The organism is Streptomyces sp. M41(2017), assembly GCF_002078175.1.
Lineage (GTDB): Bacteria > Actinomycetota > Actinomycetes > Streptomycetales > Streptomycetaceae > Streptomyces.
In genome coordinates, this window is the sequence record NZ_MWFK01000001.1 from 228,729 (window position 1) to 344,071 (window position 115,343).

General features: G+C 70.6%; 100 protein-coding genes (2 of these 100 cut by a window edge). 68 read left to right on the forward strand and 32 right to left on the reverse strand.

Annotated elements, in window-relative coordinates:
• Together B0675_RS01010 and B0675_RS01015 are read left to right on the forward strand one after the other, a co-directional pair.
• Nucleotides 1-650, forward strand: partial view of a TIGR01777 family oxidoreductase gene (locus B0675_RS01010; RefSeq protein WP_081216835.1) — the 3' portion only. The gene continues 268 nt to the left of window position 1, outside the view; the window shows 650 of its 918 coding nt (coding positions 269-918); its start codon lies beyond the left edge, outside the window; the stop codon is at nt 648-650.
• 321 nt (nt 651-971) lie between these two features.
• Nucleotides 972-2,333, forward strand: a complete 1,362-nt coding sequence (locus B0675_RS01015; protein ID WP_081221514.1) for an NAD(P)/FAD-dependent oxidoreductase — start codon at nt 972-974, stop codon at nt 2,331-2,333.
• Between the two features lie 97 nt (nt 2,334-2,430).
• On the opposite strand, the gene B0675_RS01020 is transcribed toward B0675_RS01015, so the two are convergent.
• The gene (locus tag B0675_RS01020) at nt 2,431-3,903 is read right to left on the reverse strand and encodes a regulator (protein WP_081216836.1); all 1,473 of its coding nucleotides are present in this window, start codon (nt 3,901-3,903) and stop codon (nt 2,431-2,433) included.
• 329 nt (nt 3,904-4,232) lie between these two features.
• Between B0675_RS01020 and lipB the strand changes: the two genes are divergently transcribed.
• The 4 genes from lipB (at nt 4,233) to B0675_RS01040 (ending at nt 7,418) form a co-directional block, all read left to right on the forward strand.
• Entirely contained in the window at nt 4,233-5,039 is an 807-nt protein-coding gene (gene lipB, locus B0675_RS01025) for a lipoyl(octanoyl) transferase LipB (RefSeq protein WP_081216837.1), read from the forward strand.
• Nucleotides 5,040-5,170: 131 nt separating this feature from the next.
• Nucleotides 5,171-6,136 (forward strand): lipoyl synthase, encoded by a 966-nt coding sequence (lipA, locus tag B0675_RS01030; RefSeq protein ID WP_081216838.1) that lies wholly within the window; start codon nt 5,171-5,173, stop codon nt 6,134-6,136.
• Between the two features lie 304 nt (nt 6,137-6,440).
• Nucleotides 6,441-6,638 (forward strand): hypothetical protein, encoded by a 198-nt coding sequence (locus B0675_RS01035; RefSeq protein ID WP_081216839.1) that lies wholly within the window; start codon nt 6,441-6,443, stop codon nt 6,636-6,638.
• 81 nt (nt 6,639-6,719) lie between these two features.
• Nucleotides 6,720-7,418 carry a DUF4191 domain-containing protein gene (locus tag B0675_RS01040; protein ID WP_081216840.1) on the forward strand — a complete coding sequence of 233 codons (699 nt, stop codon included), beginning with the start codon at nt 6,720-6,722 and terminating at the stop codon, nt 7,416-7,418.
• 301 nt (nt 7,419-7,719) lie between these two features.
• Here the strand turns inward: B0675_RS01040 and B0675_RS01045 are convergent, their stop codons facing one another.
• Nucleotides 7,720-8,187: an RDD family protein gene (locus B0675_RS01045; RefSeq protein WP_081216841.1), complete on the reverse strand. Its 468-nt coding sequence runs from the start codon at nt 8,185-8,187 to the stop codon at nt 7,720-7,722.
• 199 nt (nt 8,188-8,386) lie between these two features.
• Between B0675_RS01045 and glnA (B0675_RS01050) the strand changes: the two genes are divergently transcribed.
• The 3 genes from glnA (B0675_RS01050) (at nt 8,387) to B0675_RS01060 (ending at nt 11,550) form a co-directional block, all read left to right on the forward strand.
• A complete protein-coding gene (gene glnA, locus B0675_RS01050; protein ID WP_081216842.1) occupies nt 8,387-9,796 on the forward strand; it encodes a type I glutamate--ammonia ligase in 1,410 nt (469 codons plus the stop codon).
• Nucleotides 9,797-10,016: 220 nt separating this feature from the next.
• Entirely contained in the window at nt 10,017-10,961 is a 945-nt protein-coding gene (htpX, locus tag B0675_RS01055; RefSeq protein ID WP_081216843.1) for a zinc metalloprotease HtpX, read from the forward strand.
• Between the two features lie 4 nt (nt 10,962-10,965).
• Entirely contained in the window at nt 10,966-11,550 is a 585-nt protein-coding gene (locus tag B0675_RS01060; protein WP_081216844.1) for a hypothetical protein, read from the forward strand.
• Between the two features lie 37 nt (nt 11,551-11,587).
• Here B0675_RS01060 and B0675_RS01065 read toward each other — a convergent pair whose 3' ends face one another.
• Nucleotides 11,588-11,893 (reverse strand): hypothetical protein, encoded by a 306-nt coding sequence (locus tag B0675_RS01065; RefSeq protein ID WP_081216845.1) that lies wholly within the window; start codon nt 11,891-11,893, stop codon nt 11,588-11,590.
• Between the two features lie 273 nt (nt 11,894-12,166).
• Here B0675_RS01065 and B0675_RS01070 point away from each other — a divergent pair, with 273 nt between their 5' ends.
• Complete coding sequence (locus B0675_RS01070) at nt 12,167-12,907, forward strand: DUF1269 domain-containing protein (protein WP_241539661.1); 741 nt, start codon at nt 12,167-12,169, stop codon at nt 12,905-12,907.
• Nucleotides 12,908-12,996: 89 nt separating this feature from the next.
• On the opposite strand, the gene B0675_RS01075 is transcribed toward B0675_RS01070, so the two are convergent.
• From B0675_RS01075 to B0675_RS01085, 3 genes are all read right to left on the reverse strand, one after another.
• Nucleotides 12,997-13,737, reverse strand: a complete 741-nt coding sequence (locus B0675_RS01075; RefSeq protein ID WP_081216846.1) for a GAF and ANTAR domain-containing protein — start codon at nt 13,735-13,737, stop codon at nt 12,997-12,999.
• 393 nt (nt 13,738-14,130) lie between these two features.
• Nucleotides 14,131-15,489, reverse strand: coding sequence for a DUF2252 domain-containing protein (locus B0675_RS01080; protein ID WP_081216847.1), 1,359 nt, complete (start codon nt 15,487-15,489; stop codon nt 14,131-14,133).
• A gap of 5 nt (nt 15,490-15,494) precedes the next feature.
• Nucleotides 15,495-16,001, reverse strand: a complete 507-nt coding sequence (locus tag B0675_RS01085; RefSeq protein WP_241539662.1) for a hypothetical protein — start codon at nt 15,999-16,001, stop codon at nt 15,495-15,497.
• A gap of 182 nt (nt 16,002-16,183) precedes the next feature.
• Here B0675_RS01085 and B0675_RS01090 point away from each other — a divergent pair, with 182 nt between their 5' ends.
• Nucleotides 16,184-17,380, forward strand: coding sequence for a winged helix DNA-binding domain-containing protein (locus tag B0675_RS01090; protein ID WP_081216848.1), 1,197 nt, complete (start codon nt 16,184-16,186; stop codon nt 17,378-17,380).
• 154 nt (nt 17,381-17,534) lie between these two features.
• Here the strand turns inward: B0675_RS01090 and B0675_RS01095 are convergent, their stop codons facing one another.
• On the reverse strand, nt 17,535-17,843 hold the full coding sequence (locus tag B0675_RS01095) for a hypothetical protein (protein WP_081221516.1): 309 nt from the start codon (nt 17,841-17,843) through the stop codon (nt 17,535-17,537).
• A gap of 209 nt (nt 17,844-18,052) precedes the next feature.
• Between B0675_RS01095 and B0675_RS01100 the strand changes: the two genes are divergently transcribed.
• From B0675_RS01100 to B0675_RS01145, 9 genes are all read left to right on the forward strand, one after another.
• A complete protein-coding gene (locus tag B0675_RS01100; protein ID WP_081216849.1) occupies nt 18,053-18,421 on the forward strand; it encodes an arsenate reductase family protein in 369 nt (122 codons plus the stop codon).
• Between the two features lie 253 nt (nt 18,422-18,674).
• Nucleotides 18,675-19,361, forward strand: coding sequence for a hypothetical protein (locus B0675_RS01105; RefSeq protein WP_081216850.1), 687 nt, complete (start codon nt 18,675-18,677; stop codon nt 19,359-19,361).
• 413 nt (nt 19,362-19,774) lie between these two features.
• Nucleotides 19,775-20,803, forward strand: coding sequence for a glutamine synthetase (gene glnII / locus B0675_RS01110; protein WP_081216851.1), 1,029 nt, complete (start codon nt 19,775-19,777; stop codon nt 20,801-20,803).
• A 104-nt stretch (nt 20,804-20,907) separates the two neighbouring features.
• Nucleotides 20,908-21,843: a hypothetical protein gene (locus B0675_RS01115; RefSeq protein WP_081216852.1), complete on the forward strand. Its 936-nt coding sequence runs from the start codon at nt 20,908-20,910 to the stop codon at nt 21,841-21,843.
• A gap of 328 nt (nt 21,844-22,171) precedes the next feature.
• Nucleotides 22,172-22,768 (forward strand): winged helix-turn-helix domain-containing protein, encoded by a 597-nt coding sequence (locus tag B0675_RS01125; protein ID WP_081216854.1) that lies wholly within the window; start codon nt 22,172-22,174, stop codon nt 22,766-22,768.
• Nucleotides 22,769-22,881: 113 nt separating this feature from the next.
• On the forward strand, nt 22,882-23,886 hold the full coding sequence (locus B0675_RS01130; RefSeq protein ID WP_081216855.1) for an NAD-dependent epimerase/dehydratase family protein: 1,005 nt from the start codon (nt 22,882-22,884) through the stop codon (nt 23,884-23,886).
• A gap of 152 nt (nt 23,887-24,038) precedes the next feature.
• Complete coding sequence (locus tag B0675_RS01135; protein WP_081216856.1) at nt 24,039-25,310, forward strand: sensor histidine kinase; 1,272 nt, start codon at nt 24,039-24,041, stop codon at nt 25,308-25,310.
• Nucleotides 25,295-25,951: a response regulator transcription factor gene (locus tag B0675_RS01140; RefSeq protein WP_081216857.1), complete on the forward strand. Its 657-nt coding sequence runs from the start codon at nt 25,295-25,297 to the stop codon at nt 25,949-25,951. Before B0675_RS01135 ends, B0675_RS01140 begins: the two co-directional genes overlap by 16 nt.
• A 212-nt stretch (nt 25,952-26,163) precedes the next feature.
• The gene (locus B0675_RS01145) at nt 26,164-27,702 is read left to right on the forward strand and encodes a DUF1996 domain-containing protein (protein ID WP_081216858.1); all 1,539 of its coding nucleotides are present in this window, start codon (nt 26,164-26,166) and stop codon (nt 27,700-27,702) included.
• A gap of 94 nt (nt 27,703-27,796) precedes the next feature.
• Here the strand turns inward: B0675_RS01145 and B0675_RS01150 are convergent, their stop codons facing one another.
• On the reverse strand, nt 27,797-28,234 hold the full coding sequence (locus B0675_RS01150) for a hypothetical protein (RefSeq protein ID WP_081216859.1): 438 nt from the start codon (nt 28,232-28,234) through the stop codon (nt 27,797-27,799).
• 157 nt (nt 28,235-28,391) lie between these two features.
• Here B0675_RS01150 and B0675_RS01155 point away from each other — a divergent pair, with 157 nt between their 5' ends.
• The 5 genes from B0675_RS01155 to B0675_RS01175 all read left to right on the forward strand — a co-directional run bounded on the left by B0675_RS01155 (nt 28,392) and on the right by B0675_RS01175 (nt 33,747).
• The gene (locus B0675_RS01155; RefSeq protein ID WP_081221517.1) at nt 28,392-28,901 is read left to right on the forward strand and encodes a tetratricopeptide repeat protein; all 510 of its coding nucleotides are present in this window, start codon (nt 28,392-28,394) and stop codon (nt 28,899-28,901) included.
• A gap of 50 nt (nt 28,902-28,951) precedes the next feature.
• On the forward strand, nt 28,952-30,880 hold the full coding sequence (locus B0675_RS01160) for a hypothetical protein (RefSeq protein WP_081221518.1): 1,929 nt from the start codon (nt 28,952-28,954) through the stop codon (nt 30,878-30,880).
• Between the two features lie 138 nt (nt 30,881-31,018).
• Nucleotides 31,019-31,939 carry a metal-dependent hydrolase gene (locus B0675_RS01165; protein WP_081216860.1) on the forward strand — a complete coding sequence of 307 codons (921 nt, stop codon included), beginning with the start codon at nt 31,019-31,021 and terminating at the stop codon, nt 31,937-31,939.
• A complete protein-coding gene (locus B0675_RS01170; RefSeq protein ID WP_081216861.1) occupies nt 31,939-32,988 on the forward strand; it encodes a PDR/VanB family oxidoreductase in 1,050 nt (349 codons plus the stop codon). Before B0675_RS01165 ends, B0675_RS01170 begins: the two co-directional genes overlap by 1 nt.
• A 57-nt stretch (nt 32,989-33,045) precedes the next feature.
• Nucleotides 33,046-33,747 (forward strand): TetR/AcrR family transcriptional regulator, encoded by a 702-nt coding sequence (locus B0675_RS01175; protein WP_107482533.1) that lies wholly within the window; start codon nt 33,046-33,048, stop codon nt 33,745-33,747.
• A 20-nt stretch (nt 33,748-33,767) separates the two neighbouring features.
• Here B0675_RS01175 and B0675_RS01180 read toward each other — a convergent pair whose 3' ends face one another.
• The 7 genes from B0675_RS01180 to B0675_RS01210 form a co-directional block, all read right to left on the reverse strand.
• Entirely contained in the window at nt 33,768-34,124 is a 357-nt protein-coding gene (locus tag B0675_RS01180) for a 5-carboxymethyl-2-hydroxymuconate Delta-isomerase (protein WP_081216863.1), read from the reverse strand.
• A gap of 116 nt (nt 34,125-34,240) precedes the next feature.
• Nucleotides 34,241-39,646, reverse strand: a complete 5,406-nt coding sequence (pulA, locus tag B0675_RS01185; RefSeq protein WP_107482534.1) for a pullulanase-type alpha-1,6-glucosidase — start codon at nt 39,644-39,646, stop codon at nt 34,241-34,243.
• A gap of 138 nt (nt 39,647-39,784) precedes the next feature.
• Nucleotides 39,785-41,167 carry an alpha-amylase family protein gene (locus B0675_RS01190; RefSeq protein WP_081216864.1) on the reverse strand — a complete coding sequence of 461 codons (1,383 nt, stop codon included), beginning with the start codon at nt 41,165-41,167 and terminating at the stop codon, nt 39,785-39,787.
• Between the two features lie 229 nt (nt 41,168-41,396).
• Nucleotides 41,397-43,076, reverse strand: coding sequence for a glycoside hydrolase family 13 protein (locus tag B0675_RS01195; protein ID WP_081216865.1), 1,680 nt, complete (start codon nt 43,074-43,076; stop codon nt 41,397-41,399).
• Between the two features lie 278 nt (nt 43,077-43,354).
• Nucleotides 43,355-44,263: an ABC transporter permease subunit gene (locus tag B0675_RS01200; RefSeq protein ID WP_081216866.1), complete on the reverse strand. Its 909-nt coding sequence runs from the start codon at nt 44,261-44,263 to the stop codon at nt 43,355-43,357.
• A gap of 13 nt (nt 44,264-44,276) precedes the next feature.
• Entirely contained in the window at nt 44,277-45,281 is a 1,005-nt protein-coding gene (locus B0675_RS01205) for a sugar ABC transporter permease (protein ID WP_081216867.1), read from the reverse strand.
• A 104-nt stretch (nt 45,282-45,385) separates the two neighbouring features.
• Entirely contained in the window at nt 45,386-46,660 is a 1,275-nt protein-coding gene (locus B0675_RS01210) for an extracellular solute-binding protein (RefSeq protein ID WP_081216868.1), read from the reverse strand.
• 467 nt (nt 46,661-47,127) lie between these two features.
• Between B0675_RS01210 and B0675_RS01215 the strand changes: the two genes are divergently transcribed.
• Together B0675_RS01215 and B0675_RS01220 are read left to right on the forward strand one after the other, a co-directional pair.
• Complete coding sequence (locus B0675_RS01215; protein WP_277624284.1) at nt 47,128-48,162, forward strand: LacI family DNA-binding transcriptional regulator; 1,035 nt, start codon at nt 47,128-47,130, stop codon at nt 48,160-48,162.
• A 108-nt stretch (nt 48,163-48,270) separates the two neighbouring features.
• A complete protein-coding gene (locus tag B0675_RS01220; RefSeq protein WP_081216870.1) occupies nt 48,271-49,131 on the forward strand; it encodes a phosphatase PAP2 family protein in 861 nt (286 codons plus the stop codon).
• 10 nt (nt 49,132-49,141) lie between these two features.
• On the opposite strand, the gene B0675_RS01225 is transcribed toward B0675_RS01220, so the two are convergent.
• Nucleotides 49,142-52,147: a bifunctional [glutamine synthetase] adenylyltransferase/[glutamine synthetase]-adenylyl-L-tyrosine phosphorylase gene (locus B0675_RS01225; protein ID WP_081216871.1), complete on the reverse strand. Its 3,006-nt coding sequence runs from the start codon at nt 52,145-52,147 to the stop codon at nt 49,142-49,144.
• Between the two features lie 147 nt (nt 52,148-52,294).
• Between B0675_RS01225 and B0675_RS01230 the strand changes: the two genes are divergently transcribed.
• From B0675_RS01230 to B0675_RS01265, 5 genes are all read left to right on the forward strand, one after another.
• A complete protein-coding gene (locus B0675_RS01230; RefSeq protein ID WP_081216872.1) occupies nt 52,295-52,732 on the forward strand; it encodes a VOC family protein in 438 nt (145 codons plus the stop codon).
• A gap of 262 nt (nt 52,733-52,994) precedes the next feature.
• Nucleotides 52,995-53,882 (forward strand): alkaline phosphatase family protein, encoded by an 888-nt coding sequence (locus B0675_RS01235; protein ID WP_081216873.1) that lies wholly within the window; start codon nt 52,995-52,997, stop codon nt 53,880-53,882.
• A 1-nt stretch (nt 53,883) separates the two neighbouring features.
• Nucleotides 53,884-55,686, forward strand: coding sequence for an MFS transporter (locus B0675_RS41805; protein WP_241539663.1), 1,803 nt, complete (start codon nt 53,884-53,886; stop codon nt 55,684-55,686).
• The gene (locus B0675_RS01250) at nt 55,683-56,702 is read left to right on the forward strand and encodes a TolB-like translocation protein (protein WP_081216874.1); all 1,020 of its coding nucleotides are present in this window, start codon (nt 55,683-55,685) and stop codon (nt 56,700-56,702) included. Before B0675_RS41805 ends, B0675_RS01250 begins: the two co-directional genes overlap by 4 nt.
• A 433-nt stretch (nt 56,703-57,135) precedes the next feature.
• Nucleotides 57,136-59,247 (forward strand): P-loop NTPase fold protein, encoded by a 2,112-nt coding sequence (locus B0675_RS01265; RefSeq protein WP_179165215.1) that lies wholly within the window; start codon nt 57,136-57,138, stop codon nt 59,245-59,247.
• A 47-nt stretch (nt 59,248-59,294) separates the two neighbouring features.
• On the opposite strand, the gene B0675_RS01270 is transcribed toward B0675_RS01265, so the two are convergent.
• Nucleotides 59,295-60,965 carry a hypothetical protein gene (locus tag B0675_RS01270; protein ID WP_143661043.1) on the reverse strand — a complete coding sequence of 557 codons (1,671 nt, stop codon included), beginning with the start codon at nt 60,963-60,965 and terminating at the stop codon, nt 59,295-59,297.
• A gap of 291 nt (nt 60,966-61,256) precedes the next feature.
• Between B0675_RS01270 and B0675_RS01275 the strand changes: the two genes are divergently transcribed.
• Entirely contained in the window at nt 61,257-62,114 is an 858-nt protein-coding gene (locus B0675_RS01275) for a hypothetical protein (RefSeq protein WP_241539664.1), read from the forward strand.
• Nucleotides 62,115-62,124: 10 nt separating this feature from the next.
• Here the strand turns inward: B0675_RS01275 and B0675_RS01280 are convergent, their stop codons facing one another.
• Nucleotides 62,125-63,102, reverse strand: a complete 978-nt coding sequence (locus B0675_RS01280; protein ID WP_179165216.1) for a restriction endonuclease — start codon at nt 63,100-63,102, stop codon at nt 62,125-62,127.
• A 380-nt stretch (nt 63,103-63,482) separates the two neighbouring features.
• Here B0675_RS01280 and B0675_RS01285 point away from each other — a divergent pair, with 380 nt between their 5' ends.
• Both B0675_RS01285 and B0675_RS01290 read left to right on the forward strand, forming a co-directional pair.
• Entirely contained in the window at nt 63,483-64,718 is a 1,236-nt protein-coding gene (locus B0675_RS01285; RefSeq protein ID WP_081216879.1) for a helix-turn-helix domain-containing protein, read from the forward strand.
• Between the two features lie 17 nt (nt 64,719-64,735).
• Nucleotides 64,736-65,278: a flavoprotein gene (locus B0675_RS01290; RefSeq protein ID WP_081216880.1), complete on the forward strand. Its 543-nt coding sequence runs from the start codon at nt 64,736-64,738 to the stop codon at nt 65,276-65,278.
• Nucleotides 65,279-65,494: 216 nt separating this feature from the next.
• On the opposite strand, the gene B0675_RS01295 is transcribed toward B0675_RS01290, so the two are convergent.
• Nucleotides 65,495-65,890 (reverse strand): GntR family transcriptional regulator, encoded by a 396-nt coding sequence (locus tag B0675_RS01295; RefSeq protein WP_081216881.1) that lies wholly within the window; start codon nt 65,888-65,890, stop codon nt 65,495-65,497.
• Nucleotides 65,891-66,391: 501 nt separating this feature from the next.
• Between B0675_RS01295 and B0675_RS01300 the strand changes: the two genes are divergently transcribed.
• The 16 genes from B0675_RS01300 (at nt 66,392) to B0675_RS01375 (ending at nt 78,394) form a co-directional block, all read left to right on the forward strand.
• Entirely contained in the window at nt 66,392-66,679 is a 288-nt protein-coding gene (locus B0675_RS01300; RefSeq protein ID WP_081216882.1) for a hypothetical protein, read from the forward strand.
• On the forward strand, nt 66,676-67,692 hold the full coding sequence (locus tag B0675_RS01305) for a DUF2637 domain-containing protein (protein ID WP_081216883.1): 1,017 nt from the start codon (nt 66,676-66,678) through the stop codon (nt 67,690-67,692). Before B0675_RS01300 ends, B0675_RS01305 begins: the two co-directional genes overlap by 4 nt.
• Nucleotides 67,692-68,075, forward strand: coding sequence for an RRQRL motif-containing zinc-binding protein (locus B0675_RS01310; protein ID WP_081216884.1), 384 nt, complete (start codon nt 67,692-67,694; stop codon nt 68,073-68,075). Before B0675_RS01305 ends, B0675_RS01310 begins: the two co-directional genes overlap by 1 nt.
• Before the next feature lie 256 nt (nt 68,076-68,331).
• Entirely contained in the window at nt 68,332-70,548 is a 2,217-nt protein-coding gene (locus B0675_RS01315) for a cell division protein FtsK (RefSeq protein ID WP_179165217.1), read from the forward strand.
• A 141-nt stretch (nt 70,549-70,689) separates the two neighbouring features.
• Nucleotides 70,690-70,944 (forward strand): hypothetical protein, encoded by a 255-nt coding sequence (locus B0675_RS01320; RefSeq protein ID WP_081216885.1) that lies wholly within the window; start codon nt 70,690-70,692, stop codon nt 70,942-70,944.
• A gap of 14 nt (nt 70,945-70,958) precedes the next feature.
• Entirely contained in the window at nt 70,959-71,141 is a 183-nt protein-coding gene (locus B0675_RS01325; RefSeq protein ID WP_081216886.1) for a hypothetical protein, read from the forward strand.
• Nucleotides 71,141-71,335, forward strand: coding sequence for a hypothetical protein (locus B0675_RS01330; RefSeq protein WP_081216887.1), 195 nt, complete (start codon nt 71,141-71,143; stop codon nt 71,333-71,335). Before B0675_RS01325 ends, B0675_RS01330 begins: the two co-directional genes overlap by 1 nt.
• Before the next feature lie 13 nt (nt 71,336-71,348).
• Entirely contained in the window at nt 71,349-71,948 is a 600-nt protein-coding gene (locus B0675_RS01335) for a hypothetical protein (RefSeq protein WP_081216888.1), read from the forward strand.
• Nucleotides 71,949-71,960: 12 nt separating this feature from the next.
• Entirely contained in the window at nt 71,961-72,275 is a 315-nt protein-coding gene (locus B0675_RS01340; RefSeq protein WP_081216889.1) for a hypothetical protein, read from the forward strand.
• The gene (locus B0675_RS01345) at nt 72,272-72,595 is read left to right on the forward strand and encodes a MazG-like family protein (RefSeq protein WP_081216890.1); all 324 of its coding nucleotides are present in this window, start codon (nt 72,272-72,274) and stop codon (nt 72,593-72,595) included. The genes B0675_RS01340 and B0675_RS01345 overlap by 4 nt, the downstream gene beginning before the upstream one ends.
• Nucleotides 72,596-72,681: 86 nt before the next feature.
• Nucleotides 72,682-73,962, forward strand: coding sequence for a DNA cytosine methyltransferase (locus B0675_RS01350; protein ID WP_081216891.1), 1,281 nt, complete (start codon nt 72,682-72,684; stop codon nt 73,960-73,962).
• Nucleotides 73,963-74,048: 86 nt separating this feature from the next.
• Complete coding sequence (locus B0675_RS01355) at nt 74,049-74,963, forward strand: bifunctional DNA primase/polymerase (protein WP_081216892.1); 915 nt, start codon at nt 74,049-74,051, stop codon at nt 74,961-74,963.
• Entirely contained in the window at nt 74,960-75,295 is a 336-nt protein-coding gene (locus B0675_RS01360) for a hypothetical protein (RefSeq protein WP_241539665.1), read from the forward strand. The genes B0675_RS01355 and B0675_RS01360 overlap by 4 nt, the downstream gene beginning before the upstream one ends.
• Entirely contained in the window at nt 75,292-76,746 is a 1,455-nt protein-coding gene (locus B0675_RS01365; RefSeq protein ID WP_081216893.1) for a phage/plasmid primase, P4 family, read from the forward strand. Before B0675_RS01360 ends, B0675_RS01365 begins: the two co-directional genes overlap by 4 nt.
• A gap of 26 nt (nt 76,747-76,772) precedes the next feature.
• Nucleotides 76,773-77,045: a helix-turn-helix domain-containing protein gene (locus B0675_RS01370; RefSeq protein ID WP_081216894.1), complete on the forward strand. Its 273-nt coding sequence runs from the start codon at nt 76,773-76,775 to the stop codon at nt 77,043-77,045.
• 80 nt (nt 77,046-77,125) lie between these two features.
• Nucleotides 77,126-78,394 carry a site-specific integrase gene (locus tag B0675_RS01375; RefSeq protein ID WP_081216895.1) on the forward strand — a complete coding sequence of 423 codons (1,269 nt, stop codon included), beginning with the start codon at nt 77,126-77,128 and terminating at the stop codon, nt 78,392-78,394.
• A gap of 75 nt (nt 78,395-78,469) precedes the next feature.
• Here the strand turns inward: B0675_RS01375 and glnA (B0675_RS01380) are convergent, their stop codons facing one another.
• Nucleotides 78,470-79,831: a type I glutamate--ammonia ligase gene (gene glnA / locus B0675_RS01380; protein ID WP_081216896.1), complete on the reverse strand. Its 1,362-nt coding sequence runs from the start codon at nt 79,829-79,831 to the stop codon at nt 78,470-78,472.
• Between the two features lie 333 nt (nt 79,832-80,164).
• Between glnA (B0675_RS01380) and B0675_RS01390 the strand changes: the two genes are divergently transcribed.
• From B0675_RS01390 to B0675_RS01405, 4 genes are all read left to right on the forward strand, one after another.
• Entirely contained in the window at nt 80,165-80,833 is a 669-nt protein-coding gene (locus B0675_RS01390) for a DUF3105 domain-containing protein (RefSeq protein ID WP_081216898.1), read from the forward strand.
• Entirely contained in the window at nt 80,830-81,453 is a 624-nt protein-coding gene (locus tag B0675_RS01395) for a DUF305 domain-containing protein (RefSeq protein ID WP_081216899.1), read from the forward strand. Before B0675_RS01390 ends, B0675_RS01395 begins: the two co-directional genes overlap by 4 nt.
• Nucleotides 81,454-81,849: 396 nt before the next feature.
• Nucleotides 81,850-83,793 (forward strand): S53 family peptidase, encoded by a 1,944-nt coding sequence (locus B0675_RS01400; RefSeq protein ID WP_081216900.1) that lies wholly within the window; start codon nt 81,850-81,852, stop codon nt 83,791-83,793.
• Nucleotides 83,794-83,920: 127 nt separating this feature from the next.
• A complete protein-coding gene (locus B0675_RS01405; protein ID WP_241539666.1) occupies nt 83,921-85,975 on the forward strand; it encodes an NAD(+) synthase in 2,055 nt (684 codons plus the stop codon).
• A 105-nt stretch (nt 85,976-86,080) separates the two neighbouring features.
• Here B0675_RS01405 and B0675_RS01410 read toward each other — a convergent pair whose 3' ends face one another.
• The 4 genes from B0675_RS01410 to B0675_RS01425 form a co-directional block, all read right to left on the reverse strand.
• Nucleotides 86,081-87,301, reverse strand: a complete 1,221-nt coding sequence (locus B0675_RS01410; RefSeq protein ID WP_081216901.1) for an MFS transporter — start codon at nt 87,299-87,301, stop codon at nt 86,081-86,083.
• A gap of 167 nt (nt 87,302-87,468) precedes the next feature.
• Nucleotides 87,469-88,506 carry an endonuclease/exonuclease/phosphatase family protein gene (locus B0675_RS01415; protein WP_081216902.1) on the reverse strand — a complete coding sequence of 346 codons (1,038 nt, stop codon included), beginning with the start codon at nt 88,504-88,506 and terminating at the stop codon, nt 87,469-87,471.
• A 200-nt stretch (nt 88,507-88,706) separates the two neighbouring features.
• Nucleotides 88,707-89,327 carry a TetR/AcrR family transcriptional regulator gene (locus tag B0675_RS01420; protein ID WP_241539667.1) on the reverse strand — a complete coding sequence of 207 codons (621 nt, stop codon included), beginning with the start codon at nt 89,325-89,327 and terminating at the stop codon, nt 88,707-88,709.
• Between the two features lie 101 nt (nt 89,328-89,428).
• Nucleotides 89,429-91,039: an MFS transporter gene (locus B0675_RS01425; protein WP_081221525.1), complete on the reverse strand. Its 1,611-nt coding sequence runs from the start codon at nt 91,037-91,039 to the stop codon at nt 89,429-89,431.
• Between the two features lie 258 nt (nt 91,040-91,297).
• Between B0675_RS01425 and panB the strand changes: the two genes are divergently transcribed.
• The 3 genes from panB to B0675_RS01440 all read left to right on the forward strand — a co-directional run bounded on the left by panB (nt 91,298) and on the right by B0675_RS01440 (nt 94,264).
• On the forward strand, nt 91,298-92,185 hold the full coding sequence (gene panB / locus B0675_RS01430; RefSeq protein WP_081216904.1) for a 3-methyl-2-oxobutanoate hydroxymethyltransferase: 888 nt from the start codon (nt 91,298-91,300) through the stop codon (nt 92,183-92,185).
• Between the two features lie 223 nt (nt 92,186-92,408).
• Nucleotides 92,409-93,443 carry an ATP-binding cassette domain-containing protein gene (locus B0675_RS01435; RefSeq protein ID WP_081216905.1) on the forward strand — a complete coding sequence of 345 codons (1,035 nt, stop codon included), beginning with the start codon at nt 92,409-92,411 and terminating at the stop codon, nt 93,441-93,443.
• On the forward strand, nt 93,440-94,264 hold the full coding sequence (locus B0675_RS01440) for an ABC transporter permease (protein ID WP_081216906.1): 825 nt from the start codon (nt 93,440-93,442) through the stop codon (nt 94,262-94,264). Before B0675_RS01435 ends, B0675_RS01440 begins: the two co-directional genes overlap by 4 nt.
• A 55-nt stretch (nt 94,265-94,319) precedes the next feature.
• Here B0675_RS01440 and B0675_RS01445 read toward each other — a convergent pair whose 3' ends face one another.
• A complete protein-coding gene (locus B0675_RS01445) occupies nt 94,320-97,835 on the reverse strand; it encodes a BTAD domain-containing putative transcriptional regulator (protein ID WP_081216907.1) in 3,516 nt (1,171 codons plus the stop codon).
• Between the two features lie 344 nt (nt 97,836-98,179).
• On the opposite strand from B0675_RS01445, the gene B0675_RS01450 reads away from it, so the two are divergent.
• Nucleotides 98,180-98,980, forward strand: coding sequence for a site-2 protease family protein (locus B0675_RS01450; protein WP_081216908.1), 801 nt, complete (start codon nt 98,180-98,182; stop codon nt 98,978-98,980).
• On the opposite strand, the gene B0675_RS01455 is transcribed toward B0675_RS01450, so the two are convergent.
• From B0675_RS01455 to B0675_RS01465, 3 genes are all read right to left on the reverse strand, one after another.
• The gene (locus B0675_RS01455; protein WP_081216909.1) at nt 98,970-99,158 is read right to left on the reverse strand and encodes a hypothetical protein; all 189 of its coding nucleotides are present in this window, start codon (nt 99,156-99,158) and stop codon (nt 98,970-98,972) included. The genes B0675_RS01450 and B0675_RS01455 overlap by 11 nt on opposite strands.
• A gap of 117 nt (nt 99,159-99,275) precedes the next feature.
• Nucleotides 99,276-99,980 (reverse strand): NADPH-dependent F420 reductase, encoded by a 705-nt coding sequence (gene npdG, locus B0675_RS01460; RefSeq protein ID WP_081216910.1) that lies wholly within the window; start codon nt 99,978-99,980, stop codon nt 99,276-99,278.
• 67 nt (nt 99,981-100,047) lie between these two features.
• Nucleotides 100,048-101,211 (reverse strand): sialidase family protein, encoded by a 1,164-nt coding sequence (locus B0675_RS01465; protein ID WP_081216911.1) that lies wholly within the window; start codon nt 101,209-101,211, stop codon nt 100,048-100,050.
• 114 nt (nt 101,212-101,325) lie between these two features.
• Here B0675_RS01465 and B0675_RS01470 point away from each other — a divergent pair, with 114 nt between their 5' ends.
• A complete protein-coding gene (locus tag B0675_RS01470) occupies nt 101,326-101,928 on the forward strand; it encodes a hypothetical protein (RefSeq protein ID WP_081216912.1) in 603 nt (200 codons plus the stop codon).
• Nucleotides 101,929-102,047: 119 nt separating this feature from the next.
• Nucleotides 102,048-103,364, forward strand: a complete 1,317-nt coding sequence (locus B0675_RS01475; RefSeq protein ID WP_081216913.1) for an MFS transporter — start codon at nt 102,048-102,050, stop codon at nt 103,362-103,364.
• A 64-nt stretch (nt 103,365-103,428) separates the two neighbouring features.
• Here the strand turns inward: B0675_RS01475 and B0675_RS01480 are convergent, their stop codons facing one another.
• Nucleotides 103,429-103,665, reverse strand: a complete 237-nt coding sequence (locus B0675_RS01480; RefSeq protein ID WP_081216914.1) for a hypothetical protein — start codon at nt 103,663-103,665, stop codon at nt 103,429-103,431.
• A 58-nt stretch (nt 103,666-103,723) separates the two neighbouring features.
• Here B0675_RS01480 and map point away from each other — a divergent pair, with 58 nt between their 5' ends.
• Nucleotides 103,724-104,581 carry a type I methionyl aminopeptidase gene (map, locus tag B0675_RS01485; protein WP_081216915.1) on the forward strand — a complete coding sequence of 286 codons (858 nt, stop codon included), beginning with the start codon at nt 103,724-103,726 and terminating at the stop codon, nt 104,579-104,581.
• Nucleotides 104,582-104,790: 209 nt separating this feature from the next.
• On the forward strand, nt 104,791-105,483 hold the full coding sequence (locus B0675_RS01490) for a biliverdin-producing heme oxygenase (RefSeq protein ID WP_081216916.1): 693 nt from the start codon (nt 104,791-104,793) through the stop codon (nt 105,481-105,483).
• A 326-nt stretch (nt 105,484-105,809) separates the two neighbouring features.
• Here the strand turns inward: B0675_RS01490 and B0675_RS01495 are convergent, their stop codons facing one another.
• From B0675_RS01495 to B0675_RS01505, 3 genes are all read right to left on the reverse strand, one after another.
• Entirely contained in the window at nt 105,810-106,454 is a 645-nt protein-coding gene (locus B0675_RS01495; protein WP_081216917.1) for a PhzF family phenazine biosynthesis protein, read from the reverse strand.
• A gap of 98 nt (nt 106,455-106,552) precedes the next feature.
• Nucleotides 106,553-108,058: an HtaA domain-containing protein gene (locus tag B0675_RS01500; RefSeq protein ID WP_081216918.1), complete on the reverse strand. Its 1,506-nt coding sequence runs from the start codon at nt 108,056-108,058 to the stop codon at nt 106,553-106,555.
• A 65-nt stretch (nt 108,059-108,123) separates the two neighbouring features.
• Complete coding sequence (locus B0675_RS01505) at nt 108,124-109,758, reverse strand: HtaA domain-containing protein (RefSeq protein WP_081216919.1); 1,635 nt, start codon at nt 109,756-109,758, stop codon at nt 108,124-108,126.
• 73 nt (nt 109,759-109,831) lie between these two features.
• On the opposite strand from B0675_RS01505, the gene B0675_RS01510 reads away from it, so the two are divergent.
• The 5 genes from B0675_RS01510 to efeB all read left to right on the forward strand — a co-directional run.
• A complete protein-coding gene (locus B0675_RS01510; RefSeq protein ID WP_081216920.1) occupies nt 109,832-110,890 on the forward strand; it encodes an ABC transporter substrate-binding protein in 1,059 nt (352 codons plus the stop codon).
• A gap of 104 nt (nt 110,891-110,994) precedes the next feature.
• Nucleotides 110,995-112,035 carry an iron ABC transporter permease gene (locus B0675_RS01515; protein ID WP_241539882.1) on the forward strand — a complete coding sequence of 347 codons (1,041 nt, stop codon included), beginning with the start codon at nt 110,995-110,997 and terminating at the stop codon, nt 112,033-112,035.
• Nucleotides 112,036-112,091: 56 nt separating this feature from the next.
• Nucleotides 112,092-112,919: a heme ABC transporter ATP-binding protein gene (locus B0675_RS01520; RefSeq protein ID WP_081221526.1), complete on the forward strand. Its 828-nt coding sequence runs from the start codon at nt 112,092-112,094 to the stop codon at nt 112,917-112,919.
• A gap of 189 nt (nt 112,920-113,108) precedes the next feature.
• A complete protein-coding gene (efeO, locus tag B0675_RS01525; protein ID WP_081216922.1) occupies nt 113,109-114,245 on the forward strand; it encodes an iron uptake system protein EfeO in 1,137 nt (378 codons plus the stop codon).
• Nucleotides 114,246-114,267: 22 nt separating this feature from the next.
• Nucleotides 114,268-115,343, forward strand: the 5' portion of a protein-coding gene (gene efeB, locus B0675_RS01530; RefSeq protein WP_081216923.1) for an iron uptake transporter deferrochelatase/peroxidase subunit. It continues 217 nt past the right edge of the window; only the first 1,076 of its 1,293 coding nucleotides appear in the window; the start codon lies at nt 114,268-114,270; the stop codon falls past the right edge of the window.

Consider the following 115,343-nt stretch of genomic DNA (forward strand, 5'->3'; position numbering starts at 1 on the left):
AGATCCGGGACAGCCGGGTGCTCGGGACGGCGACGCTCGCCGAGGCGGTGGCCTCGCTCGACGAGCCGCCGCGGGTCTTCGTGAACGGCAGCGCGATCGGCTTCTACGGCGACACGGGCAGCCGCGCGGTGGACGAGTCGGCGCCGCCCGGCGACGGGTTCCTGTCCTCGGTGTGCGTGGAGTGGGAGGAGGCGACGGCGCCCGCGCAGGAGGCCGGGGTACGCACGGTGCTGCCCCGGACCGGGCTCGTGGTGTCCCGGGCGGGCGGGGCGTGGGCGAAGCTGTTCCCGCTGTTCAAGGCGGGCCTCGGCGGCCGGCTGGGCGACGGCCGCCAGTACTGGAGCTTCATCGCCCTCCACGACGAGGTGGCCGCGATCCGGCACCTCATGGACACGGAGTCGGTGTCCGGGCCGGTGAACCTGACGGCCCCCGACCCGCTCACCAACCGGGAGATCACCGAGGCCATGGGCCGGGTCCTGCGCCGCCCGACCCTGCTGGCCACGCCCGCTCCGCTCATGCGCCTGGCCCTGGGCGAGATGTCCGGGGAGATCCTGGGCAGCCAGCGCGTGCTCCCGACCCGTCTCCTGGAGTCCGGCTTCACCTTCGCGTTCCCGTCGATCGACGGGACGCTGCGGGCCGCTCTCGACTGAGGCCGGGAACGGGCCGCTCCGGGCCGAGGCCGGGAAGGGGCCGCTCCGGGCCGAGGCCGGGAAGGGGGAGCGCGCACGCCGGGCGCGCCCCCGCCCGGCCGCTCCGCGGGCCTCCCGGCCTCCCCCGGCGGGCACATGCACCCCCCCGTGCCCCCGTGCACGGCTGCCGCGCGGCTTCCGCCCACGGCGCGGGCCTCGCACCCTCGATCCGAACTCGGGTATTCCTGACGCCTGTTGGGGGCATGACGTCCCCACCGGCCGCGCAACCTCGAGGAGGGGCACGTGCTAGAGCCCGCACGCCAAGCCGCGCACAGGGCGGCGATCGCGGAGTACGCAGCGGAAGTCGACGTCGTGGTGGTGGGAGCCGGTGTCGCCGGCCTCGCGGCCGCACGACATCTGACCGGGGCGGGGCTGAGGACCGTCGTCCTGGAGGCCGGCCCGCAGGTGGGCGGCCGGATGTCCACGGAGAAGGTCGACGGCTTCCGGCTGGACCGGCTCGGCCGGCTCCTGTCCACCTCGTACCCGGAACTGCGCCACACCCCGGGCCTGGACGGCCTGACCCTGCGGCCGTTCTCGCCCGGCGTGCTGCTGCACAGCGACGGCCGGCACCACCGGGCCGCCGCACCCGGCATTCCCCGGAGCGCAAGGGGCGCACTCAGCACCGCACGCGCCCTCGCGAGCGCCCCTCGACTGCCGCTGGCCCGCCCGGCGCGCGGCACCTCCCGGCCCGGACCGCTCGGCGGCCCCCTGGACCAGTCCCGTCTGGCGATGGCCCTCGGCCGGCTCGCCGCCACCGAGCCGGAGCGGCTCCTCGCGCGCCCCGAACTCACAGCGGCCCGTTCGCTGACGGCCCGGGGCCTGCCGCCCCGTACGGTCGACGGCTTTCTGCGCCCCCTGCTGGCCGCCCTGCTCTGCGACCCGGAGCTCGGGACGTCGAGCCGGTGCGCGGATCTCGCCCTGCACTCCTTCGCCACGGGCCGGCTGTGTCTGCCGGAGGGCGGCGCGGACGCGCTCCCGGAGCTGCTCGCGGCCGGCCTGCCGCCGGGCACCGTGCACACGAACGTGGAGGTCACCGCCATCTCCACGACCAGGGTCGCGACGCGGGACCACGGAGAGATCCGCTGCCGGTCCGTCCTGCTGGCGACGGGGGCGCGCGCGGCCGCGGACTTCCTGCCCGGGCTGCACGTCCCGGCCTTCCATCCGGTGACCGTCCTGCACCACACCATGGACGAGCCCCCGCTCACCGACCCGGCCCTCCTCCTGGACGCCGACCGGGGCGGCCCGGTGGCCCACACCGCGGTCGTCAGCCAGGTCGACCCGACGCGGGCACCGGCGGGCCGCGCCCTGGTCTCCTCGACCGTGCTCGGCACCCCGCCCGGCGCGGCCCACCTGGACGCGACGGTCCGCGCCCAACTGGCCCGCCTCTACGGGACGTCGACGTCCCGGTGGGAACTGCTGGCGGTCCATCACGAACCCGAGGCGGTCCCGGCGATGCCGCCGCCGCACGACGCGCGGCGCCCGGTACGGCTGCTGGCGGGCCTGTACGTGTGCGGCGACCACCGGGACACCAGCACCGTCCAGGGCGCGCTGCACTCCGCCCGACGGGCCGTCCACGCCCTCCTGCGGGACCTGGGCGTCCGCCGGGTCCCGTCGGCGCAGCGGCTGGAGTCCGCGGCCGCCTGACGGTCCCCGGCGCGCCCGGCGGGCACCGCCGACTTCCCGGTCTCCGGCACCCCAGGCCGGAGACCGGGGACGGGTCGACCGCCGCGGTCCCCCTGGCTCAGCCCAGCGTGGACACCTTGTCCCGGTATCCGCGCACGGGCGCCGCGTCCTTGTACGGTTCGAGCCGCTTCTCGAAGTCCCGTACGTACTCGACGGCCCGGGCCGATCGCATCTCCGCCGCCTGCCCGGCCGCCTCCGCGCCCAGCAGGCAGGCCTGGTCGAGCTCGCCGAGCCCGAGCCGGGCGGAGGCGAGCACCACCCGGCAGAACAGCCGGCTGCGGGCGTAGCCGGGCGCGCGCAGTTGCAGTGAGCGCTCGGCGTGCTGCGCGGCGGCCCTGAACTGCTGGAGGTCCCGGTGGCAGTGCCCGAACTCGTCGGCGAGCTGGGCCTCGTCGAAGAACCGGGCCCAGTGCGGGACCTCGTCACCGGACCGGGACGCCTCCAGCGCCCGTTCGGCCCGGACCAGCGAGGCCGTGCAGGCCCGCACCTCGCCGAGCACACCGTGTCCCCGCGCCTCGACGGCGTGCAGCAACGCCTGGACCAGGTGCGGTCCCGACGACCCGAGTCCCTGCTGGGCGACCCGGGCGAGCTGTACGGCCTCCCGCCCGTGTCCGAGGTAGACGGCCTGCCGGCTCATCGTGATGAGCACGTACGCCCCGTACACCCGGTCCCCCGCGGCCTGCGCGAGCCGCAGCGCCTGGACGAAGTACCGCTGGGCGAGCCCGTGCGCGCCGATGTCGTACGAGGTCCAGCCGGCGAGCCGGGTGAGGTCGGAGGCGGCGGCGAACAGGTGCCGGCCGGTCTGTTCGCCGTACGCGCCGCGCAGCATGGGCTCGGCCTCGTGCTCCAGGTAGCGCACCAGTGCCTGCCGGGCGTGGCCGCCGCCGTAGGCGTGGTCGAGGGCGCGGAAGAGTTCGCCGACCGACCGGAGGGCGGCGATGTCCCCTCCGGTGACCCGCTGGCCCGGACCGCGCTCGGTACGGGTCCGCCGGGCGGGCGGGACGCCCGGTTCCGGCGGGGCGGTGAGCCGGGGGGCCGCCGGACGCCCCTGGGGAGGCACCCGGGAGGGCTGGTCCCCGTGCGCGACGCGGTCGTCGGCGCGGCCGATCAGCCAGTCCCGGCTGGGGACGACGAGTCCGGCCGGGGTGAAGGCGATCTTGCGGAGTTCGGCGTGGCTGCCGGAGTCCTTGCGCCACAGGCCGCTGACGATGTCGACGGCCTCCTCCGGGGTGGCCGCGAACTCCAGCCCGGCGTAGACGGGTGCGCAGGCGTCGAGTCCGAGGTCCTGCGCGGTCAGGCGCCGGCCGAGGCGGCGGGTGAAGACCTCGGCGATGAGCGCGGGCGTGGTGCCGCGGGGCTGCTGCCCCCGCAGCCACCGCGTCACCGACGTCTTGTCGTATCTGAGGTCGAGTCCGTGTTCCAGACCGAGCTGGTCCACGCGACGGGCGAGACCTGCGTTGGAGAACCCCGCTTCTGCGATGAGCGCGGCGAGCTGGCGGTTGGGAGTGCGCTGCGCGGGTCGTTCCGTCATCTGCGGTGCGGTCTCCTGCCTTTCGGGTCAGCAAGCGGCCTCGGGGCGGCGTGGAGCGTGCTCGGACCGCCCCGAGGCCGCCTGGTGCCCGGATTGCCTGTGAGCAGCCCTTATGGCCTCGTGAACGGCGCGAATGTAGCGGAGCGTGAGCACGTCATCGCACACTTCGACATTCATTCATCCGATCGTGTGAGGATTGACCGTCGAGCTGACGCGTGATGGCCGGACGTACAGTGGCGTGGGCGCGCGACGGACCTGACGAAAGGTTCTTCCACGTGCCGCGCACGGGGCCACCACCGCCCCAGGAAGCTTCGAGGGAGGCGCTTGCCGTGAGTGAGTTGCGGTTCGTCCGCATGGGATTCGGTGCGGAGGCCGTCGAGTACCAGGAGGCGTGGGACGAGCAGCGCCGCGTGCACGCCGCCCGGTTCCTCGACGAGGTCCCCGACACCTGTCTGCTCCTGGAGCACCCGCCGGTCTACACGGCCGGCCGGCGCACGGCGGACAACGAGCGGCCCCTGGACGGCACGCCGGTCATCGACGTGGACCGCGGCGGCAAGATCACCTGGCACGGCCCGGGACAGCTCGTCGGCTACCCGATCCAGAAGCTCCCCCGCCCGGTGGACGTCGTGGCACACGTGCGCCGCCTGGAAGAGGCGCTCATCCGCACGTGCGCGGAGTTCGGCCTGGAGACCAGCCGGGTCGAGGGCCGCAGCGGCGTGTGGGTCCTCGGCGACGCCAAGGACCCCGCCGAACAGCTCCCGGCGCTCGGCGGACTCTCCCTGGACTTCGACCCGAGGCTCCAGGACGAGGAGTTCGACCCGCGGCTCGACGGCCCGGAGTACGCGCCCTCCAACGCCGGCCAGCGCCGCGAGGACCGCAAGATCGCCGCGATCGGCATCCGCGTCGCCAAGGGCGTCACCATGCACGGCTTCGCGCTGAACGTGAACCCGGACAACGCCTGGTTCGACCGGATCATCCCGTGCGGCATCCGCGACGCGGGCGTCGCCTCGCTGGCGGGCGAACTCGGCCGCGACGTGACCATCGCCGAGGTCCTGCCGGTGGCCGAGCGGCATCTTCGGGACGTCCTGGAGAACGCGGAGCTGCAGCCGCGGGTCGTGGAACGGACGCCGGCATAGAAACCCGTCCCCGGACGGGGCGGCCGTACGGGAATGGACCCCTGTTCCCGAAGGTTGCCCACCTCGGGGGCCGAGAACCGCACGGGCGTACCCTGGTGTACGCCGAAGAATCGAAGCTACAGGGAGCCGATGTGTCCGCAGTCGCACCCGACGGACGCAAGATGCTGCGCCTGGAGGTCCGGAACAGCCAGACCCCCATCGAGCGCAAGCCCGAGTGGATCAAGACCCGGGCGAAAATGGGCCCCGAGTACACGAAGATGCAGGCGCTCGTGAAGAGCGAGGGTCTGCACACCGTCTGCCAGGAGGCGGGCTGCCCCAACATCTACGAGTGCTGGGAAGACCGCGAGGCCACGTTCCTCATCGGCGGTGACCAGTGCACGCGGCGCTGCGACTTCTGCCAGATCGACACGGGCAAGCCCGAGGCGCTGGACCGTGACGAGCCGCGCCGTGTCGGTGAGTCCGTCGTCACCATGGACCTGAACTACGCCACCATCACCGGCGTCGCCCGCGACGACCTGGAGGACGGCGGCGCCTGGCTGTACGCCGAGACGGTCCGCCAGATCCACGCCCAGACGGCGGGCCGCGAGACCGGCCGCACCAAGGTCGAGCTGCTGGCCCCGGACTTCAACGCCGAGCCCGAGCAGCTCGCCGAGGTCTTCTCCTCGCGCCCCGAGGTCTTCGCGCACAACGTCGAGACCGTGCCGCGGATCTTCAAGCGCATCCGCCCCGGCTTCCGCTACGAGCGCTCGCTCAAGGTCATCACCGAGGCCCGTGACTACGGTCTGGTCACGAAGTCGAACCTGATCCTCGGCATGGGCGAGACCCGCGAGGAGGTCAGCGAGGCGCTCCAGCAGCTGCACGACGCGGGCTGCGAGCTCATCACGATCACGCAGTACCTGCGGCCCAGCGTGCGCCACCACCCCGTGGAACGCTGGGTCAAGCCGCACGAGTTCGTGGAGCTGAAGGAGGAGGCCGAGGAGATCGGCTTCTCCGGCGTCATGTCGGGTCCGCTGGTCCGTTCCTCGTACCGGGCCGGCCGGCTCTACCAGATGGCCGTCGAGAAGCGCGGCGCCTACGTCGCCTCCCAGGCGGTCTGATTACGCCGAACGGGAAGCGCTCGCGAGATTTTGCGAAACGACGGCGGTGGCACTGAGTGCCACCGCCTTCGTGTGAGTCCGCGCACAGCCAACTCGCCGTTCACACCGGCCCGTTCACGGCCGTCGCGGCCATCCGCGCAGTTGGCGACGCCACCGCGGAGGCGTCGGAAATACGACCCACGGCGTCAAGGTTTCATTGGTGTTTGACCGGTCGGTCACGCCCTGGTAACACCAATCAGTGACCCTTGTCCTACAGCCCGTACCGCCCCGCACGAGCCACCCATCCCGAGGGGGGACCTCCGCCATGCAGGCCGCGCCCGTTCGCGCCACCGCGATCCCGTCGTTCACCGATGCACTCCGTGCCGTCGAGTCGCTGCTGATGAGCAGTGGGCAGCGCACCGCCCGCCGCAACGCGTGGACCTCCGTCCTGGAGGACCGCCGCCGCGCGAAGGACCGGGTCGAGGCGCAGCTCGTCCTCGAATCCGTTCTGACGCGTCCCTGACCCCCGGCGTCGCGCCTCCGCGGCCCCGCTCGCCCGGTACTGCCGTCGAAGGCGCTTCCCGGGCCACGTAGACTTCCTGGCATGGCGAGGAAGGAACCCGCAGCGGACGCTGCGAACCCCGGGCGACTCAAGCAGATCGTCCAGACGTACAAGATGACCCGCAGGGCCGACAAGTTGATCGGTCTTGTACTCGCGGCTGTCGGAATTGTCACCTTCGGTGTCATCCTCGCGATCGGCTTCTTGATCGGCCACCCGGTCTATCTCGGCATCCTCGGGCTCCTGCTCGCCTTCCTCGCGACGGCGATCGTCTTCGGGCGCAGGGCCGAGCGGGCCGCCTTCGGGCAGATGGAGGGGCAGCCCGGCGCAGCGGCGGCGGTGCTCGACAACATCGGCCGGGGCTGGACCACGACTCCGGCGGTGGCGATGAACCGCAGCCAGGACGTGGTGCACCGCGCGGTCGGCAAGGCCGGCATCGTGCTGGTCGCCGAGGGCAACCCGAACCGGGTGAAGAGCCTGCTGGCCGCCGAGAAGAAGAAGATGGCGCGGATCGTCTCGGACGTTCCGGTGCACGACATCCTCGTGGGCACGGGCGAGAACACGGTGGAGCTGAAGAAGCTCCGCACGACGATGCTCAAGCTGCCGCGCGTCCTCACCGGCCCGCAGGTCACCGCGACCAACGACCGGCTGCGCGCGATGGGCGACCTCATGAGCAACATGCCGCTGCCGAAGGGCCCGATGCCCAAGGGCATGCGGATGCCGCGCGGCGGCAAGGGCCGCTGACGCACCCAGGACCAGAACGCCGATGGGGCGCCCGGAGAATCTCCGGGCGCCCCATCGGCGTTCCGCAAAGCGTGCGGGGCGTGCTGCGGGCCGCACTTCGGGATGCCGTTGTCGGCCGCGCGGCGGGGAGGCGGCCCACTCGTCGGGAGCCGCGACTGGCGGACCGACGGATCGGCACCTGCCGGCCGGTCACCGGCCGCCGGACCCACGGAGCAACCGCTCCTCGGCGGCCACGCCGGCCGGGTTCACCGAGTGGCCGGGTTCACCGAGTGGCCGCGGGCGGTCGCTCCGACCGTGCGGGTCAGGCGCGGACCTCGATCGTGCGGGCCAGCCGGTCGTGCAGGCCGCGGCCGTCGCGGTCCCAGATCAGCGCCGGGACGGCCACGCACAGCAGCGCGGTGCGCAGCAGGACGCGCAGGGGGTTCAGCCGGCCGCCGCCCTCGGGGACGACGCGCAGACCGAACAGCCGCTTGCCCGGCGTGAAGCCGACGGTACCGACCGTGAGCAGGCCGAGAACGAAGAAGACGAGGAGGGCCCAGTTGCCCGTGGCCTGGTCGTAGCCATGGGTGAGCAGCCCGTATGCGATCAGGAGGCACAGGCCCCAGTCGACGACGAGGGCGCCGAGCCGGCGCCCGGGGCGGGCGATCGAGCCCGGTCCCTGCTCCGGCAGACCGAGCTGTTCGCCGCGGTATCCGAAGTCGACACCGGCGTCCTCGGCGGCCGCGCGGGGTCCGGAGAGCCACGATCCGATTGCTTGCCTGTTGTCCACGCGTCCACGGTACTGTGCCCGTTTTGACCTGTGGACAGGAGGGGCCGTACGGACCCAGGTCGGTTAACTTGGGCGAAACAAATGGGTCACGCTTGAGAAATCCCCCGTCCCTATGGTCGGCTCCAGCGTGTGCCACCGCACTGGCCGCACGAACGAACTACCACCCCGGTCCACAGTGGGCGGGAGTAGGAGGAGCTGGATGTTCCAGAACGCCGACGAGGCCAAGAAGTTCATCGCGGACGAGGACGTCAAGTTCGTCGACGTCCGCTTCTGCGACCTGCCGGGTGTGATGCAGCACTTCACGATCCCGGCCGAGGCCTTCGACCCGGCCGAGGAGCTCGCGTTCGACGGGTCCTCCATCCGCGGCTTCCAGGCCATCCACGAGTCCGACATGGCGCTCCGCGCCGACCTGTCCACCGCGCGCGTCGACCCCTTCCGCCGCGACAAGACGGTCAACATCAACTTCTTCATCCACGACCCGATCACGGGCGAGCAGTACTCCCGTGACCCGCGCAACGTGGCCAAGAAGGCCGAGGCCTACCTCGCCTCGACCGGTATCGCCGACACGGCGTACTTCGGTCCCGAGGCCGAGTTCTACGTCTTCGACAGCGTGCGGTTCCAGACCTCCGCGAACGAGTCCTTCTACCACATCGACTCCGAGGCGGGCGCCTGGAACACCGGTGCGATCGAGGACAACCGCGGTTACAAGGTCCGCTACAAGGGCGGTTACTTCCCGACCCCGCCGGTCGACCACTTCGCCGACCTGCGCGCCGAGATCTCCCTGGAGCTGGCCAACTCCGGCCTCCAGGTCGAGCGCCAGCACCACGAGGTCGGCACCGCCGGCCAGGCGGAGATCAACTACAAGTTCAACACGCTGCTCGCCGCGGCCGACGACCTGATGCTCTTCAAGTACATCGTGAAGAACGTCGCCTGGCGCAACGGCAAGACCGCGACCTTCATGCCGAAGCCGATCTTCGGTGACAACGGCTCGGGCATGCACGTCCACCAGTCGCTGTGGACCAACGGTTCGCCGCTGTTCTACGACGAGGCGGGCTACGCGGGCCTGTCGGACACCGCCCGCTACTACATCGGCGGCATCCTCAAGCACGCCCCGTCGCTGCTGGCCTTCACCAACCCGACGGTGAACTCGTACCACCGCCTGGTCCCCGGCTTCGAGGCCCCGGTGAACCTGGTGTACTCGCAGCGCAACCGCTCCGCGGCCATGCGTATCCCGATCACGGGCTCCAACCCGAAGGCCAAGCGCGTCGAGTTCCGCGCGCCCGACTCCTCCGGCAACCCGTACCTCGCGTTCTCGGCCCTGCTGATGGCCGGCCTGGACGGCGTCAAGAACAAGATCGAGCCGGCCGAGCCGATCGACAAGGACCTGTACGAGCTGGCTCCCGAGGAGCACGCGGGCGTCGCCCAGGTGCCGACCTCGCTCCCGGCCGTCCTCGACCGCCTCGAGGCCGACCACGAGTTCCTGCTCGCCGGCGACGTCTTCACGTCCGACCTGATCGAGACGTGGATCGACTACAAGCGCACCAACGAGATCGCCCCGCTGCAGCTGCGTCCGCACCCGCACGAGTTCGAGCTCTACTTCGACGTGTAAACCCCGCCCCACCGCCACACCACCGGCCGTGTCCTTCCTCTGGAGGGGCACGGCCGTCGTGCTGCCCGGCACCGGCCGCCGGTGTCGGAGCGGCGTAAATAAGTGGCTTTTGACAGGGAAGTTCTTTGCCCACCGCGGGGGGTACCGGCACCTGTTCATGGGGGGTGCCGGGCGCACAATGGACAGCGGGGCGAGTGCCTGAGCTGCGGGGTGATGCGAGATGCAGAGCCGGTTCCGGAACGATCGGCGGCTGACCGTGCGCATGACGGTCACGCTGTTCCTGCTCGGACTGCTGTACGTGGCGTTCGTCGCCGCGCTGATCGTGCTGCTGAAGTCGTGGGTGCTGGTCGTGGTGATCGCGGCCGGGGTGCTGATCGCCCAGTACTGGTTCTCGGACCGGATCGCGCTGTACGCGATGCACGGGCGGATCGTGGAGCGCGAGGAGTATCCGCAGCTGCACGGCGTCGTCGACCGGCTGTGCGCGGTGGCCGACATGCCCAAGCCGCTGGTCGCCGTGTCGGACATCGACATGCCGAACGCGTTCGCGACCGGCCGCAACGCCGACCACGCGGTGCTCTGCGTGACCACGGGGCTGCTGCGGCGGCTGGAGCCCGACGAGCTGGAGGGCGTCCTCGCGCACGAGCTGTCGCACGTGGCGCACAAGGACGTCGCCGTGATCACCGTGGCGTCGTTCCTCGGTGTGCTGGCCGGTCTGATCGTGCGGTTCGCGTTCTACTCGCAGCTCTTCGGCGGGCGGGGCCGCAAGGACCAGAACACCGTCGCGATCTTCATGGCGGTGATGGCGGTGTCCGCGGCCGTGTACGCCCTCAGCTTCCTGCTGATCCGGGCGCTCTCCCGGTACCGCGAGCTGGCCGCCGACCGGGCCGCGGCCCTGCTCACCGGCCGCCCGTCGGCGCTCGCCTCGGCCCTGACCAAGGTCACCGGGGACATCGGCCGCATCCCCACGAAGGACCTGCGGACCGCCCAGGCCTTCAACGCCTTCTACTTCACCCCCGCGTTCGGCCGGGAGCCCGGCATCGCCAACCTCTTCTCCACCCACCCGAGCCTCGAACAACGGCTCGAACAACTGGCCCGTATCTCCGTCGAGCTGGGCGAGCCCGCGGTGCCGGACCCGATCGCCCCGACTCCCGGAGAGGCTCTCTGACCGCATGGGGTTCCTGGACATCCTGCTCGGCCGCAGCAAGCCCGTCGCTCCGGACCTCGACCGCCTCTTCGGGCTGCCGTCGGCGGCGGTGACCCTGGAGGCGGCGGCCGGTTTCACCCCGACCGGCACCGGCGCGGTGTGCTGCGCCTCCGTGGAGGGCGCGGCCTTCGCCGAGGCCCACCAGGAGGCGCAGGCCCTGCTCGACGCGGACGCCGAGCGGTCGGGACCACCGGTGGAGGTCAGCCGGGACGAGTACGGATACGCGTGGCTGGTCTCCCGCCGGGGTCCCGACGACCTCCCCGCGCTGGTGAGTGATCTGCACGCGGTCAACAGCGCTCTGGAGGGCACCGGCTTCGGACCCCAGCTGCTCTGCTCCGTGGTGACGTTCCAGGACAGCCGGCAGCGCCACCTCGGCCTCGTCTACCTGTACAAGCGCGGGACCTTCTATCCCTTCGCGCCGCTCGCCGGAGCGGGCGAGCGGCGCGACAACGCGTTGGAGCTCCAGATCAAGGCGGTGCTCGCGGACGACCTGCGGGTCGAGGAGGATCTCGGCCGCTGGTTCCCGATCTGGGGTGCGCCGGGGCTGTGACACCCCGGGCCCGCACGGCCCGTGGGCGAGGGCGGAGCTACTTGCGTTCCTGGCGACGCGACTCCAGGGGACGTTCGCGCCGGTAGCGGCGCTCCCACCTGGCCTGACGGTCACGCCGGTCGCGGTACGCGCGGTAGCTGGAGTCGGGCCGGGCACCGGAGCCCCCGGCCGCGGGGCCCGGAGCACCGGGAGCGCCCGGGGAGGACGCGGCGGACGTGCTTCCCCCGGTGCGGCCGTAGCGGACGTACAGGAAGAGGACGGCCACCGCCGCGAGCCAGAGCGTGTGGTTGGAGAAACCCATGACGACCAGGATCGCGGTCGCGGAAAAGATCAAGGTGCCCATGACGGGACTCCTTGGATGCGTGGATGAAGGGCCTTGACGGCTTTCTGGATGGTCCGGCGGGGCGCTGGGGGAGGCAGCCGTCCGTCGGTGCGTAGAGAGTAGCCCCGTGTCCGTGAACTGATGCCTGTGCGGCGGAAAGCGGTGCCGTGTCGTACGCGAACGCACCGTCGGCGCGAGGAGCCCGGACGTCGGAACACATCTGGATTTCTCCCGACTGCACCTTGTGCGATATCGCTATAAAGTCAAACGAAATCGACATAAGGGGTGCCCGTCATGAGCAATCTGTTCGTCGTCGCCTACGACGACGTGGCCACCGCCAACCAGGTGCGCGACAAGCTGTTCGAGCTGTCGAAGCAGCATCTCGTCGAGTTGGAGGACGCCGTCGTCGTCGAACGGCACGAGGACGGCCGGATCAAGCTGCATCAGGCGGTCAGTCACACGGCCGTGGGGGCGGCGGGCGGCGCCCTGTGGGGCGGTGTGATCGGGCTGCTGTTCCTGGCGCCCCTGCTGGGCGCGGCGGTGGGAGCGGCGGCCGGCGCGGCCGGCGGCGCGATCACGGACACCGGGGTCGACGACCGCTTCATGAAGGACGTGAGCCAGAACCTGCGGCCCGGCGCCGCCGCGCTGTTCGTCCTGGTGAAGCAGGCGGCCGGGGACAAGGTGATCCCCCAGATCGCCGCGTTCGGCGGCCAGTTGGTGCAGACCTCGCTGAGCCAGGAGCAGGAGGACGCGCTGCGCGACGCGGTCGCGGCGGCCCGGTCGCACTCGGCGGGCACCGCCCCGGCCCCGGCCCCGGCCCCGCCGGCGAGCACCTCGGCGGCCCCGGGAACGGCCACCGGCGGTACGTCCGCGTCCGGCGGCAGTGCCGGGCCGTCGAGGACCGGCACCGTCATGTCGGGACCCGGCACGGGGGCGACGCCTCCCAAGCCGGCGCCCCCGAAGCCCGGTCCGCCGAAGCCCACGCCTCCCGTCCCGCCCACGTCGGACGCGCCGGGCGCGACGGTCTCCTCCTGAAGCGCCGCGGGCCCCGGCTCGCCCCGCCTTCTCCGCCCGGTCCCGTCGGGGACCGGGCGGAGGCGTGTGCACCGCCGGGATCGGACGGCTCAGTCGGTCCCCAGGTCCAGCTGTCCGTCGACCACGTCGCGGGCCACCTCGGCCAGTCGCCGCTGCTGCGACCGGGCGTACGCGCGCAGGACGGCGAAGGCGTCGTCGACCGACACCTTCCGGCGGGCCGCGAGCACACCCTTGGCCTGCTCGATGACGACCCGGCTCTTCAGGGCGTGCCCGAGCTGGTCGGCGAGGGCACGGCTCTGGCGGATCTCGCGGTCGCGCGCCAGGGTGTAGCCCGCCGCGTCGGCGAACGACTGGGCGAGGGCGAGGACGTCGGCTGACAGCGGGTCGGGCCCGGTGTAGAGCAGGACCAGCGCCCCGAGGGTCAGGCCCCTGCCGGGGCCCGCGGAGAGCGGGAGGGCGACGGCCCGCCGGCAGCCGAGTTCCACGGCGCGCGGGGCGTACCGCGGCCAGGCCTCCTGGGCGGGCAGGGTGTCGAGGGCGCTGTCCGGCACGGGACGGCCGGTCCGCCGGGCGTCGTACCCGGGCCCCTCACCCCACTCCACCGCCTCCCATTCCAGGTCCACCAGGTCGGGATCCGTGCCGGCGAGCTGGACCGGCAGATGGTCGTCCGGGACGTGTATGACGGTGGCGCCGTGGCTGCCGAGGAGCCGTGGACCGAGCGCGGCGAGTGTGGCGAGCAGCCCGGACGGATCGTCGGGCTCGGTCACCCCGTGCCCAGCCAACTCGACGAAGGCGTGGGCCAGCCGCTGCTGGGACACGGACGTGCTCATGGGTTCGTACCACCTCTCGGATCTGCCGTTGCGCCACGCAGCTGAGTTCGGGTCTCAGGTTGGCAGAATCCGGACGGCTCTTCGCGCACCGGCTTGCCATTCGTCGCGCACCACGACGGCGGAGGCGATCGGAGTCCGCCGTGGGGAATGGTGCGGCCCGTACCTGCGGAGCAGTCCGCGGCCCGGTGTGGGCGACGAGCGTGCTCCTGCGGGCGCGTGGCGAACAGCGCTCGGCCCTCCGGCCGGAGCGGGCGTCGCGCGGATGCACGGGTGATGCCGACGGTCAGGCCCGCGTCCAAGGACAGCGGCTCCCGACGGCGCGTCACGCAGGCGGGGAATCACGGAAGGCGGAGAGCGCTCCGGGATCGTGCTGCCGGCTTTCGCCCCCCGCTGTCACACACCGGGGGTCGCCGGGACGACGCCCGCCGTCACCGCGGCGCCGAGTGCCGCGTGATCGGCGATGGTGCGGTCGGCGTACCGCAGCGCGAAGTGCGCGAGAGAGCGGTCGAAGGTGTCGGCGCCGCCGAGGTAGGCGGCGATGGCGATGCGGTCGCCCGAGCGGGCGTGCGCGCGGGCCAGCGCCGTGCCGCACAGTCCGGCGTATCCGCGCAGCTCACCGGGGTCCATGCCGGCGATGTCCGCGGAGCCCTTCATGTCGCGCAGCTGGCGCCAGTAGAACGCCCGCCCCTCGGGTCCGGTCGTCCAGCCGAGGAAGATGTCGCCGGCGGCCTGCATCAGCCGCTGCCCGGCGACGACGCGGCGCCCGGGGTGGAGGTACGGGCCGGTCGGCAGATGCTCTTCCAGTACGGAGCGTCCGGCCTGCTTGATCTGCAGGAACAGCGGGTCGTCGGCGTCGCGGCCGGCGAGCAGCACGATGAAGCAGCGGGTGCCGACACTGCCCACGCCGACCACCTTGCGGGCGGCGTCCACGAAGCGGTACCGGTCGAGGAGGAGGCGGCGCTCCTCGGTGAGCGTGGACCGGTAGTCGCTGAAGATCTTGCGGAGCGTGGCCAGGTCGAGGGTGCCGGCCGGTTCCAGCAGGGGCGGGTCGTGGACGATGCGGGGGCGTCCGTCGACGGTCTCGGTGAGTTTGCCGAGGGCGTGCAGGCTGGTGCGGCGGCGGGCCCGGGTGAGGGTGGCCTCGGCGCGCCGGCGTCGGCGTCCGGAGCGGACCAGCGGCAGCAGCAGGTCGGCGTCGATGTGCTGGTACCAGACGGTCAGTTCGCCCTGCCGGGCGAGCCGCCGCATCGTCTCGCGGTAGTGCCCTGCGGCGGCCCGTGCCGCGGCGAAGACGTGCTCCTCCTTGTGCCCGTTCTCGCGGGCGGCGACGGCGACGCTGGCCGCGAGCCGCTTGACGTCCCACTCGAAGGGGCCGGGGAACGTCTCGTCGAAGTCGTTGAGGTCGAAGAGCAGCGAGCGTTCCGGGGAGGCGTAGAGGCCGAAGTTCAGCAGGTGGGCGTCGCCGCACAGTTGGACGGTGAGCGCGGTGTGCGGCTGGGCGGCCAGGTCGGCGGCCATGACGGCGGCGGCTCCGCGCAGGAACGCGAACGGTGACGCGGCCATCCGCCCGTACCGGATGGGGAGCAGTTCCTGGAGCCGGTCCCTGCCCTGCCGTTGCAGGACGCCGACGGGATCGGGGCGGTCGGCGGCGGGGATCCAGCTGCCGTGCGCGGAGCGGGAGACGCGCTTGCGGGCCGCCCGTCCGCGCGCGGCCCGGTCGGCCGAGGTGGCCGTGACACCGTCGCGGAGCACGGCCGTCAGTGCCGCACGGCGCGGGCGACGGTGGCGTCCACGTCACCGGTGAGAGCGCGGTTGCTGCGCACGGTCGCGTCCTTGGACCCGTTCGCCGCGACGTCGTCGACGGTCACGACGGTGGTGTCGAGGAGGTTGCCGCTGGTGTCGCGGAAGTCGACCTGGACGACGTAGGACCGTGCCGAGGAGGTCGGGTTGGACGCGGTCACCTTCACGGTGGCGCGACCGTCCGAGTCGGGGCTCACGGAGCCGTCGGTCCTCACCTCGTCCTTGGCGTCCGCGCCGTTCTTGAACTCGTCGAACTTCCGGCCGGCCTCGGCGGTCGCGGAGGCGAGCGAGTCACCGGCCCGGGTGGCGGCGGACGCGGCCCGGGACGCCGCGGAAGCGGCCTTGGAGGCCGCGTCGGAGGGGCTGCTGTCGTCGGAGCAGGCGGTCAGCGACGCGGCCAGCGACACCACCGCGGCCACGGCCAGGATCAGCCGGACCGGTCCTCGTGCGCCGTTGCTCTGCATCGCGTCTCCTGTTGTGGTCCTGGCTCTCCTCCGGGCTCCGCTCCTGGCGGTGGCCCCAGTCAAGGCCGCGGGCGGGACGACCGCATGCCCGGGTGGGACGAACGGGTGAGCCGCGTCCCGTACCGGGCGGCCGTCCGGGAGGATGAACGCCACGAGGGCCAGGGGTCGGGAACGGAGGCGGCGTGACGGGGAAACCACGGCACATCGGGGTGGCGGAGCGGCGGGCACGGCTGGGGCTGCGGCATCGGCTCGCGCCGTCCGCGCGGGCGGCGCGGCCCGAGGAGGTCGCGGACGCGCTGGTCGCGCTGCACGGGACCGATCCGTCGACGGTGTACCTGGCCGTCGGCGCGCGGCTCGTGGACGCCGGGGTGACGGTCGCCGAGGTCGACCGGGCGCTGTACGAGGACCGGTCGCTCGTCCGGATGCACGGCATGCGGCACACGGTGTTCGTGTTCCCCACCGCTCTCGCGGCCGTGGTGCACGCCTCGACCGGGCTGGACATCGCGGTGAAGGCGCGGGCCGGGCTCGTCAAGGACATGGCCACCGGCAGCGACGGGCGGCTGACCGAGGAGTGGCTCACCCTGGTCGAGGAGTCGGCGCTCGCGGCGCTGGCCCGCCGCGGCCAGGCCACGGTGAACGAACTCACCCGGGACGAGCCGCGGTTGAAGGAGCAGTTCGTCTACGGAGCCGGCAAGAGCTACGAGACTCCGCAGACCGTGTCGTCCCGGCTGATGCGGGTGCTGGGCGTCGAGGGCCGGGTGGTGCGGGGGCGTCCGCTGGGTTCCTGGACGTCGAGCCAGTTCCGCTGGGCGGTGGCGCCGCCGCACCCCGAACTCCCGCCCGCCGAGGCCAGATCCGAGCTGCTGGGCCGCTGGCTCACCGCGTGCGGGCCCGCCACGGAGGCCGACCTGAAGTGGTGGACGGGCTGGAAGGTCACGGACGTACGGCGGACGCTGGCCGCGATCGGGGCGGTCGCCGTCTCGCTCGACGACGGGGTCACCGCCTATGTGGCGGCCGGGGACGAGGAGCCGGTCGAGGGGCCCGCCGAACCGTGGGCCGCGCTGCTGCCCGGCCTCGACCCGACGCCGATGAGCCGCCAGGAGCGCGACTGGTATCTCGACCCGTCCCTGCGGGCCGCCCTGTTCGACGGCAGCGGCAACGTCGGGCCGACGGTGTGGTGGGACGGCCGGGTGGTCGGCGGCTGGGCACAGCGACCCGACGGCGAGATCGTCTGGCGGCTGCTCGCGCCGAAAGGCGTGGGCCGCGAGGCCCTGACCGCGATCACCGCGGAGGCCGAACGGCTCCGACGATGGGTAGGCGCGACCCGCGTCACCCCGCGCTTCCGGACGCCCCTGGAGAAGGAGTTGGCGGCGGGCTGAGGAGCGGGGCGGCACCACCGGGCGGCCCCCGCACCGGGGACCGGTGCCGGACCAAACCGGTGCGGGCCGACCGGTGCCGGGCGCCCTCGTCGTGCGACGGGGGCGCCCGGCGGTCCTTGCACGGCGTGCCCGGCCCCTCAGCGGGTGGGACCCGTCAGCGCGCGTACCTCATCAGCGCGCGGACCATGTGGCACGTGGTGTCCGACGGCGGGTGGACACCGATGAGCCGGGCGGCGCCGTGGATCGTCTCGTTGCGTGCCTGGTTCGGCACGTACACACCGGAGTCGAGCAGGGCGATGGCCAGGCGCATCGCCTTGAGCCGGCGGTTGTGCGTGACGTACCAGTCGCGGGGGCGGCCCGGCGGGAGCGGGCGCTTCTCCACGGGCTCGTATGGCAGGTCCAGCTGGACGGGCCTCTTCGCGGTGGACTGGGTGGGCAACGGCTTCAGTGCGGCAGCGGGCACGAGCATCCTCCTGTCGCGTCAGGACCCCGTCGGACCGCCCGGCGGGATCCTCGAACACTGCTACCAGTCTACTGCGCCGCACTGACAATCAGGGAGCCCGGACGGACACTAAAGCACCAGGTGAGAAAGGGAATTGACGCCGATCCACCTCCGATCCGGGAGTGACGTGTGAGGTGGCAGAAAATCGAACACCGGGTAGCGTGTGTCGTATGGAGATCTGGATCAACCCGGCCTGTTCGAAGTGCCGCGGCGCCGTCGCCCTGCTCGACGCGGAAGGCGCCGACTACACCGTCCGCCGCTACCTGGAGGACGTGCCGGGCGAGGACGAGATCCGCGACGTGCTCGCCCGTCTCGGACTCGAGCCGTGGGACATCACGCGGACCCAGGAGGCCGCGGCCAAGGAGCTGGGACTCGATGGGTGGGCGCGGGACGCCGGTTCGCGGGACCGGTGGATCACCGCGCTCCGTGAGCATCCGGAGCTGATCCAGCGGCCGATCATCACGGCGGACGACGGGACGGCCGTGGTGGCCCGCACGGACGAGGCGGTACGGGAGGCGCTGTCCCGGCGACAGCCATGAGCGGACCGGAGGCGACCGTCGCGTGCGGACCGGAGGCGACCGTCGCGGCGGACCGGAGGCGACCGCCGTGAGCGAACCCGAGGCGAACCGCCCAACGGAGCGATGTCGAGCCGGTGTTCGACCCCTGTCGCCCGACACCTCTCCCAACTCCCCTGTGATCCACGTTACTTACGAGGCTGCTGTCACCGTTGAGCAACTCCGTTCGGTATCCCGTACATAGCGGCGTAACGCTCCCCCCGCACTGGAGGCGCGCATGTCGCGTAGGAGAACGCTCGGCACCAAGAAGAAGATCGCTCTGCTGACCGGCGCGGCGCTCGTGGCCGGGGGCGGGGCGTTCGCCCTCGCCGCCACCTCGAACGCCGCGTCGGTGCAGAACGCGCAGACCTCGACGGTCTGCAAGGGTCTCGCCACCGCGCTCGGCAACAACCAGAAGTTCATCGCGGACCAGCGGGCCGCCCCCGACGCGCAGTCGGAGGCCAGGATCGCCAACCGCGAGGCCGTCATCGCGCAGATCAAGGTTCAGCAGGAAGCGTCCGGCTGTGAGGTCGGGGAGTCGGCTCAGGACTCCCAGACCGCACCGCAGCCGGGCGGGTCCGCGCCGGCCGAGGCCGCGCCCGCCCCCTCCGCTCCGGCGCAGGCGGACCCGGCGCAGACCGCGCCCGCGGACGACGCGGGAGCGGGCGCCGCCACCGGGCAGCAGGTCTGCACCGGTTCGACGGTCACGCTCTCCGGCGAGGGCGGCGCACCGGCCGCGTCCAGCAACCAGTTCCCGGCAGGGACGAAGCTGAAGGTCACCAACCTGGACAACAACAAGTCCACGACCGTGGAGGTCACCTCGGTCTCCGGAAGCTGTGTGCTGCTGAACAACGCGGCCTTCGAACAGGTCAGGGAACCCGGCAAGTTCCTGATCCGCAAGGCCCGCATCGAGAAGGTGGGCTAGCAGCCGCCCGGGTGGCGGACGCAACGGATCGAGGCCCTGTTCCCGCCGGTTCCTCCGGACCGGCGGGAACAGGGCCTTCGCACGCTCGGGCAACCGGGGCGCAACCGCATCACATCGCCCGTCTCGACTTCACGCCCATCGCATACGAGCCGGCCGTGGACCGGGGCGCGCCGGACCGGGCCCGGCGGCGGGCCGGCGGATCACGGTCGCGAACGCCGTCGCGCGGACACGGGCGGTGGGGCGGCCCGCGTGAGACGGGGCACACACAGGCCGGGTAACACGGGGTTCACCTTCGGGCAACGACCGGGAAATCGCCGGTTGGCAGGCTGCCGGGCATCCCAGCGGCGTCCCGGTGCCGCAGCGCCGCAGCACCCGCAAGTGCGCCTCAAGACACACCCCGAAGGATGTGGCCCGTGACCTTCAAGGCTGAGTACATCTGGATCGACGGCACCGAGCCGACGGCCAAGCTCCGTTCCAAGACGAAGATCCTGGGCGACGACGCCAAGGGCGCGGAGCTGCCGATCTGGGGCTTCGACGGTTCCTCCACGAACCAGGCCGAGGGCCACGCCTCCGACCGCGTACTCAAGCCGGTGGCCACCTACCCGGACCCGATCCGCGGCGGCGACGACGTCCTCGTCATGTGCGAGGTCCTGAACATCGACATGACGCCGCACGAGTCCAACACCCGTGCCGCGCTCACCGAGGTCTCCGAGAAGTTCGCCGCCCAGGAGTCGATCTTCGGCATCGAGCAGGAGTACACGTTCTTCAAGGGCACGCGCCCGCTCGGCTTCCCCGAGGGCGGCTTCCCGGCCGCGCAGGGCGGCTACTACTGCGGCGTCGGCTCGGACGAGATCTTCGGCCGTGACGTCGTCGAGGCGCACCTGGAGAACTGTCTGAAGGCGGGTCTCGGCATCTCCGGCATCAACGCCGAGGTCATGCCCGGCCAGTGGGAGTTCCAGGTCGGCCCGCTGGCGCCGCTGGAGGTCTCGGACCAGCTGTGGGTGGCCCGTTGGCTGCTGTACCGCACCGCCGAGGACTTCGGTGTCTCCGCGACGCTCGACCCGAAGCCGGTGAAGGGCGACTGGAACGGCGCGGGCGCGCACACCAACTTCTCCACGAAGGCGATGCGCGAGGGCTACGACGCGATCATCACCGCGTGCGAGTCGCTGGGCGAGGGCTCGAAGCCCATGGACCACGTCAAGAACTACGGCGCCGGCATCGACGACCGCCTGACGGGCCTGCACGAGACCGCCCCGTGGAACGAGTACTCCTACGGTGTCTCCAACCGCGGCGCCTCGGTCCGCATCCCGTGGCAGGTCGAGAAGGACGGCAAGGGCTACATCGAGGACCGCCGCCCCAACGCCAACGTCGACCCGTACGTCGTGACGCGCCTGATCGTCGACACCTGCTGCAGCGCCCTGGAGAAGGCCGGACAGGTCTGATCCACCGCACACCCGTGAGGGGCGCCCGCCGGACCGGCGGGCGCCCCTTCGGTGTTCCCCGGACCGGGCGGGGCGTTGTCGGTGGGACGTGCCAGAGTTGGCCCATGGGGAACGACGAACAGCTCGCCGTCAAGGTCAAGACGGAGAACGGGCGGAGCCACCAGCGGATTCCGGCGGACACGTTGCGGGCGCTGGTGCGCGGGATCGGCGGCGCGGGCGACCGCTTCCTGGTCCTGAACCGGATACCGGACCTGCCGGACGTCTTCGCGCAGGTGTGGCACGAGCGGGACGGGGACGGTGACTTCCGCCTGGAGCACCGCGAGAGCCGCGCCCGCTTCTTCGGCACGACGCTGGACGCGGGCGCGGCCGACCGGGTGGCCGACGCCCTGGTGGGCTGGGCCCGGGGCGAGGACGGCTGGGACGCGGGCCTCACGTGGGAACCGCTCGGTCACGACGCCCCGCGGGACGTCCCGGAACTGCCGGCGGACGTACGCGGCGAGATCGAGCCACGGATCAGGGAACTGCTGCGCTGCGGGTACGACGACCGGGCCCGGCTCACCGAGAACGCCGAGGAGTATCTGGTGGACGGCGACCACCGGCCGGTCTCCCGTGCCCAGGCCCGCGAACTGGTCGACCGGCTGTGGACGGAACGGCTCGCCGAGCAGGAGCTCTGGGAAGGGGTGACGGACCCGGAGCGCCTCACCGAGGTCTTCGAGGCGCTCGACGCGAGCGGCATCACCGCCCGGGAGAACTTCACCTGTTGCCGCACCTGCGGCACCACCGAGATAGGGGCCGAGCGCGGTGAGGGCTCGCGCGGCTTCGTCTTCTTCCACTCCCAGTGCACGGAGGGCGCCGCGGCGGGCCACGGACTGATGCTGCTGTACGGCGGGTTCGACGGCTCGGCCGCGACCACGGCGTCCGTCGGCCGCGAGGTCGTCGCGGCACTGGACGCGGCGGGCCTGTCCGCCCAGTGGGACGGCTCCCCGGACAGCGCCGTCCATGTCACCGGTCTGACGTGGCACAAGCGCCTGGTCGGATAGGGGCTCCCTGCGTCACGTTCACGCCAAGGATGCGTCCGGTCCGTGGAAGGGCTCTGCTGCCGCGCTCCGCCTTCTGCTTCAATGGGGGCATGGCCAGCCATCAGAAGTGCGTCGCGACAGGTCGCCACGACCTCGAGCCCTTCTGGCCTTCCCGTCAGCACCACGACTTCGACCGGGTGTGTTGCCGCGCGACGAACGCGCCGGCCCTCTAAAGCCGTACACCCCGGCCTTCGGCCAGCGCGCACGACGTACGTCCTCGACGACCCGGTCACCGACTCGCGGTCGTCGACCACCCGACGGACTTCTCGCGCGAAAGAGCTGACCTCTCATGGCGACCACTCGTTCCTTCTCCTCCGTAGCGACGGCTCCCACCCCCTCGACCTCCCCGGGACGGCACCGACTGCGTGCCGTCGACCGGGACGAGGTGGTCGACGTCGCCGGTTTCCTCCCGCCGGGCGCCACCTGGCTGCCCGCTCCCCCGCACACCCTGCCCGTTCTGCCGGGGCAGCCGCCGATGATCGGCTACCTGGTCCTCGTGCCGGCCGACCAGCAGCCCCTGCTGCCCGTGGCCGTACCGGACCGGACGGCGCCGGACGGCGACGGGCCGTCGCTCACCGGCACGGACGCCGGTGACCCGCTGGTGCGCATCGACACCGTGCAGCGCACCGCCGAGGTCGACGGACGGATCCTGGACCTCACCTATCTGGAGTTCGAGCTGCTCGCGCACCTCGTGCAGCACCCGCACCGGGTGCACACCCGCGACCAGCTGGTCTCCACGGTGTGGGGGTACGGGCACGTGGGGGACGGACGGACCGTCGACGTCCATGTCGCGCGACTGCGCCGCAAGCTCGGGGCGCAGCACCGGCAGTCCATCCAGACGGTGCGTCGCGTCGGCTACAAGTTCGCCCCGCCGACGGGCCGTTGACCTGATCGCGGGTCGACCGGCGCGCCCGTGACCGGTTCACCGCCGCCCCGGCCGGATCTTCTGTCAGCAGATTCGTGTTCCGCCGGCCGGGCGCGGCGGGCAGAGTCGTCCGTATGACACGGAGACTTCTGGTGCTGGGCGGGACGGAGTTCGTGGGGCGCGCCGTCGTGGAGGCGGCGCTGGGCCGGGGATGGGAGGTCACCGTCTTCCACCGCGGCCGGCACGAACCGCTCCCCGGCGTGCGGTCGTTGCTGGGCGACCGCACCGCCCCGGACGGACTGGCCGCCCTCGCCGGTACCTCCGAGACGTGGAATCTCGTCGTCGACACCTGGTCGGGGGCGCCGCGGGTGGTGCGGGACAGCGCACGCCTGCTGGCCGGGCGGGTCTCCCGGTACGTGTACGTGTCGAGCTGTTCCGTGTACGCGTGGGCGCCCAAGGCCGGGTACGGCGAGGACGCGCCGGTCGTGGACGGGGCGTCGCCGGACGCGGAGGCGACCGACTACGCGCGGGACAAGCGGGGCGGCGAACTGGCGGCGCTCGACGCCTTCGGCGCGGACGGCTCCCTGCTCGTGCGGTGCGGGCTGATCCTCGGGCCGTACGAGAACATCGGGCGGCTGCCGTGGTGGCTGCACCGGATCGCGGCGGGCGGTCCCGTCCTCGCGCCCGGCCCGCGTGAACTGCCGCTCCAGTACGTCGACGTGCGGGACCTCGCCCAGTGGACGCTGACGGCGGCGGAGTCGGGGCTCGGCGGCGCGTACAACCTGGTGAGTCCGCAGGGTCACAGCACGATGGGGGCGCTGCTCGACGCGTGCGCCGAGGTCACGGGCGGGCACGCGGAGCTGCGCTGGACCGACCCGGAGACCGTTCTGGCCGCGGGGATCGAGCCGTGGACCCAGTTGCCGGTGTGGGTGCCGCCGGCGAGCGAGCTGCACGGGGCCCTGCACTCGGCGGACGTCTCCCGGGCGGTCGCGGCCGGGCTCCGCTGCCGGCCCGTGCGGGAGACCGTCGCCGACACCTGGGAGTGGCTCCGGTCACGCGGCGGGACGGCGCCACTGCGGCCCGACCGGCCGCCGGTGGGTCTCGACCCCGCGGTGGAGGCGAAGGTCCTCGGGGTCTGAGCCCCCACAGCCCCGCTCGCGACGGGGCGGCGGCCGGTCGGGCCCACGTCCTCTTTCCTTCCCTCTCCGCCCCGGGGGGTGCTGCTGGCACCACCCCCGGGCAGGGGGTCCGGCCCAGTGACGTGGCCGCGTCGGTCGGCGAGACTCGGGGCATGGAGTCGCAGAGGTTCGAGGCCCGGGCCCGCGGGCGGGAGGCCCTGGTGGCCGGCGCACGAGGGCTGTTGGTCGCCGTGACGGGACTGGCCGGGTCGATCGGGCTGTTCGTCCTGACCGTCGTGTCCCTCCTGCTGGTGCCCGTCGGGGTCGGGATCGTCACGACACCGCGGGTGCTGACCGCCGTCCGTGCCTTCGCCGACGCACGGCGGCTGGTCGCGGCCCGGTGGTGCGGGGTACGGATCCGGCCCGTCTACCGGCCGCTGCCCGAAGGGGCCAACCCCTGGGCGCGCTGTTCCGGGATGCTCCGGGACCCGGCCACCTGGCGGGACGTGCGCTGGCTGCTGTTCGACATGACCGCGGGATGGGTCACCGCGCTGCTGCCGGCCGTGCTGGTCCTGTACCCGCTGGAGGGCTTCGCGCTCGCGCTCGGCCTGTGGCGGGTGTTCACGGACGGCACCCATGTCGGCTGGTGGTACGGGTTCGTCCCGATCTCGGGTCAGGCGTCGGCCCTGGCGGCGGGGGCCCTCGGCGCCGTGCTCCTGGCCGCCTCGCTGTACCTCTCGCCGCTCCTCCTGCGGCTCCACTTCCGCGTCACCCGTGCCGTCCTGGCCTCCGGCGAGGGTGAACTCGCCGAGCGGGTAAGGGTACTGACCGAGACGCGGCGCGAAGCCGTGGACACCTCCGCCGCGGAACTGCGCCGCATCGAGCGGGACCTGCACGACGGCGCGCAGGCCCGTCTCGTCGCCGTGGGCATGGACCTGGGAACGGTCGAGGCGCTCATCGAGAAGGACCCCGCGCGGGCGAAACACCTGCTGGCGCAGGCACGGCGGTCGTCGGCCGAGGCGCTGACCGAGCTGCGCGACCTCGTCCGGGGCATCCACCCGCCGGTGCTCGCCGAACGTGGACTCGGCGACGCGATCAGGGCGTTGGCGCTGAGCCTGCCCCCGGTGAGCGAGGTGGACGTGGACCTGGCCGGGCGGGTGGAGGCGCCGGTCGAGTCGGCCGCGTACTTCGCGGTGAGCGAGGTGCTGGCCAACGCGGTCAAGCACTCCGGCGCGGACCGGCTCTGGATCGACGTGCACCACCGGGACGGCACGCTCCGGATCACCGTCACGGACAACGGGCGGGGCGGCGCCCGCGTCGGCGCCGGATCCGGACTCGGCGGGATCGAGCGGCGGCTCGGTACATTCGACGGCGTCCTCGCCGTCAGCAGCCCCGCGGGCGGTCCCACCCGGGTCACCCTGGAGATCCCTTGCGTGTTGTCCTAGCCGAAGACCTCTTCCTGCTGCGCGACGGCCTGGTCCGGATGCTGGAGGCCTACGACTTCGAGATCGCCGCGGCGGTCGAGAGCGGACCCGAACTCGCCAGGGCACTGGCGGAGTTGCGGCCGGACGTGGCGGTGGTGGACGTACGGCTGCCTCCCTCGCACACCGACGAGGGGCTGCAGTGCGCGCTGCGGGCCCGGCGCGAGCGGCCCGGGCTGCCGGTGCTCGTCCTGTCGCAGCACGTCGAGCAGCTGTACGCGCGCGAGCTGCTCGCCGACGGCACCGGCGGGGTCGGCTATCTGCTGAAGGACCGGGTGTTCGACGCGGAACAGTTCATCGACGCCGTACGGCGGGTGGCGGCGGGCGGCACGGCCATGGACCCGCAGGTGATCCAGCAGCTGCTGGCCCGGCGGACGGTCGGGGACCAGCCGGTCGGGCGCCTCACCCCGCGGGAGCGGGAGGTGCTGGACCTGATGGCGCAGGGGCGTTCCAACGCGGCGATCGCTGCTCAGCTCGTCGTGACCGAAAGGGCGATCGCCAAACACACCTCCAACATCTTCGCCAAGCTGGGCCTGGAGGTGTCGGACGACGACAATCGACGCGTCCTCGCGGTACTCGCCTATTTGGACCGGGACGCCCGCTGAATTTCAGTCAAAAAGCGCCCTCAAACCTTTTGAGCGACATCAACTCCCGTGAATTCGGATGCTTCTGAGCCCATTGTGCCCGAATTGGTCTCACGAACTTCTAAGATTTTCTGGGGTTTCTGAACACCCCACCCGCCCCGTGCGTATGGAATGGAGCCGCTTCACTCCTGTCGGGCGCCCTCGATGCCCCGCAAGGAAGTCAGAGGAGTTCCATGGGACGCAACATACGAAAACGCCGTTCGCCGCTGGCCGTTCGGGCCATCGCCGCGTCGGCAGCGCTCGCCATCGGCGGGGGTGGACTGGTCTGGGCGAACTTCTACGCCTCGGCGCACGAGGAGAACTCTTCTCCCAACACCACGAAGGCCGCCACCGCTCAGGTGGCCACCATCAGCTGTCCGGACGTCGGTCAGAAGCTGACCAACGTGCCGAACAAGGCCCGCGGTGAGGTCGACGGCGAACTCGCCACGCTGGACCAGCAGATCACGGCCGCCTACCAGCGGCTCGCCACCACCCGTGACGCGCAGACGAGGGACGCGAGCTTCGTCCAGAACTCCATCCTCGGACCGCTGAAGAACAACCGCTCGGTGATCATCGACCGGATCAAGCTGGAGATCAGCCGGGTCGGCGGCAGCGCACCGTCCTCGCTCGACGGCCTGTCCTCCTGCACGGGGACGCCCGCCACCCAGACCAACGCCGGCTGGGGCAACGGCGGTCAGAACAACGGTGGCCAGAACAACGGCGGGACGGCCAGCCCGGCCCCCTCGCCCTCGGCCAGCGCGAGCGCCGGCGGCCAGCAGGGCGGCGGACAGCAGACGGGCAACGGCGGTCAGGCCGGCAACGGGCCGCTCGCCGCGGACTTCGTCGACATCACGAAGGTCCAGGCGAACGTGCCCCGCAAGGCACGGACCCGGGCCGGCGGTTCGACGGGCACGTTCACCACGTCCTGCGGCGTGAACGCGAACAAGAAGTTCAACACCGACAACGTCATCGTGGCGCCCGGCGTCAGCAACGGCGCGCACCACCTGCACGACTACGTCGGCAACCAGTCGAACGACGCGTTCGCCAACAACGACACGTTCGCCGCGGCCAAGACCACCTGCGCCAACCAGGGTGACAAGTCGACGTACTACTGGCCGGTCGTGCGTATCCAGAACGGTACGCAGGACTTCGACCAGAACAACGACGGCGGTGGCAAGGAAGGAAACGTCGGCCAGATCCAGCAGGTCAAGCAGGCGCAGATCAAGTTCGTCGGCAGCGCGAAGAGCAAGGTCGTCGCGATGCCGAAGTTCCTGCGCATCATCACGGGTGACGCGAAGACCACGACCAACGGTCTCGCGAACGCCAACGCCCACTGGTCCTGCACCGGCTTCGAGAACAAGGTGCAGCTCACGCAGCAGTACCCGATCTGCCCGCGCGGCAGCACCGTGGTACGCACCTTCGCCTTCCAGAGCTGCTGGGACGGGGTGAACATCGACAGCGCGAACCACCGCACGCACGTGGCCTTCGCGGACGCCCAGGGCAACTGCGGCAACGGCTTCAAGGCCATTCCGCAGCTGACGATGCGCCTCGTCTACGGCTTCCGTGCTCCGACCCTGCAGAACGGGCAGATCAAGAACGCCTATGCGGTGGACGGATTCCCCGAGCAGCTGCACAAGGCGGCCACCGACCACGACGACTTCATCAACGTCTTCGACGACAACCTGATGAACAAGATGGTCAACTGCATCAACAAGGGCCAGCGTTGTAAGTGACCCCCATGAGGAAGCCGGTGGCGGGATTCTCCCGCCACCGGCTTTCTTGTGTCCTCACGTCCCCGGCCCGTCGGGCCGGGGAGACTCCGCTCCGTCAGCCGCTGTGCTCATGACCGGAGTGCCCTCCGTGCGAGGTGCCTTCCTCCAGGGTTCCGCCGAGCCGGCCGCGCAGGGAGGTGACCGTCTTCTGGTCGCCGACGGCCACCCATTTGGCGCCGACGAGGTACGAACCGCCGTAGTCCTTCGCCCCGTTGAGCCACTCGCGCTGACCGCGGTCGGTGGCGAAGGTCGCCAGGATGAACTTGCCGGCGTCGACCTTGCAGACCCCCTGACGGATCTCGTCCGCGTCGGTCTGGATGTCGGGACGGCACTTCACCTCGGCCGCCAGGTCCTCCAGGCTGCCGGTCGCCGTGGCCGGCACGGTCTCCCGGGCGGTGGACGCCTTGTCGTCCGATCCGCCGCCGCAGCCGGTCAGCGTCAGCAGGACGGCCACGGCCGCCCCGGCCAGAAGCCTCTCGCGTGTCACCCTCATACGTTCCTCCGGTACCTGTCGGCGCTCACGCCGAAGCGAGCCCCGGCAAGGGCTCTGTCCTCGATTACGGCTCCGGGCGGTCCTGTGCTCAACGGGACGCCGTTTCCGCGGGGGAACCCGATACCGCTGGTGGTACAGCTGTGCGAGGGTGTCCCTCGTGAACGAAGACTGGGAAGAGCGTACGGCGGCCGCCTGGGCCACTTTCGACACCTACGAGGAGGAGCGGGCGGCGGACTTCCGGGCGGTGATCGACGCCCTGGTCGCCGAACTGCCGGCCGACAGCCCCCTCGGCCCCTTCGAACAGGCCTGCGCCTGGGATTCCACGGGCCACTCCGACCGGGCCGTGCCGCTGTACCGCGAGGCCCTGGCCCGCGGCCTGAGCGGCTACAAAGGGCGGCGCGCCAAGATCCAGCTCTCCAGTTCACTGCGCAACATCGGACAGGCGGACGAGGGTGTCAAGCTCCTCACCCCCGAACTGGTCGCGCCGTCCGACGAGTTGGACGACGCGGTACGCGCCTGCCTCGCGCTCTGCCTCGCCGACCTCGGCCGCGAACGCGAGGGCCTGGCCCTGGTGATCGGCGCTCTGGCCCCTCATCTGCCGCGCTATCAGCGGTCGATGGCGAACTACGCCCGTCTGCTGGTGGAGCCGGAGGAGTCCGGCTCCTGAGCCCGCGACGGGGCCGGTGACCATCCACCCGTTCGCTCGTTTTGCTGAACGTGCAGTCACAGGATGTAGCCAAACGCCCCGCAGCCTCCTCCGGAACGGTCGTCGACGTCGAGCAGGCCGAGGCGGCACTCGTCGAGCACTACCCGCGGCTGGTCCGGCTCGCGTATCTGGTGCTGCCGCCGAGCCTCGGCCGCAACCGGCGGGTCCTGACGGCGCACGCCCTCACCCAGCGCGCGCTGCCCCGCGGCCGGGCGTCCGGCGACGCGTCGGTCATTCCCGCCCAGCAGAGCGGCGGCGGCCGCGACGGCGACCCGGGCTACGCCTTCGTCCGCCTCCAGGTGGTGCGCTCGGCGCTGGAGGCCGGGCTGCCGCTGAAGCGGCGCGCCTGGCCGAAGCGGTCCCAGCTGCCGCCGCTGCTCCCCCAGGTGTGGGGCCTGCGGCTGTTCCCTCGGTCGGGCGGCGCCGACGAACTCGCCCTGGACCAGCTGCTGTCCACGCTCTCCGGCCCCGCGCGCGCCGCGTACGTGCTGCGCGGTCTGGAGAAGCTGCCCGATCCGCAGCTGCGCAGGATGCTGGCGGCCGCGGGCGTGGCGGACCCGACGGCGGCGCTCACGGAGGCGGCCGGCGTCGAGGCGCGGGACGCGCTGCTCGCCTCCCCGGAGTTCGACCCCTGTTCGCTGCACGCCCGGCCCACCGACCTGATGCGGCGCAGGCAGCACCTGCGGGCCGCCCTCGCGGCCGCCGCCGCGCTGACCGTGTGCGGCGCGCTGCTCGGCCTGCCGGGCGACGGCTGGGGCCCGGACGGTGCCGCGGCCCCCTCGTACGCGCAGAACCCGGCCGCCGAGGCCGCGTTGAACCCGGCCCGGCTGCAGCGGGTGGCGCCCGCCGCCTGGGAGTCGTCCGCGCGCACCGACTTCTCGGTGTGGCCCGCGCGCGGCGACCTCGTCAAGGACAGCGGGCTGCTGCGCCGCGCGCTCGCGGTGTGGGCGAGGCCCGGGGAGTCCGTCCAGGTGTCGGCGACACCCGGCACCCCGTCGGGCGCCCCGCCCGGACCGCCCCAGCTGCTCTACGCGGGCACCGTCGACCAGGCCCGGGTGGTGCTCCTGTACGACGGTCTGCGCATCGCCCGTTACGCCGAGCCGAAGGACGGCACGAGCGGCGCGGCCCTCGACTTCGCCCGGGTGGACGGGGCGCGCGGGGCGGAGGCCAGCGCGGTGGTACTGAGTCGCGCCGACGGCAACGTGCGCTATCTGACGGCGCCCTGGGTCAAGAAGGCCGCCGAGCGCGATCTGTTGAAGCCGAACACCGGCACGATGGATCTCACCCTGTCCGCCGACGGCTCCACCTCGCCGCTGGCGGGCCCGCCGCAGACCGGGGCGTGCACGTCGTGGAACGTGCTCCAGGTCGACGACGGTTCGGGTTCCCGGCTGCTCAGCGACCTCGGTGAGCTGATCCCGGCCCACCTCACCTCGGGCCGGCCCGCCGCCCCGCGGGAGGCGACGGGCGCCGCGAACCTGCGGGGCTGGGCGCCCTTCGCGTGCTCCCTCGCCTCGGTGCGCTCCCAGGGCGTGCGCTCGGTGAACGCCTGGCAGTTCGCGCAGCAGTCGCTGCCCGACGCGAGCGGCTCGGCGACCTGGGTGTGCACCCGCGCCGACACCTGGCGGGGTGGCGGAACCCGGGTGCTGGCCCAGTTCCGCACGCCCGGCGGGACGTACGGGGCGGTGGCGGCGAAGGCCGAGAACTCCCCCGCGTGCGGCTCCCGCGACCCGCACGTGCTGGCCGGCGTCCTGTGGAAGTCGGGCGCCGGGTCCTGGTACCTGCTCGCCGCGGGGACCAAGGACACGGCGTCGGTCACGGCGAGCGGCGGGGTGCGCGGTGCGGCCGAGGGACCGCTGCTCGCCGTACGGACGAAGCAGGGGGCGCAGGCCCAGCTGAAGGGGACCCTGGAGGACGGCCGGGGCATCAGCGGACTGCGCTGAACCGGACGTCTCGACGCTGTCGGCCACCTCGGGCGGGGTGGCCGACAGCGTCGTTTCGGCCACTGGTTGCTGACGTGTACGTAAATAAGTCGGCCCACAGGGGTTCTCCACGCGCCTACCCGTCAGTACATTGACGCCATGTCTAACACGCAGGCCCGGCTGCCCCTGCCGGTCGAGTCCGAGTGGACGGCGCTCAAGGCGCGCAAGGTGTCGTTCTCCTGGGAGGACACACCGCTGCACTGGGTGCCGGACGATCCGTTCGCCACCCACACCATCAACGTGCTGCATCTGCTGCTGCCCGCCGGTGAGCGGTGGTTCGTGCACGTCTACCGGCAGGTCCTGCCGCTCATCCACGACGAGCGTCTGCGCGCGGACGTCATCGGGTTCATCGGCCAGGAGGCGATGCACTCGCAGGCGCACGACGAGGTGCTGCCGCACCTCAAGGAGCTGGGCCTCGACCCGACGCCGTACACCGCGCAGGTCGACTGGCTCTTCGAGAAGCTGCTCGGCGACCGGACCCTGCCGCCGGGCAGGGCCCGCAGGTGGTGGCTGCTGGAGCGGGTCGCCCTCATCGCGGCGATCGAGCACTACACGGCCTTCCTCGGCGACTGGGTGCTGAACGCGAAGGAGCTGGACCGGCGCGGCGCCGACCCGACCATGCTGGACCTGCTGCGCTGGCACGGCGCCGAGGAGGTCGAGCACCGCTCGGTGGCGTTCGAGCTGTTCCAGCACGTCGACGGAAGCTACCGGCGGCGGGCGCGGACCTGGGCGACCGCCTTCACCGCGCTCGTGTTCCTGTGGCAGCGCGGATCCCGGTTCTTCATGGAGAACGACCCGACGCTGGCGGACGGCCGCGCGACCTTCAAGGACTTCTACGTCAGCGGCAGGCGCGGCGTGCTGCCCTCCACCGGGGCGATGCTCCGGTCGATCCCGCGCTATCTGAGCCGCACCTACCACCCCTCCCAGGAGGGCTCCACCGAACAGGCCGTCGCCTATCTGGCCTCCTCCCCGGCCGCCGTGGCGGCCTCCCTCGCCGAGAAGGGTGCTGGTGCCGCGTGATGCCCAGGCTGCGGACCGTCGTCGCGGTCGCCGGTACGGCCCTGCTGGTCCGGCGGGCGCTGCGGCGCCGGATCGGGGCGTCACCGCTGTGGCCGCTGCCCGCCCTGGAGGAACCGGTCTCGGGCCGGCCCCGCTCCCGTGCGCTGCGGCTCCTGGTCACCCGGCACGAGCGGGTCGCCGACGGTGTCGTCCAACTGCGCCTGGAGGGAACGGACCTGCCGTCCTGGGAGCCCGGTGCCCATCTCGACCTGGTGCTGCCCTCGGGGCTCGTCCGGCAGTACTCGCTCTGCGGGGACCCGGAGGACAGCTCCTCGTACACCGTGGCGACCCGCCTGGTCGAGGACGGGCGGGGCGGATCGCGGGAGGTGCACGAGCAGCTCCAGGAGGGCACGGAGGTCGAGGTGCGCGGGCCGCGCAACCGCTTCCCGCTGGTGGACGCCCCGGCCCACGTGTTCGTCGCGGGCGGGATCGGCATCACCCCCGTCCTGCCGATGCTGCGCTCCCTCGGGGAGGGCGCCGACTGGCGGCTGCTGTACGGCGGCCGGACGCGCGCGTCGATGCCCTTCCTGGAGGAGATCGAGAAGCTCGACCGCGCGCGGGTCACCGTGGTCGCCGAGGACGAGGACGGACTGCCCGACCTGGACGGCCTGTTCGCCGACCTTCCCGAGGGCACGGCCGTCTACTGCTGCGGTCCCGACGGGCTGACGGCCGCGGTGGAGGCCCGCGTCCCCGAGGGCCGCACGCTGCACCTGGAGCGGTTCACGGCCCGGGCGCCCGGGTCCGGCGACAGCTCCTTCGAGGTGGAACTGCGGCGCAGCGGACGTACGGTGACCGTGCCCGCGGACTCCTCGGTCCTCGCCGCCGTCCGCGCGGAGTTCCCCGACACCCTGTACTCGTGCGAGCAGGGGTTCTGCGGGACCTGCCAACAGCGCGTCCTGGAGGGCGAGATCGACCACCGGGACGAACTGCTGACGGACGCGGAGCGTGACGACTCGATGCTGATCTGTGTCTCCCGCGCGCGGGGGGAGCGCATCGTGCTGGACATGTGAGCGCCGGCGGCCCGGACCGGCCCGTTCCGGGCCGGTTCCGATCGGTAAGGTGTTCGCATGACAACCGGGGTACGCCGCAGGATGGGTGTCGAGGAACGACGGCAGCAGCTGATCGGCGTCGCCCTCGACCTGTTCAGCCGACGCTCGCCCGACGAGGTCTCCATCGACGAGATAGCCTCCGCCGCGGGCATCTCGCGTCCGCTCGTGTACCACTACTTCCCGGGCAAACTCAGCCTGTACGAGGCCGCGTTGCAGCGGGCCGCGGACGATCTCGCGGGCCGTTTCGTGGAGGCGCACGAGGGACCGCTCGGGGCACGGCTGCTGCGGGTGATGCGCCGCTTCTTCGACTTCGTGGACGATCACGGGCCCGGTTTCGCCGCGCTGATGCGGGGCGGCCCGGCCGTCGGCTCCTCCACCACCAACGCCCTGGTCGACTCCGTCCGGCAGGCCGCGTACCTCCAGGTCCTGTCGCATCTGAACGTGAAGAACCCCCCGGCCCGGCTGGAACTGGTCGTCCGCTCCTGGATCTCCCTGGTGGAGTCGACCGCGCTGATCTGGCTGGACGGCCGGCGCATCCCGCGCGGTGAGCTGGAGGTCCAGCTCGTGCACGACTTCGCGGCGCTGGCCGCGGTCAGCGCGGCCTACGACGACGAGGTGGCCGCTCTGCTGCGCAGGGGGCTGGAGGGCGAGCCGGGCGACGGCCCGTTCACCGACCTCGCCGTCCGGCTCATCTCGCTGGCCACCCCGCCCGCGTCCTAGCGGGGTGCGAGGGTTCGGGGCTACGCCTCGAACTTGCGGTACGAGGGGTCGAGGTCGCGGACCTCGGCGGAGGCGTGCAGCTCCACTCCCCCGGCCGGCTTCACATGGGTGCGCAGCAGGTCCAGCGTCGCCTCGGCGAGCTTCGTCCTGACCTCCTCGGTCCGCCCGGCGAGCAGCCCGAGGGTGACGTGCACGACGGCGTGCCCGGCGGTGTCCGCGCCGACCACGGTGTCCTCGGTGCGGCGGAACTGCGTCTTGCAGGCACCGATCTTCGCCGCGGCCGTCACGACCACCTCCTCGTGCAGCGCCAGGGCGAAACCCTGCCGGTCGAAGGCGTCGTCGAGCGACGCGGAGTAGTCGACGGTGATCTGCGGCATGGGGCGCTCCTGTTCCGGGCGGGAAGGTCCCGGACACCCTAGCCGCGCCCCGCCCGGCCACGAGGGCCGGGCGGGGCGGGTGAGGTCCCGGAGCGCCGGGGTCGGTACGGCCCCGGCTACGGGGTCCGGGTGAACACCGCCACCGTCCGGGCCGGGACCGTGAAGGTGCCCGACGTCCGCGCGTAGGACGAGGACTTGACGACGGGGTCCGCGCCCTTGGCCTGCACCGGGTGCAGCGCGTACGCCGTCCCGGCGAGGGAACCGACCTTCTGTTCCTGCTTCTCCGGAGTGGCGTTGAAGACGATCACGAGGTCGCCGAGGCGCGCGGTGATCACTCCGGGGGTCTCGTCCTCGCCGGACAGCGGGAAGGAGAGCTTCGCCTGCACCTGCGCGGCCGTGGAGAGCGAGAACACGTCCTCGCCGGTACGGATGCGCTGCAGGTCCTGGTAGGCGGCGGAGGTGCCGCCGATCTGGGCGCAGCCGACCGAGACGGTCGTCAGCAGCGGCTTGGCGTAGGGCCACTTCGCCGCGTTGTCCGCGGCCGGCGGCAGCCCGCGGCCGAACCCGTTGCCGTCCTGGCAGTTCCAGTGGATGGCGTTGAACCAGTCGCCGCTGTCGAAGGAGTTGCGGTCCAGGGACTTGGAGCGCAGCAGGTCCGATCCGGCCTGGGAGAGGGACGGTCCCTGCGAGAGGGTGGCCGTCGCCATCGCCAGGACCTGCATGCGGGCCCGGTCGGCGGCGCCGGTCGTCGCGGGCAGCTTGTACGTCAGCGCGTCGTACAGGGACTCGTTGTCGTGTGCGTCGGCGTAGGCGAGCGCGTCGCCCGGTGCCTCGGCGTAGCCGGCCGGCTGGCCGTTGTAGTCGACCTCGGAGCCCGTGACCTCCTTGCCCGCGGAGTCGGTGAACCGGTACGCGGCCAGGTTGCCGGTCAGACCGACCTTGATGAGGTCCTGGTAGTGCAGCAGCCGGGCCTTCTGCTCGGCCGGTGTGCCGTTGGCGGACGAGGAGTTGGGGTCGGTGTAGAGGCCGGACGCGAAGCCCTGGACACCGGGGTCCTCGTCGAAGGGGCCCCCGCCGCGGACGGCGTCGCGGGCGCGGTCGGAGAAGGTCGCGATCCCGGTTCCGGCCATGTTCTTCTGGGTGGCCTGGACGAAGCGGGCGTCGTCGGCGACCTCGCCGAAGTTCCAGCCCTCGCCGTACAGGACGATCTTCTTGCCGTCGACGCCGTCCTTCGCGAGGGTGAGCGCGTCGAGGGCCTTGCGGACCGCCAGGATGTTGGCCTTGGGGTGGTGTCCCATGAGGTCGAAGCGGAAGCCGTCGACCTTGTACTCCTTGGCCCAGGTGACGATCGAGTCGACGACGAGCTTGCCCATCATGGCGTTCTCGGGGGCCGTGCCCGCGCAGCAGGTGGAGGTGGCCACGCTGCCGTCGGCCATGAGCCGCTGGTAGTAGCCGGGGACGATCCGGTCGAGAACGCTGGTGTCGGCCTGGCCGCTCGCGGCGGTGTGGTTGTAGACGACGTCCATGACGACCCGCAGGCCGTCCTCGTTCAGCGACTTGACCATCTTCCGGAACTCGACCGTGCGCTCGGTGCCGTCCGGGTCGGTGGCGTAGGAGCCCTCGGGGACCGTGTAGTGGTACGGGTCGTAGCCCCAGTTGTAGGGGTCCTTCGCGGCGCTCTTCGCGACGCACTCCTGCTGCTTCTCGGAATCGGCCGGGAAGGAGGCGAGGTCGCAGTCCGGCGTCGCCAGGTCCGTCTTCTTCTCGGGAACGGTCGCGAGGTCGAAGGCCGGCAGCAGGTGCACGTACGAGGTGCCGGACGCGGCCAGCTTCCGCAGGTGCTTCGAGCCGTCGCTGTTCTTGTCGGTGAACGCCAGGTAGGTGCCCTTGTCCTTCGCGGGGACGGTCGTGTCCGCCACCGAGAAGTCCCGGATGTGGAGTTCCTGGATCTGCGCGTCCCGCAGCGGCACGGCCTTGGGCTTCTTCAGCGCGGACCAGCCGGACGGGGCGAGGTTCCCGGCGTCCAGGTCGACGACCAGGCTGCGCTCGGAGTCGGTGGTGAGGGCGACGGAGTACGGGTCGGTGACCTTGTTGGTGACGAGCTTGCCCACGGTGGGCGCCCACACCTTCACGACGTACCGGTAGGGCTTGCCCGTCCAGGAGTGCCGGCCCCGCACCGACCACACGCCGGTGGAGTCGTCGCGTCGCATCGCGACGGTGGAGCCGTCGAGGTCGAGGCTCACCGACTGGGCGGTGGGGGCCCACACCGACAGGGTGGGGACGCCGTCGCGGAAGACCGGTCCGAGGTGTGCCGTCCGCGCGTCGTACAGGTCGTCCAGGACGCCGGCGGTCTGGACGCCGGTCGCCGCGAGCACCGCGCCGTTCGCCGCGCGCTGCGAGGCGACGAGCTGGCCGCCGAGCGAGGCCCGGACACGGTCCCGGTCGCGTGGGTCGACCGACCAGGCGGTGTACGTCTTCAGGTGCGGGAAAGCGGCCTTCTGGGCGTCGGTCAGGGTGGTCTTCTCCAGCCGCAGCCAGCGCTCGTCGTCGCTGGTCAGCGTCCCGTCCTTGACGGCGATCGAGCCGTCGCGGGAGGACAGCAGCTGGGTGGAGACGGCGGCCTCGGAGCCGTTCCAGGCGACCGTGTCCCGGTCGATCCAGACGGCCTTGGAGGTGCTGAGGTCGAGGGCGGCCGCGCTGCCGGCGGGCTGCGGGAGCAGGTACTTCTCCTGGCCTCCCAGCATCCACACCTCGTGGCCGTTCGCGGTCAGGTCGAGGGACTGGTCGCTGGGCAGGTCCTTCTCGTCGCCCTTGTGGAGGATGTAGCTGAGGCTGGTCGCGCCCTCGGCGAGCGGCACCTCGTAGACGGCTCCGTAGGCGTCGGTGCGCACCGGCTCCAGGGGCTTGGTCCAGTCCGTGGGCGTCGCGGCCCCGGTCCACACGTGCAGGCCCCAGCCGGTGTAGTCGCCGTCGGCGCGGTGGTAGTGGAGCACGGCCTTGGTCTTGTCCTGGGCCGGGTAGGAGGGCCGTTCGGTGAGGACCGGCTCCTTGCCCTGCTCCAGCCAGACCTCTCCGGTCTTCGTGACGTCGATGGAGCGGTCGGCGGCGACGTCCTTGTTGCCGTCCTTGTCGATGACGAGGAAGCCGAGCGTGGAGGCGCCGGGCTTCAGCTTGACGTAGGCGAAGGCGCCGTAGGCGTCGCGTCCCACGAAGTCGTGGCCGGCGGGCCAGGTCGTCGCCTCGCCGTCGGCGAGGTCGCCCCAGGCGTACAGCCGCCAGTCGGTGTAGTCGTCGTCGGTGCGCTTGTAGTGGACGATCGCGTAGTCGCGGGAGGAGGCCGTCGGGATCTCCGCCGCGAGCGGGGTGCCGCTGACCGAGGCGGCCGTCGCGCTCGCGGTGCGTCCCGCGGAGTCGACGACGACGGCCTTGTAGCGCAGGGGTGTTCCTGCCGGTACGTCCTTGCCGATGGCCTGGGTGACCTTGTAGGGGGCGTGGTCGGCGGAGCCGAGGGTGCGCCACGCGCCGGTTCCGACCTGGGCGGCGAAGACGACCCGGTCGAGCTGCCCGCCGGTGACGTCGGCGGCGAGCTCGACGGTGCCGGTGGCGCCGGCGTCGGGGGCCTCGAGGGTCAGGGACGGCTTCGTCGCGGGGGCGGCGAGCCGGCCCGCGGCCTTGAGGACGATCGCCGAACCGGCCGGCACGGAGACGGTGATCTTCTTGTCGGCGTCACTGCGCACGGAGGCGGAGGTGCCGTGGATGCCACGGAAGTCCATGCCCGCCGAACCCGTCGCGAACGTCGCCGACTTGGCCTCGTCCGCGTTGTTCACGGCGACGACGTACTCGGTGCCGGACTTCGCGTCCGTGCGGGAGAAGGCGTAGACACCGGCCCCGTCCGCCGCGTAGCGCTCCGTCTGGACGCCGTCGGTGAGGGCCGGGTTGGCCCTGCGGAGCCGGGAGAGGTCGCTGATCTGCCGGTAGAGCGGGGCATTCGTGTCGTAGGCGTCGCTCGCGTGGGTGCGGTCGGTGCCGATCTCGTCGTCGTCGAGGTAGTCGGCGACCTTCGAGGCGAACATCGTCTGCCGGGCGTCCTTGTCGCCGCCGGAGCCCGTGAAGCCCTGCTCGTCGCCGTAGTAGACGACGGGGTTCCCGCGGCTGAGGAACATCAGCTCGTTGGCGAGCCGGTCCTTCTTCAGCAGTTCGGCGTCGGTCGCCTTCGGGTTGTCCTGGTCCAGGAAGTACCCGATGCGGCCCATGTCGTGGTTGCCGAGGAAGGTGACCTGCTCGTAGGCGTTGGCCTTGTCGGTCGTGTACTTGTAGTCGTCCCCGAACACCGACGCCAGCTTCTTCGCGCTGCCGCCCTGGGACGCGTACGAACGGGCCGCGTCCTGGAAGGGGAAGTCGAGGGTGGCGTCGAGCCGGCCCTCGGTGACGTACGGAGCGGTGACCGAGGTGTCGGCGGAGTAGACCTCGCCGAACATGAAGAAGTCCTTGCGGCCGTGCCGGGCGGCGTACGCGTCGAGGGCGGTCGCCCACTGCGTCCAGAACTCCATGTTCACGTGCTTCACGGTGTCGATCCGGAAGCCGTCGATGCCGAAGTCCTTCACCCAGCGCTCGTAGATCTTCTCCATGCCGCTGACCACCTCGGGACGCTCGGTCCACAGGTCGTCGAGGCCGGAGAAGTCGCCGTAGGTGGTGGACTCGCCCGCGTAGGTGGAGTCGCCCCGGTTGCTGTACATGGTCGGGTCGTTGAGCCAGGAGGGGACCTTGGCGTTCTTCTTCGCGGCGGGCACGGTAGGCGTGCGCGGGAAGGAGCCGGTGTCCACGGACGGGAAGCCGTGGCCGCCGTCGGCGTAGTCGGCGTCGTCGAAGGGCCGGCCGTCCTTGGTCAGGTAGGGGAAGGCGCCCTTGGAGAGGTAGTCGTAGGACTTCTCCTGGTAGTCGACGACGTCGGCCGTGTGGTTGGTGATGACGTCGAAGAAGACCTTCATGCCCTTGGCGTGGGCCGCGGAGATCAGCTTCTCCAGGTCCTTGTTGGTGCCGAAGTGCGGGTCGACCTGGGTGAAGTCGGTGATCCAGTAGCCGTGGTAACCGGCCGAGGCGTCCTTGCCGGTGCCCTGCACGGGCTGGTTCTTGAAGATCGGCGCCATCCAGATGGCGGTGGTGCCGAGGCCCTTGATGTAGTCGAGCCGCTTCGTCAGCCCCTTGAGGTCGCCGCCCTGGTAGAAGCCCTTGTCGGTGGGGTCGTAGCCGGTCGACAGCCGCGAACCGGTCAGTCCGCCCTCGTCGTTGGCCTTGTCGCCGTTGGCGAAGCGGTCCGGCATCACGAAGTAGAACTGGTCGCGGGTGGCGTCGTGCCGCGCGGGCTCGGCCGCGAGCTTCGCGTCGGACGGGGGTGCGGGTGGGGTCTCGGCCCGCGCCGCGAGGGGTTGCGCGAGCGATACGGCCAGTGCGGCGGCGAGGACGGCTGCGCGCAGCCGGGGGCGGCCGAAGCGGCGCGCCGACCCTCTCGGTATCAGGTCCACAGCAGTGAACTCCTAGCGATGACGGCGTACTCGGGTCCGACCCCGCGCTGCGTTCCGGCTTCGGTGCCGAACGCCCGCGTGACCGTATCGCTCACGCAAGGTTTACAGCAAGAGTATTGCAACATGCGGAAAGGCTTTTCAGCAGCTGGACTTGCCCGCGTAGATCGCGAGTGCCGTGTTGGCGCCCAGGGTTGCCGTGAACTGCCCCGAACTGTTCACGGTGACCTGCGTGTTGTTCTGCACGTTGCAGTACGTGCCCGCCGCGAGGGAGGTCGTGTACGTCCGGCTCAGCGACGAGGTCTCGTGGTTGATGGCGACGAAGCCCTTGCTGCCGCGGCCGAAGGCGATGGCGTCGTTGCCGTTGTCCCACCAGTTGCTCAGCGCCTGCCCGCGCGTGGTGTTGCGGAAGGCGACCATCGACTTGATCTCCGGCCAGGCGTGCTGGCACTTCCAGCCGTCCTGCCAGCAGGCGTTGACGGTGCCGCCGTTGGGCGGTCCGGCGTCCGCGTTCGACCACTCGTAGCCGGAGTTGATGTCGGGGGCGCCGTACGGGTAGGCGAGCATGAAGACGTTGGCGAGGGTGTAGTTCGCGCCGTCCTTGTAGGTGAGGGTGGAGCCGTTGCGCTCGGTGTCGTGGTTGTCGACGAAGACGGCGGCCACGGAGCTGTTCATGTATCCCCAGCCCTCGCCGTAGTTCTTCAGGTAGGCGAGGTTCTCGTTGTTGAAGACACGCTTGAGGTCGTAGGCGTAGCGGAACTCCTGGACGTCTCCGTTGCCGGTGTACTCGGTGGGCTGGACGGCCTCTCCGGCGCCGTAGATGACCTCCTGCTTCCAGTACGCCGACGGGTTGCTCAGCCGGGACTTGATGTTGGCGAGGTCGCCCGCCGGGATGTGCTTGGCCGCGTCGACGCGGAAGCCGTCCACACCGTAGCCGAGCAGGGTGTTCAGGTATCCGGCGATCGTGGACCGGACGTACTCCTCGCCGGTGTCCAGGTCGGCGAGGCCGACGAGTTCGCAGTTCTGGACGTTGGAGCGGTTGGTGTAGTCGCTGATGCTGGCGGTGCAGTCGTCCATGTCGTACGAGGAGTACAGACCGGGGTAGTTGTACTTCGTGTACGAGGAGCCGCCGGTTCCGGTGCCCGAGCCGGCGGACATGTGGTTGATCACGGTGTCCGTCACGACCTTCACACCGGCCGCGTGGCAGGTGCTGACCATGTTCTTGAAGGCGGTCGCGTCTCCGAGCCGCCCGGCGATCCTGTAACTGACGGGCTGGTACGAGGTCCACCACTGCGAGCCCTGTATGTGCTCGGCGGGCGGGGACACCTGGACGTAGCCGTATCCGGCGGGGCCCAGCGTGGTGGTGCACTCCTTGGCGACCGAGTCGAATTTCCACTCGAAGAGGACGGCGGTGACGTCCTTGGTACCGGGCGGAGTGGCCGCGGCGGTACCGGCGGGGAGGACCACCGAGGCGGCCATGCCGGCGGCCAGCGCGAGCGCGGTGGCAAGAGTTCTCTTGGCCATGTCATCTCCTGCACGTCGTTGTGCGGTGGGGGTGTGCGGGTGACCGGGGCTCCGGGGTGCAAGTGGGGGGCCCTGGAAGGAAGTTGCCCGGTAAATCAATCGGGCGTGTGCCGGAACGTATCTCTTGCCAACAAGTTTCAGCAAGATGTCGTAAGAGATTTCAGGGCGTGAAAAAGCGGTGCCCCGGTCCAGGAGGACCGGGGCACCGCTCAGCCGTGGCGGGGCAGGGTCAGGCTGCCCACCACACGGTCGTGTCGGCGGGCAGCTTCGCCTCGCCGCCCTTCGACACGGTCACCTCGCCGCTCGCGACGAGCACCCTGCCGTATACCGGCACGGTCACGGCCTCGGCGCCCGTGTTCGCGGTGCAGACGACCTCGCCGCGCCGGAAGGCGAGGACGCCGTCGGGCGCGTCCAGCCACTCGACGGAGTCACCGGCGCCGAGGTCCGAACGCTCGCGGCGCACCGCCAGCGCGTCGCGGTACAGCTCCAGGGTCGAGCCCGCCACGCCGGTCTGCGCCTCGATGCTCAGCTCCGCCCACGCGGCGGGCTGCGGCAGCCAGCTGCCGCCGTCTCCGAAGCCGTACGAGGTGCCGGCGCGGGTCCACGGGATCGGCACCCGGCAGCCGTCACGGAAGCCGTCCTGTCCCGCGCCCCGGAAGTAGGCGGGGTCCTGGCGCACCTCGTCGGGCAGGTCGACGACGTCGGGCAGGCCGAGTTCCTCGCCCTGGTAGAGGTAGGCGGAGCCGGGCAGCGCCAGCATCAGCAGGCTCGCCGCGCGGGCGCGGCGCAGGCCGAGCTCCCGGTCCCCGGCGGTGCGGATCTGGGTCCCGAGGCCCGGCTCGTTGGCGAAGCGGGTGGCGTGCCGGGTCACGTCGTGGTTCGACAGCACCCAGGTGGAGGGGGCGCCGACCGGGCGCATCGCGTCGAGGGTGCGGTCGATCACCGAACGCAGCTCGGCCGCGTCCCAGTGCGTGCCCAGGTACTGGAAGTTGAAGGCCTGGTGCAGCTCGTCGGGGCGCACGTAGTTCGCGGTGCGCTCGATGGTCGGCGTCCACGCCTCGGCGACGAAGATGCGCTCGCCGGAGTACTCGTCGAGGATGGTGCGCCACTGCCGGTAGACCTCGTGCACGCCGTCCTGGTCGAAGAACGGCATGACATCGTTGCCCAGCAGCTTCAGCTGGTCGTGGTCGCCGAGGTCCGGCAGGCCCTCGGCCTTGACCAGGCCGTGCGCGACGTCGATGCGGAAGCCGTCGACGCCCATGTCGAGCCAGAACCGCAGGATGGAGCGGAACTCGTCACCGACGGCGGGGTGTTCCCAGTTGAAGTCGGGCTGCTCGGGCGCGAAGAGGTGCAGGTACCACTCGCCGGGGGTGCCGTCCGGCTCGGTGACGCGGGTCCAGGCCGGGCCGCCGAAGATGGACTCCCAGTCGTTGGGCGGCAGTTCGCCGTCCGCGCCCTTGCCGGGACGGAAGTGGTAGCGGTCGCGCAGGTCGGAGCCGGGCCCCTCGCGCAGGGCGCGCTTGAACCACTCGTGCTGGTCCGAGGAGTGGTTGGGCACCAGGTCGACGATGATCCGCAGGCCGAGCCCGTGGGCGTCGCGGATGAGCGCGTCGGCGTCCAGGAGGTTGCCGAACATGGGGTCGACGGCCCGGTAGTCCGCCACGTCGTAGCCGGCGTCGGCCTGCGGCGAGGCGTAGAAGGGGCTGAGCCACACGGCGTCCACCCCGAGGTCGCGCAGGTACGGGAGTCGGGAGCGTACGCCCTCCAGGTCGCCCATGCCGTCGCCGTTGCTGTCGGCGAAGCTGCGCGGATAGACCTGGTAGATCACCGCGTCGCGCCACCAGTCGCGGTGCGCGGCGACGGTGGCGAGAACGGAGTTCGGGGCCTGGTCGGCGGAGTGCTGGCTCATGGCGTCCTTGATGCGATGGGTTCCCCGCGCCCCGGCGCGGCCGGCCGCGGGGAGGAGTTCGGTGGGGGCGGCCCCTGCTCGCGCGGTTCGCGGAGCACGGGCGGTGGAGATCGGGGCCGACGAAGTCGGTGTGGGCGATGACGAAGTCGGTGCGGAGGATGGGGAGATGAGGCGGCCGCGGTACCGGCGGGGTCGGATGGGCACCGCGGCCGCCACCCGCGCGCCAGGGGCGCGCGGGAGTCTTTCGGTGGCGGGCGTTCTGGGGCGTCCCGCGCGGGTCAGCCCTTCGTGCCGCCCGCGGTCAGTCCGGTCACCAGGTTCTTCTGCACGAGGTAGAAGAACGCGGACACGGGTATCGCGACCAGGACCGCGGTCGCGGCCATCAGGTTGCGCTGGGCGTCGTGCTCACTGACGAAGCTCTGGAGTCCGACGGCGAAGGTGTACTTCGAGTCGTCCAGCATGAACGTCGACGCGAAGGCGACCTCGCCGAACGCGGTGATGAAGTTGTAGAACGCGGCCACCGCGAGGCCGGGCTTGGCGAGCGGCAGGATCAGCCGGAAGAAGGTGCCGAAGGGGCTCAGCCCGTCGACGCGTCCGGCCTCGTCGATCTCGAACGGGATGGTGTCGAAGTACCCCTTGAGCAGCCAGGCGCTGTAGGGGACGGCCGTCGAGCAGTAGACGAGGATCAGGCCGAGGTAGGAGTCGATGAGCTGCAGGTCCGAGAGGATCTGGTACATCGGCACGATCAGCACGGCGATCGGGAACATCTGGGTGACCAGCAGGACCCACATGAACTTCCGGTAGCCGGGGAAGCGCATGCGCGAGACCGCGTAGCCCGTGGTGGCCGCGACCATCACGCCGATCACCGTGGTGCCCAGCGACACGATGAGCGAACTCTTCATCCAGTCGAAGAAGTTCGTGTGCTGGAGCACGAAGGAGTAGTTGTCGAACGTCATCGTGTCCCAGATGCGTCCGGGGTGCAGGTAGTCGTCCTTGTCCGGGCCGAGCGACAGGAAGACCAGCCAGGCGATCGGGAACAGCGCGATCAGGCTCGCGACGGTCAGGATGCCGTGGGAGGCGAGCGCGCCGGCGCGGCTTCGCTCGCCGCGCTTCCGGGCCGGACGCGGCGACGCGTCGGGGACGGGGGCCTCTTCGGCCGGCGGCGTCCGCAGGGTGGTGGTGCTCATGGAGACTCCCGCCTCAGATCGCGAGCTGCTGGTCATTGCGGTTCAGCCAGCGGCGGTAGAAGGAGGTGAAGACGACGAGGATGGCCAGCAGCAGCATGCCGTAGGCGGCCGACTGCGCGAAGTCGCGCGGCTGCTGTCCGAAGCCGAGGTAGTAGGCCCAGGTGACGAGGATCTGCGCGTCCGGGGCGGTGTTGCCGAACAGCAGGAAGATCACCGCGAACTGGTTGAAGGTCCAGATCACCCCGAGGAGCACCACGGTGGAGCTGACCGACCTGAGGCCCGGCAGGGTGACGTACCGGAACTGCTGCCAGGCGCCTGCGCCGTCCATCTCGGCGGCCTCGTACAGCGTGGAGTCGATGGACTGGAGACCGCCGAGCAGCGAGACCATCATGAACGGCACACCGCACCAGGTGTTGACCATGATCGCGGCGAACCGCTGCCAGAAGGTGTCCTCCAGCCACGCCGGCGAGGGCAGGTGCACGGCGTCGAGCATGGCGTTGATGATGCCCCCGTCGGCGAGCATGAACCGCCAGCCGAAGACGGTGACGAACGTCGGCACGGCCCACGGCAGCACGAGGATCAGCCGGTAGACGGTGCGGCCGCGCAGCTTCTGGTTGAGCAGCAGCGCGAGGCCGAGGCCGATGCAGTAGTGCAGCGCGACGCACAGGACGGTCCAGGCGATGGTCCAGATGAAGTGCGACCAGAAGCGGTCGTACGACGTCGGCCCCCAGAGGATGTCCTCGTAGTTGTCGAGGCCGATGAACTTGTAGGTGGCGTCGATGTGGTTGACGCCGATCGTGCGGGCCGAGTTGAGGCTGTTGGCGTCCGTGAGCGTCAGGTAGAGGCCCCGCACCAGGGGATAGAGCACCAATCCGCCGAGTACGACGACGACCGGGGCGATCATCGCGTACGCGTACCAGTACTTCTGGTACGAGTGCTTCAGACGCTGCATCCGGCCGGGGCGCGGTGCTCGGTCACCGCGGCGCTTGCCGGTCGCTCGGTCGATGGCGACTGTCATGGTTCGACACCTTCTGCAAGATCAGGAGTTGGGCGCACACGGCCGGTGGCCGCCGGAACCGTTCCCCCGTCCGGCGGGGGTGCGGAACCGGCGGCCACACGGGCTCACTTGCTGAAGTCCGGGACCAGCTTGGCGATCGCCAGCTCGGCGTTGCTCAGACCCTTGTCCAGGGACTCCTTGCCACCCGCGATCTTCGGCAGCTCGGTGTCGAGCGGGCCCCACAGCGAGCTGTACTCGGGCAGCGCCGGGCGCGGCTGGGCGGCGGAGAGCACCGTCTGGTAGCCGGCGATGCCCGGGTCGGCCTTGACCTCGGAGGTGTAGGCGTCGTCACGCGTCGGCAGCGTGGAGTTCTTGAGCGCGATCGTCGCCTGCGACTTCGCGGAGGTCATGAACTTCACGAACTTGAGCGAGGCCTCCTGGTGGGCCTTGTCCGAACCCGCGTACACGGAGAGGTTGTGGCCGCCGGTCGGGGCGCCCGCCTTGCCGCTGGAGCCGGCCGGGACGGTGGCGATACCGAGGTTCGACTTGTCCGTGAAGGCCGAGCCCTTGTAGAAGTTCGTGATCTCCCAGGGGCCCTGGACGATCGCGGCGACCTTGCCGTTGACGAACGCGTCCTGGATGTGGGCGTACGCGTCGGCGGTGGTGTCGGCCTTGTGCAGGCCCTTGCCGGAGAACAGACCCTGCCAGGTGCCGTACGCCTTCTGCGCGGCGGCCGAGTTCACGGTGATCTTCTTCGCGGTGGCGTCGACCGTGTCGGTGCCCTCGCCGTAGAGGAAGGACTGCGCGTAGTAGGCCTGGGTCGAGCCCCAGTAGCCGTCGACGTCGGTCTTCGACTTGATCTTCGCGGCGTCGGTCTTCAGGTCGGCCCAGGTCTTCGGGGCCTCGGTGATGCCGGCCTTCTTGAAGAGCGCCTTGTTGTAGACGAGGGCGAGGGTGTCGGTGACCAGCGGGACACCGTACGTCTTGCCGTCGTACTTGGCCTGCTCGATCAGGCTGGGCTGGAACTTGGCCTGGTCGGCGAGGGCCGCGGTGCCGTCGAGCGGCAGGAAGAAGCCCTTCTTGGCGAAGGCGGGGGTCCAGCCGACCTCGGAGCGCAGGATGTCCGGGGCGCCCTTGGAGCCGGCGGCCGTGTCGAACTTGTTCTGCGCCTGGTCGAAGGGCACGTTGACGTACTTGACCTTGATACCGGGGTTGGCCTTCTCGAACTGCTGGGCCAGGGCCTTGTACGTCGGCGCCTCATTGGTGGCGTTGGAGGTGTCCCACCAGGTGATGGTGGTGGGGCCGTCCGACTTGTCGCTGCCGCTGTCACTGCCGCCGCAGGCCGTCGCCGCGAGGGCGAGGGACGCCACCAGCGCAGTGGCCGCTATGCCACGCCGCATGAGATCTCCTTGAGGGTGAAAGCCCGAGTAGGTGGGGATGCGGTCCCGCCCGATCCCCTTGCCGACTTGCCGACTGCGCCGTTGCGTCCGCCGGGCGACGTGAACGTAACAGCGTTGTAAGCGGCGCGAAAGACCTTGCAGCAAAAAAGTGCAAGAGCTGCCGAGAGTTACGGCGCCGTGACCTCCCCTGCATCACCCCGAAACCCTTGTGCGAGGCCGCTCAGCGGAGTTCGGGGCCGCTGTGCAAGACTCTGCAAGCTCTTGCCATCGATGTCGCGCACGGGGATCATCGGGCCGTCAGCGCCTTGCAGGAGCCACCCTTTCCCGCGGCGCACGCCCGGGACGCCGATCCGACCGGAACACGAGGGAGCGCGATGACGCAGCAGCCCGCAGCGGGCCGTACAACCGCCCGCACACGGCGTCCGGTTGGTGGGCAGGGCGGGACACGACCGGTACAGTCCAATCCTGTGACCACACGGCTTGCCGACATCGCAGCCCAGGCGGGGGTCAGTGAAGCGACTGTCAGCCGCGTCCTGAACGGGAAGCCGGGCGTCGCCGCGACCACCCGCCAGTCCGTCCTGGCCGCGCTCGACGTACTGGGCTACGAGCGTCCCGTCCGTCTGCGGCAGCGCAGCGAGGGCCTGGTGGGCCTCATAACCCCCGAGCTGGAGAACCCGATATTCCCCGCGCTCGCGCAGGTCATCGGGCAGGCCCTGACACGCCAGGGCTACACCCCCGTCCTCGCGACGCAGACCCCGGGCGGCTCCACCGAGGACGAGCTGACCGAGATGCTGGTCGACCGCGGGGTCGCGGGCATCATCTTCGTCTCCGGACTGCACGCCGACACCTCCGCCGACATGCAGCGTTACGAACAACTGCGCGGCCAGGGTGTCCCCTTCGTCCTCGTCGACGGCTTCTCGCCCAAGGTGCAGGCACCGTTCATCTCCCCGGACGACCGCGCGGCGATGGCCCTGGCCGTCACCCACCTCGCCTCCCTCGGGCACACGGGCATCGGACTCGCGCTCGGCCCCAAGCGGTTCGTGCCGGTGCAGCGCAAGATCGAGGGCTTCCTGCGCACGATGCAGGAGCAGCTGGGTCTCCTGCCCGCCGACGTCGAGGAGCGACTGGTCCAGCACTCGCTGTACACACTGGAGGGCGGCCAGGCCGCCGCGAGCGCACTCATGGACCGCGGCTGCACGGCGATCGTCTGCGCCAGCGACATGATGGCGCTCGGCGCGATACGCGCGGCGCGCCAGCGCGGCCTGGAGGTTCCCACCGACGTCTCGGTCGTCGGATTCGACGACTCGCCGCTCATCGCGTTCACCGACCCGCCGCTCACCACGATCCGCAAGCCGGTGCCGGCCATGGGACAGGCGGCGGTGCGCACGCTCCTGGAGGAGATCGGCGGGACGCCCGCGCCGCACAGCGAGTTCGTGTTCATGCCGGAGCTGGTGGTGCGTGGCTCGACGGCTTCGGCGCCGGGGGACCGCAATCGTCCCTGAGTAGGATGATCTGCGGGTTTACGGCCCGCTCCGGGCGTAGAAAGTGCGACTCGAACCCATCCGGTGGATGATCGGTGGTCGAAGGCTTTTCTGGCAGACTCTGCGCCTATGGGTGAGACGACCGTGACGACACTGGAAGGCCGGAATGAGGCCACTCCACAACCCGTCGCGGAGGAGAAGGCGGGTCACAACCTCCTGCGTCGTATGCGGGCCCCGCGTCGCCCCCGCCTCTGGTTCGAAATCCTGCTCATCGCCGTCAGTTACTGGACCTATTCACTGATCCGCAACGCCGTGCCGGAGCAGAGGCACGAGGCGTTGCGCAACGCGGACTGGATCTGGCGGCTGGAGCACCACCTCGGCATCGCCGTGGAGGAGTCGGTCAACCACACCGTGAACTCGGCGACATGGCTGATCATCGGGATGAACTACTACTACGCGACGCTGCACTTCGTGGTGACGCTGGGTGTTCTCGTGTGGCTGTACCGTCGCCACCCCGGCCGGTACGGGGCGGCCCGGCTCGCGCTCTTCGCGACCACGGCGGTGGCCCTGCTCGGGTACTACTTCTTCCCTCTCGCGCCACCCCGTCTGATGACCGGCGGGACCTTCGTCGACACCGTCACGGTCCACCAGACCTGGGGATCGATGGCCTCCGGCGACCTGAAGCACATGTCGAACCAGTACGCCGCGATGCCGTCCATGCACATCGGCTGGTCCCTGTGGTGCGGCCTGACCGTCTTCGCCCTGGCCTCGGCGCCCTGGGCCCGCATCCTGGGCCTCCTCTACCCGGCGGCCACCCTCATGGTGATCGTCGCGACGGCCAACCACTTCTGGCTGGACGCGGTGGGCGGCATGCTGTGCCTGGCCTTCGGCTTCCTGGTGGCCCGCCTCTGGTACGGCGCGCTGCCCTACCGGCTGCCGCAGCGGGTCCCGGGCACCGGCGCCGGACAGAATCTGCCGGCGAAGACCTGAGGCCCGGGCGTCACGCTCCGTAGAACAGTTCGTCCACGACGGCCCTCGCCCGGCGGGTGGTCCTGCGGTAGTCGTCGAGCATGTCCCCGACGTGGCCGGGACCGTAGCCCAGGTAGCGGCCCACGGCGGCCAGCTCCCGGCCGTCGGAGGGGAAGGTGTCGCCGGCCCGGCCCCGTACGAGCATCACCGCGTTCCGTACGCGGGTGGCGAGGACCCACGCCTCGTCCAGCGTGGCCGCGTCCTCGGCGGACAACAGCTCCGCGGCACACGCGGCGGCCAGCGCCTCCCTCGTCCGGGTGGTCCTGAGGCCCGGCTCGGCCCAGCCGTGCCGGAGCTGGATGAGCTGCACCGTCCACTCCACGTCCGACAGGCCGCCGCGCCCGAGCTTGCTGTGCAGCGTCGGGTCGGCGCCGCGCGGCATCCGCTCCGACTCCATCCGGGCCTTCAGCCGCCGGATCTCCCGTACGGCCTCCTCGCCCAGGCCCTCCGCCGGATACCGCAGCGGATCGATCAGCTCGATGAACCTGCCCCCCAGGTCCACGTCGCCGGCGACGACCTCCGCCCGCAGCAGGGCCTGGGACTCCCAGACGAGGGACCAGCGCCGGTAGTACGCCTCGTACGACTTCAGCGTCCGCACCAGCGGTCCGGACTTGCCCTCGGGTCGCAGGTCCGCGTCGATCAGCAGGGGCGGATCCGCGCTGGAGATCTGCAGCAGCCGCCGCATCTCGGACACCACGCGGTTCGCGGCCTTCGAGGCCTCCTGCTCGTCGACACCCTCGCGGGGTTCGTGCACGAAGAGGACGTCCGCGTCGGAGCCGTAGCCCAGTTCGTGGCCGCCGAAACGACCCATGCCGATCACCGCGAACCGGGTGGGCAGGGTGTCGCCCCAGCCGTCGCGCACTACGGCCCGCAGTGTCCCGGCGAGCGTCGCCGCCGTCAGGTCGGAGATCGCGCCGCCGACGAGGTCGACCAGGGCGCCCTGGTCGGCGACGGCCGGGGTCTCCTCGGTGCCGTAGGAGGCGACGATGTCCGTGGCGGCCGTGCGGAACAGTTCCCGCCGGCGCACCCCGCGCGCCGCGGTCACGGCCTGCTCGCCGCCGTCGGCCCGGCGTACCGCGGCGAGGATCTCCTGCTCCAGGTGGGCACGGTTGCGCGGTTCCAGGCCGCCGCCCTCGCCGTCGCCGAGCAGCGCGACCGCCTCCGGCGCGCGCAGCAGCAGGTCGGGGGCGAGCCGTCCCGCCGAGAGCACCCGGGCGAGGTTCTCGGCGGCGGCTCCCTCGTCCCTCAACAGCCGCAGGTACCAGGGGGTCTTGCCGAGCGCGTCCGACACCTTGCGGAAGTTGAGGAGACCGGCGTCGGGGTCGGCCGAGTCCGCGAACCAGCCCAACAGGACCGGCAGCAGGGTGCGCTGGATGGCGGCCTTGCGGGAGACCCCGGACGCCAGGGCCTCCAGGTGACGCAGCGCCGCGGCCGGGTCGGCGTAGCCGAGGGCGACGAGCCGCTCCCGGGCCGCGCCGGGGCTCAGCCTGGTCTCTCCCGGCGCGAGTTGGGCGACGGCGTCGAGCAGCGGCCGGTAGAAGAGCTTCTCGTGCAGCCGGCGCACCACGGAGGCGTGCCGTTTCCACTCGCGGTTCAGCTCCTTGACGGGGTCGACGCGCAGACCGAGCGACCGCCCGATGCGCCGCAGGTCGGCGTCGTCCTCCGGCACCAGATGGGTGCGCCGCAGCCGGAAGAGCTGTATGCGGTGCTCCATCGAGCGCAGGAAGCGGTAGGCGTCGTCGAGCTGCACGGCGTCGGCGCGGCCCACGTAGCCGCCGGTGGCGAGTGCCTTCAGGGCGTCCAGGGTGGTGCCGCTGCGCAGTGACGTGTCGACCCTGCCGTGCACCAACTGGAGGAGCTGCACGGCGAATTCGACGTCCCGCAGGCCACCGGGTCCGAGCTTCAGCTCGCGTTCGATCTCGGCGGCCGGGATGTTCTCGACGACCCGGCGCCGCATCTTCTGCACGTCGGCGACGAAGTTGTCCCGCTCGGCGGCGTGCCACACCAGCGGGGCCAGCGTGGCCACGTAGTCCTCGCCCAGCTCCAGGTCTCCGGCGACCGGCCGGGCCTTGAGGAGGGCCTGGAACTCCCAGGTCTTCGCCCAGCGCTGGTAGTAGGCGAGGTGGCTGCTGAGCGTGCGCACCAGCGGGCCGTTGCGCCCCTCGGGGCGGAGATTGGCGTCGACCGGCCAGATGCTGCCCTCGACCGTGGTCTCGGAGCAGATGCGCATCATGTGGGAGGCGAGCCGGGTCGCGGCCTGCACGGCCTTGGACTCGTCCGCGCCGTCCGTGCCCTCGGCCTGCTCCCCCACGAAGATGACGTCGACGTCGGACACGTAGTTCAGCTCGTGTCCCCCGGTCTTGCCCATCGCGATCACCGCGAGCCGGCACAGCGCCGCGTCGTCGGGCGCGGCGGCCCGGGCGATGGTGAGCGCGGCACGCAGGGTCGCGGTGGCGAGGTCGGCGAGCTCGGCGGCGGTCTGCGCGAGGTCGGTGGTGCCGCACACGTCGCGCGCGGCGATGGAGAGCAGGCAGCGGCGGTAGGCGACGCGCAGGGCGACGGGGTCGTCGGCGTCGGCGAGTCCCGCCTCGAACTCCGCGACGCCGGGGTGCAGGTCCTGCGCCTCGTAGGTGACGAGGGCCTGCCAGTCCCGGGGGTGCCGGGCGAGGTGGTCGCCGAGTGCCTCGGAGGCGCCGAGGACACCGAGGAGCCGGTCCCGCAGCGGCTTGGCGGCGATCAGGGTGTCGAGGAGCTCCCGCCGGGCGGGGTCCCCGTCCTGCGCCTCGACCAGCCGGACGAGTCCGAGGAGCGCCAGGTCGGGATCGGCCGTCGCGCCGAGGGCGTCCAGGAGGACCGGGTCGACTCTTATGGGCGCGAGTTCGGGGCCCTCCAGCAGACGCTCGGCCGCCGAGGGATCGGTGAAACCGTGCCGCAGCAGCCGTGAGAAGGTGCTGCTCCTGCGCCCCGGCGCCGTCATCCCGGCCTCCCGTCGGATCGGACCCCGCACCGCTTTCGGATCAAGGTCGTGCGAAGCGAGCCTAACCCCGGTCGGCGGGGTGGCGCCCCGCGCCGGTCTGGGCTTGTGTGGACGGAGCCGTGTGCCGTGGGACAAGGGAGTCGAACCGTGGACATGACCCTCGAAGTGATCGTTCTGCCCGTCTCGGACGTGGACCGGGCCAAGGAGTTCTACCGGGACAAGGTCGGCTTCCACGTCGATCTGGACGGCGAGGTGATGGAGGGGGTCCGGATCGTGCAGATGACGCCGCCCGGGTCCGGATGCTCGATCGCCCTCGTCGACGGCCTCCGGATCCCGACCGGAACACCGCGGCCGGGGACGTACCACGGCATGCAGCTGTGCGTGCGGGACGCGGCGGCGGCGTACGAGGAACTGACCGCGCGCGGCCTGGAGGTGAGCGAGCCGGTGGCGTTCGCGCCGCAGGACGGTGCCACCTTCATGTACTTCAAGGACCCGGACGGCAACGGGTGGGCGATCCAGGAGTACCGGAAGCGGGCGACGGAGCCGCTCCACCAGGTACTCGGCCAACTCGCCCGCGAGGGCTGACGGCAGCGGGCTCCGACGCCGGACGTCCCCGGCCGCCGGGGGGGGCGTGACGGCGGCCTCCCCCGGTCGCCGGGAGGCGTGACGGCTCCGGCTGCCCGGGGGCGTGGCGGCAGCATTCCCGGCCGCCGGGAGGGCCGCGACGGCAGCCGTTCATCCGCTCTTCACTCCGCCGGTTGAGAGACGTGGGCCCCGGGAATGTTGGCGTGTGCATGCTCTGTCCGCACCGCCACCGTCGTCGCCCCCCACTCACCGGAGGTCTGCAGTGCCCGGCAGAAACGTGTACCGCCGCAGTCGTGCCGTCGTGGCATCCGCTCTCGCCTTCACCGCGGCAGCGGCCGGGATCTGGACCGGCTTCGCCGGCTCGGCCCCCGCGCACGCCGCGGCGGCCGTCCCCACCCCGGACCACGTCGTGGTCGTGGTCTTCGAGAACCACGCGTACAGCCAGGTGATCGGCTCCTCCAGCGCCCCCTACATCAACTCGCTGAAGACCGGCGGGGCCAACCTCTCCCAGTCGTACGCCGAGACGCACCCGAGCCAGCCCAACTACTTCGCCCTGTTCTCCGGCTCCACGCAGGGGATCACGGACGACAGCTGCTACACACCCGGCTTCTCCTCCGCCCCGAACCTCGCCTCCGAGCTGATCGCCAAGGGCAAGACCTGGGGCAGCTACAACGAGACGCTGCCCAGCCAGGGTTCGACGACCTGCAGCAGCGGCGACTACGCCCGCAAGCACAACCCCTGGTTCGGTTTCAGCAACGTGCCCACGTCCAGCGCCAGGACGTTCGCGCAGTTCCCCACGGACTACACGACACTCCCCCAGGTCTCCTTCGTCGTCCCGAACCTGTGCAGCGACATGCACGACTGCTCGGTGTCCACCGGTGACACCTGGCTGAAGAACAAGCTCGGCGCGTACGCCACCTGGGCCAAGACCCACAACAGCCTCCTCGTCGTCACCTTCGACGAGGACAACCGCCTGGCCGGCAACAAGATCCCGACCGTGCTCTACGGCCAGCAGGTGACCCCGGGCTCCTCCTCAGCCACCACCTACAACCACTACGACCTGCTGCGCACGCTGGAGGACATGCACGGCCTCACGCACGCCGGCAACGCCGCCTCCGCCAAGGACATCACGGGCATCTGGACGTCCTGACATGTATGTAGCGGACAGCCGCGCCGTCGCTCCGGAGGCGCCGGCGACGACCCCGTCCGCGGACAGCGCCGCCCGGCCCCGAGCCAGGCGGCGCCGTGCCGCGGTCGCGCCCACGGTGCTTGCCCTCGGCACGGTCAGCCTGATCACCGACGTCTCCTCCGAGATGGTGACGGCGGTGCTGCCCCTCTACCTGGTGGCGGGCCTCGGCCTGTCACCGCTGGGCTTCGGGCTCCTCGACGGGATCTACAACGGCTTCTCGGCCCTGGTCCGGCTCGTCGGCGGCCATCTGGCCGACCGGGGAGGCGGCCGCCACAAGTGGGTGGCGGGTGCCGGCTACGCGCTCTCGGCGGCCTGCAAACCGCTGCTCCTGGTGGCGCAGACACTCACCCCCATCGGCCTGGTCCTCGCGGCCGACCGCACCGGCAAGGGGCTGCGCACCGCTCCGCGCGACGCCCTGATCTCCCTGTCCAGCACCCCGGAGAACCGCGGCCGGGCCTTCGGCGTGCACCGCGCGATGGACACGGCGGGCGCCCTGCTCGGCCCGCTCGTCGCCTTCCTGATCCTGCGCGCCACCGTCGACGGATACGACGCCGTGTTCATGGTGAGCTTCTGCGTGGCGGTGGTGGGTGTCCTGGTGCTGGTGCTCTTCGTACCGGGGGGCACGGCGACGCGGGCCGCCGCAGCGCGGGTTTCCGACACGGGGGCCGGCGCCGTGCGGCCTTCCGGCACGGGGGTCTGTGCCGTGCGGCTTTCCGGCACAGGGGTCTGTGCCGTGCGGCCACCCGACATGGGGGCCTGCGCCGGGTCGGGGGCGGTGTCGGGGCCCGCTTTCGACTCCGGGTCCGAGTCTGGGGCCCGGCCTGAGCGCGGGACCGAGTCAAAATTCGGCTCCGGGTCCGAACCAGAGACCGGGACCGGGACCGGGACCGGGGCCGGGGCCGGGGCCGGGGCCGGGGCCGGGGCCGAGGCCGGGGCCGGGGTCGGGGCGGGGGCCAAGGCCGAGGCAGGGTCCGGGTCCGCGGCTGGGGCCTGGTCCGGGACCGGGACCGGGGCCGAGACCGGGACCGGGGCCGAGACCGGGGCCGAGACCGGGGCCGAGACCGGGGCCGGGGCCGGGGCTGGAGCCGCGTCCGGGGCGGCCGGTCTCGTATGCGCGACCGGCACCGGTGCCCCGGCCGGTCCGGCCACCGCACCCCGTCCCACCCTGCGCGCCGCGCTGGCCCTCCTCCACCGCCCGGAGCTGCGGCGCATCGCGGTCTGCGCGCTGCTGCTCGGGCTCGCCACGGTGAGCGACTCGTTCGTGTTCCTGCTCCTCCAGCGGCGTCTCGGAGTACCGGACCGCTGGTTCGCGCTGCTGCCCCTCGGCACTGCCGCCGCCTTCCTCCTTCTCGCGGTCCCGCTCGGCCGGCTCGCGGACCGGACCGGCCGGTGGCGGGTGTTCGTCGGTGGGCACGGCGCCCTGCTCCTCGCGTACGCCCTGCTGCTCGGTTCCTGGCAGGGCACGGCGGCCGCCTGTGCCGTCCTGCTGCTGCACGGCGGCTTCTACGCGGCGACCGACGGCGTCCTGATGGCCGCCGCCTCGGACAGCGTGCCGAGCGGGCTGCGCGCCTCCGGGCTCGCGCTCGTCCAGACGGGCCAGGCCCTGGCCCGTTTCGCCTGCTCGCTCGGGTTCGGCGCGGCGTGGACGGCGTGGGGCGACCGTACGGCGCTGACGGCGTCGGCCGTGCTGCTCGCCCTGTGCGCCGTCCTCGCGCTCGGCCTCCGCCCCATCCGCCCCTCCGTCCCCTCGGAAGGCCTCGTATGACGCTGCGCAACCGCATCCTGGTCCTGGCGTGTGCCCTGGTCGTCCTCGCGGGCGTCGCGGTGGCCTCGGTGCTGCACGCCTCGGCGCGCGCGGACCGCAGGAACCAGGCCCGGCCCGGGGGCCCGCGGATCAGCGCCGGGCCGGTGTCCCTGACCGACTCCCGGCGGCTGGTGTTCCGCAATATGGCATGGGGTCCGCACCGCGACGAACTGACCTCCGTCCCGGCGTCGGACCCGTCGGCCCCGCGGATCGCGTCGAAGGTCAAGTGCCTGCGCTTCTACGCGGCTTCGGGCACGGGCGTGTGCCTCCAGGCGAAGCACGGCACGGTCCAGGACACCTACCGGGCGGTGATCCTGGACGCCACGCTGCACGAGAGGGCCCGCTACGACGTGCCGGGGATCCCGTCCCGGGCCAGGGTCTCGCCCAGCGGACGGTTCGCGGCCTGGACGGCGTTCGTCGGCGGCGACTCCTACGCGGGCACGAACTTCTCGACGCGGGCGGCGATCGTCGACACCCGCACGGGCCGGCTGACACCGTCGCTGGAGGCGTACCGGGTGATCAAGGACGGGCGGACCTATCACGCGGCGGACGTCAACTTCTGGGGCGTGACGTTCGCTTCGGACGACCGCACCTTCTACGCCACGATGGCCACGCACGGCTCGACCTACCTGGTCCGCGGCGATCTGCGGGCCCGCACCGTCACCACCGTGCACACCGACGTCGAGTGCCCGTCCCTGTCCCCCGACGGCACCCGCGTCGCCTACAAGAAGCGCGTCGAGGGCCTCCCGGCGGACGCCCCTTGGCACCTGTACGTCCTCGACCTGGCCACGGGCCGCGAAACGGCTCTGGCGGAGCCCCGCAGCGTCGACGACCAGGCGGTCTGGCGCGACGACCACACCCTGGTCTACGCCCTCCCCGGCGACTACGGAGCGGACCTGTACACCCTCCCGTCCGACGGCACGGGCGCACCGCACCGCATCAGCACGGCGGCGGTGTCCCCGGCGTACATCGGCTGACCCCGCCGAACACACCGCAGGGCCGGCGATCACTGACCGCCGGCCCTGCGCGCCGTTTCCCGGCCCCCGCGGGACACCCGCCCCGGTGTGCCCCTAGAGCACCGGCAAGTTCTTCCGCAGCTCGAACGCCGTGACCTCGCTGCGGTACTCCTCCCACTCCGACTTCTTGTTGCGCAGGAAGTGATGTAGGGCGGGGGCAACCTTCAGTGACGGGCATCGACGCAGGGCCGTCAGGCGCTCTGGAGGCCGTTGATGGCCGTTGATGGTCGCCTTAGGTCGCCCTTCGACGGCCCACGGACGGCCCGGCCATGCCAGCCTGGCGATCGCTGCGCTCCTCACATCGGCACCCGCTGAAACCTGCATCGAACTCCGGCTCCGTCCCTACCCGCACAACACGACCCCGCGCCCAAGTGCGCCTGGCTACGCTCTGTCCATGAGCCAGCGCAGTTACTTCCGCGACGACCCAGACCCTGACAACGACCGTCTGGAACGTGAAAAATTCGCCAACCGCACCGTACGCGCGCTTGGAGAAATCAGGCGACAGAGTAAAAGTAGTGTCGCTGGACTAATCGCACCTTGGGGAGCGGGAAAGTCGACTGCGCTGGAAATTATCGTTAAGGGTCTTGAGGAGCATGACACAGAACCCTGGATCGTCGTAGACCTGAACCCGTGGCTTTACAGTGACGTCGAATCCCTCCAACTTGGGTTTTTCGTCTCCCTTAGGGAAGCACTCCCCAAAGGGAAAAAATGGGGCAGAAAAAGAGAACAGGTAGGCAATTTCTTCACCGCCATTTCCCCTATAGGAAAAGTCAACGGCCTAGTCGGCGTTGACGCTAGTTCCGCACTCGAATCTCTCGGGGAAAGGATCGCTGGCGACGTGAGCGCAAGTTCACTGAAGAAGAAGGCCGAGGATGCCCTAGGGGAAATTGAGCACCCCATCCTATTTGTAATGGACGACCTTGACCGGCTCACGCCAGATGAACTACTCATGGTGTTCAAGCTTGTGAGGCTCGTCGGCCGCCTACCCAACGTGTACTACCTGCTTGCTTATGACGAAAAAACGCTACTCGACCTGATCCAGCAGACGAGTGTCGCGTCGGGCAACAGGGCGCGGGCTCGCGATTACATGGAGAAGATCATCCAGGTTCGTTTTGATGTACCTGATCTACGCCCAGCCCAGAAGGCCAATTTGGTTAACTCCTCAATGAATGAACTCCTGGCAGCCTACTCGATCGAACTGGGCAGAGAAGACCAGGAAGCTTTCGGCAGTTCATACAGGAATTACCTTCGCAATTATCTGACGACGCCGCGTGCCATCAACAGATACTTTGCACAGATCGACGCGTTTTACGAGACGCTAAACAAAGAAGTCAGATTTACCGACTTTGCCCTGATTACTTTCATTCGCACCTTCGAGCCAGACGTGTACAAGAATCTGACTGGAGCTTGGCGCGATGAACTGCTAGGCGAAGCACTAGAGGCCATCTTCGGCGCAAAAAAGGAGAGCGCTTCCGAAAAGGAGACTCGTTGGCATGCACTTCTTTCAGAAGCTCACGTGAGCAAGGAAAATATCCCTGGACTGCACAAGCTCCTACTATCACTGTTCCCGCGCCTCCACCCCGACGGTGGGTCATACTCATTGCGGCAGAGAGCCGGCATGAGTGGGGTCGGAAACCGAGACTACTTCGATAGATACTTTGCCTTTGGTGTCCCGGATGACGATACATCTGATGTCTCGTTGCAACAGATGATCGACAGAATCGATGAATCGACCGACGAGACTTCATTGAGTGCGGTCCGCGGAACACTCCTGAGCAACATAAAGCGGACATGCCGCAAGCTGCTGAATCTCCTACCAGGAAAACCCAACGCCTCCGCCGTCCTACTTCCAGTAATGGCTGAGGTGTATGCCGAAGGCGACTACGAATTTTTCTCCGTGGATGGGAGCTCGATAGTCCTCATTGAAAGCGTAGCTACCCTCGCAATTGCGGAGGTTCCTACCAGCCGAATCAAAGAGGTCGTCGACTCGATCGATAACCTATCGCACGGAGCAATCATGCTATCGAGCATCTTGTCCAGGGCTAAAGAGAGTGACATTCCCGCCATCTCAGAGTTCCGCGATAATGCTGCTCGGATTCTCAATAAGCGCGTGACCTCACTCTTCACGCACCCATTGGAATCAGTATCCACTCACGACTTCCGGCACGTATATCATTGGCGAATTACCGCAGGAAAAGACGTCACCGATCCTCAACTGAAACAAGCGCTGCTGGACGGTCAGTGGAGCGCCTTGGATTTCGCCGCCAGGAGTGTTTCAGTTGCCACTAGCGGGAATTCCGAGTCATTGGCGGATCTCCAGTTTGATGTATTGGAAGAGATTATCGGCCTAGAATATTTCTTTGAGGTCCTCGAAAGTCAGCTAGATGCCGCCGGACCTACGCCTCGCAGGCACCATTACGAGGACACGATTGAGAATCGCAGGATCATGGCCCTAGGGCAACTGAGGCAACGCCGCGATAGAGATCGACAAAATCCCGAAGAGTGAGAGCACCACGGCGGCAAAGCCCTCGGAAACCTTCATCATTGTGGGTTCTACGCACCAGGGCGTCGACAACTAGGCGTCTCTTCATCCGAAGTCGTGACGACTTTCTCTTCCAGCTTCCCAATAAACACGGTCGCCTCATCGAGGATGTCAGCGAACCCCTGAGACAGCCCCCTGGCATCGAGGTCGAAGAAGCGTACAGCCTTTTGGTAGTCGCTGTTGTTCTTGGTGTTCTTGACGTGGGCAACGCCGCTACGCAGGCTTTGCAAGTTCCGAAGCAACTGAACGAACGCCCGCGCCTCAGTGAACCCGATGTCATCCAGATACCGACCAAACTTTGTGATACCACCCTTGTCATTAGGTTCGAGGGTTGCCCGCTTACCTACCTCAGCCTCATTGATGCGGTCAACCAGAAGTTTCGTCAGCGACATGATCTGCTCATCGAACTCCTTTTGGTTGCCGTCCGATGGAACGTGCAATGAAGTCCAGTGATGCGCGTCCGCAGGCTTGAGTTTTTTAAAGAGTCCCCATCCCTGCTGTGATTGCCAGTTTTCTCCGAAGCGTTCGTACGTCCGCTTGAAGAGAAGCGCCGGCTCCGTAGCGTCAGCCCATTGTCCCAACATGGAACGACGGAAATTAACGTCGCTCATCCTGCCATCGGGTGCAACGTTGTAACGCGTCCAGTAAAGCTGCTCTTTGTGCGGCAGCTTCCCTAGATCGCCAAGGAACACGGTGACGTACTTCCGGTGGTTGTTGTCCAGCGGCATACCCCAATAGCCCGCGCAACGGAGGTAGCCGTCCTCGACGCTAAACTTCCCTGGTTCGTTGTAGTACTTCGCCAGAACTTCTCGGCGGAAAAATACGGACGTGAGGAAATGCGGAGCGCCGGTGTTCTTCCCAAAGTTGTTGGCAAGCTCCTCTTCGTCGCACGTGTGTTGAACTTCCTCGCCATCGTCGTCCACGCCGATAATGAAGTCTTCGTACTTGCGCTCATGCCGTTGCCATGAACGCTTCGGGTCGTAGTTTTCAGCTCCCCTCATCACCGCCTTGCCAAGAAGGCGCCCGCAAGTATTCCTCTCAGGGGCAAGGTCGGGAAAGGCGTCGACGGATCGCAAGTAACGGTAGTCACTGCCACTGCCGCCCTGGTGTTCGTTCTGTCGCGTCATCCCAAGCTCTTCAAGGCTTTTCTCGCTCCACCGGTCAATGACGTACAGCAGCAGCAACGCCATGCCACGCGCCGCAAGGTACTCCTTCAGGTACTTAACCCTGACCTCTACCCTGTCGTCAGATACGCGGACGACCTCAATCTCATCGCCGCTCTCGTCAAACGCAAGGAGAGTATGGGTCGCTCGATCCTCATAGAGGTTGTGGAAGTGCCTGAACTCCTCGCACACCTCGACGCACGACGGTTTCATCCCATAGAAGTAGCGACGGATGACCAACGGCTCGATGGCGCTATCGTCGCCGAATCGGTGATACTGACTTTCCCTGCCATCAAAGTAGAACGAGAACCCAGGTGTGCCGTCACCAAGATCCAGATCCCACGACGGCTCGACGAGACGAGCGTCAATTTCATCAACCGGCACGAGAGCGCTGTAGTAGCTGCTCTGTTCGTTGTCACGCTTTTCTTGTGCGTAGGCAGTGACCCAGCCACCGTTGGACCGCCGTCCCGTCGCATAGTCGATCAAGTCCTCAAAATCAAGAAATGACACTTCACTCATGTATATATTTTATCGCCAATTTTACGGTTTGGAAAGAACATTTCACCACGTCGGCACGTGCCGTTGAACCTGACTGATATGCCGTAATAAAAACAGCCAGTACGTCTCCACGGACCGCGGCACGCACTTGGGTTCAGCCGTCATCCGCGAGGTCGACACCGAGCTGATCGAGATGGCGTAGCGCCGAAGTACCGAGACGTCGATCGCTGCTTCCCGCTCGCGCCGGCCAAGCGCCCTTGATCGATGGAACCTAGCTGCGCAGCGCTCCGGCGCTGTGCGGTAATGGCTGCCGTGGATCTCAACTCGCTGCGCAAGCTCGTTGAAGGCCAGCTCCTCCGCCTGGAGAGCAACGCCTTCCAGGACTGCATGGACCGGCTCGGCCTGGAGCTGTACCCCGGCGACTACCAACCCGTGCGGGCTGCTGGACCGAAGGGCGACACCAAGAACGACGGGTACTGTCCGAAAGCTCGGGTGTTCTTCGCGGCGCACGCGACGCGTGGCGAGCGAATCGACAAGACCAAGGCGAAGATCCGCAGTGACTTGGAGGGCTGCCTCCAGGAGCACCGGGACGTAAGGGTGTGGCGCTTCCTCACCAACGACACCTTGCCAGGCGAGGTCGACCAATTCATCGACAACGAGCTTCGCCCGCTACACCCCGGCGTCACCATCGAGGTGTGGGGGCTCAAGACGCTTGCGGACGAGATCAGCAAGCTCAAGCGGGCACAGGTCGACAGGATCATCGACGTCGTCACGCTAGATGAGCCCGAGTTCGAGGTCGTCATCCTCAAGCACATGAAGACGGGCCGCGATCTCTGGCCGATCCTCTCCGGCTGCCTTGGGTGGTTGCCCCACGAAGAACCAGACGACTGCACCGACGAGGAGCAGGACCTCATAGACAGCGCCGTTCAGACCTTCCGGGACTGGAGCGACATCTCAGGAGATATCGAGTTCTCTCGCTCGTCGGTGCGTGATGCACAGCGAAGCATCACGGCCATCCTGGATGAGCTTGCAGAGAAGGGACTCGCTCTCTACTCCGCGACCATGGACGACTACCCCCTTACTGGTGGCCCTGCGCCGTTCTTGGGGACTGTGGCGATATTCAGGGTCGCCCGTGCTGCTACTCAGCAGAGCACGCCGAGCGGTAGCTGAGGTGCGCTATTCAACTCGGGGCTTGCTCCTCATTCGATAGTGAGCTCTCTTGGAATGCGAGCCTCACAATGTGCTCAAGCCGCTTTGGCCAGTCTGCGCCCAGGTGCTCGTTAAGCATTGGCACGAGTGTCGTCCCGTCGATCAGTTCAGTCCTACGATTATCCTCTGCTTCCTTCTTGGCCCCCTTTGTAAATCCGGAGGTCGTAACGATCGCCAGCTTGGCATGCGCCAGATCGGGATTCCCCAGGCCATTCAGCGCTCGAACTATGGCAACAGGAACTTTCTTCTCTTTGTAGCGCTTGCACTCGACGATGACCCTCTCATTGCGCCCTACAAGGTCTCTCGTCGCGTGCACGTCGTAGCCACCGTCTTGACTCGAAGGAGTGAGAACAGTTTCGTAGCCCATCTCACGCCACAGTGCGGCAACCAACGCCTCGAACTTCCTCGGATCAAGTTCCTTGAGCAGTGCTACGCGCTCTGCAATCGTCTTCGGATTACCAATCCATTTTGCGCGAATAATATCGATGGCGTCCGCGATTGTATGGATACGGCGATCCGGCAAGCCATGCTGGGCGAGCATATAGAGGTCTAGTGCCTGAATTGCAGAGCCTGGTCGTGCGGGGAGCATTTCCAGGACCCAGGTAACCCCCTCCCAGGCATCCCCCTGGTTAGTCTTATCTCGCCACCGCAGACGTTTCATAGACCCAGAATTAAGTGCGACTTCCGCATCCTCTTGATCTACTTGACTAGCATGATTGAGCATCAAGCGGTAGATGTCTGTATCCATGATGGAGGTGCAGGCCGACAGCATCCTCCACAATAAGTCAATTACTTCCTGCTCTGGTCGATCTTCGACGTCACTGAGATAGAGAGCAAACGCTTCATCGGATGGAAAAGTGACATACGGACGCATGTTACTGGGCGGTGCGTCAAAGGAACTCTCTCGAAGCCATTGCTCAAGAACTTCCTTGACCGAGGGTTCATCCATGTAGTGCGTCGTCCCCATCTGACCGTGGCCCCAGAATTTGCAAGACACACGCCAGGCGCTCACGCCGAATCAGCGCGAGGGGCAGCGGCCTTGAGAAATATGGCGTGGGCGACGGGGCAGATTCACCATCCCCATTACCAAAGGGCCGTTCAGGGTCGGCCGTGCCACAAGCATCATAGCGGTCTGTGCTCGTTGGTCGTTGGTTGTTGCACCAGATTCGCGCGGTGTGCGTAGTGAAGGGACCCGGACACTGTGTCCGGGTCCCTTCACTACGCACACGTCATCCTTGTCCTGGCCCCACGCAAGTAGGGCCTCTACCTGCCCAGACATCAGCTCTGTACCGTGAGACGGGCCCCTACGACCGCAGGAGACAGCACGTTATGCGTGGTCTTGGAGATCACCTCAGCATCGGTGAACGCATCGCGTTCTACCGGAAGCGTCGCGGCTACACGCAAGAGGTACTCGCCGGATTGGTCGGTCGTAGCACCGATTGGTTGGCGAAGATCGAGACGGGGCGCCGGAAGCCTCCCAGGATCGACATGCTCGCTGAGTTGGCGCGGATCCTGCGTGTTCCACTCGGGGATCTATTCGGGCAGACCGTGCTCATAGAAGACGAGAGGCAGCAAGACGACGTTCCTGCTGTACGCGACGCGCTCATGAGCCCGCGTCGGCTATCGCGTCTGCTGTTCGGCCCCGAGGCTGAAGTACAGCTCCCTACGCCGGCGCCTGTGGCCGTGCGCGTGGAGCAAGCCTGGAACGACTACCAGGGTGGGCGACTCGGCAGCGTCATCTCCGCGCTTCCGGCGCTCCTTCAGACTGCGCAAGAGCTGGAGGAGCGAGCCGCACGGCGCGGCGAGGACCGTAGCGACTGCTGGGCAGTGTCGGCCCGCACCCATCACCTCACAGCAACGACCCTCGCCAAGATCGGTGAGTCGGACATCTCATGGCTCGCTGCGGAGCGTGCGATGCGTGCCGCAGACGAGTCCGACGACCCACTCGTGCTGGCGTCCGCCGCACGATCCGGCACACACGCGCTGCTGGCCAACGGCCGGTACGACGACGCGTTGGAGCTGGGCAACACGGCCGCCGCATGGCTCTCGTCTCAGGTGACCGACAACGACCCTGCCGCGCTGAGTCTGCTGGGGATGATCCATCTGCGAGCCGCAGTCGCGGCGGCTCGCCACCAGGACCGGCTCACCGCTGCCGGCCTGCTGGACCGAGCCGAAGAACTTGCGGATGATCTCGGCAGGGATGAGAACTACTGGCAGACCGGCTTCGGGCCCACGAACGTGCTGCTTCACCGTCTGTCTGTTGAGCTGGATCTCGACAACGTGTCGTACGTGGTGGAACACGGCAGGATCAACGTCGACCACATGCCTCAGGAACGCAGCGTGTCGCACCGTATCGACTTCGCACGCGCTCTCTCCCTCAACGGTCAGGGCGATGAGGCATTCATGGAACTCCGCACGGCCGAACGCACGTCGCCGCAGCTCGTACGCAACAATCCGAGGGTTCGCGAGACGCTGCGGGATCTGATCAAGCAATCACCGGTTACCGGCGGCTCGCGATCGTCCGAGGTGTTCGTGATGGCTCAACGGTGCAGGGCGGTGCAGTGAGTTCAGGAAAGCGTGGGGTGCTCGGAGTCGTCGGGTCGGCGGCCGGAGGCGTAGAGGCGTTGCGCACCGGCCTGGTTGAGCCCGCGATGGGGCGCGGTTGGCAGGTGGCGGTCACTCTGACGCCGACCGCTGGTCAGTGGCTACGGATGAGCGGCGAGGTCGAGAAGTTGGAGAAAGTCACCGGCCTACCCGTGCGCGATGAACCCCGCCTTCCTGGCGAGGCACGACCGCACCCGCCGGTTGACTGCTATGTGGTGGCCCCCGCGTCGGCCAACATGGTGGCCAAGCTCGCCACCGGCCTGATGGACAACCAGGCGCTCACACAGGTGGGTGAGGCGATCGGCACCCTCGGATTGCCCCTCGTCGTCTTCCCGCGGGTGAACGCGGCGCACGCCCGCCACCCGGCATGGAAGAACCACATCGACACCCTCCGGGCGGGAGGCGTGCGCATCGTCTACGGCCCGGAGGTGTGGCCGCTGTACGAACCGCGCGAGGCGCCGGCGGGGCGCGAACTGCCCTGGGAGGCAGTGCTGGATGCCGTGGACGAAGCGACTCGATGATGAGTCGTCAACTGCCTTGAGCTGCAAGCAAAGAGGACCCGGACACTCTGTCCGGGTCCTCTGCCGTTCACGGCTACATGCTCATTGGCATGCCAAGGATCAATGAGCGAAGCGGCGAGCTGGAAGGCATGACTCCTGCTGAACTCGCTTTGGTCAAAGCGAGTTTGAGGGACGCACGCCTCACAGTCGAACGACTGCTGAGGCGTGCGGATGAACTCACAGCGACGGTGGAGTCTCGCTACCCACAAGCCGCTCAAGCCGGTCAAGCCGCTCCCCGAGCAACCGGAGAGCGTCATGAATCGTGCTGAGCTCTGCGGCCAGGGCCGCGAATGCGGGGCTACTACCCGGCTCGGTGCCGAGGGGGGCAGCGGGGTCGCGGACGAACGTCCCGCGCCCCTGCTGGGTGAGGATCAACCCCTCGTCACGGAGCTGGCCGTACGCGCTCTGAACAGTCATGAGCTGTACACCGAGTTCCTTGGCGAGGGCGCGAGCTGCTGGGAGCCGGTCCCCCGCGTCGTACTCGCGATCGGGGCCCGTGATCTTCTCGCGGAACTGCGCCGCAATCTCCTTGGCCGTCGGCGTGGGCTTGGGCACTTCGGGGCTCTGATCCATGCCCCCGAGAGTAACCGGACCTAGGTCAATCTCATGTCGCTCAACCGCACCCTCTTGACAGTCAGATTGACCTAGGTCAATCTAAAATCGTCGCCGAACGCGAGGCCCGGAAGGGCTTCAACGGCCGTGTCAGTGCCCGGAAGCAAGGCCCGGATTCAGCACTGCGAAGAACTCAACAGAGTGCCGACCCAGCCACCTGCACACGGGTGGTCGATGGGTGCGGGTCACCATCCCGACCGACCATGTCGGGCCGGGTGACCTGCCCGGATCCGCCCCTCGGGGCGGTGACGGCATGGAGTGATCTGAATCCGCAGCACCTTCGCGAGGGCCAGCCCCCCGCTTCAAAGCCCCGGCACTCAGCCGTGAAGGGCGCGAGATCGAATCTCGCCCGGGGCGCTCCCCCAACCGCGCCTGCGGCTCGGGGCTTCCGGAGCAGCCGCCGTCTCACCAACACGCCTGCGGCTGCTCCGGCTCTCCGTCCCTCCCCTTTCAGGAGTTTCCATGCGTGCGTACATCGGTCGCCAACAGGCCGTCTCTGCCGAGGACTTCGCCGAACTCGCGCTCGGCACCCCCGTTGAGCTGTGGCTCGGGGTCGAGGGCGAGAGCGAGCAGGAGCGCGCGGCCCGCGAAGACGCGGCGCGCGACATCCTCGCCGACAACCCCGACCTTCCCGACGACCTGATCCGCATCGCCGCGCAGGTCATCGAGGACAACCCGGACCTGTTCGACGTCATCCCCCTCACCCGCCCCGCCCGCCGCCGCCCGGCCCGCAAGGGGGTCGCGGCATGACCACCTCGCACCTCGCCCCCGAGGCGCCCGCATCCGGGGTGCCCCCGCTGACCCGCCCGGAACTGGGTCTTGCCGGAGTCGGCGCGCTCGCCGCGGCCGGAGTCGGCGCGCTGGGTCTGATCTCCTCCTTCGACGCCGTCTCCGCCGCCGCGCTGCGGTGGGGGTTCTCCTCGCCGTGGATGCTGCCGGTCGGTATCGACGTGGCCATTCCGGTATTCACCATGGCCAACCTGCTGCTGATCCGCATGGATATGGCGCTGGCCTGGGTGCGGTTCGTGCCCTGGGTGCTCACCCTGATCACCTGCGGCCTGAACGTCGCGGCCGGACAGGACCTGTGGGCCAAGGTCGCGCACGGGACCATGCCGCTGCTGTGGGTCGTGTTCTCCGAGATCGGCGCCCACATCTACGCCGTCCGCATCGGCGCCGCCACCGGCCGACGCATGGAGAAGATCCGCTTCTCCCGCTGGCTGCTCGCCTTCCCCTCCACCTTCGCCCTGTGGCGCCGCATGACGCTGTGGGAGATCACCTCCTACAGCGAGGCCCTGGCACGGGAGAAGGAACGGCAGTTGGCCTGTGCGGACCTGCGCGAGCGCTACGGCCGTAAGTGGCGGTCGAAGACCCCGCGGCGCGAGCGCGTGATGCTGCGCATGGGCGAGCTCGCCCCCGCTGCTGCCGACTTGGGTGCCGAGCCGACGCCGGCCCCGGAGCCTGCCACGGCACCGCAGGCGCCGAAGCAGGCGGCGCCCAAGCCGCGCAAGCGGCCGGGCAAGGGCGCCGCGCCGCAGCGCACGCCGGCCGAACTGCTCGCGGAAGCCCGCACGGCTACGGCTGACTGGCCCGACAGCCAGATCAACGGTGAGGCGCTGCGCAAGGCGCTGCACTGCGGTGCGGCTCCGGCCCGGCAGGTGCGTGACGCGCTGCTCGCTGAGCGGGCCGACGGCCGCGCCCTGCACTCCGTGAATGCCACCGACGACCCGGCGTCCGGTGAGGGTGGCGAGGAGGTGGCCGCGTAATGGCCGCCTACACCAAGTGCTACGACCCCTCCGGCGCCCGGTTCGGGGTGCCCACGTTCCCCTGGCAGTTCGCCCCGCGCGGCTACGCCACCCGACGGCAGTTACGGGCCCGCGGCCTGCGCCCCGGCGGTCAGCCGATCGCCGCACAGGTGATGCGCCACCACCGGGGCCGCAAGGGAGGGGTGCAGGTCGCCTACCTCTATCGCATCGACCTGGCCAAGCCGGTCCGGCCGATGACCTCCCGCCGCTGCGGGGCGCTCGCGCTGGCGATGCTCGCCCGCCGCACCTGCCCCAAGTGCCGGGTCGTCTACAGCTACTGCCTGCCGACCTCGCTCGGCATGTGCGTGCTGTGCGCCTACCCCGAGGAACAGCGCGCCGCGTGACCTACCAGATGTCCACGAACTCCAGGACAGCTTCGAGGACTCGGCTCCTGCGGCGGTGTGACTTGCTGCAAAAACGCCGCCTTCGCCAGCGACTTTCTGGCTGCTGCACCAGCTTGCCGCACCACTTGCACGGCCGCGTCCTGAACGCAGATTCCCCCATGCCACCCCCCGTAGCACCACGATCCGGCGGGGTCCGTCCGCCCACCTCCTACAGCGACGGCCGGACCACGCCTCTTCCCTTGGAAGGGACCATCCAGTGAAGCACCCCGACGACGACAACGAACTCTTCAACCGACTCGAAGCCGAGATGACCGCCGACTCCGGGGGCGAGGTAGTCGACCTCGACAAGGCACGGTCGGCCCGTACCGAGTCGGCCGACCCGACGACCCGACCCGGCGCCGACCGGTCGGCCGACTCCGACGCGAGCGAGTCGGGCGACCCGACCGCCCGCCCGATGGTCGACCTTCCGACCGCCAAGGCGGCCGGTCCGGGCTACCTGGGTCGGCTGCTCGCCGCGCAGCGCCGGCCGGTCGTCCCGCTGTGGCTGAAGTCCACGGCGGAGCTGAAGACCGCCACCGCGTGGGTGGCCCGGCACTACGCGCACTCGGTCGGCTATCACGCGCTGCGCTCCCCGGTCTACGCCGCTCGCCTCAGCCTCCAGGCCCCCTCCGGTGCCGCGAAGTTCGTGGGCGCCACCATGCGGTGGGTGGCCGACCGTGAGGGCGAGCCGGTCCGTCTTGCGGCCGTGCGTCGCGAGGACGCTGCCGAGTACCTGAAGCTGTCCCGGCAGCGTGACGGGCGGGTCCGACTGCGCACCCTGGTCGCGGTGCTGGCGATGTTCATCGGGCTCGGCTCCGCCCTCGCCATCTATGTGCTGGCCCCCGACTGGCTTCAGGCCCTGTCGGTCGGCGCGGTCGTGATGGCGCTCGGGGCGGCCGGCCGCAAGGCGGATGACCCGGTCATCCATCGCGCGGTGGAACTGCCCACCGCGGTCAAGCTCACCAGCGACATCGTGCTGCGGGCGCTCGGCTCGCTCGGCATCCCCGCCATCAACCAGGCGCAGGGCAAGGGCCGGGACGGCTTCGAGTTCACCGCCCCGATCACCCGCGACGGACCCGGCTGGCGGGCGGAGGGCAACCTGCCCTACGGCGTCACCGTGACCGACGTCATCGAGCGCCGCGACCGGCTCGCGTCCGGACTGCGCCGCCCGCTGGGCTGCGTGTGGCCGGAGGCGGTCCCGAACGAGCACACCGGGCACCTGGTGTTGTGGGTCGGCGACCAGGACATGTCCAAGGCCAAGAAGCCCGCGTGGCCGCTGCTGAAGTCGGGCAGCGTGGACCTGTTCAAGCCGGTCGCGTTCGGCACCGACCAGCGCGGACGCTGGGTCGAGATCACGCTCATGTACATCGCGGCCGTCATCGGCGCGATCCCCCGCATGGGCAAGACCTTCCTGCTCCGCCTCCTGCTCCTCATCGCGGCCCTGGATCCGCGCGCTGAGCTGCACACCTACGACCTCAAGGGCACCGGCGACCTGGATCCGGTAGGCAACGCCGTGAGCTACCGGCACCGGGCGGGGGATGAGGAGGAGGACATCGAGTACGCGGTGCGGGACCTGCGCGCGCTGCGCGAGGAACTCCGGCGCCGCGCCAAGATGATCCGCTCCCTGCCCCGCGACATCTGCCCCGAATCCAAGGTGACCTCCGAGCTGGCGAACAAGAAGTCGCTGGGACTGCACCCGATCGTGGTCGGGGTGGATGAGTGCCAGGTCTGGTTCGAGCACGACAAGTACGGCAAGGAACTCGAAGAGATCTGCACCGACCTGGTCAAACGGGGACCTGCCACCGGGATCGTGCTGCTGCTCGCCACCCAGCGCCCGGACGCCAAGGCGCTGCCCACGGGCATCAGCGCGAACGCATCGGCCCGGTTCTGCCTGAAGGTCATGGGCCAGCTGGAGAACGACATGGTGCTCGGCACCTCCGCCTACAAGCGGGGCGTGCGCGCCACCATGTTCAGTTGGGCTGACAAGGGCATTCACTACTTCGTCGGCGAGGGCTCGGACGCCCGGATCGTCGGCTCCGTGTACGTGGATGCCCCGGCCGCCGAAGCCATCGGTGCCCGCGCCCGCAAGGCCCGCGAGCTGGCCGGCACGCTGTCCGGCTACGCGCTCGGGGAAGAGCCGGAGCTGGACGCGTCCAGCGCGTATGACCTGCTGCGCGACATCCTCGCCGTCGTGGCGGCCGACGAGCCCAAGGTCTGGTCCGAGACCGTCGTCTCCCGCCTCGCCGAACTGCGGCCCGAGGTCTACGACGGCTGGGACCCCGAAGGGCTCGCCGCCGCCCTGAAGCCGCACGGCATCGCCACGATCCAGGTGGGTCGCCGGGTCAACGGCAAGGTGGTCAACCGGCGCGGCATCGACCGCTCCCACATCACCGCCGCGATTGCGGAGCGTGACGGACTCCGGGACGCGGGCTGACGCTCCGGGGCCGCTAGCGATAGCGGCACACCCCGCTAACGTTAGCGGCCCCGCTAGCGCCCCAAACCGCCTCTGATCAGGCCGCTAGCGGATAGCGGCCCACCTGCGGAAACCCCTGAAAACCGCCTGGGAGGGCTCTTCGTGACCCCCATCCTCATCGCTATCGCCTGCCTACTCGCCATCACACTCGGTTACGGCGGTCTGTGTGCGGCCTCGCCGTTCGGCGACTGCCGCCGTTGCCGTGGCATGGGCCACGCGCTGAAGCGCGACCGCAAGGGACGGCTCAAGCGCGGCAAGGACTGCCGCCGCTGCCACGCCACCGGCAAGCGCATCCGCGTCGGCCGCTGGCTCTACAACCGCTGGGCCCGCATCTACCGCGCCGGCACCACCGACTGACCCCGGGAGCATCCATGACCCACAACCCCGAGCACCGCCCGCCCGTCATCGTCTGCCGTGACGAGACGAGCGACTTCCTGTCCGCGGACGTGCAGGACTGGTTCCGCGCCGATCCGGTCAGCCTCACCGACCTGCGCCGCGCCCTCGCCGACATGCGGGCGCGGTTCGCCAACCTCGCCCGGTCGGAGGGCTCCTGATGGTTCTGAGCATTTCCGCCGTGCTGCTGTTCGGCGCCGCGTCCGCCCTCGCCGTCAAGACCAGGTCCGCCGGGGCCGGAGCGGCCGTCGTGCTGTTCCTGTTCGGGTTCTTCGTGGCCGGGACCGGCGCGTACGAGCCCATCCGCAACCTCGTGCAGGCGTCCGCGGACGCCCTGTCCGCGCTCGGCAACTGACCGGAGGCCACCCGTGAATGAACCCATCGTCGCGCGGCACTGGCTTGCCATCGCCGCGCCCAAGGGCGCGCCCGCGATCGCCACCACGACCGTGCTCGCGCTGGCCCGGATCTGGAACGCCAACGGCGCCGAACACTCCGTCGGCAGCGCCGTCCTGATGGGCGCCCTGTCGCTGGGGGCCGCCGCCGCGGGCGTGGCCGCGGGCAACAGCACCGGCGACTCCGTCCTGGTGGGCACCGCGTTCGCCGCGTCCGGCGCGCTCGCCTTCGCGGGAGTCGCCGGATACACCGACGGCATGCCGCTGCCGCTGCTGCTGTGGTCCCTGGCCACCACCGGCGCCTACGCGCTCGCCGCCCGCTACTGGCGCACCGACCGCCGCGAAACGGTCGCCCATCAGCGGGACATCACCGAGCGCCGCGAGGAACGCGCCCACATCGAGCGCGTCGAAACTCTCCGCGCCACCACACAGGTCGAGGTGGCGCGCACCGGTGCCGCCTACGCCGAACAGCTCGCGCAGGCACTCGTCACCCGCGCCACCCTGCCCGGCTTCGACCCCACCGCCCTGGAGCGCACGGGCCTGCCCGAGCTGCCCGCACACCACCGGGACACGTGACAGGGGGCCGGCGTGCGACTCCTGATCTGGCGTGACGCCTCGCACTTCGACCGGTTCGACGACCTGCCCTGCGCGCTGTGCGGCAAGCCCACCCCGATGCGCTCGCACACCCAAGAGCCGGTCCACAAGGTGTGCGCGGAGCAGTGGAACGACACCCACCCCGAAGCTCCCCGCCACCGGGCTGGGAGCCGCGATCTGGGCACACAGCGCTTCCACGACGACGCGCCCACCCCCAGCAAGCAGACCACAGTGCGGCTGCTGCCCCAGCCGGCCGCTCCCGAGCCCATGCCCCTGTACCTGCCCACCACAGGGAGGAAGTCCGCATGAGCGCGATCCTGTGGCCCGTCATCGGCCGCATCGTCACCGCCCTGGACGCCGCCAACGGCACCGGCGACCACGAGAGGGCGATGCGTCTGATCAAGGTCGTTGAGGAGGCAGGCGAGGCATCCGCCGCCTACATCGGCATGACCGGCCAGAACCCCCGCAAGGGCACCACCCACAGCCCGGCCGACGTCGCCGGCGAACTGTGTGACGTCATCATCGCCGCCGCCGTCGCCCTGCACGCCTTCAGCGACCAGCCGGCCGCCACCCTGACGGCCAAGTTGGATGCTGCCGCCCGGCGCCTCACCCGCGACAAGGACCAATAGCTATGCCCGGGGCGGGCGCCGTCTCACCACAAGCCTGCGCCCGCCCCGGATCTCCAGTCCCTCCAAGAGAGCAGGAGACCTCCAGCATGACCCACGCCCCCGCCGCGCCGCCGGAGGGCGGCAACATCAGCCTGTGCACCGGCTCCGCCGCGCTGGACCTGGCCGTGGAAGCCGTCACCGGCCTGCCCACGGTCGCGGTCGGCGAGAAGGACCCCGCCGCCTCGAAGCTGCTGGCCGCCCGCGTGCCCCACGCCCGCAACCTGGGCGACATCACCACCGTGAACTGGGAGGCGCTGGCCTCCGAGGTCGCGCGTCCGGCAGCGTTGACCGCCGGTTTCCCGTGTCAGGACATCTCCAATGCCGGACCTCGGGGAGGGATCGCCGGTGACCGCTCAGGACTCTGGAAAACCATCGCCCACGGCGCCATTCGCCACCTACGACCCCGCCTCGTCTTCCTGGAAAACGTCGCCGCCCTCCGCTCCCGCGGGCTCGACGTCGTCGCCGCCGACCTGGCCGCGCTCGGGTACGACGCGCGGTGGATGTGCCTACGTGCTGGAGATCCCGAAGTCGGAGCCTGCCACCGGCGCGACCGCTGGTTCGCCGTCGCGTATCCCGCTGCTGAAGACCCCCACGTCACAGCTCGGCAGGAACGGCGGACCGCAGCACCCGGACAAGCGCAAGGCCGGCGGGCACGGGCCCACGCTGGAGGACGAAGTGGTCTTCTTGCTGCCCCCGAGCGAGGGCTGAGGCTCCTGCCCACCCCGGCCGCCGCCGACGGCACCGGCGGCCCCGGCACCTCCGCCAAGCGGCAGGGCGGGATGAACCTGCGCACCGCCGTCACCCTGCTGCCCACCCCCGCCGCACGGGACTGGAAGTCGGAGGCCTCCAACCTGATCGGGACCAACTCGCGTCCGCTCAACGAGGTCGTCGTCAACCTGCTGCCCACCCCGAAGGCGTCGGACGGGCCGCACGGCGGGCCGAACCAGCGCGACACCGCGGGCCACTACTACCTGCCCGGCCAGGCCGTCCGCCTGGACGAGCGGTGGGTGGCCACCAACGGCACCGACTACGGCCCCGCCATCCGGCGTTGGGAGACCGTCCTCGGACGTCCCGCACCGGAGCCGACCGAGCCGGGCACCAAGGGCAACCGCCGACTGTCCCCGGCGTTCGTGGAATGGATGATGGGCGCCGATCCCGGCTGGGTCACCTCACCGGACCTGGGCCTGTCGCGCTCCGACCAGCTCAAGATCCTCGGCAACGGCGTCGTCATCCACCAGGCCGCCCTTGCCTACCGCCTGCTGCTCGCCGCCGACGCGCCCGCGATCGCGGACCCTGTCCCGGCCCAACTCGCCCTGGACATCGCCTAGATACGCCCGGGGCGGGCGCCGTCTCACCACAAGCCTGCGCCCGCCCCGGATCTCCAGTCCCTCCAAGAGAGCAGGAGACCTCCAGCATGACCCAACGAGCGTCAATCGGCGAGGGCCACCCGGCCCACGTCACCCCCACCCATCTGCGCACCGCGCTGGAACTCGCCACCGCCGGCGTGCCCGTGCTGCCACTGCGGCAGGGGAAAGTGCCGTTCGGCAACTGCCGCGCATGCGCCAAGAACGCATGCGGCGGGCGACCGAACATGAAGAGCGCGGGCCCCTGCCAGTGCCCCGGCATCTGCCACGCATGGGCCGCCGCCACCACCGACCCCGCCGTCCTCACCTCCTCCGCGTGGGCTGCGATCTGGCATCAGGCCGTGTGCGTCGGCTACCACCCCGGGGGCGCCGGTCTGACCGTCCTCGACCTCGACAACGCGGCGGCCGTCACCTGGGCGCACGAGACCCTGCCTGCCACCCGCACCGTGTTCACCACCCGCGGTCAACACTGGATCTACCTGGGCGTCATGCCCTCCCACAACGCGGTCCGCCCCGGCGTGGACATCAAGTCGTCCATGGCGTATGCCCGTTGGCTCTCACCCGGCACCGGCCGCATGGCCCACCTGCCGGAGGCCGTCCGCGCCCTGGGAGGGAAGGAAGACACCACCCCCGCCGGTGGGGAGGTGGCCTCTTCCGTCCCCGGGCGCGCCACCTGGGACCGGACGGTTGCCACCGGGTGCCGCCACACCGAGGCGTATGTGCGCACCGGCCTCGACCGCGGCCTTGCCATGGTGCGGGCCCGCACCGAATCCGGCGCCGGCTCACAGGCGTTCGGCGTGGCCCGCTTCCTGGCCGTACAACACACGGGGTGCCCCGGGCCCTGTGGGCTCGCGGCGATCGGGGAAGAGATCGTGGCCGCCGCCGTCTCGGTCGGTGTCCCCGAGCCTTACGCGCGCCGCGCGGTCACCAACGGCCTTGAGACGACTGTGGAGCGTGCGGCATGAACAAAGCATCCCGAAATCCCACGAACGACCCTCAGGACGCCGTACAGGGGCCGCCGCGACCGACCGTGGGCGAACCGAAGGACGTCGCCCGCAAGGGCGCCCATATCGCTGTTCGCCCTGACTCGCAGACCGGCGATGGGCGTTACCCCGTCGCGTGGCTGCGCATCACCGCCCCCGGCGGCGCCACCCCCACCGCCACGTCGACGTGCCGGTGCGGCCGTGACCGCAGCGCCGTCGGACACACGCGCGTACACGCCCTGATCACCGACCACAAAGCCCACCGCGACACCTGCCCGCTCCGCAACCTCCAGGAAGGGAGGGACGCCGCATGATGGACCGCCCCGCCCCCGACACCGAGGAACTGCCCCCACCCTCCAACCCGTTGGCTGTCGCCCGCCGTCTCCTGCCCGACTGGCAGAACGAGGACGGACAGCTTGTGTGCCGGCGCTGGCGCGGCTCGTGGATGCGCTGGACCGGTGCCCACTGGCGGGAGATCGACGAAGCGCAGGTGCGCAAGGCCATGTACGAGCGCCTGGAACACGTCGTCTACCTCGCTCCGGTCAAGGACGGAGAGTTCGAGCAACGCGACTGGGCACCCACGAAGACGAAGATCGGCAACCTGCTCGATGCGCTCGGAGCCATCACCCTGGTGCCCACCGACACCGATGCCCCAGCCTGGATCGACGGCGAGGGTGAGACGGACGGCGGTCCGATCGTGGCCTGTGAGAACGGGCTGCTGCGCATCCGGGACCGCGCACTGTTGGCGCACACGCCGGGCCTGTTCAACCTGGTCTCCGTCCCCTTCGCGTACGACCCAACCGCCACGGCGCCGACCTGGGATCACTTCCTGTCGCAGATCTGGCCCGACGACCCCGACGCCATCGCCGCGGTTCAGGAGTGGTTCGGCTACGTCCTCTCTGGCCGCACCGACCAGCAAAAGATCCTGCTCATGGTCGGCCCGTCCCGCTCCGGCAAAGGCACCATCGCCCGCGTGCTCAAAGAGCTGGTCGGCAAGGAGAACCTGGCCGGACCGACCCTCGCCGGGCTCGGTACCAACTTCGGCCTGTCCACCCTGATCGGAAAGCCGCTCGCGGTCATCGCCGATGCCCGGCTGGACGGCAACAGCAACAACAGCCAGGTCGTCGAACGGCTGCTCACGATCTCCGGTGAGGACACGATCGACATCGATCGCAAGTACCGCGAGGTGTGGACCGGCAAGCTCCCCACCCGGCTGGTGATCCTGTCCAACGAGCTGCCGCACTTCGGCGACTCCTCCGGCGTCATCGCCCGCCGCTTCGTCCTGCTCAACATGCGGGTCTCCTGGCTCGGCAAGGAAGACCCCACCCTCTTCGACCGCCTGGCCGCAGAAATGCCCGGCATCCTCAACTGGGCACTGGAGGGCCTCGCCCGACTCCAGCGCACCAAACGAATCACAGAACCGGCCTCCAGCCGGGAAGCGGTCACCACTATGCAGGACACCGCCTCGCCCACGTCCGCGTTCATCCGCGAACGCTGCACCACCGGACCCACGTGCAGTGTGCCCGTAGACGCGCTGTGGACGGTCTGGCGGGAGTGGGCCGAAGACAATGGCGTCCGCCCCGGCACGAAGCAGGTGTTCGGCCGCAACCTCCTGTCCGTGGTCCCCCGGCTCAGCCGCTCACGCCCCCGCGACGCGTACGGCCGGCAGGTGGTCACCTACACCGGGATCACGCTCAACGTGTCCGAGCCACATTTGCCTGAGTCGCGACTCATCGCGTCTCAAGACCCCCCTGAGATCCGCTGAGTGCCGATGAGTCGCGACTCATCGGAATGTATTTCCAACTCGTGGAGGACGCAGTGAGCGCGACCGCGCCCATCCAGGCTGACCCAAGGGCCATCCTCCGGGGTGGCCTCCCGGACCGATACCTCAAGCCCGAAGACATAGCCGAGATCTTCGAGGTGCCCCTCGAAACCGTCTACCAGTGGCGCAAGAAGCGGACCGGCCCGCCCGGCTTCCGCATCGGCAAGCACCTCCGCTACGACCCCGCCGACGTGCGCGCCTACGTCACCCAGCGCAAGGACGCCGACCGAAACGCCGCGTAGCTGAACACCCGCCAGAGACAGCAGGGAGAGCCGTCGCCAACGGCTCTCCCTGCTGTATGTCGAGAGAGGACCGCCGCCGCATGGCTGGCCACATCCAAGACCGCTGGTACAAGACCGAGACCAACGCCGACGGCAAGACCGTCCGAGTCCATACCGACCGCTACGGCTCTGGCCTGCGCTACCGCGCGAGGTACATCGGCCCCGACAGTACCGAGAAGTCCAAAAGCTACCCCGATGGACAGAAGCGCCTCGCCGAGAAATGGCTCTCGAAGGTAGAGGCCGACATGGACAGCGGCAACTACATCGACCCGGCCGCCGGCCGAACGACGTTCCGGCAGTACGCCGAGAAGTGGCTGAAGACTCAGACCACCGACTTGACGACCCGAGAAACGGTCACCTCCACGATCCGCGGCCACGCGCTCCCCTACCTTGGCTCGCGGCCCCTCGGCTCCTTCAAGCCGGAACACATCCGCGACTGGCTGAGCGAATTGGAACAGGCTGTACCTGCAACGTCCTACCGGCGCGTGATCTACAACAACGTGTCGACCATCCTTAATGCGGCCGTGGATGACGGCCACCTGACGAAGAACCCGTGCCACGCGCAATCCGTACGCCCTCCCGCGGCGGGAACTGGCCGCGTGGTGCCGTGGACCGCCCAACGCGTCTTCGGCGTCCGGGAGGCATTGCCAGAGCGCTTTCGCGCGGCGGTGGACCTCGGAGCGGGATGCGGTCTGCGACAGGGAGAGATCTTCGGGCTCCCTGTCGACGAAATCGACTTTGAGTCCGGCTGGCTGCACATCGTGAACCAGGTGAAGGTGACGACCGAGGGTCTCGTATTCGGCCCGCCGAAGCGGGACAAGCTTCGGGATGTTCCCCTGCCCGACCGCGTGGCGGATGCCCTCAAGCGCCACATAAAGGAGTTTCCACCGGTCTCGATCACCTTGCCGTGGCTACGGAAGGACGGCCGCATGGTGACGCACAAATTGCTGTTCACCCGCCTCGACGGCGCGGGAGCGGTCCGCCGGACCGACTTCAACACCCACGCCTGGAAGCCCGCTCTCGTCGCGGCAGGAGTGATCCCCGAACCGAAGCCGGGCGAGCGTCACCAGGCTGCACGCGAGCACGGCATGCACGCACTGAGGCACTTCTACGCGTCGGTCCTGCTGAACGCCGGGGAGAACATCAAAGCGTTGAGCCACTACCTTGGGCACAACGATCCGGGGTTCACGCTGCGGGTGTACACGCACCTCATGCCGAGTAGCGACGCACGGGCCCGGAACGCCGTGGACGGGCTGTATGCGGCCACCGATCCGGAGCCGGACGGCCCACAGACGGCCCACGGGCACTGACAGGACATGGGGCCGACGGTCGCGAACCGTCGGCCCCACATGTCTGATCAGCAGGAAACCCGCTCTGACCTGCCCCTACAGCACCGGCAGGTTCTTCCGCAGCTCGAACGCCGTGACCTCGCTGCGGTACTCCTCCCACTCCGACTTCTTGTTGCGCAGGAAGAAGTCGAAGACGTGTTCGCCGAGGGTTTCTGCGACGAGTTCGCTGCGCTGCATGAGGGCCAGGGCCTCGCCGAGGTTCTGCGGGAGGGGCTCGATGCCCATCGCGCGGCGCTCGGCGTCGGAGAGGGCCCAGACGTCGTCGTCGGCGCCCGGCGGGAGCTCGTAGCCCTCCTCGATGCCCTTCAGGCCCGCGGCCAGCAGCAGCGCGTACGCCAGGTACGGGTTCGCGCCCGAGTCGATGGAGCGGACCTCGACCCGCGCCGAGCCGGTCTTGCCGGGCTTGTACATCGGGACGCGGACGAGGGCCGAGCGGTTGTTGTGGCCCCAGCAGATGTACGAGGGAGCCTCGCCGCCGGCGCCCGCCGTGCGCTCCGAGCCGCCCCAGATGCGCTTGTAGGAGTTGACCCACTGGTTGGTGACGGCGGAGATCTCCGCGGCGTGCTTGAGGAGGCCGGCGATGAAGGAGCGGCCCACCTTCGAGAGCTGGTACTCGGAGCCGGACTCGTAGAAGGCGTTCCGGTCGCCCTCGAAGAGGGAGAGGTGGGTGTGCATACCGCTGCCCGGGTACTCCGAGAACGGCTTCGGCATGAAGGTGGCCTGCACGCCCTGCTCCAGCGCGACCTGCTTCATGATCAGCCGGAAGGTCATGATGTTGTCGGCCGTGGAGAGCGCGTCGGCGTACCGCAGGTCGATCTCCTGCTGGCCCGGGGCACCCTCGTGGTGGCTGAACTCGACCGAGATGCCCATCGACTCCAGCATCGTGATGGCCTGGCGACGGAAGTCCTGGCCCACGTTCTGCGGGGTGTGGTCGAAGTAGCCCGAGTTGTCCGCGGGGGTGGGCCGCGAGCCGTCGAGCGGGCGGTCCTTCAGCAGGAAGAACTCGATCTCGGGGTGGGTGTAGAAGGTGAAGCCCAGGTCGGACGTCTTGGCGAGGGCCCGCTTGAGGACGTAGCGCGGGTCAGCGAAGGACGGGGAGCCGTCGGGCATGAGGATGTCGCAGAACATCCGGGCCGTGCCGGGCGCCTCGGCACGCCAGGGCAGCACCTGGAAGGTGCCGGGGTCCGGCTTGGCGATCATGTCGGACTCGTAGACGCGGGCGAAGCCCTCGATGGCGGAGCCGTCGAAGCCGATGCCCTCGTCGAAGGCCTGTTCCAGCTCGGCCGGGGCCACGGCCACCGACTTGAGGAAGCCGAGCACGTCCGTGAACCACAGACGTACGAACCGGATGTCACGCTCCTCCAGCGTCCGGAGCACGAACTCCTGCTGCTTGTCCATCTTCCGCTTCCACCCATCCTTGCTGGTCAGGCCGCCTGCTCCCACGCCTCGGAGACGATCGGGGCTCCTGAGCATCCCACCACAACACCATTTCATGCGCGTTGCGGACCTTGATCGGCCGGGCGACCTCGGTCTGAACGCCTCGCGTACGGGAGGTGTCCTGCTCCGGTGCCCATACTGCCTGCTCACGGCCCCGCCTGTAAGGGCCGACCCTCAACCGCTCCGGGACCGGCCCCGTCCGGCTTCGGCCAATCCCGCGCCCGCCCTGCCGACAACGCTCCCCGCACGATTACGATCAGCGCACCGACCGTCCCATCCCCATAAGGACTCACCATGGGTTCCGCCAAGAACACCGCCACCGCGACGCGCAAGGCCCGTATAGAGGAACTGCGCCGTGCCGAGCGTGCGCGCGCCCGGCGCAACCGGATCCTGGTGATCGCCGCGAGCGTGGTCGTCGTCGCCGGTCTGGCCGTCGGCGGTGTCGTGCTCGTCCAGTCGCAGTCCGACGACGAGAAGAGCACCGCGAGCGACGCGAAGCAGGCCTCCGGGCACTTCGTCACGGGCGCGGACGGCGTGCGGACCTGGAAGGGCACCCTCGCGCGCAACCACGTCACGAAGACCGTGTCCTACCCGATGGAACCCCCGGTCGGCGGTGACCACAACCAGGTCTGGATGAACTGCAACGGCGACGTCTACACCAAGGCGATCAACAACATGAACGCCGTGCACTCGCTGGAGCACGGCGCCGTGTGGGTGACGTACAACGCCAAGGCGTCCGCGGGCGACGTCAAGGCGCTGGCCGCGAAGGTCAAGAAGACCCCGTACACGCTGATGAGCCCGGTCGACGACCAGAAGGACCCGATCATGCTGAGCGCCTGGGGCAAGCAGCGCACGGTGACGAGCGCGACCGACAAGAACGTCGACGCGTTCTTCTCGGAGTTCGTGCAGGGCAAGCAGACGCCCGAGCCGGGTGCCGCCTGCACCAACGGTCTCTCGCAGTGAGGCACGTCGGGTGGGTCGCGGGCGGCGCGGCGGCCGTGCTGGTCGCGGCCGGGGCGATCACGTACGCGGTGGCCGACGGCGACGACTCCGGGACGCGGGCGCCCGCCGCCGACTCGGCCGACGCGGGGTTCGCCCGGGACATGGCGGTCCACCATCAGCAGGCCGTGGAGATGTCGTACATCGTCCGGGACCGCACCAAAAACACGGAGGTGCGGCGGCTCGCGTACGACATCGCGCAGACGCAGGCCAACCAGCGGGGCATGCTGCTCGGCTGGCTCGACCTGTGGGAGCTGCCGAAGGTGTCGGCCGACCCGCCGATGACCTGGATGGGCATGGGCGACATGGCCTCCGGCAAGGACGGTTCGCTGATGCCGGGCATGGCCACCAACACCGAGATGAAGCGGCTCGGCACGCTCGAAGGGAAGCAGGCCGAGGTCTTCTACCTCCAGTTGATGACCGACCATCACAAGGGCGGCATCCACATGGCGGAGGGCTGCGTCGAGAAGTGCACGGTCGGCGTGGAGAAGCGGCTCGCGCAGGGCATGGTCGCCTCGCAGCAGTCGGAGCTCGACCTGATGGCCGACCTCCTCGACCAGCGGGGCGCGAAGCCGCGCGACTAGGAGGACGGACGCCCCGTCACCGGCCGTCGGGTTCCGGCCGGTTCCACCACGCCCTGTTCCAGGGTTCCGTCGCGCGCCCGCCCTGTTCCGCCCACCCTGTCGCGCACCCTGTTCCACCGTCACCGTGACGTGCCTGGCTCCGACCCTGCCCGTGATCCCGACAGACCGAGGGAAAACCCTCGATCTTGGGCACGAAGATCCATCAAATCGTCCCAAACAACCGTGAATCACGGCCACTTGGGGTTTCCTTGGCTCTTTCATTCCCCTGGCATGAACGGTTCATCGCAAGAGTGGCCCCCATCTGTGATCCATTCCTCCCGCCCTGGTAGGGCGTGGGGTCCCACGTGGTTCACCGACCAACCACTACATGCGACGAACCGCATCGCAGGGGGTTCTATGAGATCCAATCGCGCCACCAGGCGTGCCGGGGTGAGCATGGCGGCGACACTGCCGCTGCTCGCCGGTGCGCTGGCGTTCGGCATACCCGCGGCCCACGCCGCGGACGGTCCGAGCCGGGACACCCTCTCGGGCACCAAGCCCGCGTGGGCCACCGCCACGGCCGACAAGGGCGCTGCTTCGGACAGCTCCCAGGTCTCGGCCCGGGTCTACCTCGCCGGCCGGGACGCCAAGGGTCTGGCCGCGTACGCCAGGTCCGTGTCCGACCCGAACTCGGCCTCGTACGGCAAGTACCTGAGCGCCAAGAAGACGCAGGCACGTTTCGGAGCCACCAAGGCGCAGGTCGCCGCGGTGACCTCGTGGCTGCGGTCCGCGGGCCTGAAGGTCACCGGAACCACGCAGCACTACGTCTCCGTCACCGGTGACGTGGCCGCCGCCGAGAAGGCGTTCGGCACGCAGCTGCACAACTTCACCAAGGGCAAGAAGACCTACCGCGCGCCGTCGAAGACGGCCTCCGCGCCGGCCGCCCTGAACGGCGCCGTCCTGACCGTCACCGGCCTGGACAACGCCCCGCACAAGGCGCAGCACGCGGACCAGCTGCCGCCGCCGGACGCGGTGTTCAAGAACGCCGGGCCGTTCTCCTCGTACTACGGATCGAACACCGCGAGTGCCCTGCCCTCCGCCTACGGGAAGAAGATCCCGTACGCCGTGCAGGGGTACACGGGCAAGCAGCTGCGTGCCGCGTACGGAGCGGGCAGCCGCACCGGCAAGAACGTCCGCGTCGCCATCACGGACGCGTACGCCTCGCCGACCATCGCCTACGACGCGGCCACCTACGCCGCGAAGCACGGTGACGCGAAGTACTCCACCAGCCAGCTCCGTCAGGTGCTGCCGGCGGGGTACACGAAGACCGAGGAGTGCGGGGCGGCGGGCTGGTACGGCGAGGAGACCCTCGACGTCGAGGCCGTGCACGCCGTCGCGCCGGGCGCGAGCATCACGTACGTGGGTGCCGCGTCCTGCTACGACGACGACCTGCTCGACTCGCTCAGCAAGATCGTCGACGGGCACCTGGCCGACATCGTCTCCAACTCGTGGGGCGACATCGAGGCCAACCAGACCCCGGACCTCGCGGCGGCCTACGACCAGGTCTTCCAGTTCGGCGCGGTCGAGGGCATCGGCTTCTACTTCTCCTCCGGTGACAACGGCGACGAGGTCGCCAACACCGGCACGAAGCAGGTCGACACCCCGGCCAACTCGGCGTGGGTGACGGCGGTCGGCGGTACCTCGCTGGCGGTCGGCAAGGGCGACAAGTACCTGTGGGAGACCGGCTGGGGCACCGAGAAGGCCTCGCTGTCCGAGGACGGCAAGAGCTGGACCGGGTTCCCGGGCGCGTTCACCTCGGGTGCGGGCGGCGGCACGAGCAAGACCGTGGCGGAGCCGTACTACCAGAAGGGCGTCGTCCCGAACGCGCTGGCCAAGGCGAACAACGCCGCGGGCAACCGGGTCGTCCCCGACATCTCGGCGATCGCCGACCCCAACACCGGTTTCAAGGTCGGCCAGACGCAGACCTTCCCGGACGGGACGGAGCAGTACAGCGAGTACCGCATCGGCGGCACCTCGCTCGCCGCTCCGGTGATCGCGGCGGTTCAGGCGCTCGCCCAGGAGGCGCGCGGCGGCAAGGCGATCGGTTTCGCCAACCCGTCGATCTACTCCAAGGCCGGCTCGAAGGCGTACCACGACGTCACGGACCACCCCGTCAAGGGCTCCGGACTCGCCGTGGCGCGCGTCGACTTCGCGAACGGTATCGACGCGGCGGACGGTCTGCTCACCTCGGTGCGCACCCTCGGCGCGGACAGCTCGCTGAAGGCCGTGAAGGGCTACGACGACGTGACCGGCGTGGGCTCTCCCGCCCCGGGCTACGTCAGCTCGTACAGCCGTCACTGACCGGCGCTCACCCGCGATGCGCTCGCCTCTCCACCGGAGGCGGGCGCATCGCGCGTTCTGCGCCCGAGCGGGCCGTGCCTCCCCCACCCGCATGCCATCGCGTCGCTCTGACGATTACACTGGCCGGGTGCCTCCTCTGAACTTCCGGTCGCCCTATCAGCACGGCTTCGCACGCGTCGCCGCCTGCACGGGCCACACCGTCATCGCGGACCCGCAGGCCAACGCCGAGGCGGTGCTGCGCCAGGCGCGCAGGTGCGCCGACGAGGGTGTCGCCGTCGCCGCCTTCCCGGAAATGGGACTGTGCGGCTACTCGATCGAGGACCTGCTGCTCCAGGACGCGCTGCTCGACCAGGTCGAGGAAGCGCTCCGTACGGTGGTGGCGGGGTCGGCGGAGCTCCTGCCGGTCCTGGTCGTGGGCGCCCCGCTGCGTCACCGCAACCGGGTCTACAACTGCGCGGTGGTCGTGCACCGGGGCCGCGTCCTCGGTGTCGTGCCCAAGTCCTATCCGCCGAACTACCGGGAGTTCTACGAGCGCCGGCAGATCGCGGCGGGCGACGACGAGCGCGGTGGCTCGATGCGGCTGGACGGCGAGACCGTGCCGTTCGGCGTGGACCTGCTGTTCGCCGCCGACGACGTGCCGGGTCTGGTGCTGCACGCGGAGATCTGCGAGGACATGTGGGTGCCGGTGCCGCCGAGCGCAGAGGCGGCCCTGGCGGGCGCGACCGTCCTCGCCAACCTCTCCGGCAGCCCGATCACCGTCGGCCGGGCCGAGGACCGCAAGCTGATGTGCCGCTCGGCGTCCTCGCGCTGCATCGCCGCGTACGTGTACGCGGCGGCCGGGCTGGGCGAGTCGACCACGGACCTGTCCTGGGACGGCCAGACCATGATCTACGAGAACGGGACGCTGCTGGCCGAGTCCGACCGCTTCCCGCTCGACGACCAGTTCTCCGTGGCGGACGTCGATCTCGACCTGCTGCGCCAGGAACGGCTGCGGACCGGCAGCTTCGACGACAACCGGCGCACCCACTCCACCCGCACCGCCGAGTTCCGGACACTGTCGTTCCGGCTCGACGCCCCCACCGGCGACCTCGGCCTGCGGCGCCGGATCGAGCGCTTCCCGTTCGTGCCCGCGGACCCCGACCGGCTGGCCCAGGACTGCTACGAGGCCTACAACATCCAGGTCGCGGGGCTGCAGCAGCGGCTCGCGGCGATCGGTGGCCCCAAGGTGGTCATCGGGGTGTCCGGCGGGCTCGACTCCACGCACGCGCTGATCGTCGCCGCCCGTGCGATGGACCGGGCGGGCCGCCCGCGCAGCGACATCCTCGCCTTCACGCTGCCCGGCTTCGCCACCAGTGACCACACCAAGGGCAACGCGCACGAGCTGATGCGCTCCCTCGGTGTGACCGCGGCCGAGCTGGACATCACGCCCACCGCACGGCTGATGCTGGACGAGATGGGCCACCCCTTCGCCTCCGGCGAGCCCGTGTACGACGTGACCTTCGAGAACGTCCAGGCCGGACTGCGCACCGACTACCTGTTCCGGCTCGCCAACCAGCGCGGCGGCATCGTGCTCGGCACGGGTGACCTGTCGGAGCTGGCGCTCGGCTGGTCCACGTACGGCGTGGGCGACCAGATGAGCCACTACAACGTCAACTCGGGAGTGCCGAAGACGCTGATCCAGCATCTGATCCGGTGGGTCATCGGCAGCGGCCAGTTCGGCGAGGACACCGACCGGACGCTCGCCGCGATCCTCGACACGGAGATCAGCCCGGAGCTCGTGCCGGGCGAGGAGATGCAGTCCACCGAGTCGCGCATCGGCCCGTACGCCCTGCACGACTTCACCCTGTTCTACGTGCTGCGGTACGGCTTCAGGCCGTCGAAGATCGCCTTCCTGGCCTGGCACGCGTGGCACGACCCGGACGCGGGCGCCTGGCCGCCCAACTTCCCGGCGACGAAGCGGGACGCGTACGACCTGCCGGAGATCCGGCGCTGGCTGGACGTGTTCTGCCGCCGCTTCTTCGGGTTCGCGCAGTTCAAGCGCTCGGCGATGCCGAACGGGCCGAAGGTCTCGGCCGGCGGTTCGCTCTCGCCGCGCGGCGACTGGCGGGCGCCGTCCGACAGTTCGGCCCGCACCTGGCTGCGCGACCTGGCCCGCTTCGATCCGCCGGAGACCGAGGACTGACCCCTCCGAGAGCCGGGGGCCGGCCTCACGAGGGCCGGGGGCCCGGCTGTGGGGCGGGAGCCGCGCCCCCGGACGGTTCCGGCGGCGCGGCTCCCCGGGCCCGGCTCAGCGGCGCAGCGCCTCCGGCCGGTCGGGCACGCCCGAGGCGACCACGCGCGCGTGCGGGACCGGCCGCGTGGTGCGGCTCCGGTCCACCGCGTACGCGGTGCCCGCCACCGCGATCCCCAGGACCGCGAGCGCGGCTCCGGCGACGGCCGGCGAGGTCGCGCCGAAGCCCGCGGCCAGGGCGAGCCCGCCGATCCAGGCGCCGCCGGCGTTCGCGAGGTTGAACGCGGCCTGGTTCGCGGAGGACGCGAGGGACGGTGCGGCCGCGGCCTTCTCCATGACCATGAGCTGGAGCGGCGAGCCGGTGACGAAGGCGGCCGTGCCGAGCAGGGTCACGCCCACGGCGGCGCTCCACTGGGCTCCCATGAGGACCGGGAAGAGCGCGAGGACCGCGACCAGGGAGACCAGGCCGCCGAAGAGGGTGCCCCGCAGCGAGTGGTCCGCGAGCCGGCCGCCGAGCAGATTGCCCGCGGTCGCGCCGACACCGAAGAGCGCCAGCAGCAGGGTGACGCTGCCCTCGGCGTATCCGGCGGAGTCCGTGAGCATGGGCGTGATGTAGCTGTACGCGGAGAAGAGCGCGCCGAAGCCCGCGACGGTCGTCCCGAGGGCCAGCCAGACGGGCAGCGACCGCAGCGCGGCCAGTTCGCCGCGCAGGCCGCCCTCGGAGGCGTGCGCGCGGTCGTGCGGGATCAGCAGGAACAGCGAGGCGATGGCGGCGACGCCGATCACGCTCACGCCGAGGAAGGTGGCGCGCCAGCCCAGGTGCTGGCCCATCGCCGTGGCGACCGGGACGCCGACGATGTTCGCGACGGTCAGGCCGAGGAACATCAGCGACACGGAACGGGCCTTGCGCTCGGGGGCGACCAGGCCGGTGGCGACGACGGCGCCGACGCCGAAGAAGGCGCCGTGCGGAAGACCGCTCAGGAAACGGGCGGCGAGCAGCCAGTGGTGGTCGGGGGCGAACGCGGAGAGCGCGTTGCCGACCACGAAGAGGCCCATGAGGGAGATGAGGACCGTGCGGCGGGACATCCGGGCGGTGGCCGCGGCGAGCAGCGGGGCGCCGATCACGACACCGAGCGCGTACGCCGAGACGAGGTGTCCCGCGGTCGGTATGGATATGTGCAGGTCGTCGGCGACGTCGGGCAGCAGCCCCATCATGACGAACTCGGTGGTGCCGATGCCGAAGGCGCCCACGGCGAGGGCGAGCAGGGCCAGAGGCATGAGAGGCCTTTCACAGAAGCGGGGACGAGCGGGTCGGGGGCGCACGCGGGGGCGTACGGGGTCGCGGGCGCACGGCGCGACCCGCACACGGCCATGTGTGCGGGTCGCGGATCGAACGTTAAGTTCAGCCGGTGAACAAAGTCTGCCGGGCCCAGTATTCCAGGAGGTTAAGAGGCGGTTGCGTCCATCGAGACGCGGGCGGCGATCGGGAGGTGGTCGCTGCCGGTCTCGGGCAGGGTCCACGAGGTCACCGGTTCGATGCCCTTGACCATGATCTGGTCGATCCGGGCCATCGGGAACGACGCCGGCCAGCTGAAGCCGAAGCCGCTGCCCGCCGCGCCCTGGGTGGAGCGCATCTGCGCGGTGACGGCGTTCAGGGCGCGGTCGTTCATCGTGCCGTTCAGGTCACCGAGCAGGACGACCTGCTTCAGCGGCTCGTCGGCGATGGCCTCGCCCAGCGCGTCGGCGCTCTTGTCGCGCTGCCGGGCGGTGAACCCGGCCTCCATCTTCACGCGCACCGACGGCAGGTGGGCGACGTACACGGCGACCTGGCCGGCCGGGGCGGTCACGGTCGCCCGCATCGCGCGCGTCCAGCCCAGCTTGATGTCCACGGGCCGGGTGCCGCTGAGGGGGTACTTGCTCCACAGCCCGACGGTGCCCTGCACCGAGTGGTACTTGTACGTCGAGGCGAGCGCTCGCTCGTACACCGGCACGGCGGACGCGGTCAGCTCCTCCAGGGCCAGTACGTCGGCGCCGGAGGCGGCCACGTCGCGGGCGGTGCCGGACGGGTCCGGGTTGTCGGCGTTGACGTTGTGGGTGGCGACGGTGAGGTCGCCTCCGCTGCCGGTCTTGTCGGTGAGCAGGCCGCCGAAGACGTTCAGCCAGACGACCGCGGGCAGCAGCACGGCGATCAGGGCCGTGACGGACTTGCGCACCAGGGCGAGGACCAGCAGGACCGGGATGAGGAGTCCGGCCCAGGGCAGGAACGTCTCGGTGAGGCTGCCGAGGTTGCCGATCCGGTTGGGGATCTGCGCGTGGGTGAGCATCACCAGGGCGAGGAGGATCGCGATCGCGGCGAGGACCACGCCGCGCCGCCAGATGCCGCGGTCCCCGCGCCAGCCGTCGAACAGGCGCCGGAACCGGGATCCTCTGCGGTCCGGCCCGTGGCCGCCGCTGCCCGTCTCCGTCATATACGCCTGCGCCATACCGTCGCCTCACAAACTGCCGTGCGCACCGTCTGCCCCTCGGCTACGACCCTAGGGGATGTTCGGTGTCGTTCTCGCCGTCCTGGACGGCCGTACGGGCAGAGGGACGTAGAAGTTCACGTCCGGAGTTCCGTTCGGAGGCCCGTGGCATGCCCTCTGTGACGAAACGCGCACATTCGCACCGTCAGGAACGGTCCGGTTCACGGCCGGGCGGGGCGCAGCCCTTCCAGCAGTGTGTCGACGACCCGTTCGGCGAGACCCTCGGGCAGATCGGTGTCAGGGCGCATCACGGTCCGGACGAGCATCGGGCCGACGAACATGTCGTTGAGGAGTTCGATGTCGACGTCGGCGCGGAGTTCGCCGTTCTCCTGGCCGCGGCGCAGCACCTCGTAGCCGATCTGGCGTCGGGGGGCGATGACGGTCGCGTCGTACGCGGCCCAGAGTTTGGGGCTGCTCTTCATCTGGGCGTGCACGTTGTGCAGGATCGCCGAGGAGCGGCTGACCAGGCCGCGGCGGCGCAGCGACTCCAGCAGGACGACGAGGTCGTCGCGCATGGAGACGCCGGGGAGTTCGGGGTCCTGGGGTTCGGCGGCGCGCATCACGTCGACGAACAGTTCGTCCTTGCCGCTCCAGCGGCGGTAGATGGTCGCCTTGCCGACGCCGACGGTGCGGGCGAGCCGCTCGATGGAGATGTCCGCGAGCGGAACTCCCTCTTCCAGGAGCTTCATCACGCCCTCGATGATGGCGTGCTCCACGGCCTCGCTGCGGGGCCTCCCCCGGTTGGGGCACCCTTGCCTGTCACGGCCTTCCGCGAGACTCACGTCGAACTCCGTTCCCATCCTCGACCTGCTGCCATTGTCCCCCCGTGCACGGCGGTGGCGGGCACCGCCCGGTGGGGGTGCCCGCGGTCCGTACGCCGTGATCAGTCCTGCCCGGCCGATGCGGGCGTCGCCTTCACCAACTCGGCCTCGTCCTTGCCCGCTTGCTGCGCCGGCGGGCGGCCCGGCAGGAACAGGGCGACGACCACCGCGCCGATGACCGCGACACCCGCGCCGCACAGGGCGGTGACGTGCATGGCGTGCAGGAACGCGTCGTTCGCCGGGGTGACGAGGGCCTTGCCCTGCGGTCCGAGCCTGGCGGCGACGCCGAGGGTGGCCTCGATGGACTCGCCCGCGGTGTGCCGCAGCGGTGCCGGGACGAGGGAGAGCTTGTCCTCGATGCCGTTGCGGTAGGCCGTGGAGAGCACGGAGCCGAGGACGGCGATGCCGAGGGCGCCGCCGACCTGGCGGAAGGTGTTGCTGAGCGCGGAGGCGGAGCCCGCCTTCTCGCGGGGCAGCGCCTGCATGATGACGACGCTGGTCGGGGTCATGATGTGCGCCATGCCGGTGCCCATCAGGAAGAAGATGACCTCCAGGATCCAGATCGGCGTGTCGGCCTCCAGCGTGGCGAACGCGGCGAGCATCGCGGCGATGATCACGAGGCCGGCGGTGCAGGTGGCGCGGTTGCCGAAGCGGTCGACGACCAGCCGGGCGCGGGGCGCGAAGATGATCTGGGCGGCGGCCAGCGGGAGCATCAGCAGGCCGGTCTGCAACGGCGAGTAGCCGCGCACGCTCTGGGTGTAGAAGACCGAGAAGAAGGTCACGCCCATGAGCGCGAAGAAGACCAGCGCGATGGCCGAGATGGCCGCGGAGAAGACCTTGTTCTGGAAGTACGAGACGTCGATCGACGGGTGGTCGCTGCGCTTCTCGAAGATGACGAAGCCGATGAGGACCACGAGACCGGCGCCGATGGTCGCGAGGACCTGCGGGTCGGTGAAGTCGGCGAGCTGGCCGCCCTTGATGATGCCGTAGACGAGCAGGACGAGGCCGACGACCGAGAGGACGACGCCGACCGGGTCGAGGCGTCCGGGGTTCGGGTCGCGGGAGTCGGGGACCAGCCAGATCATCAGGCCGATCGCGAGGACCACGATCGGGACGTTGATCAGGAAGACGGAGCCCCACCAGAAGTGGTCGAGCAGGACACCGCCGGTGATCGGTCCGATCGCGATGGCGAGGCCGACGCCGCCCGCCCAGATGCCGATGGCTTTGGGCTGCTCGTCACGCTCGAAGACGTTCATCAGGACGGCGAGGGTCGCGGGCATCACGAAGGCGGCGCCGAAACCCATCAGCGCGCGGAACACGATCAGCTGGACCGGCGAGCCGGACTCGGCGGCGAGCGCGGATCCGATGCCGAACACCGCGAGACCGGCGAGCAGGACCTTCTTGCGGCCGAGCCGGTCGCCGAGGAGCCCCGCGGTGAACAGCAGTCCGGCGAAGACGAGCGTGTAGGCGTTGATGGCCCACTCCAGCTCGCCCTGGGTGGCGCCGAGACCGGTGGGTGCCGGGGTCGAGATCGTCTTGATCGCGACGTTCAGGATCGAGTTGTCGAGCACCACGATCAGCAGGCTGAGCATCAGCACGCCGAGGATCGCCCAGCGGCGCCTGTGCACCGCCTCGGGCACACGCCGTTCGGACGGAGGAGCGGAAGTTGTCATGAGGAACACCCTAGGGGATATTCGATACGGCACCGTCTCGTATCGGAAAGGCTTTACGCAGAACTTACGATCGGACCTGGGCCGTCCCCGGGAGCACCGGGGTCTCCGGCCGGAGCCGGACCGCCCGGAGCGCCGCAGTGGCGAAACAGACACCGGGGCGGCGGGCCCGGTCTAGCCGCGCGTGGCACGAGATGCCACCATGGAGGCGATCCGGGGACGCCGTCAGGGCGCCACGAGATGACAGAAGGAGCCGTTGCGATGACGCAGCTTTCGGCTGCCCAGAAGCAGCCTGCGGATGGTGCCCTCAAGGCCACCGACAGCAGCAAGGCGCTGTACGGAGGAAAGAGCACCCGCCGCATCACGGTGCGCGACATCACCGCCGCCAAGGAGCGCGGCGAGAAGTGGCCCATGCTGACGGCCTACGACGCGATGACCGCGTCCGTCTTCGACGAGGCCGGCATCCCGGTGATGCTCGTCGGCGACTCGGCCGGCAACTGCCACCTGGGGTACGAGACCACCGTCCCCGTCACGATGGACGAGATGACCATGCTGTCCGCCGCGGTCGTACGGGGCACCAGCCGTGCCCTGATCGTCGGCGACCTGCCCTTCGGTTCCTACCAGGAGGGTCCGGTGCAGGCGCTGCGCTCGGCGACCCGGCTGGTCAAGGAGGCCGGGGTGGGCGCGGTCAAGCTGGAGGGCGGCGAGCGCTCGCACCGCCAGATCGAGCTGCTGGTGGAGTCGGGCATCCCGGTGATGGCGCACATCGGCCTCACCCCGCAGTCCGTGAACTCGATGGGCTACCGCGTACAGGGCCGGGGCGAGGAGGCGGCGCAGCAGTTGCTGCGGGACGCCAAGGCCGTCCAGGACGCGGGCGCCTTCGCCGTCGTCCTCGAACTGGTCCCGGCGGAGCTCGCGGCCGAGGTCACGCGCACGCTGCAGATCCCGACCGTCGGTATCGGCGCGGGCGCGGAGACCGACGCGCAGGTGCTGGTGTGGACCGACATGCTCGGTCTGACCGGCGGCAAGGTGCCGAAGTTCGTCAAGAAGTACGCGGACCTGCGCCAGGTCATGGGCGACGCGGCCCGCTCGTTCGCCGAGGACGTGGTCGGCGGGGCGTTCCCGCTCGACGAGCACTCCGTCCACTAGGCCCCTCCGGGGCCCCTGAGCCACTGCGGCACCAAGGCAACCCGCCGATCTTCCCCCGTCGGCGGGTTGTCGCCTTTCCCGGCCCGTCCACCGGGGTCCTCCGCGCGCTGTCGGCCGCTCTCCCCAGTCCTGCCGGTCGACTGTCGGCGACCTATCGGTAGCAGTCGGCGTGCTGTAGGCATCCTGTCGGTCGTTTGTCGGTGGCGACTGACACCTTGGGGACATGACGCGAACCGACAACACGCCCCGACAAGCTGCGACCGGCCGCAGCGCCGTCACCGTACGGGGTCTGGTCAAGCACTACGGCGAGACCAAGGCGCTGGACGGGGTCGACCTGGATGTGCGCGAGGGCACCGTCCTCGGCGTACTGGGTCCCAACGGCGCCGGCAAGACCACCCTCGTCCGCTGCCTGTCCACCCTGGTCACCCCGGACGCCGGACAGGCCACGGTCGCCGGGTACGACGTACTGAAGCAGCCCCGGCAGCTGCGCCGGGTGATAGGGCTCACCGGCCAGTACGCCTCGGTCGACGAGAAGCTCCCGGGCTGGGAGAACCTCTACATGATCGGGCGGCTGCTCGACCTGCCGCGCAAGGACGCCCGCAGGCGGGCCGACGAGCTCCTGGAGCGCTTCTCCCTCACCGACGCCGCCAAGCGCCCCGCGTCCACGTACTCCGGCGGTATGCGCCGCCGGCTCGACCTGGCCGCCTCGATGATCGGCAGCCCGGCCGTGCTGTACCTGGACGAGCCGACGACCGGCCTCGACCCGCGCACCCGCAACGAGGTGTGGCAGGAGGTCAAGCGCATGGTCGCCGACGGCGTCACCGTGCTGCTCACCACCCAGTACATGGAGGAGGCCGAGCAGTTGGCCTCCGAGCTGACGGTCATCGACCGCGGCAAGGTCATCGCGAACGGCATGGTCGACGAGCTGAAGGCCCGTGTCGGCGGCCGCACGCTGCGGATCCGCCCGCTGGACCCGCTGCAACTGCGCCCGCTGGCCGCCATGTTCGACGAGATGGGCCTGACCGGCCTCGCCACGACGATCGTGGACAGCGAGACCGGCAGCGTGCTGGTCCCGATCCTCAGCGACGAGCAGCTCACCGCCGTCGTCGGCGCGGTCACCGCGCGCGGCATCACCATCGCCGCCATCTCCACCGAACTGCCCAGTCTGGACGAGGTGTTCCTGTCGCTCACCGGCCACAAGGCCAGTGCCCCGCAGGACGAGATCCCCGCCCGCGCCTACGAGGAGGTCTCCGCATGAGTACCGCCGTCCTGGAAGCCCCCCTCGCCGCCGAGGGCGACTCCCGCATCTCACCCCGCGCGCACGCCCGCCACATCGGCGCCCTGGTCCGCCGCAACCTGCTGTGGATCCGCCAGGACCCCGAGTCGATGTTCGACGCGGTCCTGATGCCGGTCGTCTTCACCCTGCTCTTCGTGTACGTCTTCGGCGGTTCCATCGGCCAGTCCCTGGGCGGCGGACAGCAGCAGTACGTGCAGTACGTCGTGCCCGGCCTGCTCGCCATGATGGGCATGAACATCGCGACAGCCGTCGGCACCGGCTTCAACCAGGACTTCCACACCGGCGTCATGGACCGCTTCCGGACCCTGCCGATCGGCCAGGGGTCCGTGCTCTTCGCCAAGATCGTGGTGGAGCTGATGCGGATGCTCGTCGCCACGACGATCCTCCTGGTCGTGGGCGTGCTCGTCGGCTTCGACATCGAGAACTGGCCCGGCCTGTTCGCCGCCGTCGGACTCGCGACCCTGTTCGGCTCCGCCCTGATGTGGATCTTCCTGGTCCTCGGCGTGACGATGAAGAACGCCCAGTCCGTCCAGGCGATGGGCTTCCTGGTGCTGATGCCGCTCCAGTTCGGATCGTCGATCTTCTCGCCCACCCAGACCATGCCGGGCTGGCTGCAGAACTTCACGGACTACAACCCGCTGTCGGCGCTCGCGGACAGCGCGCGTGGCCTGATGGTCGGCGGCCCGGTCGCCCACGACCTGTGGGTGACGCTGGCCTGGACCGCCGGACTCACGGTGGTGATGGCGCCGATCGCGATCCACAAGTTCCGCACCAAGAGCTGACGTTCGCAGCGGGCCCCGGCCTCCGGAGCCATGGCCCGCCGGTTCGCGTCGCGTCTCACACGAGGGCGACGGCCTCCTCCGCGGAGAGGCCGTCGCCCTCCGCGTACGCGGCCGCGAAGTCCGCCTCCCCCAGCAGGGCACGCGCCCCCGTCTCGGCCTGCCGGCGCACCTCCGCCTCCATCGGGCCGGCGAAGTGCCCCGGCGGCAGCAGCCCGTCGGCGGCGCCCAGCAGCCGGGCCGCGTCACGGACCCGGCGACCGCCGTCCAGACCGGTGAGCGCGATGGCCGCGGTGGTCAGGTGCGCGGAGATCATGTGCGGGGCGATCATCTTGGCGAGCGGGTCGATGGACTGCCGCACCGCGTGACGCGCGTTGTCCAGCGCGCTCTCGAACCGCCCGTCGATGGTGTCGAGCCAGGCCTCCAGGCCGACCACGAACCCGTCGAAGACCATGAAGGTGCTGGCGCCGAACTGCTCCCGCAGCAGGCGCAGTTGCTCGCGCGCCTCGGTGACGCGGCCGCTGCGGCCCAGCCAGGTCGTGAGGAAGAGCCGGGCGGCGGGCATGGCTTCGTTGTGGGCGCCGTTGCCTTCGGCCAGCACCTCGCGCAGCATCCGCTCGCCCTGCTCGGCGTCCCCCAGCTCGATGCGCATGCTGGCGAGCCGGACGGTCAGGACCGCCTGCTGGGCGCGGGCGCCGAGCTGCTCGGCGTACCGGGCGGCCTCCGCGTAGTCCGCCGCGGCGGCCGCGTAGTCACCGGTGCGTTCGTGGGACTCGCCGCGGGCGGAGAGCGACTCCGCGGCTCCCCAGGCGTCACCGATCCGGACGAAGATCTCCAGCGCGTCGTCGGCGTCCGCGGTGGCGTCGCCCGCCAGGTCGGAGCGGTTGGCGTGGATGTTGGCCCGCATCTGGAGGGCGGCGGCCAGCTCCCACTCGTAGCCGAGGTCGCGGCAGGTGCGCACCGACGCGTCGATGACCGCGGTGACCTGTTCCAGGGTGCCGGTGAGGAGCACCGCGTAGAACCAGAGGTTGCCGGGGCTGCGGCAGGTCTGCGGGGTGCCCGGTTCGTAGGTCGCGGCGATCGTGCGGAGCTTCTCCCGGGCCTCGGGGGTCTGCCAGGCGTCCATGTCCATGTCCATGTAGGCGAGATGGAACAGATGGACACCGCGCCGGGCCTCGTCGAGGATCTCCGCGCGCATCGGAGGCGGCGTGTCAGTGCACCGCTCGTACAACGGCGGGACCGGGGCGGCGGGCGGCAGGAAGGGGTCGGGGCCGAGTGCCATCACCTCCCGGGACCAGGCGCGGGCGTCGACGCGCTGGTCGCGGATCTGCCAGTACCAGGCCAGCGAGAGGACCATGCACAGGGCCTCCTGCTCGTCCCGGGCGGCGACCGCGCGGCGCAGGGCCGTGCGCAGGTTCTCGTACTCCCGCTCGATGACCTCGATGGCGGCCCGCTGCTCGGGGCCGCGCAGCAACGGGTCGGTGGTGCGGGCGAGTTCGCGGTAGTACGTGAGGTGGGCGCGCTCGGTGGTCTCGCGGCGGCCGGATTCGTCGAGGCGTTCCGCCGCGTACTCGGTGACGGTCTCCAGCAGCCGGTAGCGCATTCCGCCCTCGCCCGAAGGGGCCGCGACGACCAGGGACTTGTCGACGAGGGAGCCGAGGACGTCCAGTGCGGCCGGGCCGCAGACGGCCTCGGCGGCGGCCAGGTCGCAGCCTCCGGCGAAGACGGACAGCCGCCGCAGGGCGTCCCGTTCGGCCGCGTCGAGCAGGTCCCAGGACCAGTCGACGACGGCTCGCAGGGTCTGCTGCCGCGGCAGCACCGTGCGGCTGCCCGAGGTGAGCAGCCGGAAACGGTCGTCGAGCCGGTCGGCGATCTGCCGGGGGGTGAGCATCCGCAGCCGGGCGGCGGCGAGTTCGATGGCGAGCGGGAGGCCGTCGAGGCGGTGGCAGATCTCCGCGGCCGCCTCCGGATCGTCCTCGACGCGGAAGCCGGCACGGGCGGCGGCGCCCCGGTCGGCGAGCAGCCGCAGCGCGACGGGCTCCGGCAGTGGTTCCACGGGGCGCACCAACTCCCCCGGCACACCGAGGGGTTCGCGGCTGGTGGCCAGGACGGTCAGCCCCGGACAGCGTTCCAGGAGTGCCTCGGCGAGGTGTGCGGCGGCGTCGACGACGTGCTCGCAGTTGTCGAGGACGATCAGCATGCGGCGTCTGCCGCAGTGTTCGGCGAGCCGGGTGAGCGGATCGTCGTGCCGGTCGGCGACGGCCCGCATCTCCTCGGCGCCGGCGCCGCGCAGCACGGTCTCGCGGGCGCCGACAGCGGTCAGGACGGCCTCGGGCACGGCCTCCGGGTCGTCGACGGGGGCGAGTTCGGCGAGCCAGACGCCGTCCGGGAGGGCGGGGGCGAGGGCCTCGGCGACCTCCTGCGAGAGCCGTGTCTTGCCGGCTCCGCCCGGCCCGAGCAGCGTCACGAGGCGGGCGCCCGCGAGGTCACCGCGGATGGCATCGATGTCCGACTCGCGGCCGACGAAGGAGGTGAGGCGGGCCCGCAGGTTGCCGGGTGGCAGGACGGCGGGATGACCCGGGCTCGCCGTATCCGGCGCGGGGACGGCGCCGTCCGTGTCCGGGCCCGCGCCGTTCCGGGAGGGGGCGGCCGGGCCGGTGCCGGCCGTTCCCGGGGCGTCCGTCGCGGCGGCGCCCGGGGAGGAGGGGCGGAGCCCGGCTGCCGGGCCGGGTCGGGCGTCGGCGGTGGCGCGCGAGCCCGCGGGGCCGCGTGCGGGGCCGGTGGCGTGACGGTCCACGGTGGCCGATCGGGTCCGCCCCGGGGTCCCGGCCGGTCCGGGAACCGTGTCCCAGGTCAGGAGTTCGGCGTGCAGGGCGCGCAGTTCCGGACCCGGATCGGAGCCCAGCCGGTCGGCGAGGAGCGCGCGGACGGACTCGTAGGCGGCGAGGGCGGCGGCGGGCCGGCCGGCGTCGCGCAGCGCGCGCAGCCGCAGGACGTGCAGCGGTTCGTCGAGCGGATGCAGATCGCACAGGGCGCTCAGCTCGGGCAGCACCTGCTCGGCCCGGCCCAGCGCGAGGGAGGCGGTCAGGCGGGCCCGGAGGACGTCGAGCCGCCGGGTCTCCCAGCGGGCGGACTCGGCGGTGCGGTCCGGGAGATCGGCGAGGGCCGGGCCCTGCCACAGGGCGAGGGCGTCGTCCAGTACGGCGGCGGCCTTGGCGGGGTCGCCGTCGGCGAGGGCGCGGGCGCCCTCGCCCGCGAGCCGCTCGAAGCGGTTCAGGTCGATGTCGTCGGCCGCGGCGGCCAGCCGGTAGCCGCCGTCCACGGACTCGACCGCGTCCGCGCCGAGGGCCCGGCGCAGCCGGCCCACCAGTGCCTGGAGCGCGCCGGGCGCGTCGGCGGGCGGGTCGCCGTCCCACACCTCGTCGACCAGCACGGCCGCGGGGACGGTCCGTCCGGGCCGCAGCGCGAGGACGGTCAGCAGGGCGCGCAGCCGCGCGCCGCCGACCGGAACGGCCGTGCCGTCGGGGCGGAGTGCCTGGGTGGTTCCGAGGATGCGGTAGCGCACGGGGTCCATTGTCTCCGGTGGCCTGGGGTGCGGGGTCGGGGCGGTCGGGTCCGGCATGAACGGGTGGGCACGGGCGGCTCCGGTCCTGTCGCACCGCTGCCGCTCCGCCCGACGTATTCGGCGGCCGGCCGGTCGCGCCGGCCCCTCCGCCCGCCGTCTCCGGGACACGGCCGCTTCGGCGGGCCGGCCCGGGTGGCCGCCGCGCGCCGTCCGGCCGGTGACGTGGGCGCGGGTGTCCGCCCCTACCCTCTCCGGAACCAATACCCGATGGCGAGACGTTTTCCGCGTGAGCCCGGTACGGTCGGGCAGGCCCGAGCACCGTCGTCGTCAGTCCAGCCAGTCCAGGGAGCCCCATGACCACCGCCGCGACCCGCCGCAGCGACCGGAGGATCAGCCCCGTCTTCGTCGGGATCGTGGCCGTCATGGCGGTGACCGCCTGGGCGACCTGGACGGGATTCGCCGAGCAGCCCGGTCTGGCCGTCTTCCTGTTCGTGACGGCCGCCTGGATCGTCTCCCTGTGCCTGCACGAGTACGCGCACGCGCGCACCGCCCTGCACAGCGGCGACATCTCGATCGGCGCCAAGGGCTATCTGACGCTGAACCCGCTGAAGTACACGCACGCCCTGCTGAGCATCGTGCTGCCGGTGATCTTCGTGATCATGGGAGGGATCGGCCTGCCCGGCGGCGCGGTCTTCATCGAGCGGAACCGCATCCAGGGCCGCTGGAAGCACAGCCTCATCTCGGCGGCGGGTCCGCTGACGAACGTGCTGTTCGCCGTCGTGTGCACGGCACCGTTCTGGCTCGGCGGCCTGGACGGCGTCCCGGACGCGTTCCGCTACGCGCTGGCGTTCCTCGCCCTGCTCCAGGTGACGGCCGCGATCCTGAACTTCCTGCCGGTCCCGGGCCTCGACGGCTACGGCGTGATCGAGCCGTGGCTGTCGTACGGCATCCGGCGGCAGGTCGAGCCGTTCGCGCCGTTCGGTCTGCTCGCGGTGTTCGCCGTGCTGTGGATCCCGTCGGTGAACACCGTGTTCTTCGACGCGATCTACTCGATCCTGGGCGGCCTCGGCATCGACGACGTGCAGCGCTACTGCGGTCAGGACCTCTACCGCTTCTGGGACGGCGTCGACGAGTTCTGCACCGTCAGTCGCTGACCGGACCGGAGCCCTCACGCACCCGGCCGCGGCGCGCGTAGTACCAGGTCATGTTCGAGGACAGGCCCGCGAGCAGGACCCACACGACGCCGAGCCAGCTGCCCTGGACGAACGAGACGACGGCCGCGGCCACGGAGAGGACACAGACGGCGAGGGCGTAGAGAGCGAGGCGGGGCATGGGGTCGGCTCCTGTCGGGGGGACACTGCTTGTCACCAGTGTCCCCCACGCGCCCGGCCCGGCCCGCCCCGGACCGTCGGCGTCCCCCGTGCGGCTCTCGCCGTCCCGGGGCCCGTCTCAGACGTCCGTCACCCGCAGGCCCGCGTGGGCCTTGTAGCGCCGGTTCACCGAGATCAGGTTGGCGACCAGGGACTCGACCTGGTGGGCGTTGCGCAGCCGGCCCGCGAAGACGCCGCGCATGCCGGAGATACGGCCGGCGAGCGCCTGCACGATCTCGACGTCGGCCCGCTCCTCGCCGAGAACCATCACGTCGGTGTCGATCTGCTCGATCGCGGGGTCCGCGAGCAACACGGCCGAGAGGTGGTGGAAGGCCGCGGTGACGCGGGAGTCGGGCAGCAGGGCGGCGGCCTGTTCGGCGGCGCTGCCCTCCTCCGGCTTCAGCGCGTAGGCGCCCTTCTTGTCGAAGCCGAGCGGGTTGACGCAGTCGACGACGAGCTTCCCGGACAGTTCCTCGCGCAGCGCGGCGAGGGTGTCGCCGTGGCCCTCCCAGGGCACGGCGACGATCACGATGTCGCTGCGGCGCGCCGTCTCCGCGTTGTCGGCCCCCTCGACGCCGTTGCCGAGCTCGTCGGCGGCGGCGCGGGCGCGGTCCGCGGCACGCGAACCGATGATCACCTTCTGTCCCGCCCGGGCGAGCCGGTAGGCGAGGCCCTTGCCCTGCGGACCGGTGCCGCCCAGCACGCCGACGACGAGCCCGGACACGTCGGGCAGATCCCAGGGGTCCTTGGCGGGGGCCTTCTGTGCACTGTCAGTAGAGGTCATGGGCCGACCTTACGTGCGCGGACGGGGGCCCCGCGTGTCAGGTGGCGGTGCGCCCGGGTGAGCGCGGTCACCCGAGCGCGGTCACCGGGACGCGCCGGAAGGTGACGGTCTCGTACGCGCCGAAGTCGCCCGTCTCGTAGAGGAGTCCGACGGTTGCTGCGTCCACCCGGACGAGGTCGGAGTACGCGGCGGGCAGTCCGTCCACGGTGTGCGCGGTGCGCCAGGTGGTGCCGCCGTCGGTGGAGGCGCGGAGGGTCATCACCGCGCGGAACGCGGGGTCGGCGGGCCCGGAGTACAGCAGCAGGTCGGGGTCGCGGAGCTGGAGCAGGCTGCCCTCGACGACGGGCGTGACGAGGCCGGCCTGCGGGCGGAACGGCTTCTCCAGGGTGCGGCCGCCGTCCCGGGAGTAGGCGTCGGCGCGGTTGCCGGGCGAAGGGGAGTCGTTGCGGGTGTTGAAGTACAGCCTGCCGTCGGGGAGTTCGGCGGCGGTGGTCTCGTTCACGTTCACGTAGCCGTCGGTGTTCTCGTCGAGGTAGCCGAGGTACCAGGTCGCGCCGCGGTCGTCGCTGAGCAGGCAGTGGCCGCTGTTGTACTTCGCCTCGGTGCCGTTGTCCGTGCCGGTGGGGGGCAGGGTGTGGTTGCCGGGGACGACCACCCGGCCGGAGCGGAGCTGGAGGGCGTGCCCGGGTGTGGTGGCGTACCAGCGCCAGCCGGTCTTCTTCACCTGCCCGGTGATCTCCTTGGGCCCGGACCAGGTGAGTCCGTCGTCGTCGCTGTGCTGCACCCACACGCGCCGTCCGTCGGCGGCCTTCACCTTGCCGCGCAGCAGGGCGTCCTCGGTGGCGGTCGCGGCGGCGCGGACGTGGACGAGCAGGACGCGGCCGGTGTCGAGGACGACGGGTGCGGGATTGCCGGCGAGGTTGACGCCGTTGCGGGCGACGGCCTGCATCGGTCCCCAGGTGCGGCCGCCGTCCACGGACCGTTTCAGGACGATGTCGATGTGCCCGTGGTCGCTCGCGGAGCCCACCCGGCCCTCGCAGAACGCCAGCAGCGTGCCCGCCCCCGTCACGACGACGGCGGGGATCCGGTAGCTCGCGTAGCCCTCCCGGCCGCCCCGGAAGGGGACGCTCACCGCCGGGTCGGCCGCGGCGGGCGGCCCGTCGGTGCGGGTCGGCGGTCCCGGCTCCGCGCCGGTGCCGGTGCCGGGCCCGGCGGTGCTCGGATCGGTCATGGTCGGGCTCCTTCGCGGTGGCCGGTGGGGTCGGTGGTGCGGGCATGTCCCCATGTCGGGCGAATTCGGGGTGAACTCCGGGTCACGAAGCGCCGGTTGCGCGAGGATGCGGGCATGGACGCCGTACGGGTCGCATTGCTGCGCGAGGTGCTTGCCGGGACCGAGTGGCTGGGGGCCACCCGCCGGTTCGGGGGGACCCTGCGGGGGTCCGTGGTGTCGCACGGCGGCGGGCTGCTGCTGGTCGGATCCGAGGGGTACGAGCCGTGGCATCTCGCGGCCCATCTGGTCGACGAGGCGGCGTGGTCGGGGACTCCGGAGCTGGCACCGACGCTGGTGCGGCACGGCGCGCGGGAGTCCGATCCGGCGCATCTGGCGGTGGGCCTCGGCCGGATCGAGGCCGCGCGACGCGGGGAGACACTGCTGGTGGTGGCGCCGGACGCGCCCGGGGCCCCGCTGCTGGAACGCGTGCACGACGCCCGCCGGGCCGGGGCGACGGTCCTCGCCCTGTCGGCCGCCGGCGGCGAACTGCCCGCGCTGGCGCACGAGTCGCTCACGGTGCCGCCCGCTCCCGAGCTCGACCTCGACACCGTGCAGCATCTGGTCGGTGCGGCGGCCGGGGAGAACGCGCTGCCCTCGCCCCGGGGCCGCCGTCGCCTGCGCGACCGGTTGTCCCACCTGGCCGACCAGGTGACGGCTCCACCGTCCTACCGCTGGTAGCCGACCCGTACCAGGATCCGGTCCCGACGCCGCCGACGGACCGGCGCGGCCGGCCGCCGCTGCCCTCGGCCGGGAAAAGGATTTGCCCGCCTTCCCCTTTCCGCAGAGCATGGCCCGTCGTGAGTGATGACACCCCCGCCTCCCCGTTGCGCGCCCTGCTGCCCGATCTCGCGCCCTGGCGGACCTCCGCCGATTTCCGGCGGCTGTGGGTGGCGGGCCTCGTCACCGGTTTCGGCAGCTTCCTGACGTTCGTCGCGCTGCCCGTGCAGATGAAGGAGCTCACCGGGTCGACGGCCGCCGTCGGTGCGATCGGCGCGGCCGAGCTGATCCCGCTGATCGTCTTCGGGCTGTACGGCGGTGCCCTCGCCGACGCCCTGGACAAGCGCAAGCTGATCGTCACCACGGAGGCGGGACAGGGCGTGCTGAGCGCCGCCCTGCTCCTCAACGCGGTCCTGCCGCACCCCGCGGTGTGGCCCCTGTACGTGATCGCGGCGCTGTCCGCGGCCCTCAGCGCCGTGCAGCGTCCCGCGATGGACGCCCTGACCCCGCGGATCGTGGCCCACGAACACCTGACGGCCGCCGCCGCGCTCAACTCGCTGCGCTGGACGGTGGGCGGCGTGGCGGGACCCGCGCTCGCGGGTGTCGTCGTGGCGTACGCGGGGCTGGGCTGGGCCTATGCCGTCGACCTGGTGACCTTCGCCGTGTCGGTGGTCATGATCGCCAGGATCGCCGCCTCCCCCGCCTCCCACGAGGCGGCGAAGCCCTCGCTGCGGTCCATCGCGGAGGGCGCCCGGTACGCGTGGAGCCGCAAGGAACTGCTCGGCACGTACGCGATCGACCTCGCGGCGATGTTCTTCGCGATGCCGCTCGCGGTGCTGCCGTTCCTCGCGGACGACCTGGACGCCGCCTGGTCGCTGGGCCTGATGTACGCGGCCCTGCCCGCGGGCGCCCTGGTCGTCAGCCTGACCAGCGGCTGGACCTCACGGATCCACCGGCACGGCCGGATGGTGGCGCTGGCGACGGTCTGCTGGGGCCTCGCGATGGTCGGCGCGGGTCTGGTGCACAACGTCTGGCTGGTGCTGTTCTTCCTCGCGCTCGCGGGCAGCTGCGACATGGTCAGCGGGATCTTCCGGGCCGCGATCTGGAACCAGACCATCCCGGACGAGCTGCGCGGACGCCTCGCCGGGATCGAGCTGCTGTCGTACTCCGTCGGGCCCCAGCTGGGTCAGGTGCGCTCCGGCGGGATGGCCGCGTGGACGACCGTACGGACGTCGGTGTGGGCCGGTGGGGCACTGTGCGTCGCGGCGGTGGGCCTGCTGGCCGTGGGCCTGCCGAAGCTGATGCGCTACGACGAGCGGACGAACGAGCACGCGCGCCGGATGCGGGCCGCGCGCGCGGCGTCGGCGGCCCAGGAACCGTCGGTGCCCGCCGCCTGAGGCAGCGGGCCGGGGCGCTCGGCCCCGGGCCCGTCCGCGTCGTGCCCCCGGAGCCCGGGCCCGGTCAGTCGTCCTCGGAGCCCGGGGCCTTCTCGGACGCGTCGTGCCACTTCGGGTCCGTCTCCCATTCGAGGTTGCGTTCGCGCGCGGTCTCCATCGCGTGCTGGGCCTCCTCGCGGGAGGTGTACGGGCCGAAGCGGTCCTTGGCCGGGCAGTCGGGGCCCTCCTCGACCTTCTTGTGCTCCAGGCAGTAGTACCACTCGCCGGGCTTACCGACCGTCCGCTTCTTGAACAGGGCCATCACCAGCTCCTTTCGCCAGGGACATGTTCCCCCATGACCGCTGGTTAGACTCGCTGGCATGTCTGGCCAGTCGCTGCTCGTACCAGGGGAGCTCTCCCCCACCCGTCCCGTGCCGGGAAACATCAGGCGCCCCGAGTACGTGGGCAAGCCCGCGCCCACGCCGTACACCGGCCCGGAGGTGCAGACGCCCGAGACGATCGAGGCGATGCGGATCGCCGGACGGATCGCCGCACAGGCGATGGCCGAGGCCGCGAAGGTCATCGCGCCCGGCGTCACGACGGACGAGCTGGACCGGGTCGCGCATGCCTACATGTGCGACCACGGCGCCTACCCGTCGACCCTCGGCTACCGCGGTTTCCCCAAGTCGCTGTGCACCTCGGTCAACGAGGTCATCTGCCACGGCATCCCGGACTCCACGGTGCTGCGCGACGGCGACATCGTGAACCTCGACGTGACCGCGTACATCGGCGGCGTGCACGGCGACAACAACGCGACGTACCTGGTCGGTGACGTGGACGAGGAGTCGCGGCTGCTCGTGGAGCGGACCCGTGAGTCCCTCGACCGTGCCATCAAGGCGGTCCGTCCGGGGCGGCAGATCAACATCATCGGGCGCGTCATCGAGTCGTACGCCAAGCGGTTCGGGTACGGGGTCGTGCGGGACTTCACCGGGCACGGGATCAACTCGTCGTTCCACTCCGGGCTGATCGTCCCGCACTACGACAGTCCGCACGCCACGACCGTCATCCAGCCCGGGATGACCTTCACCATCGAGCCCATGCTGACGCTCGGCACGCACGACTACGACATGTGGGACGACGGGTGGACGGTCGTCACCAAGGACCGCAGGCGGACGGCGCAGTTCGAGCACACACTCGTCGTGACCGACTCCGGCACGGAGATCCTCACACTGCCGTAGCGCCGGCCGCCCGCAGCGCCGGAGCCGTCGAGCCCTTTGAGCCCGCCCTGTCCACAGGGCGGGCTTTCCCATGTGGTTCGGGACCAGAATCGGGGTACGGTTTTACCGACATGGTGTCGGGAAGGCTGTTGACTTAGGTAAGCCTAACCATAGAAGATACGAGGGATCTCGCGCCATTTCCCGCCCTTCTCCTCGGCCTCGGAGGCCCCATGAACGCGTCGGACACGTCGGACACGATGACGCCGGCGAGCACGCCCTTCTCGACGCTCATCCGCACCGCGTCGCACGAGCAGCACACCGAGGCGGAGACCTCGACGTTCATGAGCGACCTGCTCGGCGGCCGGCTGGGTGTCGAGGCCTACGCGCGCTACACCGAGCAGCTGTGGTTCGTCTACGCGGCGCTGGAGTCGGAGGCGGACACCGCTCGGCTGGCCGCCGATCCCGTGGCGGGCCCCTTCATCCGCCCCGAGCTGCTGCGCCGCGCGGCTCTGGAGCGCGACCTCGCCCACCTCCGGGGTCCGGACTGGCGCGCCACGCTCACCGCGCTGCCCGCGACGCGTGCGTACGCGGACCGGGTCGCGGAGTGCGCCCGCGAGTGGCCCGGCGGCTATGTCGCCCACCACTACACGCGCTATCTCGGCGACCTCTCCGGTGGCCAGATCATCCGGGGCAAGGCGGAGCAGACGTGGGGCTTCAGCCGCAAGGGGGACGGCGTCCGGTTCTACGTGTTCGAGGACATCTCCAACCCGGCGGCCTTCAAGCGGGGTTATCGGGAGCTGTTGGACGGGGTCCTGGCGGACGAGTTGGAGAAGCAGCGGATCGTTGCGGAGTGCAAGCGGGCGTTCGCCCTGAACACCGGGGTGTTCCGGGACCTCGGGGAGGAGTTCCCGCTCTCGGCGTGATCGTCTTCTTCGTCTTTTCGGGGCCCGGGGACTTCCCCGGGCCCCTTTGCGTCTCCCCTGCGGGGGGCGTCGGGTTCGGAGGCTTGGGGTTCACCGGGTGCGGGCGGGTGGGGGTCGGTCGCGCAGTTCCCCGCGCCCCTAAGAGCCCCTGCGGGGCCCGTGCGCTGGCGCCGTCCAGCCCGTGCGGGACCGGTGGGGGTTGCTCGCGCCGTTCCCCGCGCCCCTGAGAGCCCCATTGGGGCCCTGGGGGTCGGTCGCGCCGTTCCCTGCGTCCCCGGCATGGCCCTGCGGGGCCCGTGCGTCGGGCCCGTGGGGTGGTGGGCCCCTCAGTGTTCGAGGTGGACTCGGCCGCCGACCTCCACCCAGTCGTTCGGCTGGGGGGCCGTGAGGAGTTGGGAGCCGTTGCCCTGGGTGATGTTGAGGGCCCGGCCCAGGTGTTGGGTCAGGAGGATGGCCGCCGCTCCGGTGGCCTCGTCCTCGTCGATGCCGTCGTCGCGGCCGGGGAAGGCCCGGGCCCGTACCCGGCCGCCGGCCTCGTCCTGCCAGGCCCAGGCGTAGATCCACTCCCCCGGCGCGGGCACGGCCAGTTCGTCGACCTCGGCCACGGACGCGTACCGCTTGAGGGTGCGCGGCGGCGCCCATGCGGCGCGCGCCTCGATCCAGCTGAACTCGCCGTCCAGCCGGACCCCCACCACCCCGGCGGGCGTGACGAGTTCGGGCACGTCGAGCAGCCAGCCCACTCCGACGCAGGGGTGTCCGGCGAAGGGCAGCCGCAGGGTCGGCGTGTAGATGTCGACGACTCCGCGCTCGGGGTCGTCCACGAACACGGTCTCGCTGAACCCGAGTTTCGCGGCGAACTCCTGCCGCTCCGCCCGGTCCGGCATCACCGAGCCCTCGCGCACGACACCGAGCTCATTGCCATACCCGCCGTCGGGTCCGCAGAAGACCCGCAGCACGTCGTAGTCAGTCACTCCGGCATTCAAACATCACTCGGGCACGCGACCGCCCACCCCGGTCGGTTCCCCCTTCGGGGAGGCATGTGCGGGGTGGGCGGTCGTGCGGCCGGGGATCAGGCCTGGCGGCGCCTGCGGACCGCGATGACCACGCCGGCGCCTGCCGCGACGGTGACCGCCGCCGCCGCGCCGAGGGCGCCCGCGGGGACGTCCGAGCCGGTGGAGGCGAGGGCGCCGGTCACGCCGCCCGTCGTGGAGCCGGTCGTGCCGCCGCCGGTGGTGGTGCCGGACGTCGTGCCGGAGTCGCCGGAACCTCCGGTGCCGGAGCCGTTGCCCGAGCCGCCGTCGCCGTCGCCGTCGCCGTCGGGGAGCTGGGCGTCGTCGCTGAGGGCCACCGACAGGTCGACCGTGTCGAGGACGGTGCCTTCGGTGTAGAAGCCGCCGAAGGCCTGCGCGCCCGCCTTCGTCAGTTCGGCGGTGACGTCGTCGAGGCTGATGACGTCGTCCTCGGCCTTCAGGTCGGAGGTGCCCGCGGTGAGGTTCGCGAGGACGACGTCGTCGCTGGTCTTGCCGAGGCTCTCGACGTCGGCGGTCAGTTCACCGGTGCCGCCGTCGAGTTCGACCGTCAGGCCGCTGAGGGTGAGGTCGAGTCCGTAACTGCCGTTCGCCTCGTGGCCCTTGAAGTTCACCGCGCCCTTGAAGGCGGCCTTGAGGGTGTCGGCGTCCGTGTCGTAGCTGCCGTCGGCCTCGGTGAAGGTGAAGACCCCGTTGCCGGAGGCCTGCGTGGCGCCGCCGGACGCGGTGACCTTGCCCTGCGCCGGACCGTCGACGACGTAGGTACGGAAGGACTGCTTGACGCCCCAGCCGAGGGTGCCGTCGGCTATGTCGCCCTTCGTGGCGGCGCCGGTCTCGGAGGCCGAGGCGCTCGGGCTCGTGGTCTGCGAGGCGGAGGGCGACGCCGTGGAGGAGGCCGATCCGGTCGGCTTCGGGGAGGTCGACGTCGTCGGCGACGGGGACGTCGAGGAGGAGGCGCTGCCGGTCGGCGACGGGGACTGCGTCGGGGGCGTCTTCTGCACCACCGTGAGCGGATCGCCCGCGGCCCCCTCGTAGCTCGCGCTGCCGAGGACGGTCGCCGCCTCCTTGGTCAGCTTGGTCTCCATGCCCGTCATGGTGCGGGTCACGGTGACGTCGGCGAGCGGGACGTCGTCCTGGGTGGTGCCGCCGCTCGTCACGTCGGCGGTGATCTCGGCGGCGCCGCTGTCGAACTTGACGTCGGACAGGGTGAGGTCGAAGCCGTGCAGCTTCGAGGCGATCTTCAGGCTGCCCGCGAAGCCGAGCCGAACGGCGTGGGTGTCGGAGTCGTAGGTGCCGGTGCCTCCCGCGAAGGTGAACGCACCGTTGTCGGCGGCCTGGGTCGCTCCCTCGGCGGGCGTGAAGGAACCGGCCGCCATGCCGGTCACGTACGAGCGGTAGGACTGCTTGATGCCCCAGGTCAACTCGTAGTCCTTGAGCGGGGCTTCGGCGGCCGACGCGCTGGTGACGGCGAGGGCGCCGGCCCCCAGGGCGACCGCGACGGCGGCGGCGAGTGCGAGGGGGCGGCGGCTGCGGCGGATGGCGGCCATGATCGTGGGTCTCCTCAGGGGTGGGCACCCTCCACCGGGGGGCGGAGGGGCTCGATGGATGGGTGTCAGTCCTTGTCCGCGGACGCGGGGGCCGTTGCCGAGCCGGCGGCGTCCGACGGATCCGAAGCGTCCGACGGGTCGGGCGCGGCTGCGGCCCGCGGGGCCTGCGCGGAGGCGGGACCGGCGCCGGCAGCGGTACCGGGGCCGGCCGAGGTGGTGGTCCGGAGTGCCGCCGGCGGCCCGGACTCCGCCTCGTCGGCGGCGCCTTCCGTGCCCGGCGTCGTGTCCGGTGCGGGACGCCGACGGCGCCTGCGCACGATCACGAGGGCGAGGACCGCGGCGGCGGCGAGCAGGACGGCGGCGGCGATCCCGAGCGAGACGGCGGACCCGCCGTGCGAGGTGTCGCTCGCGGAGTTCTCCGTCCGGGGCGCGCCGGCGGCCTTCTCGTCGTCGGCGGCCTTCGACGCCTGGGGGGCGGGGGACGCGGACGTGCCGAGGTCGGGCAGGGCGGGCAGTCGCGCGTCGTCGGTGAGGGCGACGGAGAGGGTCAGGGGGTCCATCGCGGTGCCGCCCCGGTACACCCCGCCGAAGGCCTTCGCGCCCCGGGAGGTCAACTCGGTCGGCACCTCGGCCAGTTGGAGCAGTCCGTCCTTGGGCGTCAGGTTCTTCGCCAAGAAGGTCACGAGAGGGACCTTCTTGGCGGTGAGTCCGGCGCTCGCGACGTCGGCGTACAGCGTGCCCCTGCCGTCGGCGACGGAGACGCGCGGTGCGCTCAGCCGCAGGTCGAGTCCCTGGTGTCCGGTGAAGCGCACGGCACCGTCGAAGGCGGCGGTCAGGCTGTGCTTCTTCGTGTCGTACGTGCCCTGTCCCTCGGGGAAGCGGAAGAGCGCGCCGCCGTCCTGGGCGCCGGAGGTCAGCGTCCACCGTCCGTCGGCGACGGGCCCGGTGACGTACTCGCGGAAGGTGCGGCGCACGCCCCAGTCGACGGCGCCGTCCTCGATCACGCCCGAGGCCGGCTTCTGGGCCGGGTGCTCGGACGTCGGCTCGGGGGTGGCGGTGGCCGACTGCCGGGGCGACGGCGCGGCCCACACGTCGGCCTCCAGGCTCACCGGGTCGAGCGCGGTGCCCGCGGTGTAGTACCCGGCGAACGACCTGGCTCCTTGTGAAGTGAGGGTGGCGGGAAGGTTGTTGAGCCGGACGGCGGTGCCGCCGCCCTTCATGTCGATGCCGCCTAGGGAGAGGGTGGCGAAGGGCACCTGTGAGGACGTCGTGACCGCCCCGGTGCCCTTCGCCTTGCTGGTGATGTCGACGTAGAGCGTGCCGCCGCCGCCGGCGAGGCGGACGGTGGGGCGGCTGATCGTCATGTCGAGTTCGTAGGCGCCGCCGCTCTGCCGGTGTCCCACGAAGTGGACCCCGCCCGAGTACGACGCGGTGAAGGCGCCGGTGCCGGCGTCGTACGAGCCGCTGGCCGAGTGGAAACGGAACTGGCTCGCGCCGACCGTGGCAGCGCCCGACGTGAGCGAGAAACCGCCCTTCGCTATCGGACCGGTGACATAGCTCTGGAAGGAGGATTTGACACCCCAGTCGAGGCGGCCGCCCTGCACGGTGCGGCTCGCGGCGTGGGCGGCCGTGGCGGTGAGCAGAGCGCCCAGCACGGCCGCGCAGACAACGGCGGCCAGAGCCCTCGATCGCGCGGGCATGAATGTCCTCCGGATTCCGGTGCCTGAAGAGGCGGTAGCGACTTAGGTAAGGCTAACCTAAACTATCGCCCGGATGGGTCGGAAGAGTACCGAGAGGAATGACGGGACAGTGCAACGCGTGCGCAGACGACTGGCGGGGGCGCTGTTGTCCGCCTTCGCCCTCACCCTCACCCTGACCGCGTGCGGCGGCTCGGCCGGTCCCGCGCCGGCGGCCACCGGCGCCGCGGCCCGGGGCGAGGGAGCGGCAGGGGCCAACCGCGTCGAGCCCCTGGCATCACCGGGGAAGCCCCGACTCCCGGTCACCGTCCGCTCGTCCGGCGGCAGGAAGGTCACCGTCGAGAAGGCCGACCGGATCGTGCCGCTGTCCGGAAGCCTCAGCGAGATCGTCTTCACGCTCGGCCTCGGCGGCCACGTCGTCGCCCGCGACATCACCGCCACCTTCGACCAGGCGAGGAAACTGCCGGTCGTGACCCGCAACCACGACGTCTCCGCCGAGAGCGTCCTCTCGCTGCGCCCCGACCTCGTCCTCGCCGAGAGGACCACCGGCCCCGACGAGGCCATGGAACAGATCCGCGACGCCGGGGTCCCGGTCCTCGTCGTGGACCCGGCGCAGGGCCTCCAGGACGTCGGCCCGCGCATCCGGGCGGTGGCCGACGCCCTCGGCGTACCCGCCGCCGGGAAGCGGCTGACGCAGCGTTCGCAGGACCGGATCGCCGCCGTGCGCGCGGCGGTTCCGGCCCACGCGGACCATCCGCGCGTGGCCTTCCTCTACCTCCGCGGGTCCGCCTCCGTCTATCTGATCGGCGGCCGGGGCTCGGGGGCGACGTCGCTGCTCGAAGCGGCCGGAGCCGTCGACGCGGGCGCCGCGTCGGGCCTGAGGAAGGACTTCACCGCCATCACCACCGAGGCACTGGCACAGGCCGCGCCCGACGCGATCCTCGTGATGTCCAAGGGCCTGGAATCGGTCGGCGGCGTCGACGGGCTCGTCAAGATCCCCGGCGTCGCCCAGACCCCGGCCGGGATGGAGCGCCGGATCGTGTCCGTCGAGGACGGCGTCCTGCTCAACTACGGCCCGCGCACCGGTCAGGTGCTGAAGTCGATGGTGCGTCAGCTGTACGGGGACGCCGCGTGACCGCCGCCCGGCCGGCCCCGGAGACGGTCGCCGCACCCGCCGCCGACCCCGTCCGCACCCGGGACGCCGGTCCCGCCTCCGTCGAACCCTCCCCCACCGCTCCCGTGCGGAAGCGGCCCCGGGGTGTGCCCTGGCTCCTGACCGGCGGTCTGGTCGCCGCCCTGCTCGTCCTGATACCCGTGGCGGCCGGCATCGGCGCGTACCCGATCCCCGTCGGTGACGTGCTCGGCTCGGTGGCGCACCGGATCGGACTCGGCGGCGGCCCGCTGGACCGGGTCCCGGAATCGGTCCTGTGGGACGTACGGTTCCCGCGCATCGTGCTCGCGCTGCTCATCGGCGCCTCGCTGGGCTGCGCCGGCGCCCTCATGCAGGGCGTGTTCGGCAACCCGCTGGCCGAACCCGGCGTCATCGGCGTGTCGTCGGGCGCGGCGGTCGGCGCGGTCGCGGCCATCGCCCTCGGCCTGGACTTCATCGGCAGCTGGACGATCCCCGCCGTCGCCTTCGTCACGGGCCTCGCGACGGTGCTGATCGTCTACGCCATGTCCCGCTCGGGCGGGCGCACCGAGGTCGTCACGCTGATCCTCACCGGCATCGCCCTGAACGCCTTCACGGGCGCGCTGATCGGACTGTTCCTGTTCTTCGCGGACTCGGCGGCCGTCAACCAGATCACCTTCTGGCAGCTCGGATCACTGGCGCAGGCGACCTGGCCGAAGGTCCTCGCGGTACTGCCCTGCGCCGTGGCCGGTCTGGCGGTGGCACCGCTGTACGCCCGCCGGCTCGACCTGCTGGCCCTCGGCGAACGCCCGGCCCGGCACCTGGGCGTGGACGTCGAACGGCTGCGGATCGTCCTGGTCCTGGTCATCGCGCTGCTCACCGCGGCCGCCGTCAGCGTCTCCGGGATCATCGGCTTCGTCGGTCTCGTCGTCCCGCACCTGCTGCGGATGGCGGCCGGTCCCGGGCACCGGTTCCTGATCCCGGGCAGTGCGCTCGGCGGCGCGGCGGTGCTGCTCGCCGCCGACCTCGCGGCCCGCACGATCGCCCAGCCCGCGGAACTCCCCCTCGGTGTCCTCACCGCCCTGCTGGGCAGCCCGTTCTTCCTGTGGCTGCTGCGCAGGACCCGCCGCAAGCAAGGAGGTTGGGCGTGAGAACCGCTCGTACGAAGTCCGGGCCGACGACGGCCTCGCGGCTGCCGCGCACGGCCCTGCGCCTGCTGCTGCCGGGGACGGCGCGGCCCGTGCCGCCTCCCCGGCCCGCCCCGGGCGACGTCCTGGCCGAGACCGAGGACCTGCGCGTCCGGCTGGGCACCGAGGAGGTGCTGCGCGGCGTGGACGTCACCGCCCGCGCCGGGGAGGTGCTCGCCCTGGTCGGACCCAACGGGGCCGGAAAGTCCACCCTGTTGTCCGCGCTGGCCGCCGATCTGCCGCCCGCCGAGGGCGTCGTACGGCTGCACGGGCGTCCGGCGACGGAGTGGACGGCGCCCGAACTCGCCCTGCGCCGGGCCGTGCTGCCCCAGGCGGCGGCCCTGTCGTTCCCGTTCACGGTCGAGGAGGTCGTCCGGATGGGCCGGGCACCCTGGGCCCACACCCCGCACGGCGACGACACCGCGGTCGCCTCCGCCATGGCCGCCACCGAGGTCACCGGGTTCGCGCCCCGCTCGTTCGCCGCGCTCAGCGGCGGCGAACGGGCGCGGGTGGCGCTCGCCCGGGTGCTCGCACAGCACGCACCGCTGCTCCTTCTCGACGAGCCGACGGCCGCACTCGACCTGCGGCACCAGGAGTTGGTCCTGCGGGTGTGCCGGGAGCGGGCGGCCGCCGGTGACGCCGTGGTCGTGGTGCTGCACGACCTGGGCCTCGCCGCGGCCTACGCGGACCGGACGGCGGTGCTGTGCGCCGGCCGGATCGCGGCCGACGGTCCGCCGGCGGAGGTGTTCACCGACGGACTGCTGAGCGATGTCTACCGGCAGCCGGTCGAGGTGCTCCCGCATCCGCGCACCGGCGCCGCGCTCATCACACCCAGACGGGACTCTTGACCTTTCCTTGACCCTCCCGTGGGGCCTGTTTTGAGTCACCGTGATCTCGCCGTTTCTGTACGGCGACTGTGAGAGCTGAATCACCGAACGACCGGGTATCACCAAGGCAAGCCTCAGATAAGTTAGGCCAGCCTCACCATGCCGACGGGGGACCTCCGTGCGGTTTGTCCGACTTCTCTTGGAGCCTGAATGCGAGCCGTCCGACTCTCTGTTGTCACCGCTGCCGCCACCGCGGCAGCTCTGGCCGCCGTCACGGGTTGCACCGAGAAGAGCGACGCCAAGAACGGCGACGCGATCCAGGTGACCGCCGCCGACGCGAAGTGCGACACCTCGGTGAAGTCGGTGCCGGCCGGCCAGGTCACGCTGAAGATCGAGAACAAGGGGTCGAAGGCGACCGAGGTCGAGATCCTCTTCCCCGACGACCGGATCGTCTCCGAGAAGGAGAACATCGGCCCGGGCACCAAGTACACGCTGACCGCCGAGGTGAAGGCCGGTTCGTACCAGATCGCCTGCCGTCCGGGCATGAAGGGCCTGGGCGTGCGCCAGAAGCTCACCGTGACCGGCGGCAAGGTCGCCCGCCGCGACCCGCGCCTGGACAAGGCCGTCGCCGCCTACCGCGAGTACGCGCAGGAGCAGGCCGACGCCACGATCCCCAAGGTGCAGACGTTCGCCGACGCCATCAAGGCCGGCGACCTCGAAGCCGCCAAGAAGGCCTTCGCCCCCTCCCGCGTCGGCTGGGAGCGCACGGAGCCGATCGCCGAGTCCTTCGGTGACATCGACCCGAAGACGGACACCCGCGCGGACGGCCTGGAGAAGGGCCAGAAGTGGACCGGCTGGCACGCGCTGGAGAAGTCCCTCTGGCAGGACAAGAAGATCGGCGCCGAGCAGAAGACGCTCGCCGACCAGCTCGTCACCGACCTGAAGGACTGGCAGAAGCGGGTCGGCAAGGCCGAGATCACGCCGACGTCGATGGCCAACGGTGCCAAGGAGCTGCTGGACGAGGTCGCCACGGGCAAGGTCACCGGCGAGGAGGACCGCTACTCGCACACCGACCTCAGCGACTTCAAGGCCAACGTCGAAGGCGCCCAGAAGGCGTACGAGCTGCTCAAGCCGGTCGCCGAGCAGAACGACAAGGCGCTGACCACCAACCTGGACAAGCAGTTCACGGCGCTCGACACGCTGCTCGACAAGTACCGCACCGACAAGACCTCGGACGGCTTCGTCTCGTACGACACGCTCACCAAGGCGCAGACCAAGGAGCTGTCGGACGGGGTCAACGCGCTCGCCGAGCCCCTGTCGAAGCTCGCCGCCGCCGTCGTCAAGTAGTCGCCGACAGAGGATCAGCATCATGACGAACGCCCAGGACAGCACGGAGGGCACGGAGGGCACCGGATCTGCCGCGGGCGGCTCCGCGCCGTCCCGGCGTTCGCTGATCGGCTGGGGCGGTGCCGGGCTCGCGCTCGGTGCCGCCGTGGCCGGCGGCGGCGTCGCGATGACCCGCACCGGCAACGACGTCGACCCCGCCGGATCCGGCACCTCGGGCCCGGTCCCCTTCCACGGCACCCACCAGGCCGGCATCGCCACCCCCGTCCAGGACCGCCTCCACTTCGCCGCGTTCGACGTCAAGACCGACGACCGCGCCGCGTTCATCCAGCTCCTCAAGGACTGGACCCGCGCCGCCGCCCGCATGACCGCCGGACACACCGTCGGCGACGGCGCCTACGGCGGCCTCGCCGAAGCACCCCCCGACGACACCGGCGAAGCCCTCGGCCTCAGCCCCTCCCGCCTCACCCTGACGATCGGCTTCGGACCGTCCCTGTTCGACAAGTTCGACCTCGCCGACCGGCGCCCCGACGCCCTCGTCGACCTCCCCCAGTTCCCCGGCGACAACCTCGACAAGAGCCGCAGCAACGGCGACCTGTGCATCCAGGCCTGCGCCGACGACCCCCAGGTCGCCGTCCACGCCATCCGCAACCTCGCCCGCATCGGCTTCGGCACCGTCGCCATCCGCTGGTCCCAGCTCGGCTTCGGCAAAACCTCCTCCACCACCCCCGACGCCCAGACCCCCCGCAACCTCATGGGCTTCAAGGACGGCACCCGCAACATCGCCGGCACCGAGACCGACCGCCTCAAGAAATTCGTCTGGGTCGGCGAAGGCGACGGCAGCGACTGGATGACCGGCGGCTCCTACCTCGTCGCCCGCCGCATCCGCATGAACATCGAGACCTGGGACCGCACCTCCCTCCAGGAACAGGAAGACGTCTTCGGCCGGGACAAGGGCGAAGGCGCCCCCGTCGGCAAAGCCAAGGAACACGACGAGCCGTTCCTCAAGGCGATGAAGCCCGACGCGCACGTCCGCCTCGCGCACCCCGACGCCAACCACGGAGCGACGATCCTGCGCCGCGGCTACTCCTTCACCGACGG

Coding starts and splice junctions, on each gene's coding strand:
- B0675_RS01020 (WP_081216836.1), bottom strand. CDS start 3,903: ATGACGGAACGACCCGCGCAGCGCACTCCCAACCGCCAGCTCGCCGCG.
- B0675_RS01035 (WP_081216839.1), top strand. CDS start 6,441: ATGCAGGCCGCGCCCGTTCGCGCCACCGCGATCCCGTCGTTCACCGAT.
- B0675_RS01040 (WP_081216840.1), top strand. CDS start 6,720: ATGGCGAGGAAGGAACCCGCAGCGGACGCTGCGAACCCCGGGCGACTC.
- glnA (WP_081216842.1), top strand. CDS start 8,387: ATGTTCCAGAACGCCGACGAGGCCAAGAAGTTCATCGCGGACGAGGAC.
- htpX (WP_081216843.1), top strand. CDS start 10,017: ATGCAGAGCCGGTTCCGGAACGATCGGCGGCTGACCGTGCGCATGACG.
- B0675_RS01060 (WP_081216844.1), top strand. CDS start 10,966: ATGGGGTTCCTGGACATCCTGCTCGGCCGCAGCAAGCCCGTCGCTCCG.
- B0675_RS01065 (WP_081216845.1), bottom strand. CDS start 11,893: ATGGGCACCTTGATCTTTTCCGCGACCGCGATCCTGGTCGTCATGGGT.
- B0675_RS01070 (WP_241539661.1), top strand. CDS start 12,167: ATGAGCAATCTGTTCGTCGTCGCCTACGACGACGTGGCCACCGCCAAC.
- B0675_RS01075 (WP_081216846.1), bottom strand. CDS start 13,737: ATGAGCACGTCCGTGTCCCAGCAGCGGCTGGCCCACGCCTTCGTCGAG.
- B0675_RS01085 (WP_241539662.1), bottom strand. CDS start 16,001: ATGCAGAGCAACGGCGCACGAGGACCGGTCCGGCTGATCCTGGCCGTG.
- B0675_RS01100 (WP_081216849.1), top strand. CDS start 18,053: ATGGAGATCTGGATCAACCCGGCCTGTTCGAAGTGCCGCGGCGCCGTC.
- B0675_RS01105 (WP_081216850.1), top strand. CDS start 18,675: ATGTCGCGTAGGAGAACGCTCGGCACCAAGAAGAAGATCGCTCTGCTG.
- B0675_RS01115 (WP_081216852.1), top strand. CDS start 20,908: ATGGGGAACGACGAACAGCTCGCCGTCAAGGTCAAGACGGAGAACGGG.
- B0675_RS01125 (WP_081216854.1), top strand. CDS start 22,172: ATGGCGACCACTCGTTCCTTCTCCTCCGTAGCGACGGCTCCCACCCCC.
- B0675_RS01130 (WP_081216855.1), top strand. CDS start 22,882: ATGACACGGAGACTTCTGGTGCTGGGCGGGACGGAGTTCGTGGGGCGC.
- B0675_RS01135 (WP_081216856.1), top strand. CDS start 24,039: ATGGAGTCGCAGAGGTTCGAGGCCCGGGCCCGCGGGCGGGAGGCCCTG.
- B0675_RS01145 (WP_081216858.1), top strand. CDS start 26,164: ATGGGACGCAACATACGAAAACGCCGTTCGCCGCTGGCCGTTCGGGCC.
- B0675_RS01150 (WP_081216859.1), bottom strand. CDS start 28,234: ATGAGGGTGACACGCGAGAGGCTTCTGGCCGGGGCGGCCGTGGCCGTC.
- B0675_RS01165 (WP_081216860.1), top strand. CDS start 31,019: ATGTCTAACACGCAGGCCCGGCTGCCCCTGCCGGTCGAGTCCGAGTGG.
- B0675_RS01170 (WP_081216861.1), top strand. CDS start 31,939: ATGCCCAGGCTGCGGACCGTCGTCGCGGTCGCCGGTACGGCCCTGCTG.
- B0675_RS01175 (WP_107482533.1), top strand. CDS start 33,046: ATGACAACCGGGGTACGCCGCAGGATGGGTGTCGAGGAACGACGGCAG.
- B0675_RS01180 (WP_081216863.1), bottom strand. CDS start 34,124: ATGCCGCAGATCACCGTCGACTACTCCGCGTCGCTCGACGACGCCTTC.
- B0675_RS01190 (WP_081216864.1), bottom strand. CDS start 41,167: ATGGCCAAGAGAACTCTTGCCACCGCGCTCGCGCTGGCCGCCGGCATG.
- B0675_RS01195 (WP_081216865.1), bottom strand. CDS start 43,076: ATGAGCCAGCACTCCGCCGACCAGGCCCCGAACTCCGTTCTCGCCACC.
- B0675_RS01200 (WP_081216866.1), bottom strand. CDS start 44,263: ATGAGCACCACCACCCTGCGGACGCCGCCGGCCGAAGAGGCCCCCGTC.
- B0675_RS01205 (WP_081216867.1), bottom strand. CDS start 45,281: ATGACAGTCGCCATCGACCGAGCGACCGGCAAGCGCCGCGGTGACCGA.
- B0675_RS01210 (WP_081216868.1), bottom strand. CDS start 46,660: ATGCGGCGTGGCATAGCGGCCACTGCGCTGGTGGCGTCCCTCGCCCTC.
- B0675_RS01220 (WP_081216870.1), top strand. CDS start 48,271: ATGGGTGAGACGACCGTGACGACACTGGAAGGCCGGAATGAGGCCACT.
- B0675_RS01225 (WP_081216871.1), bottom strand. CDS start 52,147: ATGACGGCGCCGGGGCGCAGGAGCAGCACCTTCTCACGGCTGCTGCGG.
- B0675_RS41805 (WP_241539663.1), top strand. CDS start 53,884: ATGTATGTAGCGGACAGCCGCGCCGTCGCTCCGGAGGCGCCGGCGACG.
- B0675_RS01250 (WP_081216874.1), top strand. CDS start 55,683: ATGACGCTGCGCAACCGCATCCTGGTCCTGGCGTGTGCCCTGGTCGTC.
- B0675_RS01265 (WP_179165215.1), top strand. CDS start 57,136: ATGAGCCAGCGCAGTTACTTCCGCGACGACCCAGACCCTGACAACGAC.
- B0675_RS01270 (WP_143661043.1), bottom strand. CDS start 60,965: ATGAGTGAAGTGTCATTTCTTGATTTTGAGGACTTGATCGACTATGCG.
- B0675_RS01280 (WP_179165216.1), bottom strand. CDS start 63,102: ATGGATGAACCCTCGGTCAAGGAAGTTCTTGAGCAATGGCTTCGAGAG.
- B0675_RS01285 (WP_081216879.1), top strand. CDS start 63,483: ATGCGTGGTCTTGGAGATCACCTCAGCATCGGTGAACGCATCGCGTTC.
- B0675_RS01295 (WP_081216881.1), bottom strand. CDS start 65,890: ATGGATCAGAGCCCCGAAGTGCCCAAGCCCACGCCGACGGCCAAGGAG.
- B0675_RS01300 (WP_081216882.1), top strand. CDS start 66,392: ATGCGTGCGTACATCGGTCGCCAACAGGCCGTCTCTGCCGAGGACTTC.
- B0675_RS01305 (WP_081216883.1), top strand. CDS start 66,676: ATGACCACCTCGCACCTCGCCCCCGAGGCGCCCGCATCCGGGGTGCCC.
- B0675_RS01310 (WP_081216884.1), top strand. CDS start 67,692: ATGGCCGCCTACACCAAGTGCTACGACCCCTCCGGCGCCCGGTTCGGG.
- B0675_RS01325 (WP_081216886.1), top strand. CDS start 70,959: ATGACCCACAACCCCGAGCACCGCCCGCCCGTCATCGTCTGCCGTGAC.
- B0675_RS01330 (WP_081216887.1), top strand. CDS start 71,141: ATGGTTCTGAGCATTTCCGCCGTGCTGCTGTTCGGCGCCGCGTCCGCC.
- B0675_RS01345 (WP_081216890.1), top strand. CDS start 72,272: ATGAGCGCGATCCTGTGGCCCGTCATCGGCCGCATCGTCACCGCCCTG.
- B0675_RS01350 (WP_081216891.1), top strand. CDS start 72,682: ATGACCCACGCCCCCGCCGCGCCGCCGGAGGGCGGCAACATCAGCCTG.
- B0675_RS01355 (WP_081216892.1), top strand. CDS start 74,049: ATGACCCAACGAGCGTCAATCGGCGAGGGCCACCCGGCCCACGTCACC.
- B0675_RS01360 (WP_241539665.1), top strand. CDS start 74,960: ATGAACAAAGCATCCCGAAATCCCACGAACGACCCTCAGGACGCCGTA.
- B0675_RS01365 (WP_081216893.1), top strand. CDS start 75,292: ATGATGGACCGCCCCGCCCCCGACACCGAGGAACTGCCCCCACCCTCC.
- B0675_RS01370 (WP_081216894.1), top strand. CDS start 76,773: ATGTATTTCCAACTCGTGGAGGACGCAGTGAGCGCGACCGCGCCCATC.
- B0675_RS01375 (WP_081216895.1), top strand. CDS start 77,126: ATGGCTGGCCACATCCAAGACCGCTGGTACAAGACCGAGACCAACGCC.
- glnA (WP_081216896.1), bottom strand. CDS start 79,831: ATGGACAAGCAGCAGGAGTTCGTGCTCCGGACGCTGGAGGAGCGTGAC.
- B0675_RS01390 (WP_081216898.1), top strand. CDS start 80,165: ATGGGTTCCGCCAAGAACACCGCCACCGCGACGCGCAAGGCCCGTATA.
- B0675_RS01400 (WP_081216900.1), top strand. CDS start 81,850: ATGAGATCCAATCGCGCCACCAGGCGTGCCGGGGTGAGCATGGCGGCG.
- B0675_RS01410 (WP_081216901.1), bottom strand. CDS start 87,301: ATGCCTCTGGCCCTGCTCGCCCTCGCCGTGGGCGCCTTCGGCATCGGC.
- B0675_RS01415 (WP_081216902.1), bottom strand. CDS start 88,506: ATGGCGCAGGCGTATATGACGGAGACGGGCAGCGGCGGCCACGGGCCG.
- B0675_RS01425 (WP_081221525.1), bottom strand. CDS start 91,039: ATGACAACTTCCGCTCCTCCGTCCGAACGGCGTGTGCCCGAGGCGGTG.
- panB (WP_081216904.1), top strand. CDS start 91,298: ATGACGCAGCTTTCGGCTGCCCAGAAGCAGCCTGCGGATGGTGCCCTC.
- B0675_RS01435 (WP_081216905.1), top strand. CDS start 92,409: ATGACGCGAACCGACAACACGCCCCGACAAGCTGCGACCGGCCGCAGC.
- B0675_RS01440 (WP_081216906.1), top strand. CDS start 93,440: ATGAGTACCGCCGTCCTGGAAGCCCCCCTCGCCGCCGAGGGCGACTCC.
- B0675_RS01445 (WP_081216907.1), bottom strand. CDS start 97,835: ATGGACCCCGTGCGCTACCGCATCCTCGGAACCACCCAGGCACTCCGC.
- B0675_RS01450 (WP_081216908.1), top strand. CDS start 98,180: ATGACCACCGCCGCGACCCGCCGCAGCGACCGGAGGATCAGCCCCGTC.
- B0675_RS01455 (WP_081216909.1), bottom strand. CDS start 99,158: ATGCCCCGCCTCGCTCTCTACGCCCTCGCCGTCTGTGTCCTCTCCGTG.
- npdG (WP_081216910.1), bottom strand. CDS start 99,980: ATGACCTCTACTGACAGTGCACAGAAGGCCCCCGCCAAGGACCCCTGG.
- B0675_RS01465 (WP_081216911.1), bottom strand. CDS start 101,211: ATGACCGATCCGAGCACCGCCGGGCCCGGCACCGGCACCGGCGCGGAG.
- B0675_RS01470 (WP_081216912.1), top strand. CDS start 101,326: ATGGACGCCGTACGGGTCGCATTGCTGCGCGAGGTGCTTGCCGGGACC.
- B0675_RS01480 (WP_081216914.1), bottom strand. CDS start 103,665: ATGGCCCTGTTCAAGAAGCGGACGGTCGGTAAGCCCGGCGAGTGGTAC.
- map (WP_081216915.1), top strand. CDS start 103,724: ATGTCTGGCCAGTCGCTGCTCGTACCAGGGGAGCTCTCCCCCACCCGT.
- B0675_RS01490 (WP_081216916.1), top strand. CDS start 104,791: ATGAACGCGTCGGACACGTCGGACACGATGACGCCGGCGAGCACGCCC.
- B0675_RS01500 (WP_081216918.1), bottom strand. CDS start 108,058: ATGGCCGCCATCCGCCGCAGCCGCCGCCCCCTCGCACTCGCCGCCGCC.
- B0675_RS01505 (WP_081216919.1), bottom strand. CDS start 109,758: ATGCCCGCGCGATCGAGGGCTCTGGCCGCCGTTGTCTGCGCGGCCGTG.
- B0675_RS01510 (WP_081216920.1), top strand. CDS start 109,832: ATGGGTCGGAAGAGTACCGAGAGGAATGACGGGACAGTGCAACGCGTG.
- efeO (WP_081216922.1), top strand. CDS start 113,109: ATGCGAGCCGTCCGACTCTCTGTTGTCACCGCTGCCGCCACCGCGGCA.